The following is an 88781-nucleotide window of genomic DNA, read 5'->3' as shown; positions in this document are numbered from 1 at the left end:
AGACTTCGTCGCCAGCAGCGCCGCCGCCCTCGTTCAGTGAGCGGACTTATAAGAGATCACCCTCAAACAAGTCAACAGCTCAAATCACGAAAAATAAGAAAATCTATCAAGTTATTGATTTTAAGTAATAATTTCAATTTTCAGCAATTCTCCGACGCAAAGGGCGCCGAAGCGCTGCCGGTTTTGCACAGGAGAACAAGGCCCGCGACATCAAGTCGAGCCCCGCGCCTTCTTTTGGCCCGGTTCCTCGCTAATTGCTTTGCCAACGAAGCGTTAATGCGGGCATGCGTGCGCGTGTCCTTATGTAGGCTGTTGCGACATATCTTTCGGTGCGTCGATCAATTTGACTCATGGCATTGAAAGTTGCACACCTTCGCCTGAAGTTTCTGGAGAGCGCATGACCGACGGGGCACAGCTGGTATGACTGCGGATCGCAATGTGATCCGGTCGCTAGGCACGGAACCGCCAATTCTGGCGGAAGGGCGCCGTGCACCCGATCGTCGCGAGATTTCGCTCAGATGGCTTTCCGGCACATTCCTGACCGGCATCACCTCTTCCATATTGATGGGTGTGGCTCTGTTTGCGGCCCTCGATGGCCGCCAGCAGCTCGCCATTCCCGCCGAGGCCTTTGCCAAGGCGGACATGGGTAACAATGCGACGGAAGCGGCGCGCCGCGGCACGCGCCTTATCGCCCCGAATATCGCAGCCCGGCCATCCGATCGGTCGATCATGGAAGTCTCGACTGTCATCAATGAAGGCGACAAGGAAGTGGTCCGCAAGGTTCCCTTCTCTCACGTCAAAATTCCGCTGGCAGCGAATTACGCCAAGCAGGATGATTATCCTGCCTTCGATCCCCTGAACATTTTTGCGAGCAACGACGACAAGGACGCCGCCGCGCCGGCGCCGAGCCGCACGGGAACGATCTACGGCTCCGAGGTTGAATCCGAAGTCAGCCTGAAGACCGTGGCCTTTCCGGTCCAGCACTCCAAATACGCCTTTGCCGGCTCCTTGAGCTTCGACGAGGTGGAGGAAGCGGTACGCTCGAATGGCTCGATCCTGACGGATGGCAACGAGCAAGTTGCCGCACTTTATTACATCGACCCGCGCCGCTTTGATAATGATGAAGGCGATGTCGATATCACGGCCGGCCTCGCGGCCCGTGTCGTCGAGCAGAATATGTCGGTCTCAACTCCACAATCGGCCTCAGTACCGGTCAAGGAATATGCCGACGACGTGATCCCTGCCCGCCAGACCGAGACCATCGAGGCCGCTTTGTTCGGCGCGGGTTACTCGAAGGCACAATCATCGGAAATCGCCGGGCTGCTGTCACCGCAACTCCAGTCGAACAATGTCGAAAGCGGTGATGTGCTGCGTGTCGGCATCATTCAGGAAGACGAAAAAAGCGACATCGTGCGCGTCAGCCTTTATCGCAAGGGCCGCCACATGGTCACCATGGCCGTCGATGACCGCAAAAACTTCATCAAGGCCAGCGAACCGCCGAAACTCGACGCGGTAGCGAGCGCCTTCGACAGCACGCCGGCGCCGGCGGCCGGCCGCGACCTGCCGAGCGTCTATGACGGTGTCTACCGCGCGGCTCTCGCTTATGGCATGAACCAGAGCATGGTTTCCCAGCTTATCAAGCTGCTGGCCAGCAGTGTCGATTTTCAGGCGCAGCTCAAACCGGCGGATACGCTGGAAGCATTCTTCTCCGTGGAAGATGCCGATGGCAAGGCCACCGACAAGTCGGAACTGCTCTATGTCAACGCCAAGTTCGGCGACAACGAGACGCGGTTTTACCGGTTCCAGAACCCTGATGACAACAGCATCGATTATTTCGACGAGAACGGCAAAAGCATCCGGCAGTTCCTGTTGCGCAACCCGGTTCCGAACGGCCGCATGACATCCGGTTTCGGCATGCGCCGCCACCCGGTTCTGAAATTCAGCCGCATGCATACCGGAACCGACTGGGCCGCCGCCCGCGGCACGCCGATCATCGCAACCGGCAACGGCACTGTCGAGAAGGCCGGCTGGGCCTCCGGTTACGGCAACCAGACCCTGCTTCGCCATGCCAACGGCTATGTCTCTTCCTATAATCACCAGAGCGCCATCGCCAAGGGCGTAACCGAGGGCTCCAAGGTCCGGCAGGGCCAGGTCATCGGTTATGTGGGATCGACCGGCCTTTCGACCGGCGCCCACCTGCATTACGAACTGATCGTCAACGGCACGAAAGTGGACGCGATGAAAGTGCGCCTGCCGGGCGGCAAATCGCTTGCCGGCGATGCGCTTGCACGGTTCTCCGACGAGAGAAAGCGCATCGACAATCTTCTCAACATCGAGGACAAGCCAAATCAGGTGGCGAGCCGGTAATCCGCCGGCATTTAGCAGCCCGAAAAGCAGACCAAATGAAAAGGGCTCCGTTTCCGGAGCCCTTTCTTTTATGCCGCATCGGCCGTTTCGGTTTCGGCCTCGCCCTTCGGAGGCTTGACCTTGAACAGCAGCCGGTCCGTGCCGGACGTCACCTTGACCCGCGAACCATCGGGGATTTCCCCGCCGAGGATCATTTCGGCAAGCCTGTCCTGAACCGACTTCTGGATCACCCGCTTCAGCGGACGTGCGCCGTAAGCGGGATCGTAGCCCTTGTTGGCGAGCCAGCTGCGGGCATCCTCATCCAGTTCGAGCGAGATCTTGCGATCACCCAGCAGCGAGACGAGCCGCTTCAACTGAATTTCCACGATCGCACCCATTTCATCACGCCGCAGGCGGTGGAACAGGATGATATCGTCGATACGGTTGAGGAATTCCGGCCGGAAATGCGACCGGACCCGCTCCATCACCAGTTCACGAACCGAATCCACATCGTCATTGTCACCCATCTGCGTCATGAATTCCGAACCGAGGTTCGAGGTCATGATGATGATGGTGTTCTTGAAATCGACGGTGCGGCCCTGGCCATCCGTCAGGCGGCCATCATCCAGCACCTGCAACAGGACGTTGAACACGTCAGGATGCGCTTTCTCGATCTCGTCGAACAGGACGACCTGATAGGGCCGGCGACGAACCGCTTCAGTCAAAGCACCCCCCTCTTCGTAACCGACATAACCGGGAGGCGCGCCGATGAGCCGGGCAACGGAGTGTTTCTCCATATATTCCGACATATCGAGGCGAACCATCGCGGTCTCGTCGTCAAACAGGAAGCGGGCGAGCGACTTCGTCAGCTCGGTCTTGCCCACGCCCGTCGGGCCGAGGAAGATGAACGAGCCGATCGGGCGGTTCGGATCCTGAAGGCCGGCACGCGAACGGCGAACTGCCTTGGAAACCGCCTGAACGGCTTCACCCTGCCCGACAACGGACTTGGCAAGCTCGTCTTCCATGCGCAGCAGCTTTTCGCGTTGACCTTCGAGCATCTTGTCGACGGGAATGCCGGTCCAGCGGGAAACGACATGGGCAATATTGTCCGGTGTCACCACCTCCTGAACCATCGAACCGGCACCGCTGCTGTCACGGGCTTCCGCCGCAGCCAGTTCCTTTTCAAGGCCCGGAATAATGCCATAGGTCAACTCGCCGGCGCGCTGGAACTGGCCGTTGCGCTGGGCAATCGCCAGTTCGTTGCGGGCTTCATCCAGCCGCTTTTTCAGGTCGGCGGCATGGCCGAGCTTCTGCTTTTCCGCCTGCCAGCGGGCCGTCAGCGCATCCGCCTTTTCTTCCGTATCGGCCAGCTCATCTTCGAGCTTTTTCAGGCGATCGACGGAGGACTGGTCCGTCTCCTGCTTCAAAGCTTCGCGCTCGATCTTGAGCTGGATGATACGACGATCCAGCTCGTCCAGCTCTTCCGGCTTGGAATCCACCTGCATGCGAAGACGCGAAGCGGCCTCGTCCATCAGGTCGATTGCCTTGTCGGGCAGGAACCGGTCGGTGATGTAGCGGTTGGAAAGCGTCGCAGCAGCAACAAGGGCCGAATCCGAGATTCGAACCTTGTGATGCTGTTCGTATTTTTCCTTAAGACCGCGCAGGATAGAGATCGTATCCTCAACGGTCGGCTCGTCCACCAGCACGGGCTGGAAACGGCGGGCAAGAGCCGGGTCCTTTTCCACATGCTTGCGATATTCATCGAGCGTGGTGGCGCCAACGCAATGAAGTTCACCGCGGGCAAGCGCGGGCTTCAGGAGGTTGGAGGCATCCATCGCACCATCAGCCTTGCCGGCACCGACCAGCGTATGCATCTCATCGATAAACAGGATGATGCCGCCATTTTCAGCCTGCACTTCATTGAGTACGGCCTTCAGACGCTCTTCGAATTCACCGCGATATTTCGCACCTGCGATCAGCGCGCCCATATCGAGCGCCATCAGCTTCTTGTCCTTGAGGCTTTCCGGCACGTCACCATTGACGATGCGCAGAGCAAGCCCTTCGGCAATCGCCGTTTTACCGACGCCCGGTTCACCGATCAGCACGGGGTTGTTCTTGGTGCGGCGCGAAAGGACCTGAATGGTACGGCGGATTTCGTCGTCACGGCCAATCACCGGGTCGAGCTTGCCCTCACGGGCTTCTTCCGTCAGATCGCGCGCGTATTTCTTCAGGGCGTCAAAACCCTGTTCGGCATTGGCGCTATCAGCCGTGCGGCCCTTGCGGATGTCGTTGATGACCTGGTTGAGAGCCTGCGCCGTTGCCCCTGCCTTCTTCAGCGAAGCCGAAGTGGAAGCAGAGCTTTCAATCGCCAACGCCTGCAAAAGGCGCTCGACGGTAACGAAGCTGTCGCCTGCCTTCTTTGCGAGATCTTCTGCAGTCGAAAACACTTTGGCAAGCGGCGCCGTCAGCGAAAGGCCGCCATTGCCACCGGAAACCTTGGGCAATTTCGCCAACGCGGCATCATTGGCAAGACGCGCTTCTTTCGCGTCGCCACCAGCACGCTCGATCAGCGATGCCGCCATGCCCTGCTCGTCATCGAGCAAAACCTTGAGAACATGTTCCGCAGAAAACTGCTGATGATTTTCCGCAAGCGCAAACGTCTGTGCCGATTGCAGAAAACCGCGAACACGTTCGGAGTATTTTTCAATATTCATAGTCGAACCTCCATTGACCGGCCCGCCCGCTTTCGGCACGGCTCCGGGTGTTAGGGTTGAGGCTCCCTCAAAAGGCAAGCCCCGCTACGACAGCCGTGTTTAAAGCATTTCACGATCGCCGCCTCTCGAAGGTCGGTTGCCGGCGAATGCGGCTTGCGTCCTTCCTGCACGAATATGGGAGGCATTTTCATCGGTTTAAAGGGGCGAAAAACCGCCATCAGGGAAATTTTCACCTGTTTTGACAGACATCAGCTTGCCGACGCGCACTCACCTTTTTTGCCAGCCAACGGCTCCCCCCATGTAAGCCCTAAAAACAAAAAACTCCGGCAAGCCGGAGTTTTTCAATCGCGTGTCTGGCAGCGTGCCTGGCCGCGTGTTTGACGCGGTCTGCTTGAAACCCCTGCTTATTCAGCAGCGTTTTCAAGGGTGGCCGGTGTTGCGTCTTCACCGGCGGGCGCGTCTTCACCTTCAGCACCTTCCGCCGCTGCGGCACGGCGCGGACGACGCGGGCGCGGGGTCGTGGCACGACGGGTCTTTGGCGCACGTTCGGTCGCGGGTGCTTCCGCCTGCTGCTGCTCTTCCTCGACGGCCACTTCCATGGGCGTACCTTCGATGACGGGCTGCGGCGCCTGGCTGGCGTCGTAAACCGGCGGCTGCTGTTCGGCCGAAACCTGCGGCTGGCGCGGCTGACGTTCCTGCCGTTCACGGCGGTCCGGACGTTCGCGACGTTCCTGGCGTGGCTCGCTCCGCTCGGTGCGCTCCTGGCGCTCCGGCTGCTGGACGCGCTCTACCTGTTCGGAATGCTGCTGCGATGCAACGACGCCATCGTCGCCATCGTTTCCATCCATATCGTCGGCATCCGCGTCGGCGGCATTGTATTCACCGCGATCATCGCGCTGGAAACGTTCCTGCATCTGGGCCTGAGCCGTGGCAATGATGCGGTTGTAATGCTCAGCGTGCTGCAGATAGTTTTCCGCAATCACACGGTCGCCAGAACTCTGCGCGTCCCGGGCAAGGGCAGCGTATTTTTCCGCTATGTGCTGGGCTGTACCGCGAATCTTAACATCGGGGCCGGAACTGTCATAAGTCCTGGTGAGCGGATTGCCGCCCTTGCGGTTGAAGTTGTTATTACCGCCACCATTGTTATTGTTGTTATTATTGTTGCTTCCACGCCCCCGGCCGCGCTTGTTTTGCTGTCCTGGCCTCATCAATTGCTCACCTGAATTCTGTTTTGCTGACAATCTGGTTATTTTCATGCAATTCCGGACGGAAAACCGCTGGAAATTTTTCCTGAAATTGTTCCGTCACGCGTCCTGCCGAAGATAACCCCGGACAAGACCTCGCGTGTGACGACCGGTCGCGCAAATGCTGCACCGAGCCGCCTGCGAACAAAGTTTACTGATTCACATGCCGGAAACGCCCAGCCTTTCAGGGCTCTCAAAAGAACCCGCTTCGGGACTGACCCATACCCTGACGAATCTGCGTTCGTCCTCAGCCACCCTGCATGTGGCCGCAAACTATCCCGCTTCCCGCGGAAATCCAAGCCTTTTCTTTTGCTGTGCAAAATATCTCTGCAAAAATCCGCCGCCATATCGCGAAGAACTATCTCCGGAAGATCAAAACTCTGTCGTTGCCGCCATAATCCTTCACGGCGTCCACAAGAGAGAAACCGTTAGAAGCAAATATCGTGGAAACATCAAGCCTTTGATCGAAACCGATCTCCACACCAACGATCCCGTTTTCCACAAGAAAGCGGCCTGCGTCGGCAGCAATAAGGCGGTACGGTGCAAGGCCGTCCTGACCTCCGTCCAGCGCCGCCATCGGATCATGATGACGAACCTCTCGGTCCAGCGTTGTAACGATATCGCTTCTTATATAAGGCGGATTCGACACAATTATGTCAAAGCTGCCGGAGATTTTTTCGAACCAATCGCTCTGCCTGATCTCGAAACGCGTTTCGAGCCCGTTTCTGGACGCATTTTTCGCAGCCGTCTCCAACGCGCCAGCGGAAATATCGCTGCCGATACCCGTCGCGTCAGGGCATTCCTTCAAAAGCGCCAGACAGATCGCACCCGTGCCCGTGCCCAAATCCAGAATGCGGGCGCTACCCTTTTGGGAAACAGCATCCCTTAACGCCGGCAACAGCGTATCAACGAGAATCTCCGTATCCGGACGGGGTTCGAGTGTCTCCTTCGACAACAGAAGATCGAGGCCGTGAAACTCCCGGTGACCGAGGATACGGTAGACAGGTTCTCCCCCGGCCCGTCTTTCGATCATGGAAGCGATGCGGGCCTGCTCTTCCCGCGTAATGGGCCGGTCCGGCTTCATCACGAAATCGGTCAGTGAAAAGGCAATAACCTCACCGATCAGCAGGCGCGCATCGAGAAGCGGATCGGCAACACCGGCCATCTGCAGCCGTTTGCGGGCGGCGGCGAGTTCTGCCGAAACGGTCCCCTCAGCGCCGCTCAAAGCTGCTGTTCGCCAAGCAGTGCCAGCTGGCCGGCCTGATAATCGGCGATCAACGCATCCACAAGCTCATCGATTTCACCTTCGATCATTCTATCGAGTTTATAGAGGGTGAGGTTGATGCGGTGATCGGTGACACGCCCCTGCGGAAAATTATAGGTGCGGATGCGCTCGGACCGGTCACCCGAACCGACCTGGCTCTTGCGGTCAGCCGAACGTTCGCTATCCACCTTCTGGCGCTCGATGTCGTAAAGGCGCGAGCGCAGAACCTGCATGGCCTTGGCACGGTTCTGGTGCTGGGATTTCTCCGAACTCGTGACGATCAGTCCCGTGGGAAGATGGGTGATGCGAACAGCGGAGTCGGTGGTATTGACGTGCTGGCCACCTGCGCCCGATGCGCGCATCGTATCGATGCGAATATCTTCGGGGCGGATTTCGACGTCGATATCCTCCGCTTCCGGCAGCACCGCGACGGTGGCGGCGGAGGTGTGAATGCGGCCGCTCGCTTCCGTTTCCGGCACCCGCTGCACGCGATGCACGCCGGATTCGAATTTCAGCTTGGAAAACACCCCTCGCCCGCTGATCGTGGCGATGATTTCTTTGTAACCGCCAGCTTCGCCTTCGCTGGCGGAAAGGACTTCGACTTTCCAGCCCTTGGTCGATGCAAAGCGCTCATACATCCGAAACAGATCACCGGCGAAAAGCGCCGCCTCGGAGCCGCCTGTGCCGGCACGGATTTCAAGGATCGCGCTTTTTTCATCCGCCGCATCCTTGGGGAGCAGCAGGACCTGCATATCCTTCTCAAGCTCACCGATGCGGGCCTCGACCTCCGGCAACTCCATTTCCGCCAGATCGCGCATGTCCCTGTCGGTCGTCTTGTCGGCGAGCAGCGCCTCGAGATCGGCAGCCTCGGCAATCGCCTTTTCGTAGTCGCGGATCTTGTTCACAACTGGCTGAAGCTCGGAATATTCCGAAGCCAGCTTCACATAGACATCCGCCGCCGGGCCGGCCGACATCCGCGCTTCGATCTCTCCGAAACGCCTTTCCAACTCGCGCATTTTTTCGACGGGAAGCTTCGCCACCAGTCACTCCGATAATGAAATAAGTCTTTTAAATGGGAATGGAATGCGCAGCAGCAAAGCGTAACAACACCTCGCGCCCGCTTTCCAGCGAATTATGATCGTCGAGCGCAGCATTCAACTCGTCGGCAAGTCGCGCTGCGTCCAGCCCGAGCAGCATGGCCTTGACCGGGCCGATTGCCGTCGGCGACATGGAGATCGACCGGAAACCCAGACCGATCAGCGCCATGGCGGTCAGCGGCTTGCCCGCCATCTCGCCGCACAACGTGACCGATGTGTGGTGCCTTTCGCCGGCGCGAACGATATCACGCAGAATGCGCAGGAACGGCTTGCCAAGATTGTCGAAACGATCCGAAACCCGGGCATTGCCACGGTCGACCGCCATAGAGAACTGGAAGAGGTCGTTTGAACCGACGGAAACGAAATCCACCTCCTGCATCAGCTCATCGAGCTGCCACATCAAGGATGGCACTTCCAGCATCGCTCCGAATTGCAGCTTTTTCGGCAGCGCATGGCTGAATTTCGAAAGATGCTGCACTTCCTTCTGGAGAAGATCGCGTGCCGCCCGGATTTCGGAAACCTCGGTCACCATCGGCAACATCATGCGCAGCTCCGCACCCGAAGCGGCGCGCAGCAGCGCGCGCATCTGCGTGCGCATCAGGCCCGGACGGTCGAGCGACAGGCGGATCGCCCGCCAGCCGAGTGCCGGATTTTCCTCTTCCTGGCCGCGCATATAAGAAACGACCTTGTCGCCGCCGATATCCAGCGTGCGGAAGGTGACGCTCTTTCCCTTTGCCTGCCGCAGAACGGAGCGGTAGAAAGCCTCCTGCTCCTCACCCTTCGGCATGTTGGAGGCGATCATGAATTGCAGCTCGGTGCGAAACAGGCCAATGCCATCGGCGCCGGATTCCTCCAGCTGCGGCAGGTCCACCAGCAGACCCGCATTCATCTTCAGATTGACCTTCTGGCCATCCTTGGTGATCGGCTCGACATTACGCAGCGCACGGAATTGCTCCTGCCGCTTGGCGCGCAGACGCACTTTTTCCTCGTAGGCACGCTGCAGGTCCGACATCGGGCGCAGATGCACCTGGCCGTCATCACCATCGATGATGATCGGATCGTTGTTTTCCGCCAGCGCGACAATGCCCGCCGCCTGGCCGATGATCGGAATACCCATGGCACGCGCCACGATAACGACGTGGCTCGTCACCGCGCCGTCTTCGAGCACCAGACCACGCAGTTTCTCACGCGGGTAATCCAGCAATTCGGCAGCGCCCATGGCACGTGCCAGAACGATGGCGTCGAGCGGGAAATCCTGTTCGGGTCCGCGACCGCCAAAACCGATCAGCTGACGCAGCAGCCGGTTGGCAAGATCATCGAAATCATGCATGCGCTCGCGCAGATAAGGATCGGTCAGGCGCATCATGCGCGCCTTGGTGTCGCTCTGCACCTTCTCCACTGCCGCTTCCGCCGTCAGGCCGTTGCGGATCGCCTCTTCCATGCGCCGCACCCAGCCCTGATCGTGGGCGAACATACGGTAAGTTTCCAGAACTTCGCGGTGCTCACCTTCGGTCGGCACGTCGCGGCGCTGCAACATGTCATCGATCGACAGCCGCAACGAACCAATGGCATCGGCAAGCCGGCGGATTTCCGTATCCGCGTCCTCGTTCAGCAGGTTGGTGACGACAATGCGGGGATCGTGCAGCACGACGTGGCCAAGACCGATGCCTTCACCGTAACCATCGCCATCGATGGAAACAGCACGCGTCAGGTCCAGCTCCACACCCGGGCGGGTGATCTTTTTCAACTCGCCGCTCGCCACTATTTCAGCGATAAGCATCGCGGTTGTCTCAAGCGCTTCAACTTCATCCTCCCGGTATGTTCGGCTGGCCTTGTTCTGGACCACAAGAACGCCAAGAGTGCGACCGGAGCGCAAAATCGGCACGCCGAGGAAGGAATGATAAATTTCCTCACCGGTTTCAGGAAGATAGCGGAAAGCGGGATGCGCCTGCGCATCGGAAAGATTAAGCGGTTGAGCGGAAGCGGCAATGGTGCCGACAAGACCTTGCCCCATTTTCAGCTGGGCAAGATGCACGGCGTCCTTGTTGAGACCTTCCGTGGCATATAGTTCCAGCACGCTGTCGGAACGCAGCACGTAGACGGAGCAAACCTCTGCCACCATGTTGCTGGCAATCTGACGGACGATCTGGTCCAGACGATCCTGCGGTTCAAGGTGCTCCGCCATCATTTCGCGCAGCCGCTTGAGCAGGACGCGCGGACCTGCGGAAAGGTCTCTCATCGCGTTTGCTCCCCGACGCTTCCGATCCGAATGTCATAATATTCGAGAATCAAAACGTCATTTAAAAAATTTATAGCGCCAGAAGCGCGTCCCGCAAGGGACACGCTTTCAAGAAACGCCACATCGGAAGAACGCAACTCCGAAGAATCGGAGCATCGGGAACCGATGTCTCGGATTTAGCTCTTATCGAGACCGTAGGCCGAATGCAAAGTGCGAACGGCAAGTTCGGCATAGGCGCCGTCGATCAGGATCGAAATCTTGATCTCTGACGTGGTGATGGCCTTGATGTTGATGTTCTTCTCGGCAAGCGCCTTGAAGGCGCTGGCGGCAACGCCGGCGTGGCTGCGCATGCCGATACCGATGACGGACACCTTGGCAAGACCCGTCTCGTTCTGTGCAACATCGAAGCCGATCTGGGCCTTGTTGTCGTCGAGAACCTTGAGAGCCTTGGCAACGTCACCCGAGGGAACGGTGAAGGTCATGTCGGTGCGCGAGCCATCTTCGGAGATGTTCTGCACGATCATGTCGACATTGATATGCGCTTCGGCGAGCGGACCGAAGATCGCGGCGGAAACGCCCGGACGGTCGGCCACGCGGCGCAGCGAAATCTGTGCTTCATCCTTGGCATAGGCGATGCCGGTTACGACTTCCTGTTCCACGATTTCATCCTCGTCACAAATCAAAGTACCGGGCGGGTTGATGAGGTCGCCCATGCCCGGCGCATCGGGATCCTCGAAACTGGAGCGAACGAAGGTGCGCACCTTGTGTACCATGGCAAGCTCGACGGAGCGAACCTGCAGAACCTTCGCGCCGAGAGACGCCATTTCGAGCATTTCCTCGAAGGCGATCTTTTTCATGCGCCGAGCCTTGGGCTCGATGCGCGGATCGGTCGTGTAGACACCGTCGACATCGGTATAGATGTCGCAACGATCCGCCTTGACGGCGGCGGCAATGGCCACAGCCGACGTGTCAGAGCCGCCGCGACCAAGCGTCGCGATGCGATTATCCGGGCCGATGCCCTGGAAACCGGCAACGACGGCAACCTGTCCCTCACCCATGCGCTTGACGATATCCGAACCGTCAATCTCGAGAATACGGGCGGCGCCATGCGCATTATCGGTACGGATCGGGATCTGCCAGCCCTGCCAGGAGCGTGCATTGATACCCATGGACTGCAGGGTGATCGCCAGAAGACCTGATGTGACCTGCTCGCCGGATGCGACAACCGCGTCATATTCGCGCGCATCATAGAAGGAGGCGGCGTTGGTGCCGGTCACCTTTGCGGCGTTCTGCACCCAGTCCACCAATTCGTTGGTTTTTCCCGACATGGCGGAAACGACCACGGCCACTTCATGGCCGGCATCCACTTCGCGTTTCACATGCCGTGCGACATTGTGAATACGTTCGAGGTTCGCGACGGACGTGCCGCCGAATTTCATGACAATGCGAGCCATAGCCTTGACCAGTACATCCCTTTTTTCCGCCAGCCGGTTTTCACCCGGTGTGGACAAGAACAAACCCAGTCGGCCCTTCCTGACAAAGAGCCTCAAGTTGCGGGTCTCTTAGCGAAAAGGCGGGGGGCACGCAATGCCGTTTATGAACCATGCGGTACGCCTTTTGAGTGGCCTTTGCGAAGGACGATGGCGGGCTGGAATAAAAGGCGGGAGAAAGTACCCGTAAAAGAGCGTACCGCAGTGCACTGTACAAACCGGCTTATTCGCAGTATGAGCGCGGGCAATGTAACCGGCCAGATGGCCGAAATGGCCTGTATCGGCTGCCCCGGAGACTTTAGGACCTATTGGTTTCGGGCGGATGCGGGCAGCTTCATATCCGAAAGACGGTAGATGACAGACACCCAGGGTATCGCCCCGGCGATCGCGCAGGCGTTGGAAAAACGCGGCTACAACGACTTGACCCCCGTGCAGAAGGCCATGCTTGCGCCTGATCTCGCCGACAAGGACGCGCTGGTTTCCGCGCAGACCGGTTCCGGCAAGACGGTTGCCTTCGGCATCGCGCTCGCAACCACGCTGCTGTCGGAAAATACCCGCTTCGGTCAGGCTTCCGCGCCGCTCGCTCTTGCTATTGCACCAACCCGCGAACTGGCCATGCAGGTCAAGCGCGAGCTGGAGTGGCTTTATGAATTCGCCGGCGTGTCGATCGCATCCTGTGTCGGCGGCATGGATATCCGCAATGAGCGCCGTGCGCTGGAACGCGGCGCCCATATCGTCGTCGGTACGCCCGGCCGTCTCTGCGACCATATCAAGCGTGGCGCACTCGATCTGTCGTCGCTGCGCGCCGTGGTGCTGGACGAAGCCGACGAGATGCTCGATCTCGGCTTCCGTGAGGATCTGGAATTCATTCTGGAGGAATCGCCCGACACCCGTCGCACGCTGATGTTCTCGGCCACCGTGCCGCGCAGCATTGCCAAGCTGGCCGAAAGCTACCAGAAGAATGCCGTGCGCATCGCCACCGCTTCCGAACAGAAGCAGCATGTGGATATCGAATATCGCGCGCTTCTGGTGTCGCCGTCTGATCGCGAGAACGCCATCATCAACGCGCTGCGCTTTTACGAAGCCCGCAACGCCATCGTCTTCTGCTCCACCCGCGCCGCCGTCAACCATCTGACGGCCCGGTTGAACAATCGCGGCTTTTCGGTCGTGGCCCTCTCCGGCGAACTGACGCAGAACGAGCGTACGCACGCGCTGCAGGCCATGCGTGACGGCCGCGCCCGCGTTTGCGTAGCGACCGATGTTGCTGCCCGCGGCATCGACCTGCCTGGCCTGGAACTCGTCATCCATGCCGACCTGCCGACCAATTCCGAAACGCTTCTGCACCGTTCCGGCCGTACTGGCCGTGCCGGGCAGAAGGGCGTCAGCGCCATCATTGTGCCCGTGAGCCAGCGCCGCAAGGCCGAACGCCTTCTCGAAGGCGCCAAGGTCAGCCCCGCATGGGTTCGCCCGCCCTCCGTCGAAGAGATCGTCGAGCGCGACGGCGCACGGCTTCTGGCCGACCCGACACTCAGCGAAGCCGTGGCTGAGGAAGAACGCGATTTCGTCAACCAGCTGCTGGAACAGCACGGCGCGGAAAAAGTCGCCGCCGCCTTCGTGCGTCTCTATCACGCCGGGCGCTCGGCACCGGAAGACATTTTCGAGGTCGCGCTGGATAACAGCCGCAAGCCGCGCCGTGACAGTTTCGAGACGGTCGAAAACAACGCACCGCGCCGCGAGCGCTCCGACTTCTCCGACAGCGCGTGGTTCTCGCTTTCCGTTGGCCGCAAGCAGAGTGCCGAACCGCGCTGGCTCATCCCGATGCTGTGCCGTTTCGGCAAGATCACCCGTCAGGATATCGGCGCCATCCGCATGCAGCAGACGGAGACCTTTGTGGAGCTGGCGGCCGATGCCGTTGACCGCTTCACCTCTGCCATCGGCAAGGACATGATGCTGGAGAAGGGCATTCGCCTGAAGGCGCTGGAAGGCAAGCCGGAAATGACCGGCAGTGCCCGTGAAGACACAAGGCCGGCAAAGGCCCAGCGGAAGTTCACCAAATCAGACAATGCAGGCGCGCCACGCGATGACCGCAAGGCTGAAGACAAGCCCTGGAAAAAGAAAAAGCCCTTCGGCGACAAGCCGAAATTCGAAGGCAAAAAAGACAAGCCGTTCGAGAAGCGTGGACCGAAGCTTACGAAGGGCTGAGGTCACTCTGCGACTAACGACGACGGCGGGCATGCCTGCTCTCAACGTCATCCTTGGGCTTGTCCCGAGGATCTGCAACCTATTGATTTTATTCAACGTGATTGGATCCTCGGCACAGGGCCGAGGATGACGTCGCGTAACTGGTTAGACCTCTTTCCATCGACTGGGCACTACACCCGTTTTGCGTCCAGCGCGCGATCGATACTCTGTATAGCAAAGAAAAAGCCCCGCATTCGCGGGGCTTTTTTGTCTCTATCCGTCGAGAATGCTGCAATCAGAACTCCAGCGCGCGATCGCCGTTTTCATCCTTGATGCGGTTCGGCAGACCAATCTTGTTCAGAATGTTCAGGAACGGCTTCGGCGGAAGTTCTTCCACATTGGCCATCTGCTTCACATCCCATTCGCCCGTCGCAATCAGCATGGCAGCGGCGACCGGGGGAACGCCGGCGGTGTAGGAAATGCCCTGCGAACCAACTTCTTCATAGGCGTCCTTATGGTCGGCCACGTTGTAGATGAAGACTTCGCGTTCCTTGCCGTCCTTGATGCCCTTGACGATATCGCCGATGCAGGTCTTGCCGACATAGTCAGGCGCCAGCGAAGATGGATCGGGCAACACGGCCTTGACCACCTTGAGCGGCACGACTTCGAGGCCTTCAGCCGTCTTGACCGGCTTTTCGGACAGGAGGCCAAGGTTCTTCAGCACCGTGAAAACGTTGATGTAATGATCGCCGAAGCCCATCCAGAAGCGCACATCGGCGCCATCCATATTTTTGGACAGCGAATGCACTTCGTCATGGCCGGTCATGTAGGCCTTCTGCTTGCCGACAACCGGCAAATCGAATTCCTGGCCGACTTCGAACATCTGGTTCGTCTGCCACTCACCCTTCTGCCAGGAATAAACAACGCCGGTGAATTCGCGGAAGTTGATTTCCGGATCGAAATTGGTCGAGAACCAGCGGCCATGGCTACCGGCATTGATATCGACGATATCGACCGAAGTGACCTTGTCGAAATATTCATCCTTGGCAAGGCGCGCATAGGCATTGACCACGCCGGGGTCGAAACCGACGCCGAGAATGGCGGTGACGCCCTTTTCCTTGCACTCAGCGGCGCGCTTCCACTCGTAGTTTCCATACCACGGCGGCGCCTCGCAAATCTTGGTCGGATCCTCATGGATCGCCGTATCCATATAGGCAACACCTGCGTCCATGCAGGCACGAAGAACGGACATGTTGACGAAAGACGAACCGACGTTGATGACGATTTCCACGCCGGTCTGTTTGATCAAGGCTTTCGTCGCCTCGATATCCATAGCGTCAAGCGCATGGGCCTCAAGTTTCACATCTGTCTTGAGGCTCTTCTTTTCGCGTACGGACTCGACAATCTTGCGGCACTTTTCCAAAGTCCGTGACGCAATATGAATGTCTCCCAATACATCGCTGTTCTGGGCGCATTTATGCGCCACGACCTGTGCTACGCCACCGGCGCCGATGATCAGAACGTTCTTCTTCATTTCAGGTGATGCCTCCTTTTCCCCGCAGGGATGAGCTTCGTTGGATGTTGAAACAGGGTTTAAGACAGGCTTTGCTCGAAATCGGCAAAGTCGAATTCACGAACGGCGCGCACGGTGCCGTCCAGTTCCTTGATGGCGATCGCCGGCATCTTCACGCCGTTGAACCAGTTCTTCTTGACCATGGTATAACCGGCCGCATCCTGGAAGGAGATGCGGTCACCGACCTTCAGCTCCTTGTCGAAGCGGAAATCGCCGAAAATATCGCCCGCCAGGCACGACTTTCCGCAGACCATATAGGGATGTTCGCCCTCGTTCGGCGCAACCTTGGCGGTTTCGCGGTAGATCAGCAGATCAAGCATATGCGCTTCGATGGAGCTGTCGACGATGGCGAGGTTCTTGCCGTTAAACAGCGTGTCGAGAACCGTCACCTCAAGTGTGGTGCTTTTGGTAATCGAAGCTTCACCGGGCTCCAGATAGACCTGCACGCCATATTTTTCCGAGAACGCCCTGAGGCGGTCGCAGAATTGGTCGAGCGGATAGTTGTCACCGGTGAAATGAATGCCGCCGCCAAGGCTGACCCATTCGGCACGTGACAGCAGCGATCCGAATTTCTCTTCGATCTGCGTCAACATGCGGTCAAACAGCGAAAAATCGCCGTTTTCGCAATTGTTGTGGATCATGAAACCGGAAATACGGTCCATGACCTTGTCGACCTTGGCGACGTCCCATTCGCCGAGACGGCTGAATGGGCGCGCGGGGTCGGCAAGATCGAAACTGGAAGAGCTGACCTGCGGATTGAGACGCAGGCCACGCGTGATGCCGGCGGCCTTGTCGGCGAAACGCTCCAGCTGACCGATCGAATTGAAGATGATCTTGTCGGCATTCGCAATCACCTCATCGATTTCGTAATCGGCATAGGCGACGGAATAGGCGTGGGTTTCGCCACCGAATTTCTCGCGGCCGAGACGCACCTCATAAAGCGAAGACGAGGTGGTGCCATCCATATATTGCGACATGAAATCGAACACCGACCATGTGGCGAAGCACTTCAACGCCAGGAGCGCCTTGGCGCCGGATTTTTCCCGCACATAAGCAATCTTCTCCATGTTGCGAAGAAGTTTTGTCTTGTCGATGAGGTAATAAGGCGTTTGAAGCATGTCGTTTCACATATTGATTGAAGTCAAGGTACGTCTCGATGATGGGCCTTATATGATGCTTGTGACAGGAAAACAAATGTCCGGCACCGAATTCCCAGAAAATTGCCCCCAACCGGAAATGCCTGCGAAGAAAACACGTCACGTTGCGGAACCAAGCCTGCATCGGCGCGTTTGAATGGCGGACAGGCAGGTTTTTCGGTCTCCGGAACGGAGGTTCTCGAGCGACAGAATTTACCTCCAGCGGCAGTCGGGTTGGCCCGCCGCGATTTCCATCAACGATGTTTCAGGAAGGACCTCACCTATGGCAAGCGTGCGTAGCAGCGTTAATGACAAGATCCAGCAATCCCTCGAAAACGGTGATGCAGCCGACGTTGCGGCGCAGCTCGCCCAGCTTCGCGAAGATCTGGCAAATCTTGCCAAGAGCGTTAAGGCGCTTGGCGTCGGCGCCTCGCATGAGCTGAAGGCGCAGGCCGCCCGCGTGGCTGATGACGCACTCACCGCCTCTGGCGAAATGGCCGACAGTGTTCGCAGCGAAATTTCGTCGCTGAACGATAATCTGACAGATCAGGTTCAGAAGAACCCGCTTCAGTCCCTAGGCATCGCCGTTGGCGTGGGCTTCGTGCTCGCTCTCCTCACACGTCGATAAGGCCGCATCATGCTTGAGGCATTGCTGGTCTATCTGGGAGACACCCAGCGCGAAGGACGCGTTGTGACGCGGCGCTTGCGTGCCACCATCATCCTGTGGGTGCTGACCGGTGTCTTTTTCCTGATCGCGTTCGTCGCCGCGGTGGTTGCAGGGTCGATCTATCTCGCCCGGCATGTCGGGGCGGGTCCGGCCGCGCTTGTCGTCGCCGGCACCGCGTTCCTGCTCGGCGTCATCATGCTGGTGGCACTGGCAATTGTAAAACGCCCCAGAGCCTATGCCGCACGCCCAGTCGCACCCTTGACGGCTGCCCCGCTGACCGCAGCACCCCTCGCCTTGCAGTCACTGTTGACGCTGGCGATCCAGGCGCGGCCCTATGCGACGCTCGCCGTCGCCATGGCCGCCGGTTTTCTGGCGACGAGGGCCAATACGAGGAAAAAGAAATAAACACACCGTCGGGCGGGTTTTATGCACGTCACCGACCCTCACGAGAGCTGCGCATCCAGACGATGGATGCGCAGTTTTTTTTATGTTACGCGCAATGGATAGACTGGCAAATGGCGTCCCGCGCCACGCCGCCCTTATTTGAACAAAGTGACATACAGTCTCGGCGCGTCCGTATTTTTTGAAAGGCGTTTGATGAAGAAGAAAGTCCTTGTCGTTGGCGGTGCCGGCTATATCGGTTCGCACACCTGCCTTCTCCTCTCTGAGCGAGGATATGAACCAGTTGTTTTTGACAATCTGTCCAATGGGCATGAGGAATTCGTCCGCTGGGGACCCTTCGAACAGGGCGATATTCGCGACCGGGCGCGACTGGACGAAGTCTTCGCCAAACACCAGCCGGAAGCCGTTCTGCATTTCGCAGCGCTGATCGAAGTGGGCGAATCGGTGAAGCAGCCCGTCGCCTTTTACGATAATAACGTCATCGGCTCGCTCAACCTGCTCTCCGCCGCGATTGATGCTGGCGTCACCGCCTTTGTTTTCTCCTCCACCTGCGCCACCTACGGACTGCCGGAACAGGTGCCGATCGACGAGACGCACCGGCAAGCGCCGATCAATCCCTATGGCCGCACCAAATGGGTGGTGGAACAGGCGCTGAAGGACTACAGCGCCTATAAGGGCCTGCGCTCGGTCATGCTGCGCTATTTCAATGCCGCAGGCGCGGATTTCGAGGGCCGTATCGGCGAGTGGCACAAGCCGGAAACCCACGCCATTCCGCTCGCCATCGAGGCCGCACTTGGACGGCGTCAGGGCTTCAAGGTGTTCGGCACGGATTACGATACCCGCGACGGCACCTGCGTGCGCGATTATATCCACATTCTCGATCTTGCCGATGCCCATGTGCGGGCGGTGGATTACCTGCTGGCCGGCGGGGAAACCGTGGAACTCAACCTCGGCACCGGCACCGGCACCACGGTGAAGGAATTGCTGGCGGCAATCTCCGAGGTCTCCGGCCGCCCCTTCCCGGTCGAATCTACCGGCCGGCGCGACGGCGATTCCACCACACTCGTGGCCAATAACGATAAGGCTAAAGAAGTTTTGGGCTGGGAACCGCGTTATTCCCTGTCGGATATTATCAAATCCGCCTGGGCATGGCATTCTTCCCGCAACGCCGGCGATTGAGCGGCCCTTAGGCCAAGATAAAAAAAGACACCGGCCAGTAGCCGGTGTCTCTCGCGGGACGGCATATTGAAGCCAGTCCCGGCTCCTGCCTCCCAGGTATGGGATTAAGGCTTGGTGGCGGATGTCGTTGTACTATCCGGTGCCGCCGGGGTTGCCGCGTTCTTTTCGCTGGTCTTCTGTTCCAGCGTCTTGAACTCGGGAGCCGCCTTCAGCGTTTCTGCCGTTTCGGTCGTCGTCAGGCGAATGGTGCCGTCCTGCGCATTGCGCGTCATCGTCACCTTGTCCATGGGCACGGCTACATCCTTGGCGCCGATGCCGAGGAAACCGCCAACGCCGATCACGGCTGCGACCAGGCCGCCATCTTCCGCCATGATGAGATTGGTGACGTTACCGATGCTTTCATCGGCTGCGGTGTAGACCGACTTGCCAATATAGTCATTGGCGCTGATCTGCGTTTCGCCCTGCTCGGTGATGTAAGCACCGCCCGTGGTTGTGGCCGCGCTGTCATTGGCCGCAGGAGCCGCAGGCGTCATCGGAGTGGCAGGCGGCGTTGCCGGCTCGGTCTGCGCACCCGGATTTGCCGGTGCGGGCTGGGTGGTGCCCTGAGCGATGGCAAGCGGCGCGAAAGCCGTCGTGCCCATCAGGGCGGCCGTGACGAGTATCGTAAGTTTCTTTGCCATTTCGTACCTTCCTTTCATCGTTCTCAACTGGCCGGGCGGTGATGAATTTCGCTACCGCTCGCTGGCCGGTTCGTCTTGCAAACGGGCTGGTGGTTGAAATAGTTCCGATTTTTTCGGTCACACCGGTGCATTTGCCGCATGTCGCGACGACCGAAGGTAAAAATCAGGCATTGCTAACGGGGGACAGCGCGGTATTATCCCTGCCGTAACAATGCCATAACTGCCGGAGTTTTTTTGTATGCCTCAACCCGGCAACAGACTGAAAGACATGATCTCGGCTCTACGTCGGCGCAGCGCGAATTTTTTCCCGACCGCCTCCATCGGCACTTATCTGGTGGTGATGGCAACCGTCATCACCCTGCCGCTCATCCTCTTCGTCGGCTATCTGATGCTGCGCCTCGAAGCCGAAAAACGCGACGACCTGCAAAGGGAAACCATCGAGGATGTCCGGGTCGTCAGCCGCAACATCGATCGCCGCCTGCAGGAAATCGCTACGTCCCTCAATCTGCTATCGCAATTTCCGGAACTCGAGAATGGCAATCTCGCCGCATTTCAGGGACGCGTTGCCGAAAGCCTAAAACGGGAGGGCCTCTATGCCCTTCTCGCCACCAAAGACGGCCAGCAGCGCCTCAATACCCGCGTCACCTATGGCCAGCCTCTCGGCAAGGTGCCGGACGAGGCCAAGCTGGCCAAGGCAATCGAATCCCGCCGCATCACCGTCTCGGACATGTTTTTTGGCGCCACCAGCAAGGAATGGGTATTCAACGTTACCATGCCGTTGAATCCGGACCTGGGCTTGGCCGGAGATGCGCTGATTTTGACGCAGAACGCCAGCGACCTGAGCCGGCTCATCCCCACGGAGAACCTGCCGCGCAACTGGGCCGTGGCCATTATCGACGGTACAAATCGTGTCGTCGTTTCCAGCGCCCAGGCTGAGGCGGAAGTGGGCAAGCCCTTTGTCAACCCGGCCGTTCTTTCAGAAATGCAGGCCTTCAGTGGCAATTTCTTCGACGGCAAGGGCAATCTCTATGCCTATGCACAATTGCCGGGCTGGCAATGGAAGACGGTAATGTGGGGACCACTTGCCGCAAGCCAGGCGGCGCTGATCGATACATGGCGACAGATGATGATCGGTAGCCTTGTGCTGGTGCTGATCGCTATCGGCGGCGCCTATCTGGTCGGCCGGCAATTGCGCAGCTCCATTCGCGATCTGACTCATATGGCAGAGCGCATCGGCGAAGGTGAGATCGTCGCGCCTGTGGATACCAAGATAAAGGAGGCCAACCAGGTCGCCATCGCGCTTTCCAACGCTTCCTTCGACAGAAGCCAGTCGGAAGAGCGGCTGCAATTGCTGCTGCACGAACTGGTTCACCGCTCCAAGAATATTCTGACGCTGGTTCAGGCGATGATACGGCAATTGGGTCGGGAAAATAAAAGCATTCCGGAGTTCCAGAAGGAAGTCGACCATCGCCTGCGCGGCCTCGGCATGTCGATCCGGGCACTGGCAGAAGTTCAGTGGCAGGGGCTGCCGATCCGCAAGCTGATCGAGACCCACCTCGAAGTTTTCGGCACGGTATCAGAACGTGTCGTGCTGGCAGGCGACGATTTCATGCTATCGCCCGAAGCGGCGCAGAATTTCGGGCTTGTGGTGCATGAGCTGACCACTAATTCCATTAAATACGGCGCGCTTTCGGCACCGCTCGGGAAAATTACCGTGAGGTGGCAACCGCTTGAAAAAGACGGCCGGCAGATGCTCCATCTTCTGTGGACCGAGACAGGCGGACCACCGGCCAGGGAGCCGAGCCGCAAGGGTTTCGGCACCACGGTCATCAAAAGACATGCGGAAGGCGCCTTCGGTGGGTATGTGACGACGGAATACCGCGAAACCGGCTTCGAATGGTCTCTGGAAGCGCCGATACGCTATTTCACGCCGAAGCGACCGGACCCGGCACATTGAAGCCGATCCGCGGCATGAGTGGCCAAAAATTTGCCGATTGTTAAAAAAATGCATTTTTTGGGGAACCGAATACCGCAGCATGCATTTTTACTGCAGGCCAAGCAATTCCCCCGTCCCCGCCTGAAGCTTGGCTGACTATAAACGGGTTTCGCCCCTGAAAACCCGTCATAAAAATAGCACGGCTCTCCTATGAGCCGTGCTTTTTTGTTGCATTTTTGCAGAATGAAGACAGGCTTTCGGTCTTACCTGCGGCCCGGCAAATCCTCTCAGGAGTCCGTGCCGTCGCCCGAAGGGAACTTCAACCGGTAAACGATGCGCTCCGGTGTCAGCTGGTATTCGGCGCTTCCTCCAAGAGCAGAAGGAACCACCTTTTCCAGCACAACGCTGCCGAAACTGCCGCGCCTCGTCTCCGCCGGCTCCTTCGAGGGCATCATCGGTTCGTTCCATTCGACGATATAAAAATCACCTTCCTGGCGACATTGCAGGGATATAGGCGGGTGATAGGCAAGATTGCCGCTATGGCTAACGGTGTTGACGACCAATTCGTGGAAGGCCAGCCCGATATAAAGCGCACCGTTCGGGTTGAGCAGCAGGTTTTCCCCCTCCATGTGGATGAGGTTCGGATATTCCGGCACATAGAGATCGAACTGCTGGCGGAGAAGCTCGAATATGCGCGCCCCCCTCCAGTCCGAGTCGGTGATGAGATCCTGGCTCTGGGCCAGCGCGTGCAGCCGGCCGCGGAACTTGCGCAGAAAATCATCCTTGGTGAGGCTGAAACGGGCCGTCTGGCCCGCAAGACTCTGGATGATCGCCAGCAGGTTCTTGGAGCGATGGCTAACTTCGCGCAGCAACGAGCGCAGAAGCTGCTCGCGCCGCCGTTCCGCCGTCACCTCGCGGATGGTGGTCTTCATCACCATCTGGTTCGATTGATTGAAGGTCGAATGGACCTGAAACTGGAAGACCCGGTCCGTGCCGGCGCTGACTTCCAGCATGCCCCGACTACCAGCCGTGCTCATGTCCTTTTTGAGGTCCGCGAGCCGCACGGAGAGATCATTACCGAACAGATTTTCATCGGTTGGATGGGAATCGGCCGGCAGTTTCCAGACATCCGGCAAATTGGCCACGAATATGTAATCGCGCTTCCAGTCCTGCAGCATGACTGTCTCACCCGAATCAAGCAAGGCGAGAACGAGCAAATCATGCAGCTCGCTCTCGTCCCTCTCCGCGTTATGCCATGCCAGCCGATGCAAATTCGTCTCCTTGCAGAAAGCCGCGGGTCAACCCCACGACCGTAACCGCCAACGCCCGGGCACCACACTGGTTCCCGGTAAGTCCGCGGTTTCGGCAAAATTCACGCCGCGACGCGCGAGCTTTCGTTGAAAAACAGGGCCTGGCTGATAAGCGCTTTCACCATGTCCGGGTTGAAAGGTTTCGTCACAAGGAACGTCGGCTCAGGCCGCTCGCCCGTCAAAAGACGCTCGGGGAAAGCCGTGATGAAGATAACCGGGAGGGTGGTCATCTGCAGGATGTCCTTCATCGCGTCGAGACCGGAACTGCCGTCTGCAAGCTGAATATCGGCAAGGATCATTTTCGGCTGCGTGCGATGGAAAAGGTCGAGCGCCTCGGTATGCGTGCGGGCGATACCCGTGACGCGGTGACCGAGATCGGTGACCATCTGTTCGATATCCATGGCGATCAGAGGTTCGTCCTCGATGATCATGATATCGGTTGCGACCTGCCGGGCGATTTCCGAGGCGGCCTCGTCGATCAGCCTGCCGACCTGGTCTTCCGACACTTTCAGAACCTCTGCGGCTTCCGAAGGCGTGAATTCCTCGACCGTCGTCAAGAGGAAGGCCTGACGGGCTAGCGGCGGCACGGCAGAAAGGTTCGCAGAAGCGCGCTTTTCCCATCCCGACAGGTTTTCATCGGCCTTAATATTGATCGTGACGGAACTAAAGATCGATACGAACAATTGATAGAGCGAAACGCGATCGCTGGTTGTCTGCGGGAAGATGCTGATATCGGCGATCAGAGCTTCGAGTGTTGCCGCAACATAGGCATCGCCCGTGGATTGTGAGCCGCAAACGGCACGCGCGAACCTGCGCAGATATGGCAGGTGCGGTGCGATGCGTGTAGAAACTGACATGGAATTCTCCCCTTTCATGCGGTCTGCAACGCAAACCCACGATAGCAACGTGCGTATCGCAAAAAAAGTTCCCGATGGCCGGAACTATTTTTTTCACCACGCATTATTTGCCACGACACAAAAGGAATACCGGACGTTATGAGCATGTTTCAATCGGACCAAGATTCGCCGGACAATTCGGCCGCCCCTCAGGTTCCACATTCCGGGCGGGCGGTGATTTCCCGCAAGCTCAGGGAGCTTTATGATGCCGTTCAGGATGAAGGCATCCCTGACAAATTCCTCGATCTTCTCGAAAAACTCGATGAAGCCGAAAGCAAAGCCAAAACAAAGGCTTCGGAGGAATGATGGCGAAAGAGCCGGAGCAGACAGAATATAATTTCAAGCGGGAAATGCTGGCGGCGCTGCCGAACCTGCGCGCCTTCGCCATTTCTCTCATCCGCTCGAGGGACCGTGCTGACGACCTTGTGCAGGACACTATCATGAAAGCCTGGGCGAAACAGGATAGTTTCCAGCCGGGTACCAACATGCGCGCCTGGCTGGTGACGATCCTGCGCAACGAGTTCTACAGCCAGATACGCAAATCCGGCCGTGAAGTGCAGGATACGGATGGGGTTTACACCTCGCGCCTGTCGGTCCCGCCCGAACAGCATGGTTCGGTCGACCTTCAGGATTTCCGCTCCGCGCTTGCGAAATTGCCTGATGACCAGCGCGAAGCTATTTTGCTGATTGGCGCTTCAGGCTTTGCCTATGAGGAAGCCGCCGAGATTTGCGGCTGCCCGGTCGGCACGATCAAGAGCCGCGTCAGCCGCGCAAGGCTGCGCCTGCAGGAGTTGCTGGGCATCGAAAACGAAAACGAATTCGGTCCCGATGCACAGATGAGCGCGGTCACCGCCGCCGCTACGGCGCGCTGAGAGAGCTGAATTTTGAGGACAATGAACGGGCAGACCTGCGTCTGCCCGTTTTTGCGTGACCGTTTCTTAAATGCCGGTTTCCTTGACCGATTGCATCACCACGAATGTCGAGGTGTTGGAAACGGATGGCAAGCTCGATATTTTTTCACCGAGCACCCTTCGGTACTTCCGAATGTCGCTGGTGCGCACCTTCAGCAGATAATCGAAGGCGCCGGCAATCATGTGGCATTCCTCGACTTCCTTGATCTTGCGAACCGCCGTGTTGAATTCCTCCAGCGCCTTTTCCCGCGTATCGGAAAGTTTCACCTCGGCGAATGCGATGTGATCGACGCCGAGCTTCTGCGGGTTGAGCATGGCGCGGAAGCCGAGAATATAGCCCTCATCCACCAGCCGCTTCAGCCGCGTCTGGCAGGGCGTCTTGGAAAGACCGACCCTTTTCGAGAGCTGCAGCACGGACATGCGCCCGTCTTCGCTGAGCGCCTCGAGAATCTTGAGATCGAAGTGATCCAGATCGTCTGTTTTTTGACTATTTGCCATGTGCTTTAACGCCATATCTCAAAAATAAAAGTTCATATTGCCTGTTTTATACCGAAAATAGGGCCATAGCAATTTCTGCAGTGATGATATTGTCTGCGACAGGATGACAAGCGGCGGGCGGAGGACACGCTGCCGCCGACGATCTGTCTTCAACAGCGTTTTCAGGATTTTCAGAATGGCCGATGGTGCAAGCAACGCCGGTGTAGTGGCAAACGGTATCTTCCAGAATTTTGCGCCGTCGGTGCGCGAACAGAGCATGCTGCGCAAGGCGATCACCGCTGCCTATCGCCGCCCCGAAGAAGAATGCCTGGCGCCGTTGATCGCAGCGGCAACGGTGACGTCGGAGCAGACGAAAGCCATCCGCGCCACCGCCGGCAAGCTGATCGAGGCGCTGCGCGCCAAGACCAAGGGCACCGGCGTCGAAGGGTTGGTGCAGGAATATTCGCTCTCCAGCCATGAGGGCGTGGCGCTGATGTGCCTTGCCGAAGCGCTGCTGCGCATTCCCGACACCGCTACCCGCGACGCGCTGATCCGCGACAAGATCGCGCGCGGCGACTGGAAATCCCATATTGGCGGCGGGCGTTCGCTTTTCGTCAATGCCGCCACCTGGGGCCTCGTCATCACCGGCAAGCTGACCTCGACGGTAAACGATAGCGGCCTTTCGGCGGCGCTGACCAAGCTGATCGCCCGCGCCGGCGAACCCGTCATCCGCCGCGGCGTCGACATGGCCATGCGCATGATGGGCGAGCAATTCGTGACCGGCGAAACGATCGGCGAAGCCATCAAACGTTCAAAGCCGCTGGAGGAGCAGGGCTTCCAATATTCCTACGACATGCTGGGCGAAGCCGCGACCACCGCCAAGGATGCGGAGCGTTATTACAAGGACTACGAAAACGCCATCCACGCCATCGGCAAGGCCTCGGCGGGACGGGGCATCTATGGCGGTCCGGGCATTTCCATCAAGCTTTCGGCGCTGCATCCGCGTTACGCCCGCGCGCAGGCCGAGCGGGTGATGGCGGAGCTTCTTCCGCGCGTCAAATCGCTGATGCTGCTCAGCAAGACATACGACATCGGCCTCAATATCGACGCCGAGGAAGCCGACCGGCTGGAACTGTCGCTTGATCTTCTGGAGGAACTGGCGCTCGACAAGGACCTTGCCGGCTGGAACGGCCTCGGTTTCGTCGTGCAGGCCTATGGCCGCCGCTGCCCCTTCGTTCTGGATTATATCATCGATCTCGCCCGCCGTTCGGGCCGCCGCATCATGGTGCGTCTCGTCAAGGGCGCTTACTGGGATGCGGAAATCAAGCGTGCACAGGTGGACGGGCTGGAAGACTTCCCGGTCTTCACCCGCAAGGTGCACACGGATGTTTCCTACATCGCCTGCGCCCGCAAGCTGCTCGACGCGCGCGACCTGGTCTTTCCGCAATTTGCGACCCACAATGCGCAATCCATGGCGACGATCTACCACTTGGCCGGGCCTGAGTTTAAACTCGGCGACTATGAGTTCCAGTGCCTGCACGGCATGGGCGAACCGCTTTATAGCGAGGTCGTCGGCAAGAAGAAGCTCGACCGGCCCTGCCGTTTCTACGCTCCGGTCGGCACCCATGAGACGCTGCTGGCCTATCTCGTCCGCCGCCTGCTGGAAAACGGTGCGAACTCCTCTTTCGTCAACCGTATTGCCGCCCCCGCCGTACCGGTGGATTCCCTGCTGGAAGACCCGGTCACCGTGGTCAAGGCCTATGCCGTTCCCGGCGCGAGGCACGACCGCATCGCCGCCCCAGAAAGCTTGTTCGGCCCGGAACGGAAAAACTCCGCCGGCCTCGATCTTTCCAGCGAAACGACGCTCTCCGCACTGCACGGCACCTTGAAGGCGGGCGCTGCAACGGAATGGAAAGCTGCCGCGCCGCAGGCAGGTGGCAACACGCGCCCGGTTCTCAATCCCGGCGACCACAATGATATCGTCGGCCACGTGACCGAGCCAACCGAAGCCGATGTCGAAGCGGCCATGCAGCGGGCGGCGGCCTCAAGCTGGCCCTCCACCCCGGTGGAAGAACGCGCCGCCTGCCTGGAGCGCGCCGCCGACGCCATGCAGGCCGAAATGCCTGCCCTGCTCGGCCTCATCATGCGAGAGGCGGGAAAATCCATGCCCAACGCCATTGCCGAGGTGCGTGAGGCAATCGACTTCCTGCGCTATTATGCGGCAGAAGCCCGCAGGAACTTCAAGTCTGGCGAAAAGCCGCTTGGCCCGGTCGTCTGCATCAGCCCGTGGAACTTCCCGCTCGCCATCTTCATCGGTCAGGTGACGGCGGCACTGGTTGCCGGTAACCCGGTTCTGGCAAAGCCCGCCGAAGAAACGCCCTTGATCGCCGCCCAGGGCGTGCGCCTGCTGCATGAGGCCGGCGTTCCGCAGGATGCCGTGCAGCTTCTGCCAGGCGATGGCAGGACGGGCGCGGCACTTGTCGGCTCTGCCCTTACGGCGGGTGTGATGTTCACCGGTTCGACAGAGGTCGCCCGGCTCATTCAGGGCCAGCTGGCCGGCCGGGTTCTGACGAACGGCCAGCCGGTTCCGCTGATTGCCGAAACCGGCGGCCAGAACGCCATGATCGTCGATTCCTCGGCGCTCGCCGAACAGGTGGTCGCCGATGTCATCGCATCGGCCTTCGACAGCGCCGGCCAGCGCTGCTCGGCGCTGCGCATTCTCTGCCTGCAGGAGGACGTGGCGGACCGCACGCTCACCATGCTCAAAGGCGCGCTGCATGAATTGCGCATCGGCCGCACCGACCAGCTTTCCGTCGATGTCGGCCCCGTCATCACGGCCGAGGCGAAGGGCATCATCGAAAAGCACATTGACGGCATGCGCTCGCTCGGCCACCGGATCGAGCAGATTTCGCTTGCGGGTGAAACCGGCAAGGGCACCTTCGTGCCGCCGACCATCATCGAGATGAAAACGCTCGCCGATCTGAAGCGGGAGGTTTTCGGTCCGGTGCTGCATGTCATCCGCTTCAAGCGCGACAATCTCGACCGGCTGATCGACGAGATCAACGCCACCGGTTACGGCCTGACCTTCGGCCTGCATACACGCCTTGATGATACGATCCAGCATGTATTGTCGCGCGTCGCGGCCGGCAATCTTTATGTGAACCGCAACATCATCGGTGCTGTGGTCGGAGTGCAGCCCTTTGGCGGACGCGGCCTTTCCGGCACCGGCCCCAAGGCCGGCGGCCCGCTCTATCTCGGCCGCATGACGCAGGCCGCCCCGAAGATTGACCGGGTTGCAAGCCAGCAGGATCAGGCCGCCGTCGATCTTGCCCGCTGGCTGGATGAAAACGGCGAAACCGTTGCGGCCGAAGCCGCACGGCAGGCAGCGGCACTTTCCGGCCTCGGCTTCGAAACCGAGCTGGCAGGCCCCGTCGGTGAACGGAATGTCTATGCGCTGCATCCGCGCGGCAGGATTCTGCTGGTCCCGGCAACCGAACAGGGGCTTTACCGCCAGCTTGCGGCAGCGCTTGCCACCGGAAACACCGCCATCATCGACAATGCCTCCGGCCTCGAAAAATCGATCTATGGGCTGCCGGCAACAGTCACCTCGCGCATCGTCTGGGCGGATGACTGGGCAAAATCCGGTCCCTTCGCCGGCGCCTTGGTCGAGGGCGACGCGGAACGTATCGTGACGACCAACAAAAAGATCGCCACCCTGCCTGGCCCGCTGGTTCTCGTGCAGGCCGCGACCACGGAAGCGCTTTCCGGTGAAAGTCAGCCCTATAATCTCGATTGGCTGGTCGAAGAAGTCTCGGTCAGCGTCAATACGACCGCGGCCGGCGGCAATGCCAGCCTGATGAGCATCGGCTAAGCGGCATCATTGCCCAAAACAAATCGGCGCGGAAAAATCCGCGCCGATAAAAGCAATACCACAGATCATCATCGCTCCGGACGAGCGACAGGTCGCAGATGTCATTCGATGTCGAAGGACACGCCCTGCGCCAGCGGCAGCGACTTGGAATAATTGACCGTGTTGGTGGCGCGGCGCATATAGGCCTTCCACGCATCAGAGCCGGATTCGCGGCCGCCGCCGGTTTCCTTCTCACCACCGAAAGCGCCGCCGATTTCTGCGCCCGATGTGCCGATATTGACATTGGCGATGCCGCAATCCGAGCCTTCCGACGACAGGAAACGTTCCGATTCCTGAATGTCGCGGGTGAAGATCGACGATGAAAGACCGGCGGCGACGGCGTTATGCGCGTCTATCGCCTGATCGAGATCGCTGTATTTCATGACATAGAGGATCGGCGCGAAGGTCTCTTCCAGCACCGGGCCAACCTGTTCAGGCATTTCGACGAGCGCGGGCTTCACATAATAGGCACCCGCCGCGCCAATATCCACGCGGCCGCCGCCATTCACCACGCCGTCATGGGCTTTCGCCGCCTCGAGCGCCTTCTGCATGCCGTCAAAAGCCGCCTTGTCGACCAGCGGACCGACGAGCGCGGAGGTTTCCAGCGGATTGCCGACGGAGACGGAGGCATAAGCCTTTTTCAGGCGCGGCACGAGCTGGTCATAAACGCTGTCATGCACGAAGAGACGGCGAAGCGTGGTGCAGCGCTGGCCGGCCGTGCCCATAGCCCCGAAGGCAATGGCGCGCAACGCCATGTCAAGATCGGCGGAAGGGCAGACGATGCCGGCATTGTTGCCGCCGAGTTCCAGAATGGCGCGGGCAAAACGCTTTGCCAGACGCGGGCCGACATCACGGCCCATGCGGGTGGAGCCGGTGGCAGAGACCAGCGGTACCTTGGCATTATCCACCAATGCTTCACCCACGGCACGATCACCGATCAGCAGCTGCGAAAGACCGTCCGGCGCATCGCCAAAGCGAGCGGCGGCGCGTTCGAAGATGCCCTGAACGGCCAGCGCCGTCAGCGGCGTCTTTTCCGAAGGTTTCCAGACCACCGAATTGCCGCAGACGATGGCAAGCGCTGCATTCCACGACCAGACGGCGACGGGGAAATTGAAGGCCGAGATGACGCCGACGACACCGAGCGGATGCCAGGTTTCCATCATGCGGTGGCCGGGACGTTCGGTGGCGATGGTGAGGCCATAAAGCTGGCGGGAAAGACCGACGGCGAAATCGCAGATATCGATCATTTCCTGCACTTCGCCGAGACCTTCAGACGGGATCTTGCCCGCTTCCAGCGACACGAGACGGCCGAGATCAGTCTTGAAGGCGCGCAGCTCTTCGCCGAGCAACCGGACCAGCTCGCCACGACGGGGCGCCGGCACATTGCGCCATTGCTTGAAGGCGGCATCGGCCTTATCGACCACGGCTGCCACGCCCTCGACCGAAACGGTCTTCAGGTTTGCGACCTGTTCACCCGTCACCGGGCTGAAGGACGCCATGTTGCCGCCGGTATAAAGATCGCGGGCAACACCCATCCTGTCGAGCAGGGCGGCTGCTTCCTGTTTCACGTCAAGCTTCGTGGTCGCATCCATGTCCAATTGTCCTTTTTGGCTGAAAGGGGAGGAAAGGCCGTTTTTGATACGGCGCTTTCAACTCCCGTCGCTCTTCTTTCCCCGAATTTGTCAACGGTGCCGCCAAGCCGGCAAAACACCATTCCATTCTTTCCCGTAATCATATATGGGCATAACAACCCTTTTCCAATGAGGAAAGCGGGTAAGTTGATGCGAGAATGGAATGGATCCGCGCAGAAGACTGGTCCCTGACATCGTTACCCTGCAGGCGTTCGAATGCGCGGCACGGCATGGCAATTTTACGCGTGCGGCGGAAGAACTCAACCTCACGCAGAGCGCGGTGAGCCGGCAGATCGGCGAACTGGAAGCGCAGACCGGAATGCAGCTTTTCGAACGCATTCGCAGGCGGGTCGTGCTTTCGGAGGCGGGGCGCAAATTCCTGCCCGATGTGCGGCGCCTGTTGCAGCAATCCGAACAGCTGATGGTGCGTGCGGTCTCGGCCGGGACATCGCACGCCTCCCTGTCCGTCGCAACGTTACCGACCTTTGGCAGCCGCTGGCTGATGCCGCGCCTCTCCCGCTTCATCAAGGCCAATCCGGATATGGCGATCACGATCGGCTCGCGCTCGCATCCCTTCGATTTCGACGAGGAAGGGTTCGATCTCGCCATTCATTATGGCCAGCCGGTCTGGGCGCATGGAACCTGCACGTTCTTATGCAACGAGGTGATCGTGCCGGTCGCGAGCCCCGCCCTGCTCCGCCGTACCGGCGTGAACCGGGCGCAGGATTTGGCCGGACAGTCATTGCTGCATGTGACGACGCGGCCGAAACTGTGGACGGAATGGCTGGAGATGAACGGGGTGACGGCGGATAATGCCTATCATGGCAGCCGTTTCGACCAGTTCTCGATGATCATAGAAGCCGCCGCAAGCGGCATCGGCTTCGCCCTCCTGCCGAAATATCTCATCGAGGCGGAACTTGCCTCCGGTCGCCTCGAAATCGTCTTCGACATCCCCTTGCAGACCGACAAGAGCTATTACGTCGCCCTGCCGGAAGGACGGCAGGACAATGCGCTTGCCCGCGCTTTTCAGGTCTGGCTGCTCGATCAGGTCGGCAAGCCGGTCTAGTCCGTTATCCGGTCACTTCGAGGACGGGAGGGAAACCTCATCAAGGCCCGGAAGGTCGGGACCGACCGGCACGATGCGGGTCGGATTGAGCGCCTTGATGGAATAATAACCGCGCTTGATATGGTCGATATTGACCGTGTCGCGCACGCCGGGAACGTTCAGCACCCCCATCATATAGGCCTGCAGCGCAGGATAATCGGCGATGCGACGAAGATTGCATTTGAACAGGCTGTAATAGGCGGCATCGAAACGAACCAGCGTCACGAAAAGCCGGACATCCGTTTCAGTCAGCAGATCGCCGAACAGGAAAGGCCCACCCGTTACCAACCGCGTCTCAAGCTCATCGAGCGTCGCGAAGACGTCGGCGATGGCTTCCTCATAGGCAACTTGAGTCGTTGCAAAACCGGTTCTGTAAACGCCGTTATTGAGACGCGGATAGATATGCTCGTTGAGAGCGTCGATCCCATCGCGCAGCGCCTCCGGATAAAGGTCAATCGCATTATCGGCGAGATCACCGAAACCAGAATTCAGCATGCGCAGAATATCGGCGGATTCATTGTTGACGATGGTTTTTGTCTTCCTGTCCCAAAGTACTGGCACGGTGGCACGGCCGGTGTAATGCGGGTCGGCGCTGGTATAGGCCTCATGCACGTGAGTGAAACCGTTCAGCGTGTCCCGATCCGAACCCGGATAGTCGCCGAATTTCCAGCCCTCGTCGGAAAGCGCCGGCTCGACAACGGAAACGGAAATCACCTCTTCCAGCTTCTTCAGCTTTCGGCCGATCAGCGTGCGCGATGCCCAGGGGCAGATCAACGCGACATAGAGGTGGTAGCGACCGGCCTCGGCCGCAAAACCGCCCTCGCCCGTTGGCCCTACCGAACCATCAGGCGTTACCCAGTTGCGGAAACCGGAGGTCTGGCGAACGAAGCCGCCCTTCTTGTCGGTTGCCTGCACCGGATGCCATTCGGCGGTCCATTTTCCATCCACGAGCATTTGCGGCTCCCTGTTCATCTAAAGATGAAAACCTTATGGGCCGGGTCGCCACCGCGTCACAAGCCACGCTTCGGTTGACGCACTGTTTCCGATCGGCAGATGCGCTCAAAGACGATTGCGGAAAAACGGGTTCCAGCGCACGGTGCCGAGCCTTACCTTTTCGCGGATCATCGTGAGCAACCCCGATGCGGCGATGACAGCCAGACCCAGCACCGCGATGGCATCGGGGTATTCGTGAAAGAAGGTCATGCCGATCGCCACCGCCCAGAGGATCTGCGAATAATGCGAGGGCGCAATCTGGCTCGCCGGCGCAATGCGGGTCGCAACCAGAAGGGTGATCTGTCCCGTCGCCGTGCAAAGGCCGATGAAGGCGAAGGCCAGAAGCTGGTGCAGGTTGGGCATGACGAAATCGGGAATGGAAGCGATGCCATTAAAAGTCAGGCCGTAAATCAACAGCACACCCATGATCGAGGTGCGCTTTTCCTTGCCCGCAAGCGAGCGCAGCAGCACGATGGTCATGGCCGCCAGGAAGGCAACGCCGATGGCGGCGATATGCCCGAGTTCCAGCGTCTTGAAACCCGGCCGCACCACGAGAATAACTCCGACAATGCCGGCCAGAACAGCTGCCCAGCGCCAAGGGCCGATATTTTCCTTCAGCACCACGGCGGAAAGGACGGTTACGAAAAGCGGCGACAGAAAGATCAGTGCATAGGCTTCCGCCAGCGGAATGGTGGTGAAGGCATAGATGCCGAAAATGCCGGCGAAGAGACCGGAAATCGCGCGCCCATGCACGGCGAATGGTCGGCTCATGCGCCAGAATTCACGCCACCTTTCCTCACGCGGTTTGCTGAAGAAGATGAAGACGCCTGAGAAGAGGATGCTGAAAAAGCCAATTTCGAAAACGCTGATCTGTGATCCCAGCGACTTGATGGTGGCATCGCCCATGGAAAAGGTCGCATAAGCGAACAGACCGAGCAGAAAACCCTTTTGCATTTGAACGTCCCCGAACACCGACCGCAACGCAAAGCTTCTCCCGGCCGCGTGAAACGCGACCCGGACGCCCCTTTGAGGGACAGACAGTCTGGCAGATTTGATCCTCACCCCTATGGCTAGACCCGGCTACCTATGAGTGCAAGCCGGAAAAACCGCAAAATGACACGATTGAACACGACCGGTGCAAATGGCTGCAAGGTGCGGCAAATTTGTCCCGCCGCCGCCATCACATCACCGTCATGGAAAGAGGTTAGCCGATGTTGATCGTGGCGCTTGGCGACGGGCGTGAAGGCGGCTAAATATTATCGTGTGATTTTCACCTGCCGATTTCCCCGGCTGGTATTGCCGCGTTAACATGGCCTCGCTAACCGAAAGGAAAAAGAATGCGGATTGTGATGATCGGTTCGGGTTATGTCGGCCTCGTGTCCGGCGCGTGTTTTGCAGATTTCGGTCACGATGTGGTCTGCGTCGACAAGATGCCGGAGAAGATCGAGGCCCTGAAAAAAGGCCATATCCCGATCTTTGAACCGGGTCTGGAGACCATTGTCGCCAACAACGCCAAGGCAGGCCGGTTGAGCTTCACCACCGATCTAACCGCTGCCGTCGCCAATGCCGAGGTCGTCTTCATCGCGGTCGGCACGCCCTCGCGGCGCGGCGATGGGCATGCCGATCTTGGTTATGTCTATGCGGCGGCAAAAGAGATCGCCCATGCGCTGGACGGTTTCACCGTCATCGTCACCAAATCGACCGTTCCGGTCGGCACCGGCGATGAGGTGGAGCGCATCATTCGCGAGGAAAACCCTTCCGCCGATTTCGCCGTGGTCTCCAACCCGGAATTCCTGCGCGAAGGTGCCGCCATCGAGGATTTCAAGCGGCCGGACCGTATCGTCGTCGGCCTTTCGGACGAGCGCGCCCGTCCTGTCATGACGGAGGTTTACCGTCCGCTCTACCTCAACCAGTCGCCGCTGCTGTTTACCACGCGGCGCGCCTCGGAACTCATCAAATACGCCGCCAACGCTTTTCTGGCGATGAAGATCACCTTCATCAACGAAATGGCTGACCTGTGCGAAAAGGTCGGCGCCAATGTGCAGGACGTGTCGCGCGGCATTGGTCTCGATGGCCGCATCGGCCCCAAATTCCTGCATGCGGGCCCCGGTTATGGCGGCTCCTGTTTCCCGAAGGACACGCTGGCGCTCGCCAAGACCGCGCAGGATTATGACGCCCCGGTGCGGCTGATCGAAACCACCATCGCCATCAATGACAACCGCAAGCGTGCCATGGGCCGCAAGGTCATCAACGCCGTGGGCGGCGACGTGCGCGGCAAGAAAATTGCCGTGCTTGGCCTGACGTTCAAGCCGAATACCGACGACATGCGCGACAGCCCGGCAATCGCCATCATCCAGACCCTGCAGGACGGTGGAGCGAAAGTGGTCGGTTACGATCCTGAAGGCATGGCGAATGCCCGCCATCTGATGGAGGATATCGACTATGCGACAGGTCCCTACGAGGCGGCGGAAGATGCCGATGCCGTGGTGATTGTGACGGAATGGAACCAGTTCCGCGCGCTTGATCTGCCGCGCCTGAAGGCGATCATGAAAAACCCTGTTCTGGTGGACCTGCGCAATATTTACCGCACGGATGAGGTTGCCGCGCATGGCTTCATCTATGCTGCCGTCGGCCGCCCACATGAGGGCGGCTCCGACAGGGAACTCTAGCGGTTTATCGTCTGGAATTTCACTGAACCAATTTTCGCGTTTCGGTTTAACCGCAAACGCACCAACAGATTCGGGATATAGTCATCATGCGTTATCTGGTTACCGGCACGGCAGGCTTCATCGGCTTTTACGTGGCAAAGCGGCTGCTGGACGCCGGCCATTTCGTGACCGGCTTCGACGGCATGACGAAATATTACGATGTTAGCCTGAAAGAAAAACGCCACGCCATTCTTTCCCGCTCCAACGGCTTCCGGGCGCAAATCGGCATGCTGGAAGATACCGATGCGCTGAAGCGCGCGGCAGAGGCCGCAGAGCCGGAAATCATCATCCATCTCGCTGCACAGGCCGGCGTTCGCTACAGCCTTGAAAATCCGCGCGCCTATATCGATTCCAATCTCATCGGCTCTTTCAACATGCTGGAGCTTGCCAGGAGCCTGCAGGTTAAACACCTGATGCTGGCGTCTACCTCCTCCATCTATGGCGCCAACGAAAAAATCCCCTTTGCGGAGAGCGACAAGGCCGACGAGCCGATGACGCTTTATGCGGCCACCAAAAAATCGATGGAGCTGATGGCGCACAGCTATGCCCATCTACACAAGCTGCCCACCACCGCCTTCCGCTTCTTCACGGTCTACGGCCCGTGGGGACGGCCGGACATGGCGCCGATCAAATTCGTCGACGCCGTTTCCAACGGCCGGTCGATCGACATTTACGGCCAAGGCAATATGAGCCGCGACTTCACCTATATCGACGATCTGGTCGAAGGCATCGTCCGGTTGAGCACGGTCATCCCTTCCGAGGAAAACCGCGTCACGCAGGAAGGCGTCACCGATACGCTCTCGCACCACGCGCCCTTCCGCGTCGTCAATATTGGCGGCGGCCAGCCGGTGGAACTGATGCATTTCGTCGAAACGATCGAAAAGGCAGTCGGCAGGCCGGCGATCCGCAACATGCTGCCGATGCAGCAGGGCGACGTTCCGCGCACCTTTGCCTCACCCGATCTTCTGAGGGCGCTGACCGGTTATGTGCCACAGACCCCGGTCGAGGAGGGCATCAAGGCCCTCGTCGCCTGGTATCGGCAGATGCAATCAGCCGAGCTGCGGGAGTAGTTCAGAGCGTCGCGAGCAGCCGGTTGGAGAGAGCACCACCCGATGCGGCTTGCATGGAGACTTTGGTTTCCACCGCTTCGATGATCGTATCGCTGAAATCGACATTGGTGAGTTCAAGGATATTCGATAAGCCACCCGGTGAAAACACATTCACTTCCAATATCTTATCGCCAACGATATCAAGCCCCACGAGGAACATGCCGTCCTCCACAAGCTTCGGCCGCATCATTTCGGCAAGCGCCACGATGTCGTCCGTCACCTTCACCGCTTCTGCCGTGCCATGGGCGTGAATGTTGGAGCGCAGGTCACCTTTCGCCGGCACACGGCGGAGTGCGGCATATTTGCCGTCCCGCATCAACGGCCGGCCATTCATCATGAAGAAGCGGATATCGCCGTCCTTCGCAGCCGGCAGATAGGCCTGCGCGATCAGATAACCCTCAAGGCTGACTGCCTCGAAAATCTGGTTGAGATTGGTTTCCTTGCTGGAGCCGATCTTGAAGACATTCTTGCCGCCGGAGCCCTGCAGCGGCTTGACGATGACGCCCTTGGGATGCGCATCGGCAAAGGCGCGGATTTCCTCGACATTGCGCGAAATGATCGTGGTCGGGCGGACGATTTCGGGAAAGCTCTGGAAATAGAGCTTGTTCTGCGCCAGCGCCAGACCTTCGGGATCGTTCAGCACCACAACACCGCGCTGTTCGGCAAGCCGCCCGAACAGGATGCCGGCATGCACCGCCCATGGCCGCGTCGTCTGGTCGAGCGAGGGGTCGTTGCGCAGCATCAGCGCATCGATCTCTTCCACATCCATCGTCCGCCGCTCCAGCGCCTTATCCTGAAGTGCCGCGTGAAAACCTTCCGATTTCTTGAATTTCGTCTTCGGCAGCACGGTGGCGTGAATGGTCAGGCTGTCATCTGAACGCAGGGTAAAATCCCCAGGCGTCAGATAGACCACCTCGTGGCCACGATTGAGTGCGGCCATGGCCAGCAGGCCGGTTGCGTAGTTCGGCCCTTCGGTTTCAATGGAATTGACGAAAAATGCGATACGCATGAAGCCCCTCCTATAATGTTGCCAGTTCGGCAATGGATAATCCCGCCCGTATTTTTTCCAGCCGCTCATTGGCCTTGGCGGGCAGCAGAAATACAGGTCTGACACCCGGCGGACGCAAAAGGCCGCGCAGGGCCAGTTCCTGCATGACCGGGAAATGTTGAGCGGCGATCTTGCCCATCCAGAACGGATCAAGCGCCCCGCCCTTGCGCAGATGCTCCAGCACCTCGGCCAGCCCGCGCAGATAAATCGCGTCCTTCGACAGGCCGCCGCCACGGTAGATGCGCAGCACCATGTTGAAGGCGCCGGCCTCATCGAAACCGTGCTCACGGGTCATGATGCGAAAGGTCTCAACGAATGTCGCGCCATCAAGCATGGCGGCGCAGCCGACGACGCGGCCGGCAATCAGCCGCAGGCGCTCACGCGTCATGCCACCGGCCAGATGTTCCGCCAGCACCGCCAGCCCCTCCTGCACGCCTTCATAACCGGAAAGGCCGGTGCGGAAGAGCCTGAGTCCCTGAAAGGAGCCGTTGAAATAGGTGAGAAGATGCACGCCGATCTCATGCGACAGCAGCGCCTCGACACGGCGCTGCTCCATCACCGTGTGGCGGGAGATCAAAAGCTTCTCGCCCGTCACCATCAGGCCGGGCGGCAGGTCGTCGCGGATTTCGACGCGAGCCTTGAATTCCGGCTCTTCCGCCAGATAGGTCTCGACCATCTCGCGCGATTTCCGGGCGACCGCGTAACAATCCACCATGGCGATTTCGCCGCTCTCCTGCCTGCGCGGGCAATCCTCAAGCACACGAAGCGCCAACGTCAGGAGCGCCGGTTCGACCGCACCGTACAAGGCACGTGAAAAATCGGTGAAGGTGCGATGATGCAGGTTCGCAAGCATCGTCAGCTGCAGGTCGATCTCCTGCTGTTTCTCCCGGTAGAGATGATAGAGCACCGGATCTTCCAGATGATCGAAGACGACGGAATAGAGCTTGCGTTTCTGCTCCTCGACATCAACGCCGAGCGGCCGGTAAAGCAGGCGTGGCGCAAATTGAAAGCTGCCGTCGCGAAACTCCTCAAACGCCCGGCGGGCATTGATCGGCGTGACGGACAGAAGAAAATCGAAGGATGAAACGATCTCATCCACCGAGCGGTCGGCACGCCGGACGGCATCGACAAAGGCCTTGCGGCCAAGCGCCCGGTGGCTGGTGACCTTCAGCGCATCCATACCGGTGGAAAATGACGAGAAAGCCTGCAGACCCGCGTCAAAAAGATCGGCAATCATCGTTTCGCGCAGACCGGGATAATTGGCACCGGATTCCGGCTGTCGATAGATCGGCGCGAAACGCACGCTGATGCAGGGAAAATCCAGCCCGGCATTCTGAAACCTGAGGATCGGATCAGCATCCGGTTCCGGCCGGGTGATGCGCGGCGTGCGAAAACGCACCTCGGCATCACAGACCGCCTTGATGAAGACCCGGCGGGCTTTCTGCGTTTCCGGTTCTGAAGTCGCTGAAACGGAAACCTCATAATGCGGCAGAAAGGGGGAATCGTCGGCCAGCAGAATATCGTGTTCCAGTTCACAGATATCGAGGACGATGAAGGCGCCGAAACGTTGCCGCATGACGGTGCCCACGGCCTCGATCAGCGGTGCGGCCTCCTGAATGGTGGAAGCGATGAGATAGGATGCATGGGCGGCGGCGATATCGCGCGCAGCGAGGTCTTTCGTACCCCCCGTCAGATGCAGGCAGAGGAACGGCAGCGGCCGGTCGATGTGCAACCTGCCGTCTTTTCCGACATCCCGGCGGATAGCCTTGCCAGCCTCCAGGCAGGAGACGACATCATCCACCAGGTCGGCGATGGGGGAAGGCTCGCTGCGGGCGGAGGAAACGCTCATCGCCGCGACCCCAGGCATTTTTCAAGAACGGGTTGAAGGGCAGCGATTGTATCACGGATATCCGATATCACCCGTGTGTCCGGCCTTCCCGTCCATTCATCCATGAAGAATTTCTTGAACTCGATTGCGATCGCGCAGCCGTTTTCGGCAAATCGTTCATGGATGAAGCGGGTCTGCTCCCCTTTGCCCTGAAACGCCACATTCTCGCGAACATCAAGGCGTCGGCCACCAATGGTCGCTGACGCGAAATGATGACCGACGGCGCTGACCACATCGCTCCAGCGGCTGCGATCCATGGAAAATGTACCGATATTGATATCGGGCGCTTCCGCCTGCGCCGTTGCAGGCGCGGCAGCGCCCTGTCGGCGATGATTGTAGCTATGCACATCCAGCACCACAAAGGCGCCATGCCGCCGCTCCACCGCAGAAAGAGCCGCCTCCAGCATTGCATAATAATCGGCGTGGAAATCGAGCGATTGCCGCAGCGCTTCCTCTGCCGGTTCCTCTTTCCAGACCTCAAGCCCCCAGGATTGCTCGGGCTTCAGGTATATCGCCTGATCGGCAGCACGATTGAGATCGATTTCGAAGCGAGAGTGATGAACGACGAGACGATTGGTCAGCCCCGAGATCATCTCGCCGGTGAAGGGATCTTCCTCGCGCAGCCGTTGTTCGGCTGAAAGAGCCATGAGCCCCGCCATTTCCGGGCGAATGAAATGGCCGTCATGAATGGCCGTGCCGATGACGGGCGAATTGCCGAAGTCAATCGACCAGAAACCCTTGTTTTCGTTGTGACCGTACTGTTCGCCGTCGCTCTGTCTGGCTGCCATGCTGCCTCCCCTGCATCGGGTGTAAAACAGCGCGACTTGCCCGTTTGTTCCGGTAAAAATTGTGCGCGATACATTTGCCCCCGGCAAAGACGCCGCCCGAAAAACTGCGGAACCATACGGGAAAGCTCACGTTGTTCTGGCAGGAGGGCCGCCGTGTCAAACGGACGTGATGGTGCCGAAGAACATCGGGATTTTTCCGTTTTCTCCCGGTGGCCAACGAAACGGCAGTCGAGCTTCTTACCCATCCGGCGTCTCTCCGTCCCCAATTTCCGCGCACAAGGAGCTGCTACATGGAAAAGACCGAAACGCGCAAACTTGCGGAAGAGTACCTGCGGCTCGGCGGCACACGCCAGGTAATGATCGACGACAACAAGACCTTCGTGCGCCAATGGGAGCAGGAACCGGCAGACGCCGAGGCATTCTGGCAAACGCACATCGAAAATCTCGAGGCCGAACGCCGCAAGGACGTGGAATTTTTCCTCCCCTCCGTGAATTCGGACAAGGACGACTGAACACAGAAGGAGACAGACATGACTTCAATCAACGCTGCGAAAATCGTCATTCTCGCAACCGATGGCTATGAGCGCTCGGAACTCAGGGTGCCGTACGATGAGCTGAAGGCAAACGGTGCCGATGTAAAGATCGCCTCGATCAAAACAGGCGAAATCAAGAGCTGGGATAAAAAGAACTGGGGTGACAGCATCGCCGTCGACCTTTCCGCCAAAAACGTCAAATCAGATGATTTCGATGCGCTGGTTCTTCCGGGCGGCCAGATAAACCCGGATATTCTGCGCCATGATGAGGATGCGATGCGCGTGGTGCGCGATTTCGTCAAATCCGGCAAGGTGGTGGCCGCCATTTGCCATGCGCCCTGGCTTCTGGTGGAAGCGGATGCCCTGCGCGGTCGTGACGCCACCTCCTACTGGTCGATAAAGACAGACCTGAAAAATGCCGGCGCCAACTGGAAGGACGAAAAGGTGGTGACGGACAAGGGCATCATCACCTCCCGCAGTCCCGAAGACCTCGATGCCTTCGTTGCGAAAATCGTCGAAGAGGTCGAGGAAGGCCGCCACGAGCGCCGCGCCGCCTAAGGACCGTACAATCCGTGCCGCCGGTCTCCGGCGGCACTCTTATTGGGAGACATCAATGAAAAGCAGATTGCTGGCCAGCGGCGCGGAGCGCACCTTCATTCTCATCGTCGAGCCGGAGGAAGAAGCCTTCGAGGCCATTCGCCGTTTTGCGGGCGTGGAAAACATCAACGGTGCGTCAGTGACGGCGATCGGTGCCTTTGCAACGGCAACCCTCGCCTTTTTCGATCTTTCGACGCGGGCGTACCAGGAAATACCGGTCACCCGGCAGAGCGAGGTTCTGAGCCTGCTCGGCGATATTACCCTTGATGAAAACGATGACCCCAATCCGCATCTGCATGTGGTTCTGGGCTTTGCGGATGGATCCACCAAAGGCGGCCATTTTCTGAAGGGCGTGGTGCGACCAACCCTGGAAGTGGTCATCCGCGAAACACCCGCGGAATTGCGGCGCAGCTATCGCCGGGAATTCGGCATCGCCCTTATCGATCCCGCCAAATAAACCGGCGGAACCGGGAAAACACCATTGCGTTATTCCCCCATGTGAGGGGCGGCATGGCGGCAGCGATCAATCGAAAAGACACCGGTGACGATGAGGTCAGACAGTTTTTGACCGGTCTGGCACGCGGCACGGCGGGTGCCCTCCTGTTTGCCCTGCCCATGCTGATGACCATGGAAATGTGGTTCCTCGGTCTTTACATCAATCCGTGGCGGCTGCTGCTGCTCTGCATTCTCAACCTGCCGCTGCTGCTGCTTCTCGCCCGTCGCATCGGCTTTGAGAATATTCATTCCTGGGGCCAGGCAGTGCGCGACGCGATCACGGCCTATGGGCTGGGCATAGCCGTCAGCGCCGCTGTGCTGTTGCTGTTCGGTATCCTGAACGACCAGATCACCGTCTCCACCATCATCACCAAGATTGCGCTGCAATCCGTGCCAGCGAGCATCGGCGCGCTGCTCGGCCGCAGTCAGCTCGGCCAGCATTCCGATGCACAGGACGAGGAAGAAGGCGAATATTCCGGCAAGACCGGTTATCCGCACGAGCTGTTCATGATGATGGTCGGCGCGCTCTTTCTGAACCTCAATGTCGCGCCGACGGAAGAGATGATCCTGATCGCCTACAAGGTGACGCCCTATCATATTCTGGCGCTTTGCCTGCTGTCGGTCGCCATCATGCACGGCTTCGTCTATGCGCTCCATTTCAAGGGCTCTCACCAGCTGCACGAAGGGCAGCAATGGTGGCAATCCTTCATTCGCTTCACCCTGCCGGGCTATGTCATCGCCATCGCCATCAGCATCTACACGCTCTGGACCTTCGAGCGTCTCGACCATACCTCGCTGTCGCAGATCATGAGCGCCGCCGTCATTCTCGGCGTTCCGGCTTCGATCGGCGCGGCCTCCGCCCGATTGATCCTGTGAGGACAAGATGACGATATCGAAGGGCAACAAACATACCGAAAGTTCCGATCCCCATTGGATAGAATGGGTGACAGGCGCGATCTGCACGCTTCTCGTTGCGGCCATGCTCGGCTGGATCGCCCATGACATCTATCGTTACCAGCCGGAGGATGCCCGTTTCGAAATTGCCGTCACCAGCGTGGAGGAGCAGTCCGGTCAGTACCGCGTCAAGTTCGATATCCGCAATCTCTCGATGACCACGGCGGCACAGGTGCAGGTGCGCGGCGACCTGCAGCAAGACGGCACGATGCAGGAAAGCGCTGATGTGACATTCGATTATGTCGCTTCGGAATCAAAGGATGCCGGCACGCTTTTCTTCCGCAACGACCCCCGCCGCGGCACACTCAATCTCAACGTCTCCGGCTATACCGAGCCGTAAGACCTCTCAGGACTATTTCATGCCGACATCCAAACTGACGAAAGAACGCGATCTCAGGGATTCAAAGCCGCTCTGGGCCGATAGCCCACGCATCGGCATCCGCAGCGGAACGACGCCAAAAGCCGATCGTTACGACACGATCGTCGTCGGCGCCGGCATCAGCGGTGCGCTAGTGTCGCACGCGCTGCATCGCCCTGGACAATCCATGCTGGTTATCGACAAAAGCGAACCGGTGATGGGCAGCAGCGTGGCCAGCACCGCGATGATACAGCACGAGATAGACACACCGCTGACGGAACTGAGAAAGATGATCGGCAAAGATGCCGCCGATAGGGCATGGCAGCGCTCGGCCCGCGCCGTCTTGCGTCTCGAGGAAATCGTCACTTCGCTCGGCATCTCCTGTGGCATGGCGCGCAAGCAGGCGCTTTACCTTGCCGGAGATGAAATGGGTTCACGCGCGCTGAAGGCGGAAGCGGCTGCGCGCGAGGAGGCTGGCATCAAGGCCAAGTTCCTCAATGCTGCGGAACTGAAAGAACAATATGGCCTGGAAAGGACCGCCGCCATTCTCAGCGACATCTCGGCCTCCGCCAACCCCGCGCAGTTGACAGCGGGCCTGTTGCGCCACACGGCGGGTGCAGGCGCTGAAATCGTCTCGCAGCTTGAAATCACCGATCTTAGAAGTCTTGGCGACGAGGTGGCCCTCGCCACCGCTGAAGGCAAAATCCTGTCCGCCCGCAATGTCGTCTTCTGCACCGGATATCAATTCCTGAAAATGCTGGAAAGCCCGAAACACCAGATCATTTCCACCTGGGCCCTGGCGAGCAGGAAAGGACTTGAGCTGCCAGACTGGCTGGAGAACCACATCGTCTGGGAGGCTTCCGACCCCTATCTCTATCTGCGCACCGATCGGAACGGGCGCATGATTGCCGGCGGCGAGGATGAGGAAAGTCCCACCTCCTTCCAGTCGGAGCGCAAGCTGGCCACTAAAACGAAGATTATCCGCAGCAAGATCGAAAAACTGCTCGGTGTCGATATCGGCGAACCGGAATATCGCTGGGCGGCGGCGTTTGGCACCACCACCACCGGCCTGCCGCTAATAGGCGCGGTTCCCGGCATGAAGAATGTCTATGCCGTCATGGGCTTCGGCGGCAACGGCATCACCTTCAGCCAGATCGCCGCCGAGATCGTGGCTGCCGCCGTCAATGGCGGCACGGACCCCGACGCCGATCTTTTCCGTTTGGGCTGATGCCCGCTCATTCGTCCTTGATACCGGCGACCACCTGCATGCGGCGAAGCGTCCAGAGAACGATGATGCCGACGCCAGAGGCAAGCAGCGCGAGCGGCCACATGCCGAGGCCGGCAGAGAGGCCAATCGCTGCCGAAAGCCACATGCTCGCCCCCGTCGTCAGGCCTTTGACATCACCCTTGGTATAAACGACCAAGCCTGCCGCGAGAAAGGCAATGCCGGCCGTCACGGCTTCCACCAGCCGGATGGGATCGAGCCGCGCCGCCTCATGGCCTTCCGCCATGGTTTCCATCATGTGGATGGTGATGACACAGAAGGTGACGGCGGCAAGGCCGATCAGCATGTTGGTGCGCAGACCGGCGGTGTTCTTGTGAAATTCCCGCTCCAGGCCGATCAAGCCGCACAGAATGACGGCGCCGAACACGCGCACCAGCAGCACCTCGAAAGGCATGGAAACATTCATGGAAAATTCTTCTGCAAGGCTCTGGGGCACTGTTGCGTCTCCTCCCGAAATTTCAACACAGTAAGTTCGGGAAGGCGGGTTGGTTCCGCGTGGCAATATAAACGTTGCGCACAACGGAGCCGGAACCATAGCGGCAACGAAAGGTTTGTCTCCCGTGCGAATGGCGCACATCATGCATTTTCACATCATGGGAGAAGGAACAATGGCCGAGAAGAAACTCGACGACCTGTTTTACGACACGCTGAAGGATATCTATTACGCCGAAAGGCAAATCCTGAAAGCCCTGCCGAAGATGGCCCGGGCAGCGACCGACCCGAAGCTGAAACAGGCCTTTGAAAAGCACAAGGAAGAGACGCAGGGTCATGTGGAGCGCCTGCAGGAAGTATTCGAAATCATCGGCAAGCGGGCGCAGGGCAAGACCTGCGAAGCAATCCAGGGTATCATCGCCGAAGGCGAGGAGATCATTGATGATTTCAAGGGGACTGCGGCGCTCGATGCCGGTCTCGTTTCGTCGGCCCAGGCCGTCGAGCATTATGAAATCGCCCGTTACGGCACGCTGAAAGCCTGGGCGGAAAAGCTTGGCCACACCAAGGCGGTTTCGTTGCTGGATGCCACACTCAAGGAAGAAAACAAGACCGACGATGCGCTGACATCGCTCGCCAAAACCTCGATCAATGCTGCGGCACAGAAAAAGGCGGCGTGATCGCCTCTTCGACCGCACAAGCAAAAACCGGAATGGTCTCCCATTCCGGTTTTTTATTTATCTGAAGCTGTCGCGTTTTACGGCAGCGTATAGGCGATCACATAGTCGCCCGGCTTGGTGCCGACGGAACCATGGCCACCGGCAACCATCACGACATATTGCTTGCCGCCTTCCAGCGCATAGGTCATGGGCGTTGCCTGACCACCGGCCGGCAGACGCGCTTCCCAGAGCTGTTTACCCGTGGTGAGGTCATAGGCGCGCAGAAAGTTGTCGACGGCCGCACCGAGGAAGGCGACGCCGCCCTTGGTGATCATCGGCCCGCCAATGCCCGGCACGCCCACCTTGAAGGGCAGCGGCAGCGGCGTCATGTCATAAACCGTGCCGTTCTTGTGCTTGTAGGCGATATCGCCGGTGCGCAGATCAGCTCCCGCGACATAACCCCATGGCGGCGCCTGGCAGGGGATTTGCAACGGACCGAGGAACGGCCCCATGAACACGCCATAGGGCGCGCCATCATTGCGGTTCAAGCCCTGTTCACTGCCCTTTTCGTCCTGACCCTTCGGCGGGATCTGATCGCGCGGGACGAGCTTGGAGGTGAAGGCAAGATATGTCGGCATGCCGAACATGACCTGCCGCTCGGGATCCACCGCCACGCTGCCCCAGTTGAACGTTCCGAAATTGCCCGGATAGATGATCGAGCCATTAAGCGAGGGCGGCGTATAACGGCCCTTGTAGTTCAGCTGATGGAAGCGGATGCGGCAGGCGAGCTGGTCGAACATGGAGACGCCCCACATGTCCTTTTCCTTCAGCGGCTCCGGCTTGAAAGACAAGGCCGTGGTCGGCTGCGTCGGAGACGTGAAGTCTTCGGGGATCGCACCGCCTGGTGCCGGTTCTTCCGTAATCGGCAGAAGCGGTTCGCCGGTGCGCCGGTCGAGCACATAGATGTCGCCCTGTTTGGTTGGACCGACAAGGGCCGGCACGCTCTGGCCGTCCTTGGTGATGTCGAGCAGCACAGGTTGGGCCGGAACATCCATGTCCCAGAGATCGTGATGGACCGTCTGGCGCACCCAGCGGTCCTTGCCCGTGTTGATATCGAGCGCGACAATGGAGGAGGAATATTTCTCCACATTCTCGCTGCGGCCCATGCCGAGCTGGTCCGGCACCTGATTGCCGAGCGGGACATAAACCAGGCCGAGGCCTTCGTCATAGCTCAGCACCGACCAGCTGTTCGGCGAGTTGGTGGTATAGGTCTCGCCCGCCGCAATCGGCTCGGTCTTTTCCGGATTGCCGGAATCCCAGTTCCAGATCAGGGCACCGCTATTCACATCGAATGCACGGATGACGCCGGACTGTTCCTGTGTGGAATAGTTGTCGTTCACCGCGCCGCCGATGATGATCTTGCCCGCCGCGATAACGGGCGGCGAGGTCGAATAATAATAACCGGCGGGATTGTATTTCATGCCCTGTTCAAGATGCAGAACACCCTGATCGGCAAATGAGGTGCAGACCTGACCGGTCGCAGCATCAAGCGCAATCAGCCGCGCATCCGAGGTCGGCAGATAGACGCGCTCGGCGCATGCCGTGCCTTGCGCGGCAATCGGTTCAGCATAATAGGAAACGCCGCGGCACGTCTGGTGCTGGCGGTCCGGATTGAGACCGACATTCGGGTCGTATTTCCACTTTTCCTTGCCGGTTGCCGCATCGATGGCAATCGCCCAATTATGCGGTGTGCAGATATAAAGCGTGTTGCCGACCTTGAGCGGGGTCACCTGATAGGTGGTTTCACCCACATCGTCAGGCAGCTTCACGTCACCCGTCTGGTAACGCCAGGCTTCCTTCAGCTGCGAGACATTGTCGACATTGACCTGCGTCAGCGGTGAATAACGCTGGCCATAGGGTGTGCGGCCATATTGATGCCAGTCACCGTCAGGTACATTGCCACCATAAGCGGGCGTAGCGGATGCCGTCTCCTGAGGCAATGAGCCGGGCTTGTCGTGCGGATCCTGCGCCATCGAATATCCCGCCACCACGATGGAGGCGAGAACGGACAGCGCAAGCGGCCAGGCATTGGGGCCATAATTCAGCCCGGTCGGGCTCGCAAAACCAAGCGGCTTTCTAACCCACGGGACCAGAAGCCACAGACCGATCAGGATGATCAGACCGCCACGCGGGCCAAGCTGCCACCAGTCGAAACCGACTTCCCAGACGGCCCATGCGAGCGTCGCGACAATGAAGACAGCGTAGACATGGAGTGCGGCGCGATTGCGCTTGAACAGCAGAATGGCCGTCAACAGGAAGGCCAATCCGGAAAGGACATAATAAAAACTGCCGCCCAGCATTACCAGCTGGGAGCCGAAACCAAACAGCGCAAGGCCGATCAGCGTGAGAACAACTGCAGTGACGGTGACTGCCATGAATGAAACCCCCGATTCCTGTCACTTTGGGTGAAATGAAATCGGGGCCAATCTGGTTCCACACAAACTATTCATTTGTCGTGAAAAATTTCACGTCATGGTCGCTATGGGTTTTGCGGCGCCCCCGTCGAGTCCTGCCGCGAGGGGTTTGTGTCGGTGGAAGCGGGCGGCGCTACACGGCCATTTGCAGGGTTGTTGTCAAAGGTTCCGGAGCCGGAAGGCTGCTGCGGCACAGGGGCGGTCTCGGTCTGCGTGCTTTGCGGACGGTTTTCATCCGGCTCAAAAACCGAATATTCAACAACCGCCCAGACGACCAGCGCGAGAAGAAAGCTGACAATCAGAATGACAAGAACCGGCCGTCCTCTGGACCCCTGCCGCGCCCGGGTTGCCGTCTCCCTTTTCGGAGCGTCCCGACCGTGGAGATAGCTGGCATTTTCTCTGGCCATGTCTTTTACTCCCTGTAACCTGTCAATTTAATCCGCAGGGCCACGGTTTTGTTCCAGACAGAAGAGAGAGCCTTCAGTTACACTCGGCCGGACGAGGCATATCCATATCTGGACAGGGGGTCGTCTCGATCGCGCTGAAGCTGTGCCTGAGCCCCAGCCAGGAGATTGTCCGCCAGACATCGGCATCCGCCGTTTCACCCGGCGCGTCCGGGAAGGTCCCAGCGCTCGCGGTGCCGGCAGGGGTCTGGTTCAACCGCACAGGCGGCCGCACGCCGCCAAATTCGGAATGACCGCTGGCAGCCCGATATTTTTTTGCCGCAGCGCGACGGCTGCGCCATACCGGCAGAATCTCCAGAAAAGTAAAAATTCTCAACATCATAATTATCAGGAAAATAGATCAATTAAAAACAGTGTCCGCACTCTGGCATGTTCGCTGGGAATGTGCACCCCTTATTGCGCCACAACCACAGCGAATAGTCAGATTGTGCTAATAATGCGCCATAAAATGTCAGATCAGCAGCATCAATCTTCACGTTTCAGCGTCCCACAAAGCTATGGAATGGAAAATCGCAGAATAATGCCGGAAGGAAGCGAGGCGGCTTCGCAGAACATGCTGGCAGAAATCACTTCGCGGTCCAGCCGCCGTCGATGGAAATAGTCGTTCCAGTGATCGACCGCGCCATATCGCCCGCAAGATAAACCGCCATTTCCGCCACTTCTTCCGGTTGCACAAATTGCCTGGTCGGCTGCGGCGCGAGCATCACCTTTTTCACTACATCCTCCTCGCTCATGCCATGCACCCGCGCCTGATCGGCAACCTGTGCGGCCACGAGCGGCGTCCAGACATAACCGGGGCAGATGGCGTTGCAGGTAATGCCGAGTTCGGCCACTTCCAGCGCCACGCTTTTCGTCAGCCCCACCACGGCATGTTTGGTCGCCACATAAGGCCCCTTGAAGGGGGAGGCGCGCAGGCCATGGGCGGAAGCGATGTTGACGATGCGGCCCCAGCCCCTTTCCTTCATGCCCGGCAGGGCCGCGTGGATGGTGTGAAAGGCACTGTCCAGCGAGATGGCGACAATGCGGGAGAAATCGGCGAAATCGAATTCGTCAATCGGTGCGACCTTCTGGATGCCGGCATTGTTGACCAGCACGTCAATGCGACCGAACTCGGCGATAACGGTTTCCGGCAGATGCGCGCTCTCGTCATAATGCGCGAGATTGGCTGAGAAATAGACCGGCCTGTGCCGCGCCACCTGCGCAACCATCTCCAGGGCCTGCGTCGCTTCTTCCGTCGTCTCTATGCCATGCACCGCGACCAGATACCCGGCCTCGGCAAAACGTTTGGCGATGGCGAGCCCGATGCCACTGGTGGAACCCGTAACGAGCACGGTTTTCGGTTGGTCCTCCATCGGCCTAGTCCTTCAGCTGCGGCAGGTTGCGGAAAAGTTCGAGTGCCTCAGGATTGGCGAGCGCATCGGCATTTTTCACCGGCCGGCCATGAATGGTATCGCGCACCGCGATTTCGGAAATCTTGCCGGAACGGGTGCGGGGAATGGCGCTGACGGCGATGATCCTTGCAGGGACATGCCGTGGCGTCGCGCCCGAACGGATGCGGTTGCGGATGGTCTTTTCCAGCTCTTCCGTCAGGACCGCACCACCCTTCATGCGCAGGAAGAGGATGACCCGCTGGTCGCCCTCGATATCCTGCCCGACGGCAATCGCCTCCTCCACATCAGGCACGGTTTCCACCTGCCGGTAGATTTCGGCCGTGCCGATGCGAACCCCACCGGGATTGAGCGTCGTGTCCGAGCGCCCATGAATGACATATCCGCCGGAGGGGCGCATTTCGGCAAAATCGCCATGCGCCCAGATGCCGGGAAAGCGGTCGAAATAGGCCGCCTGATACCGCGACCCATCCTCATCGCCCCAGAATTTGACCGGCATGGACAGATGGGCATTGCGGCAGACCAGCTCGCCGGCAACGCCGCGAACGGAACGCCCCTCATCATCCAGCGTATCGATATCCATGCCGAGCATCGCGCCCTGCAATTCGCCGCGATGCACCGGCTGCAGCGGATTGCCGCCGAGGAAACAGGCACAGATATCCGTGCCGCCGGAAATGGAGGCGAGATGCACATCCGCCTTCCAGTCGCGATAGATATAATCGAAGGATTGCGGGATGAGCGGCGAGCCGGTGGAGAGAATTGTCCTCAGCGATGAAAGATCGTGGCTTTCATGCGGTTTCAGCCCGGCCTTCAGGCAGGCGTCAATGAACTTGGCCGAAGTGCCGAAGGTCGCGATCCGTTCAGCATCGATGAGATCGATCAACCGCGCGGGATTGGGATAACCGGGATTGCCGTCATAGGTCACGAGCGTTGCGCCAAGCGCCAGGCCGGACACCTGCCAGTTCCACATCATCCAGCCGCAGGTGGTGAAATAGAAAAAGCGCTCGCCTTCCTGAATATCGCATTGCAGCTTCAGCTCCTTCATGTGCTGAAGAAGCAGCCCGCCGCCGGAATGGGTGATGCATTTCGGCTTGCCCGTTGTGCCCGAGGAATAAAGGATCGCCAGCGGCGCCTTGACGGGCAGTCGATTGAAGGCGATCTCGCCCGCCGCATAAGGCGCGACGAAATCCGTGAGCGTCACGCAGCCGAGATCGGCAAGGCTTTCGGGAACGGCGTCGCCGATCAGCACGATCTTTTCAGGAGCCGCACTTTCCGCCACGGCGCGGATGGTGGGTCCGACATCGATGCGCTTGCCCGCATAACCATATTCCGGCACGGCGATGAGGATTTTCGGATCGATCTGCGACAGCCGGTCAGAAGCGCCTGCCGGGCCGAAATCCGGTGAGCAGGACGACCAGATAGCACCGATGGCGCTGACCGCCAGATAGCTGACGATCGCCTCGATATCATGGGTGACGATGGCGCCGACGCGGTCGCCTTCCTTCACGCCGGCATGGGCAAGCGCCTGCACCAACCGGGATACGTCGTCGTAAAGCTCTCTGCGGCTGATCTCGCGCCGCGTGCCATCGTCGCGATGGGCGATGATGGCTAACCGCTCATCCGCATCGCGCAGCAGGTTTTCGGCGTAATTGAGCCTTGCGCCCGGATAAAACTCAGCCTCCCGGATCGCCGCTCCCGGTTTGAACGCCGCGTCGCCGCGTGTGCCGATGATCCCGAGTTCATCCCACAACGCATCGTAAAATTCATCCGGCGCGTCGATGGACCAGCGCAGCAGGCCGGCATAATCATCAGAGGCCTGCCCGTGCAGCTTTGCCGTTGTCGTCGCGAAAGCGAAAAGCGCCGAGCGCTCCACCCTTTCCCTTGGCGGCACCCACAGAATATCCGACGGCGTGGCGTCCATCATGCCTCGCTCCCGCGCAGCATTTCGACGATGGCGGAAAAATCGCGCCCGCCGCTTCCTTCGCCGACGAAGTTTTCATAAAGCGCCGCTGCCGCCGCACCGAGCGGGGTGGAAGCCCCGGCTCCATTCGCCGCCTCCTGCGAAAGCTTCAGATCCTTCAGCATCAGGGCCGCCGCAAATCCGGGCTGATAATCCTTGTTGGCGGGCGATGTTGGCACTGGCCCCGGCACCGGGCAATAGGTGGTGAGCGACCAGCATTGCCCGGAAGAGGTGGAGGCGACATCGAACAGCGCCTGATGCGAAAGCCCGAGTTTTTCGCCCAGAACAAAAGCTTCCGAAACGGCGATCATGGAAATGCCGAGGATCATGTTGTTGCAGATCTTGGCCGCCTGGCCGTTGCCGCCCTTGCCGCAATGCACGATCTTCTTGCCCATCGCTTCCAGCACCGGCTTTGCCGCAGAGAAAGCCGCAGCCTCGCCGCCGCACATGAAGGTCAGGGTGCCCGCCGCAGCCCCGCCCGTGCCGCCGGAAACGGGCGCATCGACCGAGGGGCAACCGGCGGAAGCAGCCAGCTCATGTGCTTTCAGGGCACTTTCCATATCCACCGTCGAGCAATCGATGAGAAGCATTCCAGCAGGGATTTTCCGAACCAGATCGCCATAGACCGACACGACATGTTCGCCCTTCGGCAGCATGGTAATGATCACCTCTGCCGCTTCGATGGCCTCGGCGGAATCCGCCGCTACGGGAACGCCCGCCTCTCTCGCCGCCGCGCGGCAGGCGTCGGAAAGATCGTAACCCCTGACGTTATATCCGGCCTTGACGAGATTGGCGGCCATGGGCAGGCCCATATGTCCCAGCCCGATAAAAGCGACGGTCTTCATCGGAGCGCTCCTTTCAGCGATTATCCGCAAGGATCATGTCGGCAGCCTTTTCGGCAATCATGATCGTCGGGGAATTGGTATTTCCGGATGTGATGCGCGGCATCACCGATGCATCGGCGACGCGCAGCCCGGCGAGCCGGCGGAATTTCAGCCTGTTATCGACCACGCTTTCCATATCCGACCCCATGCGCAGCGTGCCGACGGGGTGGAAGATGGTGGTGCCGATATCGCCCGCCGCCTTGGCAAGATCATTGTCGTTTTCGAAGGAGGGACCCGGCTTGTATTCCTGCGGCTTGAACCGGGCAAAGGCCGGCTGGGCGACGATGCGGCGCGTCAGCCGCATGGAATCGATGGCCACCTGGCGGTCGCCTTCTGTCGATAGGTAGTTCGGGCGGATTTCCGGCTGCATGGCGAAATCCGGTCCTTTCACATGCACTGAGCCGCGGCTTTCCGGCCGCAGATTGCAGACACTTGCGGTAATGGCAGGAAAAGTGTGAACCGGATCACCGAACTTGTCGAGTGAAACCGGCTGGACATGATATTCCAGATCGGCGGTTTCCTTTTCCGGCGAGGAACGGGTGAAGACACCAAGCTGGCTCGGCGCCATCGACATCGGCCCGGAGCGCGTCAGCGCATATTCGAGGCCGATCCTCGCCTTGCCGAACAGGCTGGAGGCCCTTTCATTCAGCGTCAGAACACCGGAAACCTTATAGACCATGCGCAGCTGCAGATGGTCCTGCAGGTTCTCGCCCACACCCTGAACCTCCGCCACCGTATCGATACCGGCGGCTTGCAACACATCGCCACGGCCGACACCGGAAAGCTCCAGAATGTGCGGCGAGCCGACCGCGCCGGCGGAAAGCACCGTCTCGCGCCGCGCCCGCATCTTTTTCAAGACGCCGTCATGGTGAAACTCGACGCCGGTGACACGGTCTTCTTCGATGATGAGACGCTTGACATGGGCCTTGGTCAGAACCGTCAGGTTCTTGCGGCCAAGTGCGGGCTTCAGAAAGGCTTTTGCCGTGTTCCAGCGCCAGCCGGCCCGCTGGTTGACGTCGAAATAACCGGCGCCTTCATTGTCACCCCGGTTGAAATCATCGGTCGCGGGAATACCCGCCTCGCCCGCCGCCTTCTGGAAGGCGTCCAGCACATCCCAGCGCACGCGGGCCTTTTCCACCCGCCATTCACCGCCGGTGGAATGCATCTCGTTCTTGCCGCGATAAAAATCCTCCGACTTCAGGAAATAGGGCAGGATGTCGTTCCACCCCCAGCCCTCGCAGCCGAGCTGCCGCCACATATCGTAGTCGCGCGCCTGGCCGCGCATATAGATCATGCCGTTGATGGAGGAGCAGCCACCCAGAACCTTGCCGCGCGGATAGATCAGCGAGCGGCCGTTAAGGCCCGGCTCTTCCGCCGTTTTGAAACACCAGTCGGTGCGCGGGTTGTTGATGCAATAGAGATAACCGACCGGAATATGGATCCAGTGGTAATTGTCGTTGCCGCCCGCTTCCAGAAGCAGCACTCGGTTGCTCGGATCTTTCGAAAGGCGGTTGGCGAGAACGCATCCGGCACTCCCCGCTCCGATGACGATATAGTCATATTCGCCCATATTTTTCTCCATACGCCAGCCTTGCCGCACCGTCCCGGACGCGGAGGAGGCAGTTCAAGTGTTTTCAAAAATGTCTAGCCGCGGTGCTGGAAGCCGAGTTTTCTCCCAAGCCGCGACGCGTAAAATTCGCCGATCAAACCGCGCCGGAACACTAGAACGCAGGCCATGAAGACAAGGCCGGTAATGATGGTGACCGGGAAATCCGATGTTGCGAGATAGTTCTGCAAGGTGACGACGAGGCCCGCGCCGAAAATCGGGCCGATCATGGTGCCGATGCCGCCGAGCAGCGTCATCAGGATGACTTCGCCGGACATCTGCCAGGTCACGTCAGTCAGCGTCGCGAACTGGAAGACCAACGCCTTCAGACCGCCCGCAAGACCGGCAAGCGCCGCCGACATGACGAAGGCACCAAGCTTGTAACGCTGCACGCTGTAGCCCAGCGAAATGGCGCGCTGCTCGTTTTCGCGGATGGATTTCAGGATCATGCCGAAGGGCGAATTGACGAAACGCCAGATGACCAAAAGTGCAAGAACAAAGGCGGCCAGCACCGTGTAATAGATATTGAGCGGCGCATTAAGATCGAGAAGGCCGAAGAGATGGCCGCGCGGCACGCCCTGCAGGCCATCCTCGCCATGGGTGAACGGCGCCTGCAGGCAGAAGAAATAAAACATCTGCGACAGTGCCAGCGTGATCATGGCGAAATAGATGCCTTGGCGGCGAATGGCGAAAAAGCCGATGACAAGTCCGAGAAGGGCAGCACCCGCCATGCCGATGACAAGGCCGATCTCCGGCGTGACGCCCCATTCCTTCACCGAATAGGCGGTGAAATAGGCGGCGCCGCCAAAAAACGCCGCATGGCCGAAGGACAGCAGCCCGGTATAACCGATCAAGAGGTTGAAGGCGCAGGCAAACAGCGCAAAGCACAGGAGCTTCATCAGAAAGATCGGATAAACGAACATCGGCGCGGCGATCAAAGCGGCGAGCCCCGCCAGTATGAGAATAGCCTTGATTGTTCCCGCAGTCGTCGAAACTTCCGTCTGCGGCATCGCACCGGCAGTGGGGTTATGGGTGGCTTTGGACATATCAGGCGTCCTTTCCGAAAAGTCCGGCGGGGCGGATGAGCAGCACAAAGGCCATGATGACGAAGATGACGATGTTGGAGGCTTCCGGGTAGAACACCTTGGTCAGCCCTTCGGCGATGCCCAGCATATAACCCGTGACGATGGCCCCCATGATCGACCCCATGCCGCCGACGACGACCACGGCAAAGACGACGATGATGAGATTGGTGCCCATCAGCGGCGAGACCTGATAGATCGGTGCTGCCAGCACGCCGGTGAAACCGGCAAGGCCGGCACCCAGCGCGTAGGTCAGCGTCAGCAGCACCGGCACGTTGATGCCGAAAGCCTGCACCAGCGTCGGGTTTTCGGTGGCGGCGCGCAGGTAGGAGCCGAGCCGCGTCTTTTCGATCAGCGCCCAGGTGGCAAGGCAGGCGACCAGCGAAATGACGACAACAAAGGCGCGGTAGTTCGGCAGGAACATGAAGCCGAGATTTGTGCCGCCCGCCAGCTCACGCGGCACCGAATAGGGTTGACCTGCGGCGCCGTAAAGCCAGCGGAACGTGCCCTCCACCACCAGCGCGAGGCCGAAGGTGAAAAGCAGCCCGTAAAGCGGATCGAGATCATAAAGCCGCGACAGCAGGAACCGTTCGACGATCGCGCCGAAAAGCGCAACGACGAGCGGTGTCACCACCAGCGCGACCCAGAAATTGATGCCGAAATATTGCAGGCCGAGAAAGGCGACGAAAGCGCCGAGCATGTATTGCGCCCCATGCGCAAAATTGATGACGCGCAAAAGGCCGAAAATGACGGCAAGGCCGAGCGACAGCAGGGCATAAAACGAGCCGTTGATAAGGCCGATCAGCAATTGCCCCAGCAGGGCCTGAATTGGAATGCCGAAGATCATCGTCATCGTTAAACCCCCAGCACTTTATTGAGTTCGCCCATGCGGCCGGAAAGCTCAGCCACCGGAAAGTTGCTGACCATCTGGCCGTGATCCATGAGGTAGAAGCGGTCGGCGATACGGCTTGCGAAACGGAAATTCTGCTCCACCAGCACCACGGTCATGCCGCGGCTCTTCAGCTTTTGCAGCACCTCGCCGATGCGCTGGACGATGACGGGGGCAAGTCCCTCCGTCGGCTCATCGAGCAGCAGCACCTTCACGCCGGTACGCAGGATGCGCGCCATGGCGAGCATCTGCTGCTCGCCGCCGGAAAGCTTCGTGCCGGGGCTCATGCGGCGCTCATGGAGATTGGGGAACAGTTCATAGATTTCATCGAGCGTCATGCCGCCGGATGCGACGACGGGCGGCAGCTTCAGGTTTTCCTCGACACTCAGCGTCGCGAAGATGCCGCGCTCTTCCGGCACGAAACCGATGCCGTATTTTGCCGTGCGATGCAGCGGCACCGGCATCATATCCTTGCCCCCGAGCTTGATGACGCCCTTGCGGTTGCGGATGATGCCCATGATGGTGCGCAGCGTCGTGGTTTTACCCACGCCGTTGCGGCCGAGAATGGTGATGGTTTCGCCTTCGCCGACGGTCAGATCGACGCCATGCAGCGCCTGGCTTTCGCCGTACCAGGATTTCAGATTGGAGACTTCGAGCATTGCCGCCATATCAAGCCTCCTCCGTGCCCATATAGGCCGTGCGCACACGCGGATCGGCGGAAACGGCGGCATAGTCGCCCTCCGCCAGAATTTCACCGCGCTGGAGCACAGTGACGTGGTGGCAGATATCGGCCACGACTTTCAGATTATGTTCGACCATCAGCACCGCACGTGTCTTTGCCACCTCGCGGATAAGCTCGGCGACATGGGCAACATCCTCACCACCCATGCCGGCCATCGGTTCGTCCAGCAGCAGAACCTTCGGATCGAGCGCCAGCGTGGTGGCGATTTCGAGAACCCGCTTGCGGCCGTAAGAAAGATCGGCCGCAAGCGCATGTTTTTCCCTTGTCAGGCCAACCGTTGCGATCAACTCCTCGGCGCGGGCATTCAACCTGTCGAGCGACGAGAGCGGCAGCCAGAATTGCGTTGCGAGGCCATTCGGCCGCTGCAACGCCACCCGCACGTTTTCCAGAACCGTCAGATGCGGAAACACCGCCGATATCTGGAAAGACCTGACGAGACCGAGCCGCGCCACCTTGTCCGGTGGCGTCCTTGTTATATCCGTTCCCATGAAGGTGATCGCCCCGCCTGTCGGCTGGAGAAACTTGGTCAACAGGTTGAAGACCGTAGTCTTGCCGGCGCCGTTCGGACCGATAAGCGCATGCACGCGAGCATGGTGGACGTCGAGATCGACATTTTTCACGGCCGCGAATGCGCCGAAGGTCTTGGAGAGACCGCGCGCCGAAAGCACGACGCTGGGTTCCGCCTGCCCGGCGAGGGCGGGAGCGATCGTCATGAAACTTTCCCCTTTATTGCTTCAGTCTTTTATTGCGTTACCAGCGGGCAACCGCTTTTTGCGGGGTCCATGAAGGCTTCCTTGCCGGGGATCGTCGCAAGCACCTTGTAATAATCCCACGGCTGCTTGCTCTCATCCGGCTTCTTCACTTCCATGAGATACATGTCGTGGATCATGCGGCCATTGGCGGCCACATGGCCGTCCTTGGAGAAGACGTCGTTGACGGGCATTTCCTTCATGGCCTTGGCAACGGCATCGGCATCATCAGTGCCGGCCTTTTCAATGGCCTTCAGGTAGTGCAGCACGGCGGAATAGGTGCCGGCGTGTACCATGTTCGGCATGGCGCCGGTGCGTTCCTTGAAACGCTCGCCGAATTTGCGCGATTCATCGTCGCGGTCCCAATAAAAACCTTCCGTCAGCGTCAGGCCCTGCGCCGCCTCAAGACCTAGGCCATGCACTTCGGCAAGCGTGAAGAGAAGAGCGGCGAGCCGCTGGCCACCGGCAACGATGCCGAATTCAGCTGCCTGCTTGATGGCGTTGGAGGTATCGAGACCGGCATTGGCAAGACCGATGACCTTCGCACCCGATGACTGCGCCTGCAGCAGGAACGAGGAATAATCCGTCGTTGCCAGCGGGTGCCGCACCGAACCCAGCACCTTGCCGCCATTGGCCTTGACGAAATTGGCGGTGTTTTCTTCCAGCGAATAACCGAAAGCATAGTCGGCGGTCAGGAAGAACCAGCTGTCGCCGCCCTGCTTCACCAGCGCGCCACCGGTGCCGACCGCCAGCGAATAGGTGTCATAGGCCCAGTGGAAACCATAGGGGCTGCACTGCTTGCCGGTCAGTTCGGTGGTTGCCGCACCCGTATTGATGGTGATCTTCTTCTTGTCCTTGGACAGCGCCTGTACAGCCAGACCCACCGAGGACGAAGTCAATTCCATGATCGAATCGACCTGTTCGGTGTCATACCATTGCCGGGCGATGTTGGATGCCACGTCCGCCTTGTTCTGGTGGTCGGCGGTCACCACCTCAACCGGCGCATTGAGCACCTTGCCGCCGAAATCCTCAACCGCCATTTTCGCGGCCTCGTAAGAGTACTTACCGCCAAAGTTGGCGTAAACGCCCGACTGGTCGTTCAGGATACCGATCTTGACCTTGCCGTCCGAAATCTCGGCGGCATAAGCGGCGGTGCCGGCGGCCAGTGCCATGGCCGTGGATAAAACGATACTCTTGCGCATGACTTCTCCTCCCAGAGATGATTGCGAGCCTCAGATTGTCTGTGCAACAGTGAACGAAGTCGCATGGCGATCGTTGCGGGTGCTGCATCGAAACGGTCACGCCACTCTCCTCAAAGCGACGCATCCTCATTTTAGATTTCTCGAATTCCTCGGTTGACACAAGAGCACGGCATCATCAAATTTCGAACAGGAACTGTTCATTTTTGAACAGAACTCGCAATGGGAGACCGAATTGGCCACGCCTTTTACCTGGGATGACCTGCAATATTTTCTGGCGGTGGCCCGCACGGGACAGCTCTCGTCTGCCGCCCGCAGCCTGCGCACCAGCCACGCCACTGTCTCCCGCCACATCGACCGGCTGGAATTCTCCCTAAAAACCAAGCTGTTCGAGCGAAACCCGCGTGGTTACGAACTGACGACGGTGGGGCGGCGGCTGGTCGATACGGTCGAGCGTATAGAGGCGGAAGCGGAAAGGCTGCAGTCGGATATTTCCGAAAGCGGCAGCCTGCTGCGCGGCGTGGTGCGGCTCAGCGCGCCGGAAGGTTTTTCCAATTTTTTCTTCGTGGAGAGGCTGAAAGACTTCGCCGCCACCCATCCCCACATCATGGTGGAGATGGTGACGATCCAGCAAATCATGGCGCTTTCCAGAAAGGAAGCGGATGTGGCCGTCACGCTCGATCCGCCGAAAGCCGGCCCCTACATCAACGAACAGATCATCGATTACACGCTGCATATCTATGCCTCACGCTCCTATCTCGCGGGGCGGCCGAAAATCACGCGGCGTGAGGATTTGCCCGACCACTTTTTCATCGGTTACGTACAGGACCTGATTTTTTCGCCGGGCCTCGATTATATGCGCGACGTGATGCCCGGCCTGCGCCCCAACTTTCAATCATCGAGCATTTTCGCCCAGCTGACCGCCACGCTGAGCGGCCGTGGCCTGTGCATATTACCGAACTTCATCGCCGCCCGTTTTCCGGATTTACAGATGGTTCTTGCCGACGAAGTGGAACTGCGGCGCGGTTACTGGCTGACCAGCCATCAAGATTTCGCCAATGTGCCGCGTGTGCGCTCGCTGATGGATTTCATCCTGACGACTGCGCGCGCCCACGAAAATCTCTTCATCCTCGACCGCAGGACGATTGCCTGAAACGACCATCGTTCACATTTCGGCGACACCGTGTTTACGGGTGGCGGATTGGAGGATGCGTGCGGTTGCCTATATGACTGACAACAACGAAGCCGGTTTGTGAAAGCTGGCATCCTCCGACATCTGGAAGGTCATCATGAAAAAGATCGGATTTTTATCCTTCGGACACTGGACGCCCTCGCCCCAGTCGCAGACCCGTTCGGCGGCCGATACGCTGCTGCAATCGATAGACCTTGCCGTGGCCGCTGAAGAACTCGGCGCCGACGGCGCCTATTTTCGCGTGCACCATTTCGCCCGCCAGCTTGCCTCGCCTTTTCCGCTTCTGGCCGCCGTCGGTGCCAGAACAAAAAACATCGAGATCGGGACCGGCGTCATCGACATGCGCTATGAAAACCCGTTCTACATGGCGGAGGATGCCGGTTCGGCCGACCTCATCGCCGGTGGACGCCTGCAACTCGGCATCAGCCGTGGTTCGCCGGAACAGGTGATCGATGGCTGGCGTTATTTCGGCTTCCGCCCGGCCGAGGGCGAGACCGAAGAAGATATGGCGCGGCAACATACCGAGGTGTTCCTTGAACTTCTGAAGGGCGAAGGTTTCGCGCAGCCGAACCCGAGACCGATGTTCCCGAACCCGCCCGGCCTTTTGCGCCTGGAACCGCATTCCGAAGGGCTGCGTGAGCGCATCTGGTGGGGTTCGAGTTCCAACGCGACGGCGGTGTGGGCGGCAAAGCTTGGCATGAACCTGCAAAGCTCCACCCTGAAGACGGATGAGACGGGCGAGCCTTTCCATGTCCAGCAGGCGCAGCAGATCCGTATCTTCCGGGAAGCCTGGAAGGAAGCTGGCCATGTCCGCGAACCGCGCGTTTCGGTCAGCCGCAGCATCTTCGCGCTCGTCAACGATCGCGATCGGTCCTATTTCGGTTACGGCAATGAAGGCGACGACAAGATCGGTTATATCGACGACAAGACGCGTGCGATCTTCGGGCGCAGCTATGCCGCCGAGCCTGAAGCGCTGATCGAACAGCTGAAAGCCGATGAAGCCATTGCCGAGGCCGACACGCTGCTCCTGACCGTGCCGAACCAGCTGGGCGTCGATTACAACGCCCATGTGATCGAGACGATCCTGAAGCAGGTAGCGCCGGCTCTCGGCTGGCGCTAACGGCTTTTCCCTAAAAATGAACAAGGCGGCGCATTCTCTGCGCCGCCTTTTTTATTTCACCGCCTTGCCATAACGGGCGAAGCTTTCCGCCAGCGGCGTCGTGCTGGCGCCGGGCTGCTCCGGACGTTTGTAAACGCCATCGCGCACATGGATCGGCTCTTCGAAATGATCCTTGATCCACGGAATATATTCAAGAATGGTCGAAGCCGGATGCCAGTAGCTCAGATGCACATGCACCTGGCTCATCTCACCGGCATGCGGCACCACGGGCAGTCGGTGGGCGAGCGCCAGATCGGCGACTTGAATATATTCGGTGATGCCGCCAAGCCGCGTCACATCCGGCTGGACATAGGCGACCGCGCCGGCATCGATGAATGAACGGAACGCATCCACCGTATAAAGCTGTTCGCCGAGTGCAACCGGAATGGATGTGCTGCGCGCCAGCCGCGCATGGCTGGTGACATCGTCATACCAGAGCGGCTCCTCGAACCAGTAGATATCCAGATCTCTCGCCGACGCGCAAAACCGCTGGCATGTCGGCAGATCCCACTTGCCATTACCGTCAATGGCGATGCGGATGGAGGAGCCGACGCGCTTGCGGACAGCGGCAAGCCGCGCAATGTCGATATTCGGATCATCATGACCGACCTTGAGTTTCAGGCGAGTGAACCCATCCTCCTCCACGGCCTTTGCACTGCCGGCCAGCAGGTTTTCCAGCGTAAAGGAAAGCCAGCCGATATCGGTGTTGTAAGCCTCCACGCCTTCCGTGCGGGCGCCGCCGAGATATTGCCAGAGCGGCACGCCCGCCTTTTTCGCCTTGATATCCCACAACGCCACGTCGATGGCGGCAAGCGCCAGATGGGTGATGCCCGCCCGCCCGACCCATTGCAGCGAGGGGTAACGGGCAAGTTTCGTCCAGAGTCTCGAATGTTCCGATGCATCCTCACCCAGCAACAGGGGAGCATAACAATCGCTGATGCAGGACGTAATCAGCCTGTCGGATGGCAGATGCGCGTGGGTGCCGGTGAAACCATAACCCTCAATGCCGTCGCTCGTCGTGATTTTTGCGCCAACGACGCCCCAATGGGTGATGCTGTGGGTAGAATCGGAGATAGAATCCGATGTGAGCGGCAGATGCAGGATGAAAGGTTCGACTGCGGTAATTTTCATGATCGGTCATTCCTCGATGCTTGAACGCTTCTGGGGAGGAACATGCGGACTCCCCAGATGAGGCATCGTCCCGCGATCAGTGACCGCAAGAGATAAGACCGTCGGGGATTGCCGCGCTACCCTCCTCCAGCAGCCGGCTTCCGATAACGAATAGAGCTAACGGAAAAGCCGTCATTGTAAAATAAAAAATTTTTTATTTTTAATATTTGATTATTGCCTGTCCTCCAAAGCTGGGCAATGATGTGGCCATGAACACACTCGTCAAAGTCACGCTCGCCGAACAGGCGCACCGGGAACTGCGCGCGCGCATCGTCAGCGGCAAATTGCGCGGCGGCGAGCGCCTGCTGCCAAACGAGCTTGCCGCCGATCTCGGCATCAGCCCCACGCCGGTCAAGGAAGCCTGTGTGAAACTCGAGGCCGACGGGCTGGTGGTCAACTCTTCAAGGCGCGGCATGGTGGTGCGCGATTTCACGGTGGAGGATGTGGAAGAGCTCTACGCCGCCAGAATGCTGCTTGAAAAAGGCGCCGTCGAAGTGGCTTTCGACGCCGGGCAGCTGGATGGCCCGCTGCATGCGCAGCTTCTGGAAAGCCTTGCGAAACATCGCGAATTCGCCAAAGGCTCGACACTGGATGAATTGTCGAAAGCGCTTTTTTACGATCGCAGCTTCCATACGACCCTTGTGTCGGCCGCGCGCATTCCCGTCATTTCCGGCTCGCACGAGCGCATTCTCGACCAGACCCACACGGTTTTCGTCTCGATCCTCGGTGATTACGCCCGTTCGGTCGAGGAACACCAGAATATCGCCGACGCCATCGCCGCCGGCAGCAAGGCCCAGATCGTCGATGCCCTGTGGCGGCATCTCGAACGCAGCCGCCAGAACACGCTGCGTCAGATCCGGCTGCTTAAAGAGGGTGGGGCCTGATCCATTTAGAAGACCCTGATCTATTCAGAAAACAACGGGAGGAACTGACATGCGCGAAAATCCGGATGCCGAAATTCCAGCGGCACGAACCGCGACTACCCCCTTCCGCATGGGGATTTCGCATTGATGACAGACAGGCTTTCCGCCGCCACCCTTCCCCGCCTGCCACAATCCGTGGCAACGCCCACCTATGATCGCCAAACGGTCACACCCGGCATCGTGCATCTCGGGGTCGGGGCGTTTCACCGGGCGCATCAGGCGGTTTTCATTGATGACTGCCTCAATCGCGGTGAAACACAATGGGGCATCATAGCCGCGTCGCTGCGCAGCCCGGACACGCGCGATGCCATAGAACCGCAGGACAATCTCTACACATTCTGCTTACGCGACGGCCAAAGCGAGCACCTGCGCATCATCGGCTCCATCATGGAGACCATCGTGGCGCCGGAAGACCCCGAAAGGCTGGTGGAGCGGCTATCCGATCCGCGCGTGCTCATCGTCACCCTGACCGTGACGGAAAAGGGTTATCTCACCAATCTCGCTTCCCGCAGCCTGCTGCGCGACCATCCCGATATTCTCCACGACCTTGAAAACCCGGACCGGCCACGCTCCATCTTCGGTTTCATTCTCGCTGCTACGCAACGCAGGCGCAAAGAAGGCTCGCTGCCGCTGACGCTTCTTTCCTGCGATAACCTGCCCGCCAACGGACATGTGTTGCAAAAGTTGCTGCTGGAATTCGTCGCACTTGCCGACCCTGAACTGGCCCCGTTCATCGAAACCAATATCGCCTGCCCCTGCTCCATGGTGGACCGGATCGTTCCCGCCACAACCGAGGCGGACCGGGATGCGATATCAACGGCACTTGGGGTGCGCGACGCTTGGCCGGTGGTGGCAGAGCCCTATTTCCGCTTCGTCATCGAAGACCGTTTTCCGCATGGAAGGCCGGCGCTCGAAAGATCGGGTGTGGAGTTCGTCAGTGACGTCGAGCCCTACGAACATATGAAACTCAGAATGCTGAACGGCTCCCACAGCGCCATCGCCGCCATAGGCCAGATCGCGGGCCTTAAAACGGTTGCCGATGCATGGGGTGAAAAAACCGTGCGCGATTTCATCGACGCCTATTGGCGCGAAGTCGGCCGGACGTTGGACCCTGCGGTCGATGGAGCAGAATTCGCAGCCGGCCTCAGGGAGCGTTTCGCCAACCCCTCCCTGCAGCACAAGACCATGCAGATCGCCTCCGACGCCTCGCAGAAAGTGCCACTGCGTATTCTTGGTCCATTGCGCGAATTGCTGGAAGAACAGGCCGACAGTCGCGCCGTTATTTTTGCCGTCGCTTTGTGGATCAGATCCTGCGCAGACAGGGATGAAAAGGATCAGCCGATCACCATTCTTGACCCCGCTTTCAAGGAGTGGGATGCGCCGGACCAGCTGGCAATGGCACCGGATGCTGTCGTTGACCGCTTCCTCACCTTCACGCGCACATTCGGCGACGACTTGCCGGGCAACGAAAATTTCGTGTCCACCCTGAAAGCCGCCTATCGTGACATCCGCGAGCAAGGCGCACTTGCCGCTATCGGCATGTTTTTAAAGTCCTGAAAAAGCAACAGGCCGGAAACCCGGCCTGTTTTCTAACTTGATGCTTCTACGCTCAGGCCGTTGCGGCCTGCCGCGCCGCCTTGCGGCGTTCCACGCGGGCGCGGATGGCATCGACATCCGTGATCGGTGTCGCAGCGAAGAGCTGGCGCGTATAGGGATGCTTCGGATCGGCGAAGAGTTCCTCGCGCGTCCCCTGCTCCACCGCCACGCCCTTGGAGATGACCATCACATCGTCGGCGATATAACGCACCACGGAAAGATCGTGGCTGACGAAGACATAGGTCAGCTGAAACTCTTCCTGCAAATCCGCAAGCAGGTTCAGCACCTGCGCCTGCACCGAAAGATCGAGCGCCGAGACCGGCTCATCCAGCACCAGCAGTGCCGGGTTGAGCATAAGCGCGCGGGCGATGGCAATGCGCTGGCGCTGGCCGCCGGAGAACATGTGCGGATAACGGTTGAAATGCTCAGGACCGAGACCGACCTTCACCAGCATGGCTTCGGCCCGCTCGCGACGCTCGGAAGCCGGTATTTTCGTGTTGATGATGAGCGGTTCCATCAGCACGTCACCCACCTTCTGGCGCGGATTGAGGCTGCCATAGGGGTTCTGGAACACCATCTGAACCTTGGAGCGCATTTCCGTATCGGGGCGGCGCCTGGCGATATCGACCGGCTTGCCTTCGATCTTGAGTTCGCCGCCGGATGCCGGATCGATCAACGCGATGATACGCGCAAGTGTCGACTTGCCCGAACCGGATTCACCGACGATGGCGAGCGTCTTGCCACGCTCGACGGCAAAATCGACGCCCTTAAGGGCCTGAACCGTCTTGGCCGCGCCAAACAGGCCGCCCGGAACGTGATAATCGCGGGTAATGCCCTTGCCTTCGACAACAATGCTCATTGAACGCCCTCCTTGCCGAAGAAATCGGAAACCGTGGGCAGGCGGTCGCCGGTGGCGTTTTCCGGCAGGGCCGAAAGCAATGCCTTGGTATAGGGATGCTGCGGGGCCTCGAACAGACTCAGCACATCCGCCTCCTCCATCTTGCGGCCCTTATATTGCACCACGACGCGGTCCGCGGTTTCCGCCACCACGCCCATGTCATGGGTGATGAGGATCAGCGCCATGCCGTATTCTTCCTGCAGGTTCATCAGCAGATCGAGAATCTGCTTCTGGATCGTCACGTCGAGCGCAGTCGTCGGCTCGTCGGCGATCAGCAGGCGCGGTTTGGAGGCGATTGCGATCGCGATCATCACACGCTGGCACTGGCCGCCGGACATCTGGTGCGGATAGGCATTGAGCTTGGTTTCCGGCTCGGGAATGCCGACCGCGCGGAACAGTTCCAGCGCGCGCGCCCGGGCGGCGGAACGGCCCATGCCGAGATTGAGGCGCAGTACTTCCTCGATCTGGAACCCGACCGTAAAGGACGGGTTGAGCGAGGCGACCGGCTCCTGGAAGATCATGGTGATCTCGCGGCCGATCACCCTGCGGCGCTCCTGCGGCGACATGGTCAGCAGGTTCTTGCCGTCGAAGGTCATTTCATCCGCGGTAATCGTCGCGGTATCGGGCAGAAGCCCCATGACCGCGAGCATCGATACCGACTTGCCGGAACCGGATTCACCGACGATGGCCAACACTTCATGCTTGTCGACAGATACGTCGATGCCGTTGACGGCGGTAAAGGCGCCGGTGGCGGTGGCAAATTTGACGGTGAGGTTCTTGATTTTCAGCAGGCTCATCGCTCAGCTCCGCTTCAGTTTGGGATCGAGCGCATCGCGCAGACCGTCGCCCATCAGGTTGATGGCAAGCACCGAGATCAGGATCGTCAGGCCGGGAAGCGTCACGACCCACCAGGCGCGCAGAATGAACTCGCGCGCTTCGGCCAGCATCGTGCCCCATTCGGAAGCGGGCGGCTGGGCGCCCATGCCGAGGAAGCCGAGGGCGGCCGCATCGAGGACCGCAGACGAGAAGGACAGCGTCGCCTGCACGATCAGCGGCGCAAGGCAATTCGGCAGGATTGTCTTGAACATCAGCCGGAAATTGCCGGCACCCGCCACACGGGCGGCGGTGACATATTCGCGTCTGAGTTCGCTCATGACGGCCGCGCGCGTCAAACGTGCGAAATGCGGCTGATAGACGATGGCGATGGCGATCATGGCGTTGGTAAGGCCCGGCCCGAGAATGGCGACCAGCACCAGCGCCAGCAGCAGCGACGGAAACGCCAGGATGACATCCATGACGCGCATGATGACGGTATCCACCCAGCCGCCGAAAAAGCCGGCGACGAGACCGATGACGATGCCGCCAACAAGGGCGATGGAAACGACGACGACGCCGATGAACAGCGAATATTGCGCGCCATAGATCAGCCGGGACAGCATGTCGCGACCGACCGCATCGGTGCCGAAGAAGAAGCCGGCGCGGCCACCTTCCTGCCAGACGGGCGGGACAAGAAGCGCATCACGATATTGCTGCGTCGGATCATGCGGCGCGATCAGCGGCGCGAAAACCGCCACCAGCACCAATAGAGTAAAGACGGCAAGGCCGATGACGGCGCCACGGTTCTGACGGAAATAGAACCAGAAATCGGCGATCATCCGGCGGCGAATGGCGGCGTCCGAAAGGCGGACGCCGGGGGTGGTGGTCACATCGCTCATTTGTGACGGATCCTTGGATTGATGAGGCCATAGGTCAGATCGACAAGCAGGTTGACGACCATTACCAGGCCCGCAATCAGCAGCAGGCCGCTCTGCACGACCGGATAGTCGCGGCGCGAGATGGAATCGATCATCCACTTGCCGATGCCCGGCCAGGAAAAGATTGTTTCGGTCAGGATGGCACCCGCCATCAGCACGCCAATCTGCAGGCCGATGGTGGTGATGACCGGGATCATGGCGTTGCGCAGCGCATGCACGCCGACGACGCGGGAGGCCGACATGCCTTTTGCACGGGCCGTGCGGACATAATCCTCACCCAACACTTCCAGCATGGCCGAGCGCGTCTGGCGCGCAATGACCGCCAGTGGAATGGTGGCAAGCACCACCGAGGGCAGGATGAGATGCGACAAGGCCGAGGCGAAAGCCCCCTTCTGCCCGGAAATCAGGCTGTCGATCAGCATGAAACCGGTGACGGAGGGGAAGAAATACATCAGCGAGATGCGGCCCGACACCGGCGTCCATTGCAGGATGCCGGAGAACATGATGATCAGCAGCAGACCCCACCAGAAGATCGGCATGGAGAAGCCCACCAGCGCGGTCGTCATGGAAATCTGGTCGAACCAGGAGCCACGGCGAATGGCGGCGATGACGCCGACCGGCACGCCGATGACGGTGGCGATGATGATGGCAACGAGGCCAAGCTCGACCGTCGCGGGGAAGAGCGACAGGAACTCGGTCAGAACAGGTTTCTTGGTGACCAGCGAATTGCCGAGATCGCCCTGAAGCAGCCGTCCGAGGAAATGAAGATATTGCTGCCAGATGGGCTGCGCGAAGCCGAGCTGTTCGGCAAGCTGCGCATGCCGTTCGGGCGATATGCCGCGTTCGCCGGCCATCAGCAGCACGGGATCGCCCGGCAGAACGCGCACGAAGGCGAAGGCGACGATGGTGATCCCGAGGAAGGTCGGAACGAGATAGAGAAGTTTGCCGAGAATGAACCGGATCATGGTTTTTTCCTGAAAAGACGCGCGGAAGAACAAGGTTCTTCCGCGCGTCCTGTTGTTTGGGATTACTCCGCGATATCGACGGATTCGAAGGTGAAATCGCCAAGCGGGCTCATGGTGAAGCCGGAAACCTTGGCGGACATCGGAACGAACTGCGTGGAGTGCGCAAGCGTCGCCCACGGAGCCTGTTCCTTGAAGATCACCTGCGCCTGCTCATAAAGCTTGGTGCGCTCGGCAACATCAGTGGTCTGCTTTGCCTTGGAAAGCAGCTCGGAGAACTCCTTGTTGCACCACTGCGCGCGGTTTGCACCACCTTCGCCGGTTGCGGCGCAGGAGAGCAGAACGCCCATGAAGTTATCCGGGTCACCGTTATCGCCGGTCCAGCCGAGGATGACGGCACCGTCGCGGTTCACTTCGGTCGACTTCTTGAGATATTCACCCCACTCGAAGGAGACGATCTCGGCCTTGACGCCAACCTTCGCAAAATCCGACTGGATCAGCTCGGCCGTGCGGCGTGCGTTCGGCATGTAGGGACGCTGAACCGGCATCGCCCAGATCTTCATCGACAGGTCCTTGACACCAGCGGCTTCGAGAGCCTTCTTGGCCGCTTCCGGATCGTAGGCATCATCCTTGATGCTGTCGTTATAGGACCACATTGTCGGCGGGATCGGGTTCTTGGCAACCTGGCCGGCGCCCTGGAACACGGCGTCGATGATCGCCTGCTTGTTCATCGCCATGTTCAGCGCCTTGCGGACTTCCGGCTTGTCGAAAGGCGCAACGGTGGTGTTGTAGGCGAAGTAAGCGACGTTCAGACCCGGCTGCTCATCGAGCTTGAGGTTCTTGTCGGCGCGGATGGTGGCAAGATCGGCCGGGGCCGGGTAAGGCATCAGGTGGCATTCGCCGGCCTTCAGCTTCTGCAGACGCACGGCGGCATCAGGCGTGATCGCGAAGATCAGATCGTCGATCTTCGGCGCGTCACCCCAGTAGTCGGCATTCTTCTGGTAGCGGATGACCGCGTCCTTCTGATAGGCGACGAACTTGAACGGACCGGTGCCGATCGGCAGGTTGTTGAAGTCTTCCTTGGTGCCGGCCTTATCAAGCGTATCGGCATATTCCTTCGACACGATCGAAGCGAAAGGCATGGCGATGTTGGCGAGGAACGGAGCTTCAGGGCGCGTCAGCACGAACTTGACGGTGTAATCGTCAACCTTGACGATTTCCTTGATCAGCGACGGCATTTCCATGGAGTTGTAATATTCGTAGGTGATGCCTGCGATATACTGGTTCCACGGGTTCTTCGCATCACCCTGGCGGTTGTAGCTGAAGATCACGTCATCGGCGTTGAAATCGCGGCTCGGCGTGAACTTCTCGTTGGAGTGCCACTTTACGCCCTTGCGCAGGTGGAACGTGTATTCGAGGCCATCGCTCGAAACATCCCATTTTTCCGCAAGGCCCGGCTCGACTTCGGTCGTGCCCTTCTTGAACTCGGCCAGACGGTTGTAGACCGGGTGCGCGGAGGCATCGAAGGTGCCGCCAGCGGTGTAAGGCGACGGATCAAAGCCTTCCGGCGATGCCTCGGAGCAATAAACGAAGGTCTTCGCCATGGCAGGCACGGCGGAAGTGATCGCAATCGCAGAGGCGATAAGCAAACTGCGGGTCAGCGTTTTCATCTGGTGGTCCTTTCCCTCTTTTTCTGAGTTCCTGCGGCCCCGTTCGGGGGCCTACCTCTCCTGGTCGGCAGCGGCACGAAACCCGTGTCGCCGTTCGGTCCTTTGCCTCCCGACCCATTACCCGGCGACCGGCTGAAACAGCCGGTCGAGGTTCTTTTCCGGCGGGCAGAACCAGCGCGGTCCCGCCTCCGTCATATAAACAATGTCCTCAAGACGGACGCCGCACTCCCCATAAACGCACAGCATGGGCTCGATGGAAAAGCACATTCCCGGCTCAAGCGCCGTCGCATTTCCTGCAACGATATAGGGTTCTTCGTGAATATCCAGCCCAAGCCCGTGGCCGGTGCGATGCGGCAGACCCGGAAGCTGATAATCCGGGCCGAAACCAGCCGCCTTCAGGCTGTCGCGCGCGGCCTTGTCGACATCCGAACAGGCAGCACCAACCTTGGCCGCGTTAAAGGCCGCAGCCTGAGCATCGCGTTCGGCGTTCCAGAGAAAGCGCTGCCGATCCGTCGGCTGGCCGAAAACATAGGTGCGGGTGATATCCGAACGGTAGCCGTGAAGAATGGCGCCGAGATCGACCAGCACCATGTCGCCTTCATTCAGCGTCTGCGCATAGGGAACGCCATGCGGATAGGCCGTCGCCTCGCCAAACTGTACCGCCACAAAAAGCGGTTTCATGCCAAGGGCAATATGCGCGGCGTTAACGAAATCAGCCACTTCGGTGGTGGAAATGCCGGGACGAAGCCCTTCGAATACGGCCTTCTGCACCCCGTAACTCGCATCCATCGCAGTCTGGATGATGGCGATCTCGGCCGCGGACTTGACCTGTCGCTGCGCGACGATCATCGGCTGGGCGGACATGATCCGTCCTTCCAGACGCTGCATCAGGGCGGATGCGAAAACAAACGGTGTAGCGGGGTCGATGGCGACAAGATGGCCGGGACAGGAAAGTGCCGCGACGCGTCCTGCCATCAGGTCGAAGGGATTTTCATCCTCTTCCCAAACAGCGACTTCGCCCTTGATGCGAATGAGGGTCTGAAGTTTCGGCTCTTCGAATGTCGGGCTGATATAGATCGGTGCGCCCTCAGCTGGCACCAGAGCGCCATGAATTCGCTCCGAAAGGCCAAGTGACAGACCGGTATAATAGGTCAGCGACGATGATGCATCGAGCCAGACCGCCTTGATATTGTCCTGGATCATCCGCGCTTGAAGGCCGCGTAGCCGCAACCTGAGCTCGTCTTCAGCGATCGATGAAACCGCGATCGGCTGAAACCGCTTCAGCGCCTCTTGAAAGTCTGCCATTCTCTCCCCGCCGCTTTCGGGCGCACAGACACAAGCGTGTCGGCCACCTCCCAAGCGTTCTTTTGCCCATGCTTAAACACAGGCCGAGGGCTAAGCAATGGGCCAGCACGGGGTACCGCCACAAAACTGTGCATATTCATCTAGACATAACGAAAACGTGATCGACACGTGTCCGATTCCTGCGCTCGTCGCCTTGACGCAGAAATCTGAAATCCCCCGGAAATCCAAGGGGGAAACGCGGGTAGACCGCCAGCTGCCAGGGCACCGGGCAGGACTCGCCGACAAACCGCTCCGGAAAAATAGCCCTAAAAAGGAAAAAGCCTGCCGCGGGAGGAGGTGCGGCAGGCTTCAAACTTGATCGGCGACTGGGAGGAGGAGTGCCACCGATCCACATCGAGCGACGCTGGGAGGAGGAGTGCGTCGCTTCGATGATTGAAATATAGCGACATCTGCTGTTTTTAACAGAGCAAGTCTCGCAATGCAGCATTGCATTTTTGCATAGCTTAGAAATACCTGCCCGGTTTTTCAGCACTCCCTGAAAGCCGTCGAAATCAACTTTCGCGATGGACCTGAAAACCGGCAAAGGACTGGTTGACCGGCATGAGTTCGAGACTGTTGATATTGATGTGTTTGGGCTGCGAGGCGACCCAATAGATCGTATTGGCGATATCGTCGGCCGTGATCGGATTGACGCCCTTATAAAGATTGTCCGACGCATCCTGGTTGCCGCCCGTGCGCACCAGCGTGAATTCGGTTTCGCACATGCCGGGTTCGATGGACGTGACGCGCACCCCCTTGCCGTGCAGGTCCGAACGAAGGCCAAGCGAGAATTGCCGCAGGAAAGCTTTCGTGCCGGCATAGACGTTGCCGCCGGCATAGGGCCAGTGTGCGGCAACCGAGGAGAGGTTGACGACAATGCCCTTGCGCTCGATCAGCGTGGGCAAGACAAGGTGGGTGACGTTCAACAGACCAGTGATATTGGTGTTCACCATGGTCTGCCAGTCTTTCAGCGGTACCTGCGGCGCCGGCGCGGTGCCAAGCGCAAGGCCGGCATTGTTGACGAGAATATCGATGTCCCGGAAGCCCTCCGGCAAAGCGGCCAACGCCTTTGCCGTCGCATCCTCATCGGTAATGTCGAAAGCGGCACCATGGAAGGCCGAGCCGAGTTCAGCCGCCATCGCCTCCAGCCGTTCCGCCCGCCGGCCTGTGCCGATGACCTTCCAGCCTTCCGCGATGAAACGCCGCGCCGTAGCCTGGCCGAAACCGGATGTGGCGCCGGTGATAAGAATGGTACCGCTCATGATGATGTCTCCGCTAATTTCGTTCTGTCAGGATCAGCCTGTCCCAGTAATTTCTCCGCCGCCGCCGCGAGGCAGCGTTTATAGGCGTCGAGGTCCGTATAGAGCGCCTCTTCAGGTGCATTGCCGACGATGATGACGCCGCCACGCCGCAGAATTCCACCATGCAGCATGAGATTGTCGACCATGTCGAAATTCTCGATCGACAGCCCGTCCGGCCCGCGATACCGGCCCGTTTCATCGATGGTGGCAACACCGCCGTAATGCGCCTTGATGCGGGTAAAGTGATTGGCCGCGACATTGGTATAGGCGAAAACCGGCTTGCCGAGCGCGCACATGAAACCCAGCTCAAAGCTTGTTCCCGTATCAGCGGCGATACCGCGAAACGGTGTGAGATTGGCAATCACCGCATCCGCTTCCAGCATCATCCGCTCGTCGACGGCATTGATGTTGCAGCCATGGCCGATCCGGGTATCCGCCGGCGGAATCTGCAGATCACCCGGTGAAAGCGGCGTAAAACCGACATCCCGCGCCAGCGAGGCCTTGAGATCGAGCATTTCACGCGCGTTCGGGAGGAAGACTTCCGGTCCGGCGAGATAGATTTTCTTTGTCATCGGGAATTCATGCATTTTGTAAGAAAAGGATTTCCCGAACCTAACCCGGGGACTTTCGCAAAGGCAAGCGCGAAGCCGCACCGAACCGACCCATAAAACGGTATCGTCGGGCCATTCTTTCCGTTATAGCCGGAGCAACCGACTGCAATTTCTGGAGCAAGACATGGCCGCAACCATTCGCTATCACGAAGGCGATATTTCCGCCGAAGATACTGCGCGTTATACCGGGGCCATCGCAATCGATACGGAAACACTCGGGCTGGTGCCGCGCCGCGACCGTCTCTGCGTCGTCCAGCTTTCGCCGGGCGACGGCACCGCGGATGTCATCCGCATCGCCGCCGGACAGAAGCAGGCCCCCAACCTCGTGCGCATGCTCGAAGATCCCGCCCACCAGAAGATCTTCCATTACGGCCGTTTCGATATTGCCGTCCTGTTCCACACCTTTGGCGTGACGACGACACCGGTTTTCTGCACCAAGATCGCCTCCCGCCTCACCCGCACCTATACAGACCGGCACGGCCTGAAGGACAATCTGAAGGAAATGCTGGAAGTCGATATTTCCAAGGCGCAGCAATCCTCAGACTGGGCCGCGGAGACGCTATCGCCCGCACAGCTCGAATATGCCGCCTCCGATGTGCTGCACCTGCATGCGCTGCGCGACAAGCTGACTCACCGCCTTGTGCGCGATGGCCGCCTTGATCATGCCGACGCCTGTTTCGCGTTTCTGCCGACCCGCGCCAAGCTCGACCTTCTCGGCTGGGAAGAAACGGATATTTTCGCCCATAGCTGAGCGTTTTTACGCCTGGTTAAGCACTGATTTACCGAATTTACCTATTCTCGGCCGCAACTTTGGGTGGCCGGGATTTTTCAGATGATTACTCCGCTGCAGCAGACAGCCAGCATAGCCGTCAGCGACCTCATGCGGTCGATGGTCGAGACTATCGAGGAACGCCAGCGCGAAGAGCAGGAAAAGGCGAACGGCACCAAAAAGGATGAGGCGGTCAAGACCCAGCCGCAGCCGGACCAAAGCCAGCGTGTCGCCAATGAAAAGATAAGCGCCTATCTGTTCGGCATCATGAAACCGGACCCGGATGCCTTTGCGTCGCTCGTCTCCCGCTTCTCCTCAGCCCTTGGCGTCACCCAGGAAAACGACGAATCGAGCTTCTCGTTTGCGCGAAGGCTTCAGGACGCGCTGACCCTGACAGACAGCTTCGAGAAGGCCGATGCGCAGGGAAAAGCCACGACAATTTCCCTGAAATCCTTTGGCGTTTCTGAAGCGCAGGTCGTGGATGTGCTGAACAATGGCGTTACCGCCAAGACCGACCCCATGGCGGCCCTTGCCGCCCGCATTGCACAAAGCGCTGGCCTGACGGGCAAGGAAGAAGATTTCGGTGTGCAGATGTCGGATGCCATCATGGCGATGCGCGCGACCTTGCCGAAAAGTGTCGATGATCTGGAAGAATCCACCGGTTTGAAGGAACTGGGCGTTTCAGCGCAGCAGATGATCGCCGCCATCGCCAATCCCTTCGGCGACGCGGCGCGCGCCGTGAAGGATGCCCTGAACGAGCAGGCGCAGGGCACACGCTTCATGACACGCGAGACCCTGAAGGTCATCCAGCGCCTGGAAGATGTCGCCGACCCGAAAACCAAGGAAGAATTACAGGCAGAGCGCGGCGAAGATCGCATCGGCGAAGTCAACGATGCCGAAGTGAAGGCCGAGCGGGAACAGGATATCCAGAGCCGTGATGCACAGGGCAAACTGGAGGATGTTCAGGAACTTCAGGACGTCGTAAAGGAACACATCGACGCTGCCGCCGGTGAAAAAACGGATGGCACGGAGGGGCAAGGTCCGGTCGATATTTCATCGGAAATCGCCCTGATTTCGGTGCTTGCGGCCACGCCGGACGAAGAAGCTACCCCGGCTGAAAACGATAACGCGCCTGCCGAGGCGGACAAGGCCAAAACAGACGCGACCACGACACCGGACGATGCGGAAGCATTGCTGGATGCGATGGCGGTTGTCGATGACGCCCGCAACACCATTTTGCCGATCTCGATCGACGACAATGGCCTTTATGAACTGCTGAAGAAAAAGGCGGCATGATTGCCGCTTGCGACCGTATTTGAGCGAAACATGATGTGAGTTCAGACATGTCCGATATTTCCGGCCTATCCGGCAGCGCCGGTCTCGATGCCGAACCGAATACCGCACAGGCATTGCTGTCGATAGCTGCGCCGCCACTCGCCCCTGACAACGCAAACTTCCTCACGCCCGGCGAGGATGATGACATCATCGATCCCGTGGAAATTCGACCCGAGAGAAGTTTTCCCAAGGCGAGCTGGCTCGATGCCATGCCGCCCGAGGCCATGGAAGTTCCCGTCAGCGAACCCGACCACATTTCCTCGGTCAATTCAGACGATAACGGGCTTTACCGCATGTTCATCGGCGTTTCGCCCTGAACGAGGCCGTCCGGCACAATTTATGGTTAGCCAAATATTAATATCTGCGCGGCAAGCTTCGACTTGATGATTCTGTGTGTGCCGAAGAGAGCTGGCATTCGCGCCAGCGGCATATACGGGCGCTCCCGCATGAGCGGGCGAGATGACACCTGTACATCACCGGCGCGGCAATCTTTCAACAGACGGGCCAGATGCGAACCAGAGAGCCAGTGGGGATTGGCCCTTTCGCAAGCCAGCGGCGGTAATCGATAGGAACGGAGCGCACCCATGTTACCGCCTGTACCGAAAATTTCGGCAGCCGATGCCGCCTATGGAACGACAGTTCCGCCGGCGACCCGCGGGCAGCCGAAAGAAGCCGTGATCCCGCAGGTGACCAATCCTGCTCCCGACAATGGCAGCAGTATTTTTGCCAAAGCAGCGGTCGCCTCGCTGACCAGTGAATTTCAACTTTCCCGCAGCACCGCCGTACTGGCGGAAACGCTCGGTAAATTGATGAACCTGCCACGGCGCGACGGTGAAGCCATCGAGACTTATGTGGTGCGCCTGACGGATGCTCTGCGCGCCATGCCCCCCGCGCAGCGCCTGGCGCTGGAACAGCAGGTCAGCAAGGCCCTGCAGGGCTTGAGCCTTTCGATGCTGGCCGAAATTCTGAAACAGCCCACCGGCCCGGAAGCGGCCCGTCTCGCCCTGCTGATCGAGCTTTCCCGTTACAAGGGAATGGATCTGGCGGCGAAAGCGGTGGTTTCCTCTTATCAGCAGAATAATCCCGCCAGTTCGGCACCCACACAGCCGAGACCACAGAACCCTCAAAGCCCGAGTTCCGGAAACCACCAGAATGCGGCGGCGGCAGCGCAACCGGCCAACGCGGCAACGGCTGCCCGACTTCTGCCTTTGCCCATCAGTCCGCCCGCCCTTGGTGGCGCAGCGGTAAAAAACATCATCGCGGCGCAGATAGGGCCACCGGATCTGCGGACGAGCCTTCCCGTACCGGCAACAGACATGCCCGAATCTGCGCCGGCAGCCTCAAAACCGGAGGGAAAAGCGGAAGGGGCGGGACGTCCGCCTCAATCACCCGCAGGCAACGTGACCAGGGAACTAACGGCAGAGGCACGCCCGGCAAATTCGCCGCGGGCTGAAAATGGCGAGATGCGCCCGGCACTGCCGCATCGGGATATGGTGAAGGCAGAGCAGAAGGAAATGCGCACGCCCCTGGCCTCATCTTCTGGCCAGCCTGCGGGCGATGCCAAGACCATGGAAAACCTGCTGCTTGCTGCCCTTGCCGGAAAACTTCCTGCCAAAGCCACGCCAGGCGCGCAGCCGCCTGCTCTACCACCCGGCACCGCGCCGCAGCAGCTTGAGAATCAGCCGGCCGAAAAGACCGCGATGCCAACGCCGCTCGCCCATCCCTCCGGCGAGGAGGCGGAGACGATTGCCAACCGTCCGGAGGCCCAGCCCCTCCCGCGCGCAGCACTCGATCCGGAAACGAGGATGGCGATGCTCGAACAATCGGCCTCACAATCGCTGATCGCCGCGGCCCTCGCAAAAGACGGCACACCGCTGCCGCTGGTCGCCTATCCGCCGGCGGAGGAGGAATATGAATCGGAAACACCACCCCGCGGTGGCGGACCGTTTTCTGAAGATGAAGCGGAAGGCGAGGCTGAGGGCGAAAACGCCGAAGGCCCGGACGAGACGGAAGAACGGGTGGCCGCCAATGACGAGACCGGCGAACAGGAAAGCCCACCGGAAGCGGCTTACGACGACAATGCGGAAAATTATTATCTCAGAATGAGCGGCGTGCTCTGAATTTCAAGTGACCCGCCCGTCTCCAATGACGCGAAAACTGCGCCAACAAAAAACCCGCCGGAAAATTCCGGCGGGTTCTTCATTTCAAAAGATCAGAGCGATTATTCGCCGCGGTTCTTCAGAGCCGCGCCGAGGATGTCGCCGAGCGAAGCGCCCGAGTCGGAAGAACCGAACTGTGCGACGGCTTCCTTCTCTTCAGCGATTTCCAGAGCCTTGATCGAAAGCATGACCTTGCGATCCTTCTTGGAGAAGTTGACGACGCGGGCGTCGAAAACCTGACCGACCGAGAAACGCTCCGGACGCTGATCGTCGCGATCGCGTGCGAGGTCGTTGCGGCGGATGAAGGAGGTGAGGTCTTCGTGGTTGACGAGCTTCACTTCTACGCCACCATCGTTGACGGCGATGACTTCGCACGAAACGACTGCATTCTTGCGCAGGTCGCCGGACGATGCGGCTTCGCCGACAGCATCCTTGCCAAGCTGCTTGATGCCGAGCGAGATGCGTTCCTTCTCGACGTCAACGTCAAGAACGACAGCCTTCACGACGTCACCCTTGTTGAACTCTTCGATGACCTGTTCGCCCGGACGGTTCCAGTCGAGATCCGACAGGTGAACCATGCCGTCGACATCGCCTTCGAGGCCGATGAACAGACCGAATTCAGTCTTGTTCTTGACTTCGCCCTCAACTTCAGTGCCGGCCGGATGGCTGTAGGCGAATGCCTGCCACGGGTTTTCCAGCGTCTGCTTGAGGCCGAGCGAGATACGGCGCTTGGACGGATCGACTTCGAGAACGACAACGTCGACTTCCTGGCTCGTGGACAGGATCTTGCCGGGATGTACGTTCTTCTTGGTCCAGGACATTTCGGAAATGTGGATCAGGCCTTCGATGCCCGGCTCCAGCTCGACGAATGCACCGTAGTCGGTGATGTTCGTGACCGTACCGGAGATCTTCTTGCCAACCGGGTACTTGGCGGAGATGCCATCCCACGGATCGGACTCGAGCTGCTTCATGCCGAGCGAGATGCGGTGGGTTTCCTGGTTGATGCGGATGATCTGAACCTTGACCTGCTGGCCAATGTTGAGGATTTCCGAAGGATGGTTGACGCGGCGCCATGCCATGTCGGTAACGTGCAGCAGGCCATCGATGCCGCCGAGGTCAACGAACGCACCGTAATCGGTGATGTTCTTGACGACGCCGTCAACAACCTGGCCTTCTTCGAGGTTCTGAACGATTTCAGAACGCTGCTCGGCACGCGACTCTTCGAGAACCGTACGGCGCGAAACAACGATGTTGCCGCGACGCTTGTCCATCTTGAGGATTTCGAAGGGCTGCGGGTTGTGCATCAACGGGGTAACGTCGCGGATCGGACGGATGTCGACCTGCGAACGCGGAAGGAAGGCAACAGCGCCGTCCAGATCGACGGTGAAACCACCCTTGACCTGGTTGAAGATAACGCCTTCGACGCGCTCGCCAGCTTCGAACTTGGCTTCGAGCTTGACCCAGCTTTCTTCGCGGCGAGCCTTCTCGCGCGACAGAACGGCTTCGCCGAGGGCGTTTTCGATGCGCTCGACGTAAACTTCGACTTCGTCGCCGACCTTCAGCGTGCCGTCCTTGGACTTCGCGCCGAATTCCTTCAACGGTACGCGGCCTTCAACCTTGAGGCCGACGTCGACGATGGCAACGTCCTTCTCGATTGCCGTGACGATACCCTTGGCAACATAGCCTTCGGCAAGATCGTTGGAGGCAAAGGATTCTTCGAGAAGCGCTGCGAAATCTTCGCGCGTGGGGGTAGATACTGACATGAAATCTCCTGGTTGCATCCGCGCAAGGGCGAATACAAAAGCGCCGGTGGGCTAGTGTTGTTGATACCCGAACCCATGCCCGCCTTTTTAAAAGGCTTTCCGGCGCAAGGACATGTCTTCAGGCAATTCCGGACTAAACGCGGACCGAAATGAAGCGGTTCCGCGAAAAACCTATTTCCTCAGGGCGGCGTCGATGATCGCCCGCGCGGCCTGAAACGCCGCCTCTATACTCATTTCCGACGTATCTAGCAAGTGCGCGTCTTCAGCCGGTTTCAACGGGCTGTCGGCGCGGCCCATGTCGCGCTCGTCGCGTTGCCTCACCTCGGCGAAGATGGCGTCGTAATCGGCCTCTCCGCCATTGGCCAGAATTTCGTCATAGCGGCGTCGCGCCCGCACATCCGCCGACGCGGTAACGTAAAGCTTCACCGGCGCGTCCGGGCAGACCACCGTTCCGATGTCTCGGCCGTCCAGCACCGTGCCCGGCTCCCTTGCCGCAAAACGCTGCTGCGCCTTGACGAGTGCGCGCCTCACCCGCGTCATCACCGCAATTTTCGACGCCGCTTCGCCGATATTGTGCCGGGAAAGCACCGAGCGATCGAGGCCGGCAAGGTCGAGCTCCAGCGCCACCTTTTCGGCCACGGCCTCATCATCAAGCGGCAGGCCCGCATCGAGAAGGGCCTTGGCGGTGGCCCTATAGGTCAAGCCGGTATCGAGATGATGGAACCCATAGATTTCCGCGATCCTGCGTGACAAAGTTCCTTTGCCGGCCGCAGCCGGCCCGTCTATGGCGATCGTGAATGTCATGAAGCTCTCTGCCTGTGTGTGCGTCATTCATATAATATAGCGTGCGGTAGCTTCCAATCTTCATCAGCAGCCCGGCATATAAGGTGCGTTGCAAGGGCAACGCCCGAAGTTTGTCTTTGACACGAAAGACCGCAACGATTAAGGGGACCGGCTAGAAATTTTACAGTCTATGCCGGTTTTACGGCGTACACACCGAAACTCATTCGACAATTTGAGGCTTAGACAGTGGCAAAAGCGGACCTTGGTACCAAGCGCACAGACCCCGACACCGGCAAGAAGTTCTACGATCTGAACCGCAATCCGGTCGTTTCTCCCTATACCGGCAAGTCATGGCCGCTCTCCTTCTTCGAGGAAAGCACGGCACAGGCAAAGCTCGAGCAGGCTGAGGAAGAGGAAGTAGCGGAAGTCGATACCGAAAACACGGAAGTCGAACTCGTATCGCTGGAAGATGCCGATGGCGACAACAGCGGCGACGAGATTCCGGATATGGGCGACGACGAAGACGACGTGGAAATCGGCGACGACGACGACACCTTCCTTGAAGCCGACGAAGACGACGACGATGACGACATGTCCGGCATTATCGGCGTTACGGGCGACGACGAAGAAGCTTGATCTTATTGGATAAACCAGCCCGGCGACAAAAAAATGAAGCCGGGCTGTTTTTTGTGCTTGCACTCTTCGATTAGCCGAAGTAGTAAGCCGCCACCGAACGGAACAACAGCCGCTTCGGTTCCCGGAACCGGACGAAATGCCGGAACCCTTATGGGGCTATAGCTCAGCTGGGAGAGCGCTTGCATGGCATGCAAGAGGTCAGCGGTTCGATCCCGCTTAGCTCCACCAAATCTTCCCAGACACGATAAATCACACGCTGACGGGCATTTCCGAAGGTCTTATCGGCCAGTTGCCAGCGTCTCCTGCAATAGCGCCCGGACATCCTGCCCTTTGATCCTGCATTCAACGATCAGGATAGCCCCACCCTCTTCCGCTACCCGGCATTCGAGATATTTGCCGCGCAGCCGGTTCTCCAATGCCTTGAAGGCGTTCAGGCCGCAGGCATAGCGGCGGCCGTCAGCACCGGTACAGACGCGGTTACGGTCGACGCTCTCTACACCGGCAAGGCGGAATTCCTGACCCTTGAAAGTGAAGCGATTGCTGGCGACCACGCGCAGGCGCTGGTCCGCATGTATTTTTAACGGATAGGGATCGGGCGGAGTGGGGATGCGTTCGTAATTCTGGTGACGGGTATCGACCTTCACCGGGGAGGTCGTCCACAGCATCTCCGTGTTCGCCGCAAGGCCGGCAGTCTCATATCCATCTTCGCCATTGAGGAACGAGGCGATGCGCATGCCGGCAACGCCGAACCCTATCACCAGCATGATCTGAAACAGCAAAATTGCGATCTGCCGAACCATGTCACCAAAACATCAAAAGCGATAAAATATGACCCTATCCCGATCCAGAGTAGGAGAGACGCGGCATTACATCAACAGGACCTTGCGCGCGGTAACGTCGCGCACCGTGCCCATTGCCATGATTGGAACACCCTCGCGGTCGTGGATCACCCTACCCGTCGTTCTCAGCCAGCGAAAGCCGCCGGCCTTTAGCCCGATCCGATACTCCTGATCATAAAAGTCACCGCTTGTCAGCGAATTATGGACCGCCCTTGCCACACGGGCGCGGGAACTACCCTCCACCTGCGCAATGAACGCTTCCACCGGGATGCCGTGAGAAGCCTCTTCAAAGGAGAAATCGCGCAGACGCGAAGCCACCGCATCCAGATAAACCAGATTCTGGCCTATGCTCCACGTATAATAACCAATCAGCGTCTCTTCCAGAGATATATCTTCTAACATCGGCTTTCTACACTATATAGATGCTTATAACTTTTTTATAACATAACAAAAAATGCATGACTAATCACAAGATTTTATCCATTTGTTTGATTATATGCTACTTTAGACTTAATGCAGATATGGAAAGCACTTTGCCGCCTGCCGCGTGTTGGCGAACCAGCCTTCCTGTGCCAAAGAAGGTTGATACCGCAACCCAAGACAGGAGTCGCCGTGACCATCGGGCTTGCCCATGCTGAACTCATTGCCGTCGTCACCGCCATTACGGGAGACGAACCGCGGGTGATGACCGTCCGGGCGGGCGCGGCACTTCCCTCAGGCCCATTCGAATTTGGGCACAGAACGCTGCAAAGCGGGCTGCGGGAGTGGATCCACGAGCAGACCCATCATCCGGTCGGTTATCTCGAGCAGCTTTACACCTTCGCGGATCGCGACCGTAACAACGATATTCCCGGCGGAAGAACCATCTCCATCGGTTATCTGGGGCTGGTTCGCGAGCAGGAATCATCCGGCAACGGACGCGCGCTCTGGCACGGCTGGTATGAATATTTCCCTTGGGAGGACCATCGGCAGGGCCGCCCCGCAGTTCTGGATACCATCATCGACAGGTTGCGGGCCTGGGCGGATTCCGATCTTGCCTGCAAAAGCCAGCGTCATTTGCGGGCCGATTTCACCTTCGGGCTCGATGGCGGCGGCTGGAACGAGGAACTGACCTTGCAGCGCTACGAGTTGCTGTATGAGGCAGGCCTTGTCGAGGAAGCTCAGAGCGAGCCCCGGATCAATTTCGGCAGGCCGATGTTCGCCGATCACCGCCGCATTCTCGCCACCGGCATCGCTCGCCTGAGGGCCAAGATCAAATATCGCCCCGTGGTTTTCGAGTTGATGGCCGATGCCTTCACCCTGCTGCAATTGCAGCGCGCGATAGAGGCGCTGGCAGGGCTGACCCTGCACAAGCAGAATTTCCGTCGGCTGATCGAACAGCAGCAACTGGTGGAAGAGACCGGCGGCATGACAAGCGAAACCGGAGGCCGCCCGGCAAAGCTTTTCCGCTTCCGCCAAACCGTTCTCGACGAACGCGCCCTTTCCGGAACGAAACTGCCACTCTCCCGCAATTGACATATGCTCACAATGAGAATATCTCTTTGCCATAGATATACTCAAAAAGAGTATAAATGGGAGAGCGCCGTGAACGAACAGACTTCTGCCGCAAGCCTTTATGATCGGGTCAGCCGCGTCATTCCCAAGGCGGAATGGATGGGCTTTCAGGACGATGTGGATGCGATCCTTGAGCTGAAGCGCAAACGCAACGCCGTCATCCTCGCCCATAACTACCAGACACCGGAAATCTTCCACGGCGTCGCCGATATCGTCGGCGACAGCCTCGCCCTTGCGCGCAAGGCGATGGAGGTGGAAGCGGATGTGATCGTTCTTGCCGGCGTGCATTTCATGGCCGAGACCGCAAAGCTGCTCAATCCGGGAAAAACCGTGCTTATTCCGGATATGGCCGCCGGCTGCTCGCTGGCAGACTCCATCACGCCCGAGGATATTGCGCTTTTGCGCAAGGCTTATCCGGGTGTTCCCGTCGTAACCTATGTAAACACATCCGCGGCGGTGAAGGCGGCGTCCGACATTTGCTGCACCTCCGGCAATGCCCGCCAGGTGGTGGAATCGCTCGGCGTGCCACGTGTGCTGATGTTGCCGGATGAATATCTGGCGAAGAACGTGGCGCGGGAAACCAATGTCGAGCTGATCGCCTGGCGTGGCCATTGTGAGGTGCACGAGCTTTTCACCGCCGATGACATCAGGGAATTGAGAGAAAGCCATCCCGGCGTCACCGTTCTGGTACATCCGGAATGTCCGCCGGATGTCGTGGAAGCAGCGGATTTTTCGGGCTCCACTGCCGTCATGTCGGATTATGTCGGCCGGGAGCGGCCTGCCCGCGTGGTGCTTCTGACGGAATGTTCGATGAGCGACAATGTCGCCGTGCATCACCCCGATGTCGAATTCATCCGCCCCTGCAATCTTTGCCCACATATGAAGCGCATAACGCTTGGCAATATTCGCACGGCACTGGAGGAAAACCGCCATGAGGTGACAGTCGACCCGGCTATCGCGGTTGCCGCCCGCCGCGCCGTGGAGAGGATGCTGGAGGTATGAGCGAACGCCTTCCGTCGCAGCAGGACTGGACAGTCATTGTCGGCAGCGGCATTGCGGGCTTGATGGCGGCGCTGACGCTTGCGCCGCAGCCCGTGCTGCTTCTGACACGCGGTGTGCTCGGCGGAGAAACCTCCAGCGCCTGGGCACAGGGCGGTATTGCCGCAAGTCTCGGCCCGAACGATAGCGCCGCACTGCATCTTGCCGACACGCTCGCCGCAGGCGACGGGCTCTGCGACGCGGCTATGGCCGAGGAGATCGTTTCCGCCGCACCCGCCGTCATCGAGGCGCTGGAACTGGCCGGCGTGCGCTTCGACCGCGATGCTGAGGGAAGGCTCGTCTTCGGGCTGGAGGCTGCCCATGGCCGACGGCGCATCCTGCATGCGGAAGGCGACGGTTCGGGCGCGGCCATTGTCAGGGCGCTCGCAACCGCAGTCCTTCGCACACCATCAATCACGGTTCTGGAAGGCACGGAAGTGCGCCGCCTGTTGACGGAAGAGGGCGTCATTGCCGGTCTTGCCTGCATCGGCCCGAAAGGCAGTTTCACTCTGCCGGCCACGCAGGTCATTCTTGCGACCGGTGGCCTTGGGGGGCTTTACGAGGCAACGACCAATCCCTCCGGCAATTTCGGACAGGGCGTCATGCTCGCCGCGCGTGCCGGCGCCATCCTTGCCGATATGGAATTCGTCCAGTTCCACCCAACGGCGCTTTCCTCGCCCAGACGACCGCTGGCGCTGGTCAGCGAGGCGGTGCGGGGCGAAGGCGCGCTTCTGCTCAATGAAAACGGCGAGCGTTTCATGGCGGCGGTGCCGGGTGCCGAGCTTGCGTCACGCGATATCGTCGCCCGCGCCATCGATCGGGAAATCCTGCGCGGCGGCACGGTCTTTCTCGATGCCCGCAAGGCGCTCGGTTCCGGCTTCTCCGCCCGTTTTCCCTCGATTGACCTGCTCTGCCGCGAGGCTGGCATAGACCCCGCCCGTGAGCTTGTGCCCGTGCGTCCCGCCGTGCATTACCATATGGGCGGCGTCGCCACGGATGGCAGAGGCCAAAGCTCGGTGCCGGGCCTGTGGGTTGCGGGTGAAACCGCCTGCACGGGCCTGCATGGCGCCAACCGGCTCGCCAGCAATTCCCTGCTGGAAGCGGCCGCCATGGGCATGCGCGCAGCACAGGATATTGCCGGTCGACAGGCACGTACGGAAGGGCCGGCAGCTGTTGCGCCACGCACAGCCCACGACTGTGTGGCCGCCGATCTCGCTGCCGTCCGGCCCATCGTTTCCCGCCATCTCGGCATTGTGAGACATGCGGCAGGCCTGCGCGAAGCGATCCGGGATTTGCTGCCACTTGCCGAACAGGAAGGCCCGGCATCCGATCCCGCCCTCGTCGGCCTCGCCATCGCCGTCTTCGCGGCCTTGCGCACGGAATCGCGGGGCGCGCATTTCCGCGACGATTTTCCCGGAAAGGACGCGGTAGCCACAAGGCGCAGGCTGAGCCTGACCGAAGTGATCGCCACTGGCCACGACCTCTCCTCATCCAGCTTTTCCTCTTCCAGCATTGCGCGGAGCGCCTGACATGACCCTTGCCCCCCTGCCTCGTCTCATCATCGAACCGCTCGTGCGCAATGCCCTCCTGGAAGATCTGGGGCTTGCAGGCGACATAACCTCCGCCGCCGTCATTCCCGCCGATCATCGCTCAGTCGTCGTCATGGCGGCACGCGAACCGGGCGTCATCGCCGGTATCGATGCGGCGGAGCTTGCCTTCCAGCTTGTGGACCCGGCGATCATAATGACACGGCACGTTGAGGATGGAGCGACCGTGGTGCCCGGCGATATCATCGCGACGATCGAAGGCCCTTCCCGCGGGCTTCTGACGGCGGAGCGCACGGCGCTGAATTTTCTCGGCCACCTGTCCGGCATCGCCTCCGTTACCGCAAAAATCGCCGCGGCTATCTCCGGCACCAAGGCGTCGGTCGCCTGCACCCGCAAGACGACGCCCGGCCTCAGGGCGCTGGAAAAATACGCCGTGCGCGCCGGCGGCGGCATGAATCACCGTTTCGCGCTTTATGATGCCATCCTCATCAAGGACAACCACATTGCCGTGGCGGGAGGCGTGTGTGCCGCCATCCGGAGTGCCAAACAGGGTGTGGGCCATCTCGTCAAGATCGAGGTGGAGGTCGATACGCTCGCTCAATTGCGCGAAGTGATGGACGAAGGTGTCGATGTGGTTCTTCTCGACAACATGACGCCGGAACAATTGCGCGAGGCCGTGGCAATCGTCGCCGGGCGCGCCATCACCGAAGCCTCCGGCCGTATCAACCCGCAGACGGCGGCAACCATTGCTGCGAGCGGCATCGATCTCATCTCCGTCGGCTGGCTGACCCACAGCGCACCGGTTCTGGATATCGGGCTGGATTTTCAAAGCCGGGGCTAAAGACTAGGGCCAACGAGGCGCGCCGCACGGAACCAAATGTCCGCATCTGCGTTGTTACCCCGCCTGGGGTCATTCAAGGCGGGGGGATCAGTGCGCGCAAAAGCCTGTCCATATGCCTGCGGACCTCTCTTACAAAGGAAAGGCTTATTATGGAAGACGCACAAGTTGGCTGGATTGCAGCAATCATCATCGGCGGCGTAGCCGGGTGGCTCGCCGAACAGTTCATGAAAAGCAATATGGGTGTTTTCATGAACATTATTCTCGGCATTGTCGGCGCCGTCGTCGCCAATTTCCTCCTGGGGCTCATTGGCGTCTCGCTCGGAGGCTGGATTGGCTATCTCATCGCCGGTTTCATCGGCGCCTGCATTCTCATCGCCGTCGGGCGTGCATTTCGCCGATAAGGGAGCACAAGCATGAGCTTTTTCGACAAGATCAAAAATGCGATTTTCGGCAAGGCCGAGGCCGCACCGCAGACTTCGGCCCCGGCCGGCACGCCAACGACTGCCGCAAGCCCGGCAGCCCCGGCCCAGCCTGCTTCGCCGGCACCGACAGCCAGCGCTCCAGCATCCACCGGCAGCGTCGACGTCGCCTCCATTCTGGATGCGGCAGTGAAAAAGAACGGACAGAAGCTCGACTGGAAACACTCGATCGTCGATCTGCTGAAAGCCCTTGATCTGGATAGCAGCCTCAGCGCCAGAAAAGAACTGGCGGGTGAACTGGGTTACACCGGCGACACATCGGATTCTGCAACGATGAATATCTGGCTGCACAAGGCCGTCATCAAGAAACTCTCCGAAAACGGCGGCAAGGTGCCGGCCGACCTTTTGGATTGAACCGGTAAACGGGAGAGCCGCAATGGACGACTATTCCAGCCTGCGAGAGCAGATCGGCCAGGACCTCGACACCCTGCATGGGAGCGACAACCCGAAGTCGATTTTCGAAATCGCCGACGACTATCTCCTGGGAAATCCAAATCTCAAGAGAGCAATCGTCGAAGACATCATCAAGGAAGAAGCGGACAAACGCGGCATCGCGATCCACTAAAGCTGCGCGACAGGCGCGGCTGTTTTACGAGAGGGCGGCATCCAGACCGGATGCCGCCCTTTTATGTCTCATGCAGAAGCGTTATTTTTCCAGGTTCGCCTCAGCCTTTTTGGCATTTTCTTCCATCAGCTCATACCACATGGCATTCATGACGGCGAAGATGGCAGCGAGAGGCAGGCCGAGCAGCCAGGCGAAATACCACATGTTCGATCTCCTTTTTTGAA

The 88781-nt window shown here is 59.4% G+C and carries 81 protein-coding genes and 1 tRNA gene; 38 read left to right on the top strand and 44 right to left on the bottom strand.

Annotated elements, in window-relative coordinates; genetic code table 11:
* Together AKG12_RS30915 and AKG12_RS18635 are read left to right on the top strand one after the other, a co-directional pair.
* The coding region (locus tag AKG12_RS30915) for a hypothetical protein (RefSeq protein ID WP_210168242.1) at positions 1 to 360 on the top strand (360 nt) is incomplete at its 5' end.
* Between the two features lie 60 nt (positions 361 to 420).
* Positions 421 to 2367 (top strand): M23 family metallopeptidase, encoded by a 1947-nt coding sequence (locus AKG12_RS18635; protein ID WP_046802090.1) that lies wholly within the window; start codon positions 421 to 423, stop codon positions 2365 to 2367.
* Positions 2368 to 2435: 68 nt separating this feature from the next.
* Here AKG12_RS18635 and clpB read toward each other — a convergent pair whose 3' ends face one another.
* The 6 genes from clpB to AKG12_RS18605 form a co-directional block, all read right to left on the bottom strand.
* Positions 2436 to 5060, bottom strand: a complete 2625-nt coding sequence (clpB, locus tag AKG12_RS18630; RefSeq protein WP_046802091.1) for an ATP-dependent chaperone ClpB — start codon at positions 5058 to 5060, stop codon at positions 2436 to 2438.
* A 404-nt stretch (positions 5061 to 5464) separates the two neighbouring features.
* A complete protein-coding gene (locus tag AKG12_RS18625; protein WP_052820001.1) occupies positions 5465 to 6268 on the bottom strand; it encodes a DUF4167 domain-containing protein in 804 nt (267 codons plus the stop codon).
* Positions 6269 to 6662: 394 nt separating this feature from the next.
* Positions 6663 to 7469 (bottom strand): peptide chain release factor N(5)-glutamine methyltransferase, encoded by an 807-nt coding sequence (gene prmC / locus AKG12_RS18620; RefSeq protein WP_502688810.1) that lies wholly within the window; start codon positions 7467 to 7469, stop codon positions 6663 to 6665.
* 56 nt (positions 7470 to 7525) lie between these two features.
* Positions 7526 to 8608: a peptide chain release factor 1 gene (prfA, locus tag AKG12_RS18615; protein ID WP_046802094.1), complete on the bottom strand. Its 1083-nt coding sequence runs from the start codon at positions 8606 to 8608 to the stop codon at positions 7526 to 7528.
* Positions 8609 to 8636: 28 nt separating this feature from the next.
* Positions 8637 to 10904 carry a phosphoenolpyruvate--protein phosphotransferase gene (gene ptsP / locus AKG12_RS18610; protein WP_046802095.1) on the bottom strand — a complete coding sequence of 756 codons (2268 nt, stop codon included), beginning with the start codon at positions 10902 to 10904 and terminating at the stop codon, positions 8637 to 8639.
* A gap of 176 nt (positions 10905 to 11080) precedes the next feature.
* On the bottom strand, positions 11081 to 12358 hold the full coding sequence (locus AKG12_RS18605; protein WP_046802096.1) for an aspartate kinase: 1278 nt from the start codon (positions 12356 to 12358) through the stop codon (positions 11081 to 11083).
* 390 nt (positions 12359 to 12748) lie between these two features.
* Between AKG12_RS18605 and AKG12_RS18600 the strand changes: the two genes are divergently transcribed.
* Positions 12749 to 14596: a DEAD/DEAH box helicase gene (locus AKG12_RS18600; protein ID WP_052819999.1), complete on the top strand. Its 1848-nt coding sequence runs from the start codon at positions 12749 to 12751 to the stop codon at positions 14594 to 14596.
* A 274-nt stretch (positions 14597 to 14870) separates the two neighbouring features.
* Here AKG12_RS18600 and AKG12_RS18595 read toward each other — a convergent pair whose 3' ends face one another.
* Both AKG12_RS18595 and nspC read right to left on the bottom strand, forming a co-directional pair.
* Complete coding sequence (locus tag AKG12_RS18595) at positions 14871 to 16109, bottom strand: saccharopine dehydrogenase family protein (protein WP_046802098.1); 1239 nt, start codon at positions 16107 to 16109, stop codon at positions 14871 to 14873.
* Positions 16110 to 16168: 59 nt separating this feature from the next.
* A complete protein-coding gene (nspC, locus tag AKG12_RS18590; RefSeq protein WP_052819998.1) occupies positions 16169 to 17266 on the bottom strand; it encodes a carboxynorspermidine decarboxylase in 1098 nt (365 codons plus the stop codon).
* 301 nt (positions 17267 to 17567) lie between these two features.
* Between nspC and AKG12_RS18585 the strand changes: the two genes are divergently transcribed.
* The 3 genes from AKG12_RS18585 (at position 17568) to galE (ending at position 19532) form a co-directional block, all read left to right on the top strand.
* Positions 17568 to 17912: an ElaB/YgaM/YqjD family protein gene (locus AKG12_RS18585; protein WP_045015765.1), complete on the top strand. Its 345-nt coding sequence runs from the start codon at positions 17568 to 17570 to the stop codon at positions 17910 to 17912.
* A gap of 9 nt (positions 17913 to 17921) precedes the next feature.
* A complete protein-coding gene (locus tag AKG12_RS18580; RefSeq protein WP_003498528.1) occupies positions 17922 to 18356 on the top strand; it encodes a hypothetical protein in 435 nt (144 codons plus the stop codon).
* A gap of 192 nt (positions 18357 to 18548) precedes the next feature.
* Positions 18549 to 19532, top strand: a complete 984-nt coding sequence (gene galE, locus AKG12_RS18575) for a UDP-glucose 4-epimerase GalE (protein ID WP_052819997.1) — start codon at positions 18549 to 18551, stop codon at positions 19530 to 19532.
* A 104-nt stretch (positions 19533 to 19636) separates the two neighbouring features.
* Here galE and AKG12_RS18570 read toward each other — a convergent pair whose 3' ends face one another.
* Positions 19637 to 20212, bottom strand: coding sequence for a PRC-barrel domain-containing protein (locus AKG12_RS18570; RefSeq protein ID WP_046802102.1), 576 nt, complete (start codon positions 20210 to 20212; stop codon positions 19637 to 19639).
* Positions 20213 to 20253: 41 nt separating this feature from the next.
* On the opposite strand from AKG12_RS18570, the gene AKG12_RS30320 reads away from it, so the two are divergent.
* Positions 20254 to 20421 carry a hypothetical protein gene (locus tag AKG12_RS30320; protein ID WP_156316074.1) on the top strand — a complete coding sequence of 56 codons (168 nt, stop codon included), beginning with the start codon at positions 20254 to 20256 and terminating at the stop codon, positions 20419 to 20421.
* A 29-nt stretch (positions 20422 to 20450) separates the two neighbouring features.
* Positions 20451 to 22169 (top strand): sensor histidine kinase, encoded by a 1719-nt coding sequence (locus tag AKG12_RS18565; RefSeq protein ID WP_046802103.1) that lies wholly within the window; start codon positions 20451 to 20453, stop codon positions 22167 to 22169.
* 266 nt (positions 22170 to 22435) lie between these two features.
* Here AKG12_RS18565 and AKG12_RS18560 read toward each other — a convergent pair whose 3' ends face one another.
* Together AKG12_RS18560 and AKG12_RS18555 are read right to left on the bottom strand one after the other, a co-directional pair.
* A complete protein-coding gene (locus AKG12_RS18560) occupies positions 22436 to 23419 on the bottom strand; it encodes a sensor histidine kinase (protein ID WP_052819996.1) in 984 nt (327 codons plus the stop codon).
* A gap of 101 nt (positions 23420 to 23520) precedes the next feature.
* Positions 23521 to 24315, bottom strand: a complete 795-nt coding sequence (locus tag AKG12_RS18555; protein WP_046802105.1) for a response regulator — start codon at positions 24313 to 24315, stop codon at positions 23521 to 23523.
* A gap of 138 nt (positions 24316 to 24453) precedes the next feature.
* Between AKG12_RS18555 and AKG12_RS18550 the strand changes: the two genes are divergently transcribed.
* Both AKG12_RS18550 and AKG12_RS18545 read left to right on the top strand, forming a co-directional pair.
* Entirely contained in the window at positions 24454 to 24660 is a 207-nt protein-coding gene (locus AKG12_RS18550; RefSeq protein ID WP_046802106.1) for a NepR family anti-sigma factor, read from the top strand.
* Positions 24660 to 25226 (top strand): RNA polymerase sigma factor, encoded by a 567-nt coding sequence (locus AKG12_RS18545; protein WP_046802107.1) that lies wholly within the window; start codon positions 24660 to 24662, stop codon positions 25224 to 25226. The genes AKG12_RS18550 and AKG12_RS18545 overlap by 1 nt, the downstream gene beginning before the upstream one ends.
* A gap of 66 nt (positions 25227 to 25292) precedes the next feature.
* Here AKG12_RS18545 and AKG12_RS18540 read toward each other — a convergent pair whose 3' ends face one another.
* Positions 25293 to 25763: an Lrp/AsnC ligand binding domain-containing protein gene (locus AKG12_RS18540; protein WP_046802108.1), complete on the bottom strand. Its 471-nt coding sequence runs from the start codon at positions 25761 to 25763 to the stop codon at positions 25293 to 25295.
* A 175-nt stretch (positions 25764 to 25938) separates the two neighbouring features.
* On the opposite strand from AKG12_RS18540, the gene putA reads away from it, so the two are divergent.
* Positions 25939 to 29613: a trifunctional transcriptional regulator/proline dehydrogenase/L-glutamate gamma-semialdehyde dehydrogenase gene (gene putA / locus AKG12_RS18535; RefSeq protein WP_052819995.1), complete on the top strand. Its 3675-nt coding sequence runs from the start codon at positions 25939 to 25941 to the stop codon at positions 29611 to 29613.
* Between the two features lie 101 nt (positions 29614 to 29714).
* On the opposite strand, the gene amaB is transcribed toward putA, so the two are convergent.
* Positions 29715 to 31244 carry an L-piperidine-6-carboxylate dehydrogenase gene (gene amaB / locus AKG12_RS18530; protein WP_052819994.1) on the bottom strand — a complete coding sequence of 510 codons (1530 nt, stop codon included), beginning with the start codon at positions 31242 to 31244 and terminating at the stop codon, positions 29715 to 29717.
* Between the two features lie 202 nt (positions 31245 to 31446).
* On the opposite strand from amaB, the gene AKG12_RS18525 reads away from it, so the two are divergent.
* On the top strand, positions 31447 to 32349 hold the full coding sequence (locus AKG12_RS18525; protein WP_052819993.1) for a LysR family transcriptional regulator: 903 nt from the start codon (positions 31447 to 31449) through the stop codon (positions 32347 to 32349).
* Positions 32350 to 32361: 12 nt separating this feature from the next.
* Here the strand turns inward: AKG12_RS18525 and AKG12_RS18520 are convergent, their stop codons facing one another.
* Positions 32362 to 33342, bottom strand: coding sequence for a glutathione S-transferase family protein (locus tag AKG12_RS18520; protein ID WP_052819992.1), 981 nt, complete (start codon positions 33340 to 33342; stop codon positions 32362 to 32364).
* Positions 33343 to 33447: 105 nt separating this feature from the next.
* Entirely contained in the window at positions 33448 to 34335 is an 888-nt protein-coding gene (locus AKG12_RS18515; protein ID WP_052820007.1) for a DMT family transporter, read from the bottom strand.
* A gap of 383 nt (positions 34336 to 34718) precedes the next feature.
* Here AKG12_RS18515 and AKG12_RS18510 point away from each other — a divergent pair, with 383 nt between their 5' ends.
* On the top strand, positions 34719 to 36050 hold the full coding sequence (locus AKG12_RS18510) for a UDP-glucose dehydrogenase family protein (RefSeq protein ID WP_052819991.1): 1332 nt from the start codon (positions 34719 to 34721) through the stop codon (positions 36048 to 36050).
* A gap of 86 nt (positions 36051 to 36136) precedes the next feature.
* Entirely contained in the window at positions 36137 to 37159 is a 1023-nt protein-coding gene (locus tag AKG12_RS18505; RefSeq protein WP_052819990.1) for an NAD-dependent epimerase, read from the top strand.
* Position 37160: 1 nt separating this feature from the next.
* Here AKG12_RS18505 and AKG12_RS18500 read toward each other — a convergent pair whose 3' ends face one another.
* The 3 genes from AKG12_RS18500 to AKG12_RS18490 are packed head-to-tail and all read right to left on the bottom strand — an operon-like array spanning position 37161 to position 40922.
* Positions 37161 to 38207 carry a glutathione synthase gene (locus AKG12_RS18500; RefSeq protein ID WP_052819989.1) on the bottom strand — a complete coding sequence of 349 codons (1047 nt, stop codon included), beginning with the start codon at positions 38205 to 38207 and terminating at the stop codon, positions 37161 to 37163.
* Between the two features lie 10 nt (positions 38208 to 38217).
* Entirely contained in the window at positions 38218 to 40095 is a 1878-nt protein-coding gene (locus AKG12_RS18495) for a flavohemoglobin expression-modulating QEGLA motif protein (protein WP_052819988.1), read from the bottom strand.
* Positions 40092 to 40922, bottom strand: coding sequence for an N-formylglutamate amidohydrolase (locus AKG12_RS18490; protein ID WP_052819987.1), 831 nt, complete (start codon positions 40920 to 40922; stop codon positions 40092 to 40094). The genes AKG12_RS18495 and AKG12_RS18490 overlap by 4 nt, the downstream gene beginning before the upstream one ends.
* A 290-nt stretch (positions 40923 to 41212) precedes the next feature.
* Between AKG12_RS18490 and AKG12_RS18485 the strand changes: the two genes are divergently transcribed.
* Genes AKG12_RS18485 through AKG12_RS18460 form a run of 6 tightly spaced genes read left to right on the top strand, consistent with a single transcriptional unit; the run spans position 41213 to position 45087 of the window.
* Positions 41213 to 41434, top strand: coding sequence for a hypothetical protein (locus AKG12_RS18485; protein ID WP_046802118.1), 222 nt, complete (start codon positions 41213 to 41215; stop codon positions 41432 to 41434).
* Between the two features lie 18 nt (positions 41435 to 41452).
* Positions 41453 to 42013, top strand: coding sequence for a DJ-1/PfpI/YhbO family deglycase/protease (locus tag AKG12_RS18480; RefSeq protein ID WP_052819986.1), 561 nt, complete (start codon positions 41453 to 41455; stop codon positions 42011 to 42013).
* Positions 42014 to 42068: 55 nt separating this feature from the next.
* Positions 42069 to 42509 (top strand): PPC domain-containing DNA-binding protein, encoded by a 441-nt coding sequence (locus tag AKG12_RS18475; protein WP_052819985.1) that lies wholly within the window; start codon positions 42069 to 42071, stop codon positions 42507 to 42509.
* A 53-nt stretch (positions 42510 to 42562) separates the two neighbouring features.
* Positions 42563 to 43423, top strand: coding sequence for a TIGR02587 family membrane protein (locus AKG12_RS18470; RefSeq protein WP_052819984.1), 861 nt, complete (start codon positions 42563 to 42565; stop codon positions 43421 to 43423).
* Between the two features lie 7 nt (positions 43424 to 43430).
* Complete coding sequence (locus tag AKG12_RS18465; RefSeq protein ID WP_046802122.1) at positions 43431 to 43841, top strand: TIGR02588 family protein; 411 nt, start codon at positions 43431 to 43433, stop codon at positions 43839 to 43841.
* A gap of 19 nt (positions 43842 to 43860) precedes the next feature.
* Entirely contained in the window at positions 43861 to 45087 is a 1227-nt protein-coding gene (locus tag AKG12_RS18460) for an NAD(P)/FAD-dependent oxidoreductase (protein WP_052819983.1), read from the top strand.
* 7 nt (positions 45088 to 45094) lie between these two features.
* Here the strand turns inward: AKG12_RS18460 and AKG12_RS18455 are convergent, their stop codons facing one another.
* Positions 45095 to 45580, bottom strand: a complete 486-nt coding sequence (locus AKG12_RS18455) for an MgtC/SapB family protein (protein WP_052819982.1) — start codon at positions 45578 to 45580, stop codon at positions 45095 to 45097.
* Positions 45581 to 45752: 172 nt separating this feature from the next.
* Between AKG12_RS18455 and AKG12_RS18450 the strand changes: the two genes are divergently transcribed.
* Positions 45753 to 46253, top strand: coding sequence for a YciE/YciF ferroxidase family protein (locus AKG12_RS18450; protein WP_052819981.1), 501 nt, complete (start codon positions 45753 to 45755; stop codon positions 46251 to 46253).
* A gap of 77 nt (positions 46254 to 46330) precedes the next feature.
* Here the strand turns inward: AKG12_RS18450 and AKG12_RS18445 are convergent, their stop codons facing one another.
* The 11 genes from AKG12_RS18445 to AKG12_RS18390 form a co-directional block, all read right to left on the bottom strand.
* Positions 46331 to 48667, bottom strand: a complete 2337-nt coding sequence (locus AKG12_RS18445) for a glucose/quinate/shikimate family membrane-bound PQQ-dependent dehydrogenase (RefSeq protein WP_052819980.1) — start codon at positions 48665 to 48667, stop codon at positions 46331 to 46333.
* A gap of 104 nt (positions 48668 to 48771) precedes the next feature.
* On the bottom strand, positions 48772 to 49113 hold the full coding sequence (locus tag AKG12_RS18440) for a flagellar basal body-associated FliL family protein (protein WP_046802126.1): 342 nt from the start codon (positions 49111 to 49113) through the stop codon (positions 48772 to 48774).
* A gap of 623 nt (positions 49114 to 49736) precedes the next feature.
* Positions 49737 to 50522 carry a 3-hydroxybutyrate dehydrogenase gene (locus AKG12_RS18430; RefSeq protein WP_052819978.1) on the bottom strand — a complete coding sequence of 262 codons (786 nt, stop codon included), beginning with the start codon at positions 50520 to 50522 and terminating at the stop codon, positions 49737 to 49739.
* A 4-nt stretch (positions 50523 to 50526) separates the two neighbouring features.
* A complete protein-coding gene (locus tag AKG12_RS18425; RefSeq protein WP_052819977.1) occupies positions 50527 to 52482 on the bottom strand; it encodes an acetoacetate--CoA ligase in 1956 nt (651 codons plus the stop codon).
* Positions 52479 to 53363, bottom strand: a complete 885-nt coding sequence (gene mmsB / locus AKG12_RS18420; protein WP_052819976.1) for a 3-hydroxyisobutyrate dehydrogenase — start codon at positions 53361 to 53363, stop codon at positions 52479 to 52481. The genes AKG12_RS18425 and mmsB overlap by 4 nt, the downstream gene beginning before the upstream one ends.
* Before the next feature lie 13 nt (positions 53364 to 53376).
* Entirely contained in the window at positions 53377 to 54972 is a 1596-nt protein-coding gene (locus AKG12_RS18415; protein ID WP_052819975.1) for a GMC family oxidoreductase, read from the bottom strand.
* Between the two features lie 74 nt (positions 54973 to 55046).
* Positions 55047 to 56054 carry a branched-chain amino acid ABC transporter permease gene (locus AKG12_RS18410; protein ID WP_046802130.1) on the bottom strand — a complete coding sequence of 336 codons (1008 nt, stop codon included), beginning with the start codon at positions 56052 to 56054 and terminating at the stop codon, positions 55047 to 55049.
* A 1-nt stretch (position 56055) separates the two neighbouring features.
* Entirely contained in the window at positions 56056 to 56943 is an 888-nt protein-coding gene (locus tag AKG12_RS18405) for a branched-chain amino acid ABC transporter permease (RefSeq protein WP_046802131.1), read from the bottom strand.
* Positions 56944 to 56945: 2 nt separating this feature from the next.
* The gene (locus AKG12_RS18400) at positions 56946 to 57647 is read right to left on the bottom strand and encodes an ABC transporter ATP-binding protein (protein WP_046802132.1); all 702 of its coding nucleotides are present in this window, start codon (positions 57645 to 57647) and stop codon (positions 56946 to 56948) included.
* A gap of 1 nt (position 57648) precedes the next feature.
* The gene (locus AKG12_RS18395; protein ID WP_046802133.1) at positions 57649 to 58434 is read right to left on the bottom strand and encodes an ABC transporter ATP-binding protein; all 786 of its coding nucleotides are present in this window, start codon (positions 58432 to 58434) and stop codon (positions 57649 to 57651) included.
* A gap of 29 nt (positions 58435 to 58463) precedes the next feature.
* The gene (locus tag AKG12_RS18390) at positions 58464 to 59672 is read right to left on the bottom strand and encodes an ABC transporter substrate-binding protein (protein ID WP_046802134.1); all 1209 of its coding nucleotides are present in this window, start codon (positions 59670 to 59672) and stop codon (positions 58464 to 58466) included.
* A gap of 232 nt (positions 59673 to 59904) precedes the next feature.
* On the opposite strand from AKG12_RS18390, the gene AKG12_RS18385 reads away from it, so the two are divergent.
* Positions 59905 to 60822, top strand: a complete 918-nt coding sequence (locus AKG12_RS18385; RefSeq protein WP_046802135.1) for a LysR family transcriptional regulator — start codon at positions 59905 to 59907, stop codon at positions 60820 to 60822.
* 136 nt (positions 60823 to 60958) lie between these two features.
* Positions 60959 to 61981, top strand: coding sequence for an LLM class flavin-dependent oxidoreductase (locus AKG12_RS18380; RefSeq protein ID WP_052819974.1), 1023 nt, complete (start codon positions 60959 to 60961; stop codon positions 61979 to 61981).
* Between the two features lie 51 nt (positions 61982 to 62032).
* On the opposite strand, the gene AKG12_RS18375 is transcribed toward AKG12_RS18380, so the two are convergent.
* Positions 62033 to 63151 (bottom strand): mandelate racemase/muconate lactonizing enzyme family protein, encoded by a 1119-nt coding sequence (locus AKG12_RS18375; RefSeq protein ID WP_052819973.1) that lies wholly within the window; start codon positions 63149 to 63151, stop codon positions 62033 to 62035.
* Between the two features lie 248 nt (positions 63152 to 63399).
* On the opposite strand from AKG12_RS18375, the gene AKG12_RS18370 reads away from it, so the two are divergent.
* On the top strand, positions 63400 to 64074 hold the full coding sequence (locus tag AKG12_RS18370; RefSeq protein WP_052819972.1) for a GntR family transcriptional regulator: 675 nt from the start codon (positions 63400 to 63402) through the stop codon (positions 64072 to 64074).
* Between the two features lie 126 nt (positions 64075 to 64200).
* Positions 64201 to 65670 carry a mannitol dehydrogenase family protein gene (locus AKG12_RS18365; protein WP_052819971.1) on the top strand — a complete coding sequence of 490 codons (1470 nt, stop codon included), beginning with the start codon at positions 64201 to 64203 and terminating at the stop codon, positions 65668 to 65670.
* A 52-nt stretch (positions 65671 to 65722) separates the two neighbouring features.
* Here the strand turns inward: AKG12_RS18365 and AKG12_RS18360 are convergent, their stop codons facing one another.
* From AKG12_RS18360 to AKG12_RS18325, 8 genes are all read right to left on the bottom strand, one after another.
* A complete protein-coding gene (locus tag AKG12_RS18360) occupies positions 65723 to 66568 on the bottom strand; it encodes an ATP-binding cassette domain-containing protein (protein ID WP_046801724.1) in 846 nt (281 codons plus the stop codon).
* Positions 66565 to 67404 carry an ABC transporter ATP-binding protein gene (locus AKG12_RS18355; protein ID WP_052760265.1) on the bottom strand — a complete coding sequence of 280 codons (840 nt, stop codon included), beginning with the start codon at positions 67402 to 67404 and terminating at the stop codon, positions 66565 to 66567. Before AKG12_RS18355 ends, AKG12_RS18360 begins: the two co-directional genes overlap by 4 nt.
* Before the next feature lie 3 nt (positions 67405 to 67407).
* Entirely contained in the window at positions 67408 to 68322 is a 915-nt protein-coding gene (locus AKG12_RS18350) for an ABC transporter permease subunit (protein ID WP_046801723.1), read from the bottom strand.
* The gene (locus AKG12_RS18345) at positions 68319 to 69326 is read right to left on the bottom strand and encodes an ABC transporter permease subunit (protein WP_046801722.1); all 1008 of its coding nucleotides are present in this window, start codon (positions 69324 to 69326) and stop codon (positions 68319 to 68321) included. The genes AKG12_RS18350 and AKG12_RS18345 overlap by 4 nt, the downstream gene beginning before the upstream one ends.
* Positions 69327 to 69388: 62 nt before the next feature.
* Positions 69389 to 70993, bottom strand: coding sequence for an ABC transporter substrate-binding protein (locus AKG12_RS18340; RefSeq protein ID WP_046801721.1), 1605 nt, complete (start codon positions 70991 to 70993; stop codon positions 69389 to 69391).
* A 117-nt stretch (positions 70994 to 71110) separates the two neighbouring features.
* Positions 71111 to 72298 carry a M24 family metallopeptidase gene (locus tag AKG12_RS18335; RefSeq protein WP_052819970.1) on the bottom strand — a complete coding sequence of 396 codons (1188 nt, stop codon included), beginning with the start codon at positions 72296 to 72298 and terminating at the stop codon, positions 71111 to 71113.
* 551 nt (positions 72299 to 72849) lie between these two features.
* A complete protein-coding gene (locus AKG12_RS18330) occupies positions 72850 to 73599 on the bottom strand; it encodes an SDR family oxidoreductase (RefSeq protein ID WP_046801719.1) in 750 nt (249 codons plus the stop codon).
* Positions 73596 to 74210, bottom strand: coding sequence for a nucleoside 2-deoxyribosyltransferase (locus AKG12_RS18325; RefSeq protein WP_052820006.1), 615 nt, complete (start codon positions 74208 to 74210; stop codon positions 73596 to 73598). Before AKG12_RS18325 ends, AKG12_RS18330 begins: the two co-directional genes overlap by 4 nt.
* Before the next feature lie 163 nt (positions 74211 to 74373).
* Here AKG12_RS18325 and AKG12_RS18320 point away from each other — a divergent pair, with 163 nt between their 5' ends.
* The 4 genes from AKG12_RS18320 to AKG12_RS18305 all read left to right on the top strand — a co-directional run bounded on the left by AKG12_RS18320 (position 74374) and on the right by AKG12_RS18305 (position 78473).
* Positions 74374 to 75000: a ribonuclease D gene (locus AKG12_RS18320; protein WP_046801718.1), complete on the top strand. Its 627-nt coding sequence runs from the start codon at positions 74374 to 74376 to the stop codon at positions 74998 to 75000.
* Between the two features lie 81 nt (positions 75001 to 75081).
* Positions 75082 to 76314 carry a hypothetical protein gene (locus AKG12_RS18315; RefSeq protein WP_052820005.1) on the top strand — a complete coding sequence of 411 codons (1233 nt, stop codon included), beginning with the start codon at positions 75082 to 75084 and terminating at the stop codon, positions 76312 to 76314.
* Positions 76315 to 76361: 47 nt separating this feature from the next.
* Positions 76362 to 76670 carry a hypothetical protein gene (locus tag AKG12_RS18310; RefSeq protein ID WP_052819969.1) on the top strand — a complete coding sequence of 103 codons (309 nt, stop codon included), beginning with the start codon at positions 76362 to 76364 and terminating at the stop codon, positions 76668 to 76670.
* A 267-nt stretch (positions 76671 to 76937) separates the two neighbouring features.
* Complete coding sequence (locus tag AKG12_RS18305) at positions 76938 to 78473, top strand: hypothetical protein (protein WP_052819968.1); 1536 nt, start codon at positions 76938 to 76940, stop codon at positions 78471 to 78473.
* 101 nt (positions 78474 to 78574) lie between these two features.
* Here AKG12_RS18305 and rpsA read toward each other — a convergent pair whose 3' ends face one another.
* Both rpsA and cmk read right to left on the bottom strand, forming a co-directional pair.
* Entirely contained in the window at positions 78575 to 80275 is a 1701-nt protein-coding gene (gene rpsA, locus AKG12_RS18300; protein WP_046801715.1) for a 30S ribosomal protein S1, read from the bottom strand.
* A gap of 171 nt (positions 80276 to 80446) precedes the next feature.
* The gene (gene cmk, locus AKG12_RS18295) at positions 80447 to 81106 is read right to left on the bottom strand and encodes a (d)CMP kinase (protein WP_052819967.1); all 660 of its coding nucleotides are present in this window, start codon (positions 81104 to 81106) and stop codon (positions 80447 to 80449) included.
* Positions 81107 to 81304: 198 nt separating this feature from the next.
* On the opposite strand from cmk, the gene AKG12_RS18290 reads away from it, so the two are divergent.
* Together AKG12_RS18290 and AKG12_RS18285 are read left to right on the top strand one after the other, a co-directional pair.
* On the top strand, positions 81305 to 81694 hold the full coding sequence (locus tag AKG12_RS18290) for a TIGR02300 family protein (RefSeq protein ID WP_046801713.1): 390 nt from the start codon (positions 81305 to 81307) through the stop codon (positions 81692 to 81694).
* Positions 81695 to 81846: 152 nt separating this feature from the next.
* Positions 81847 to 81922, top strand: a tRNA-Ala gene (locus AKG12_RS18285).
* Between the two features lie 50 nt (positions 81923 to 81972).
* Here the strand turns inward: AKG12_RS18285 and AKG12_RS18280 are convergent.
* Positions 81973 to 82494, bottom strand: coding sequence for a hypothetical protein (locus tag AKG12_RS18280; RefSeq protein ID WP_052819966.1), 522 nt, complete (start codon positions 82492 to 82494; stop codon positions 81973 to 81975).
* A 66-nt stretch (positions 82495 to 82560) separates the two neighbouring features.
* Positions 82561 to 82935 (bottom strand): PAS domain-containing protein, encoded by a 375-nt coding sequence (locus AKG12_RS18275; protein WP_052819965.1) that lies wholly within the window; start codon positions 82933 to 82935, stop codon positions 82561 to 82563.
* Positions 82936 to 83145: 210 nt separating this feature from the next.
* Here AKG12_RS18275 and AKG12_RS18270 point away from each other — a divergent pair, with 210 nt between their 5' ends.
* The 7 genes from AKG12_RS18270 (at position 83146) to AKG12_RS18240 (ending at position 88557) form a co-directional block, all read left to right on the top strand.
* On the top strand, positions 83146 to 84048 hold the full coding sequence (locus AKG12_RS18270; protein WP_052820004.1) for an NUDIX hydrolase: 903 nt from the start codon (positions 83146 to 83148) through the stop codon (positions 84046 to 84048).
* A 69-nt stretch (positions 84049 to 84117) separates the two neighbouring features.
* Positions 84118 to 85089, top strand: a complete 972-nt coding sequence (gene nadA, locus AKG12_RS18265) for a quinolinate synthase NadA (RefSeq protein ID WP_052819964.1) — start codon at positions 84118 to 84120, stop codon at positions 85087 to 85089.
* The gene (locus AKG12_RS18260) at positions 85086 to 86654 is read left to right on the top strand and encodes an L-aspartate oxidase (RefSeq protein ID WP_052819963.1); all 1569 of its coding nucleotides are present in this window, start codon (positions 85086 to 85088) and stop codon (positions 86652 to 86654) included. Before nadA ends, AKG12_RS18260 begins: the two co-directional genes overlap by 4 nt.
* Position 86655: 1 nt before the next feature.
* A complete protein-coding gene (nadC, locus tag AKG12_RS18255) occupies positions 86656 to 87513 on the top strand; it encodes a carboxylating nicotinate-nucleotide diphosphorylase (RefSeq protein WP_052819962.1) in 858 nt (285 codons plus the stop codon).
* A gap of 149 nt (positions 87514 to 87662) precedes the next feature.
* Positions 87663 to 87914, top strand: a complete 252-nt coding sequence (locus AKG12_RS18250; RefSeq protein ID WP_052819961.1) for a GlsB/YeaQ/YmgE family stress response membrane protein — start codon at positions 87663 to 87665, stop codon at positions 87912 to 87914.
* A 12-nt stretch (positions 87915 to 87926) separates the two neighbouring features.
* Positions 87927 to 88346 (top strand): DUF3597 domain-containing protein, encoded by a 420-nt coding sequence (locus tag AKG12_RS18245; protein ID WP_046801706.1) that lies wholly within the window; start codon positions 87927 to 87929, stop codon positions 88344 to 88346.
* 22 nt (positions 88347 to 88368) lie between these two features.
* The gene (locus tag AKG12_RS18240; protein ID WP_046801705.1) at positions 88369 to 88557 is read left to right on the top strand and encodes a hypothetical protein; all 189 of its coding nucleotides are present in this window, start codon (positions 88369 to 88371) and stop codon (positions 88555 to 88557) included.
* A gap of 81 nt (positions 88558 to 88638) precedes the next feature.
* Here the strand turns inward: AKG12_RS18240 and cydX are convergent, their stop codons facing one another.
* Positions 88639 to 88761, bottom strand: a complete 123-nt coding sequence (gene cydX / locus AKG12_RS18235; protein ID WP_046801704.1) for a cytochrome bd-I oxidase subunit CydX — start codon at positions 88759 to 88761, stop codon at positions 88639 to 88641.
* Positions 88762 to 88781 lie beyond the last annotated feature (20 nt).

It is taken from the genome of Agrobacterium sp. SUL3 (genome assembly GCF_001263295.1).
GTDB classification, from domain to species: Bacteria; Pseudomonadota; Alphaproteobacteria; order Rhizobiales; family Rhizobiaceae; genus Agrobacterium; species Agrobacterium tomkonis.
Note: the sequence above shows the minus strand (reverse complement) of the source record. Positions and strands in the feature narration are given on the sequence as shown.

What these genes read in the sequence shown, in the direction of transcription:
- AKG12_RS18635 (WP_046802090.1), top strand. Translation starts at nt 421, where the DNA reads ATGACTGCGGATCGCAATGTGATCCGGTCGCTAGGCACGGAACCGCCA.
- clpB (WP_046802091.1), bottom strand. Translation starts at nt 5,060, where the DNA reads ATGAATATTGAAAAATACTCCGAACGTGTTCGCGGTTTTCTGCAATCG.
- AKG12_RS18625 (WP_052820001.1), bottom strand. Translation starts at nt 6,268, where the DNA reads ATGAGGCCAGGACAGCAAAACAAGCGCGGCCGGGGGCGTGGAAGCAAC.
- prmC (WP_502688810.1), bottom strand. Translation starts at nt 7,469, where the DNA reads ATGGCCGGTGTTGCCGATCCGCTTCTCGATGCGCGCCTGCTGATCGGT.
- ptsP (WP_046802095.1), bottom strand. Translation starts at nt 10,904, where the DNA reads ATGAGAGACCTTTCCGCAGGTCCGCGCGTCCTGCTCAAGCGGCTGCGC.
- AKG12_RS18605 (WP_046802096.1), bottom strand. Translation starts at nt 12,358, where the DNA reads ATGGCTCGCATTGTCATGAAATTCGGCGGCACGTCCGTCGCGAACCTC.
- AKG12_RS18600 (WP_052819999.1), top strand. Translation starts at nt 12,749, where the DNA reads ATGACAGACACCCAGGGTATCGCCCCGGCGATCGCGCAGGCGTTGGAA.
- AKG12_RS18595 (WP_046802098.1), bottom strand. Translation starts at nt 16,109, where the DNA reads ATGAAGAAGAACGTTCTGATCATCGGCGCCGGTGGCGTAGCACAGGTC.
- nspC (WP_052819998.1), bottom strand. Translation starts at nt 17,266, where the DNA reads ATGCTTCAAACGCCTTATTACCTCATCGACAAGACAAAACTTCTTCGC.
- AKG12_RS18585 (WP_045015765.1), top strand. Translation starts at nt 17,568, where the DNA reads ATGGCAAGCGTGCGTAGCAGCGTTAATGACAAGATCCAGCAATCCCTC.
- AKG12_RS18580 (WP_003498528.1), top strand. Translation starts at nt 17,922, where the DNA reads ATGCTTGAGGCATTGCTGGTCTATCTGGGAGACACCCAGCGCGAAGGA.
- galE (WP_052819997.1), top strand. Translation starts at nt 18,549, where the DNA reads ATGAAGAAGAAAGTCCTTGTCGTTGGCGGTGCCGGCTATATCGGTTCG.
- AKG12_RS18570 (WP_046802102.1), bottom strand. Translation starts at nt 20,212, where the DNA reads ATGGCAAAGAAACTTACGATACTCGTCACGGCCGCCCTGATGGGCACG.
- AKG12_RS30320 (WP_156316074.1), top strand. Translation starts at nt 20,254, where the DNA reads ATGAATTTCGCTACCGCTCGCTGGCCGGTTCGTCTTGCAAACGGGCTG.
- AKG12_RS18565 (WP_046802103.1), top strand. Translation starts at nt 20,451, where the DNA reads ATGCCTCAACCCGGCAACAGACTGAAAGACATGATCTCGGCTCTACGT.
- AKG12_RS18555 (WP_046802105.1), bottom strand. Translation starts at nt 24,315, where the DNA reads ATGTCAGTTTCTACACGCATCGCACCGCACCTGCCATATCTGCGCAGG.
- AKG12_RS18550 (WP_046802106.1), top strand. Translation starts at nt 24,454, where the DNA reads ATGAGCATGTTTCAATCGGACCAAGATTCGCCGGACAATTCGGCCGCC.
- AKG12_RS18545 (WP_046802107.1), top strand. Translation starts at nt 24,660, where the DNA reads ATGGCGAAAGAGCCGGAGCAGACAGAATATAATTTCAAGCGGGAAATG.
- AKG12_RS18540 (WP_046802108.1), bottom strand. Translation starts at nt 25,763, where the DNA reads ATGGCAAATAGTCAAAAAACAGACGATCTGGATCACTTCGATCTCAAG.
- putA (WP_052819995.1), top strand. Translation starts at nt 25,939, where the DNA reads ATGGCCGATGGTGCAAGCAACGCCGGTGTAGTGGCAAACGGTATCTTC.
- amaB (WP_052819994.1), bottom strand. Translation starts at nt 31,244, where the DNA reads ATGGATGCGACCACGAAGCTTGACGTGAAACAGGAAGCAGCCGCCCTG.
- AKG12_RS18525 (WP_052819993.1), top strand. Translation starts at nt 31,447, where the DNA reads ATGGATCCGCGCAGAAGACTGGTCCCTGACATCGTTACCCTGCAGGCG.
- AKG12_RS18520 (WP_052819992.1), bottom strand. Translation starts at nt 33,342, where the DNA reads ATGCTCGTGGATGGAAAATGGACCGCCGAATGGCATCCGGTGCAGGCA.
- AKG12_RS18515 (WP_052820007.1), bottom strand. Translation starts at nt 34,335, where the DNA reads ATGCAAAAGGGTTTTCTGCTCGGTCTGTTCGCTTATGCGACCTTTTCC.
- AKG12_RS18510 (WP_052819991.1), top strand. Translation starts at nt 34,719, where the DNA reads ATGCGGATTGTGATGATCGGTTCGGGTTATGTCGGCCTCGTGTCCGGC.
- AKG12_RS18505 (WP_052819990.1), top strand. Translation starts at nt 36,137, where the DNA reads ATGCGTTATCTGGTTACCGGCACGGCAGGCTTCATCGGCTTTTACGTG.
- AKG12_RS18500 (WP_052819989.1), bottom strand. Translation starts at nt 38,207, where the DNA reads ATGCGTATCGCATTTTTCGTCAATTCCATTGAAACCGAAGGGCCGAAC.
- AKG12_RS18495 (WP_052819988.1), bottom strand. Translation starts at nt 40,095, where the DNA reads ATGAGCGTTTCCTCCGCCCGCAGCGAGCCTTCCCCCATCGCCGACCTG.
- AKG12_RS18490 (WP_052819987.1), bottom strand. Translation starts at nt 40,922, where the DNA reads ATGGCAGCCAGACAGAGCGACGGCGAACAGTACGGTCACAACGAAAAC.
- AKG12_RS18485 (WP_046802118.1), top strand. Translation starts at nt 41,213, where the DNA reads ATGGAAAAGACCGAAACGCGCAAACTTGCGGAAGAGTACCTGCGGCTC.
- AKG12_RS18480 (WP_052819986.1), top strand. Translation starts at nt 41,453, where the DNA reads ATGACTTCAATCAACGCTGCGAAAATCGTCATTCTCGCAACCGATGGC.
- AKG12_RS18475 (WP_052819985.1), top strand. Translation starts at nt 42,069, where the DNA reads ATGAAAAGCAGATTGCTGGCCAGCGGCGCGGAGCGCACCTTCATTCTC.
- AKG12_RS18470 (WP_052819984.1), top strand. Translation starts at nt 42,563, where the DNA reads ATGGCGGCAGCGATCAATCGAAAAGACACCGGTGACGATGAGGTCAGA.
- AKG12_RS18465 (WP_046802122.1), top strand. Translation starts at nt 43,431, where the DNA reads ATGACGATATCGAAGGGCAACAAACATACCGAAAGTTCCGATCCCCAT.
- AKG12_RS18460 (WP_052819983.1), top strand. Translation starts at nt 43,861, where the DNA reads ATGCCGACATCCAAACTGACGAAAGAACGCGATCTCAGGGATTCAAAG.
- AKG12_RS18450 (WP_052819981.1), top strand. Translation starts at nt 45,753, where the DNA reads ATGGCCGAGAAGAAACTCGACGACCTGTTTTACGACACGCTGAAGGAT.
- AKG12_RS18445 (WP_052819980.1), bottom strand. Translation starts at nt 48,667, where the DNA reads ATGGCAGTCACCGTCACTGCAGTTGTTCTCACGCTGATCGGCCTTGCG.
- AKG12_RS18440 (WP_046802126.1), bottom strand. Translation starts at nt 49,113, where the DNA reads ATGGCCAGAGAAAATGCCAGCTATCTCCACGGTCGGGACGCTCCGAAA.
- AKG12_RS18430 (WP_052819978.1), bottom strand. Translation starts at nt 50,522, where the DNA reads ATGGAGGACCAACCGAAAACCGTGCTCGTTACGGGTTCCACCAGTGGC.
- AKG12_RS18425 (WP_052819977.1), bottom strand. Translation starts at nt 52,482, where the DNA reads ATGATGGACGCCACGCCGTCGGATATTCTGTGGGTGCCGCCAAGGGAA.
- mmsB (WP_052819976.1), bottom strand. Translation starts at nt 53,363, where the DNA reads ATGAAGACCGTCGCTTTTATCGGGCTGGGACATATGGGCCTGCCCATG.
- AKG12_RS18415 (WP_052819975.1), bottom strand. Translation starts at nt 54,972, where the DNA reads ATGGGCGAATATGACTATATCGTCATCGGAGCGGGGAGTGCCGGATGC.
- AKG12_RS18410 (WP_046802130.1), bottom strand. Translation starts at nt 56,054, where the DNA reads ATGTCCAAAGCCACCCATAACCCCACTGCCGGTGCGATGCCGCAGACG.
- AKG12_RS18405 (WP_046802131.1), bottom strand. Translation starts at nt 56,943, where the DNA reads ATGACGATGATCTTCGGCATTCCAATTCAGGCCCTGCTGGGGCAATTG.
- AKG12_RS18400 (WP_046802132.1), bottom strand. Translation starts at nt 57,647, where the DNA reads ATGGCGGCAATGCTCGAAGTCTCCAATCTGAAATCCTGGTACGGCGAA.
- AKG12_RS18395 (WP_046802133.1), bottom strand. Translation starts at nt 58,434, where the DNA reads ATGACGATCGCTCCCGCCCTCGCCGGGCAGGCGGAACCCAGCGTCGTG.
- AKG12_RS18390 (WP_046802134.1), bottom strand. Translation starts at nt 59,672, where the DNA reads ATGCGCAAGAGTATCGTTTTATCCACGGCCATGGCACTGGCCGCCGGC.
- AKG12_RS18380 (WP_052819974.1), top strand. Translation starts at nt 60,959, where the DNA reads ATGAAAAAGATCGGATTTTTATCCTTCGGACACTGGACGCCCTCGCCC.
- AKG12_RS18375 (WP_052819973.1), bottom strand. Translation starts at nt 63,151, where the DNA reads ATGAAAATTACCGCAGTCGAACCTTTCATCCTGCATCTGCCGCTCACA.
- AKG12_RS18370 (WP_052819972.1), top strand. Translation starts at nt 63,400, where the DNA reads ATGAACACACTCGTCAAAGTCACGCTCGCCGAACAGGCGCACCGGGAA.
- AKG12_RS18365 (WP_052819971.1), top strand. Translation starts at nt 64,201, where the DNA reads ATGACAGACAGGCTTTCCGCCGCCACCCTTCCCCGCCTGCCACAATCC.
- AKG12_RS18360 (WP_046801724.1), bottom strand. Translation starts at nt 66,568, where the DNA reads ATGAGCATTGTTGTCGAAGGCAAGGGCATTACCCGCGATTATCACGTT.
- AKG12_RS18355 (WP_052760265.1), bottom strand. Translation starts at nt 67,404, where the DNA reads ATGAGCCTGCTGAAAATCAAGAACCTCACCGTCAAATTTGCCACCGCC.
- AKG12_RS18350 (WP_046801723.1), bottom strand. Translation starts at nt 68,322, where the DNA reads ATGAGCGATGTGACCACCACCCCCGGCGTCCGCCTTTCGGACGCCGCC.
- AKG12_RS18345 (WP_046801722.1), bottom strand. Translation starts at nt 69,326, where the DNA reads ATGATCCGGTTCATTCTCGGCAAACTTCTCTATCTCGTTCCGACCTTC.
- AKG12_RS18340 (WP_046801721.1), bottom strand. Translation starts at nt 70,993, where the DNA reads ATGAAAACGCTGACCCGCAGTTTGCTTATCGCCTCTGCGATTGCGATC.
- AKG12_RS18335 (WP_052819970.1), bottom strand. Translation starts at nt 72,298, where the DNA reads ATGGCAGACTTTCAAGAGGCGCTGAAGCGGTTTCAGCCGATCGCGGTT.
- AKG12_RS18330 (WP_046801719.1), bottom strand. Translation starts at nt 73,599, where the DNA reads ATGAGCGGTACCATTCTTATCACCGGCGCCACATCCGGTTTCGGCCAG.
- AKG12_RS18325 (WP_052820006.1), bottom strand. Translation starts at nt 74,210, where the DNA reads ATGACAAAGAAAATCTATCTCGCCGGACCGGAAGTCTTCCTCCCGAAC.
- AKG12_RS18320 (WP_046801718.1), top strand. Translation starts at nt 74,374, where the DNA reads ATGGCCGCAACCATTCGCTATCACGAAGGCGATATTTCCGCCGAAGAT.
- AKG12_RS18315 (WP_052820005.1), top strand. Translation starts at nt 75,082, where the DNA reads ATGATTACTCCGCTGCAGCAGACAGCCAGCATAGCCGTCAGCGACCTC.
- AKG12_RS18310 (WP_052819969.1), top strand. Translation starts at nt 76,362, where the DNA reads ATGTCCGATATTTCCGGCCTATCCGGCAGCGCCGGTCTCGATGCCGAA.
- AKG12_RS18305 (WP_052819968.1), top strand. Translation starts at nt 76,938, where the DNA reads ATGTTACCGCCTGTACCGAAAATTTCGGCAGCCGATGCCGCCTATGGA.
- rpsA (WP_046801715.1), bottom strand. Translation starts at nt 80,275, where the DNA reads ATGTCAGTATCTACCCCCACGCGCGAAGATTTCGCAGCGCTTCTCGAA.
- cmk (WP_052819967.1), bottom strand. Translation starts at nt 81,106, where the DNA reads ATGACGCACACACAGGCAGAGAGCTTCATGACATTCACGATCGCCATA.
- AKG12_RS18280 (WP_052819966.1), bottom strand. Translation starts at nt 82,494, where the DNA reads ATGGTTCGGCAGATCGCAATTTTGCTGTTTCAGATCATGCTGGTGATA.
- AKG12_RS18275 (WP_052819965.1), bottom strand. Translation starts at nt 82,935, where the DNA reads ATGTTAGAAGATATATCTCTGGAAGAGACGCTGATTGGTTATTATACG.
- AKG12_RS18260 (WP_052819963.1), top strand. Translation starts at nt 85,086, where the DNA reads ATGAGCGAACGCCTTCCGTCGCAGCAGGACTGGACAGTCATTGTCGGC.
- nadC (WP_052819962.1), top strand. Translation starts at nt 86,656, where the DNA reads ATGACCCTTGCCCCCCTGCCTCGTCTCATCATCGAACCGCTCGTGCGC.
- AKG12_RS18250 (WP_052819961.1), top strand. Translation starts at nt 87,663, where the DNA reads ATGGAAGACGCACAAGTTGGCTGGATTGCAGCAATCATCATCGGCGGC.
- AKG12_RS18245 (WP_046801706.1), top strand. Translation starts at nt 87,927, where the DNA reads ATGAGCTTTTTCGACAAGATCAAAAATGCGATTTTCGGCAAGGCCGAG.
- AKG12_RS18240 (WP_046801705.1), top strand. Translation starts at nt 88,369, where the DNA reads ATGGACGACTATTCCAGCCTGCGAGAGCAGATCGGCCAGGACCTCGAC.
- cydX (WP_046801704.1), bottom strand. Translation starts at nt 88,761, where the DNA reads ATGTGGTATTTCGCCTGGCTGCTCGGCCTGCCTCTCGCTGCCATCTTC.